The organism is Rheinheimera pleomorphica, assembly GCF_011634895.1.
Taxonomy (GTDB): Bacteria; Pseudomonadota; Gammaproteobacteria; order Enterobacterales; family Alteromonadaceae; genus Alishewanella; species Alishewanella pleomorphica.
This window is the reverse complement of record NZ_SIRR01000025.1, coordinates 56,345-171,687: the sequence shown is the minus strand read 5'-3', so window position 1 is coordinate 171,687 and position 115,343 is coordinate 56,345. Positions and strand designations below refer to the sequence as shown.

At 50.4% G+C, this 115,343-nt stretch carries 102 protein-coding genes and 1 riboswitch (1 of these 103 cut by a window edge); of the genes, 48 read left to right on the top strand and 54 right to left on the bottom strand.

Going from position 1 to position 115,343, the window contains the following annotated elements; all coding sequences use genetic code 11:
- Positions 1-71 precede the first annotated feature (71 nt).
- From EYB30_RS15775 to EYB30_RS15745, 7 genes are all read left to right on the top strand, one after another.
- Positions 72-5,906 carry an alpha-2-macroglobulin family protein gene (locus tag EYB30_RS15775; protein WP_166839954.1) on the top strand — a complete coding sequence of 1,945 codons (5,835 nt, stop codon included), beginning with the start codon at positions 72-74 and terminating at the stop codon, positions 5,904-5,906.
- Between the two features lie 17 nt (positions 5,907-5,923).
- A complete protein-coding gene (pbpC, locus tag EYB30_RS15770; RefSeq protein ID WP_241698060.1) occupies positions 5,924-8,269 on the top strand; it encodes a penicillin-binding protein 1C in 2,346 nt (781 codons plus the stop codon).
- A 76-nt stretch (positions 8,270-8,345) separates the two neighbouring features.
- Positions 8,346-9,491 (top strand): 23S rRNA (uracil(747)-C(5))-methyltransferase RlmC, encoded by a 1,146-nt coding sequence (rlmC, locus tag EYB30_RS15765; protein ID WP_166839949.1) that lies wholly within the window; start codon positions 8,346-8,348, stop codon positions 9,489-9,491.
- 74 nt (positions 9,492-9,565) lie between these two features.
- Positions 9,566-10,234 (top strand): translesion DNA synthesis-associated protein ImuA, encoded by a 669-nt coding sequence (imuA, locus tag EYB30_RS15760; RefSeq protein ID WP_166839946.1) that lies wholly within the window; start codon positions 9,566-9,568, stop codon positions 10,232-10,234.
- A gap of 1 nt (position 10,235) precedes the next feature.
- Entirely contained in the window at positions 10,236-11,633 is a 1,398-nt protein-coding gene (locus tag EYB30_RS15755) for a Y-family DNA polymerase (protein ID WP_166839942.1), read from the top strand.
- Positions 11,634-11,643: 10 nt separating this feature from the next.
- The gene (locus tag EYB30_RS15750; RefSeq protein ID WP_166839938.1) at positions 11,644-14,724 is read left to right on the top strand and encodes an error-prone DNA polymerase; all 3,081 of its coding nucleotides are present in this window, start codon (positions 11,644-11,646) and stop codon (positions 14,722-14,724) included.
- 17 nt (positions 14,725-14,741) lie between these two features.
- On the top strand, positions 14,742-15,287 hold the full coding sequence (locus EYB30_RS15745; RefSeq protein WP_166839936.1) for an isochorismatase family protein: 546 nt from the start codon (positions 14,742-14,744) through the stop codon (positions 15,285-15,287).
- Positions 15,288-15,323: 36 nt separating this feature from the next.
- On the opposite strand, the gene EYB30_RS15740 is transcribed toward EYB30_RS15745, so the two are convergent.
- The 10 genes from EYB30_RS15740 to EYB30_RS15695 all read right to left on the bottom strand — a co-directional run bounded on the left by EYB30_RS15740 (position 15,324) and on the right by EYB30_RS15695 (position 22,598).
- Positions 15,324-16,100, bottom strand: coding sequence for a S1/P1 nuclease (locus EYB30_RS15740; protein WP_166839934.1), 777 nt, complete (start codon positions 16,098-16,100; stop codon positions 15,324-15,326).
- Between the two features lie 3 nt (positions 16,101-16,103).
- Complete coding sequence (locus EYB30_RS15735) at positions 16,104-16,940, bottom strand: 23S rRNA (adenine(2030)-N(6))-methyltransferase RlmJ (RefSeq protein ID WP_166839932.1); 837 nt, start codon at positions 16,938-16,940, stop codon at positions 16,104-16,106.
- 69 nt (positions 16,941-17,009) lie between these two features.
- Positions 17,010-17,480 (bottom strand): hypothetical protein, encoded by a 471-nt coding sequence (locus EYB30_RS15730; protein ID WP_166839930.1) that lies wholly within the window; start codon positions 17,478-17,480, stop codon positions 17,010-17,012.
- Positions 17,480-17,977 (bottom strand): hypothetical protein, encoded by a 498-nt coding sequence (locus tag EYB30_RS15725; RefSeq protein WP_166839928.1) that lies wholly within the window; start codon positions 17,975-17,977, stop codon positions 17,480-17,482. The genes EYB30_RS15730 and EYB30_RS15725 overlap by 1 nt, the downstream gene beginning before the upstream one ends.
- Positions 17,978-17,989: 12 nt before the next feature.
- Positions 17,990-19,153, bottom strand: a complete 1,164-nt coding sequence (locus EYB30_RS15720) for a lipase family protein (RefSeq protein WP_166839927.1) — start codon at positions 19,151-19,153, stop codon at positions 17,990-17,992.
- 3 nt (positions 19,154-19,156) lie between these two features.
- Positions 19,157-19,765, bottom strand: coding sequence for a DUF6795 domain-containing protein (locus EYB30_RS15715; RefSeq protein WP_166839926.1), 609 nt, complete (start codon positions 19,763-19,765; stop codon positions 19,157-19,159).
- A gap of 230 nt (positions 19,766-19,995) precedes the next feature.
- A complete protein-coding gene (locus EYB30_RS15710) occupies positions 19,996-21,099 on the bottom strand; it encodes a tetratricopeptide repeat protein (protein ID WP_166839925.1) in 1,104 nt (367 codons plus the stop codon).
- Positions 21,096-21,773 carry a hypothetical protein gene (locus EYB30_RS15705; RefSeq protein ID WP_166839924.1) on the bottom strand — a complete coding sequence of 226 codons (678 nt, stop codon included), beginning with the start codon at positions 21,771-21,773 and terminating at the stop codon, positions 21,096-21,098. Before EYB30_RS15705 ends, EYB30_RS15710 begins: the two co-directional genes overlap by 4 nt.
- Positions 21,752-22,279, bottom strand: coding sequence for a hypothetical protein (locus EYB30_RS15700; RefSeq protein WP_166839923.1), 528 nt, complete (start codon positions 22,277-22,279; stop codon positions 21,752-21,754). The genes EYB30_RS15705 and EYB30_RS15700 overlap by 22 nt, the downstream gene beginning before the upstream one ends.
- Position 22,280: 1 nt before the next feature.
- Positions 22,281-22,598, bottom strand: a complete 318-nt coding sequence (locus EYB30_RS15695) for a peptidoglycan-binding domain-containing protein (RefSeq protein WP_166839922.1) — start codon at positions 22,596-22,598, stop codon at positions 22,281-22,283.
- A 223-nt stretch (positions 22,599-22,821) separates the two neighbouring features.
- Here EYB30_RS15695 and EYB30_RS15690 point away from each other — a divergent pair, with 223 nt between their 5' ends.
- The gene (locus EYB30_RS15690) at positions 22,822-23,694 is read left to right on the top strand and encodes a tRNA/rRNA methyltransferase (RefSeq protein ID WP_166839921.1); all 873 of its coding nucleotides are present in this window, start codon (positions 22,822-22,824) and stop codon (positions 23,692-23,694) included.
- 18 nt (positions 23,695-23,712) lie between these two features.
- Here the strand turns inward: EYB30_RS15690 and EYB30_RS15685 are convergent, their stop codons facing one another.
- The 3 genes from EYB30_RS15685 to EYB30_RS15675 are packed head-to-tail and all read right to left on the bottom strand — an operon-like array spanning position 23,713 to position 25,833.
- On the bottom strand, positions 23,713-24,426 hold the full coding sequence (locus tag EYB30_RS15685) for a LytR/AlgR family response regulator transcription factor (protein ID WP_166839920.1): 714 nt from the start codon (positions 24,424-24,426) through the stop codon (positions 23,713-23,715).
- On the bottom strand, positions 24,419-25,525 hold the full coding sequence (locus tag EYB30_RS15680) for a sensor histidine kinase (protein WP_166839919.1): 1,107 nt from the start codon (positions 25,523-25,525) through the stop codon (positions 24,419-24,421). Before EYB30_RS15680 ends, EYB30_RS15685 begins: the two co-directional genes overlap by 8 nt.
- Positions 25,526-25,584: 59 nt before the next feature.
- On the bottom strand, positions 25,585-25,833 hold the full coding sequence (locus EYB30_RS15675; RefSeq protein ID WP_166839918.1) for a superinfection immunity protein: 249 nt from the start codon (positions 25,831-25,833) through the stop codon (positions 25,585-25,587).
- 321 nt (positions 25,834-26,154) lie between these two features.
- Here EYB30_RS15675 and EYB30_RS15670 point away from each other — a divergent pair, with 321 nt between their 5' ends.
- From EYB30_RS15670 to EYB30_RS15660, 3 genes are all read left to right on the top strand, one after another.
- A complete protein-coding gene (locus tag EYB30_RS15670; RefSeq protein WP_008218338.1) occupies positions 26,155-26,760 on the top strand; it encodes a DUF2589 domain-containing protein in 606 nt (201 codons plus the stop codon).
- A 67-nt stretch (positions 26,761-26,827) separates the two neighbouring features.
- Entirely contained in the window at positions 26,828-27,532 is a 705-nt protein-coding gene (locus tag EYB30_RS15665; RefSeq protein ID WP_166839917.1) for a hypothetical protein, read from the top strand.
- Between the two features lie 5 nt (positions 27,533-27,537).
- Positions 27,538-28,092 carry a hypothetical protein gene (locus EYB30_RS15660; RefSeq protein WP_166839916.1) on the top strand — a complete coding sequence of 185 codons (555 nt, stop codon included), beginning with the start codon at positions 27,538-27,540 and terminating at the stop codon, positions 28,090-28,092.
- On the opposite strand, the gene EYB30_RS15655 is transcribed toward EYB30_RS15660, so the two are convergent.
- The 7 genes from EYB30_RS15655 to metK all read right to left on the bottom strand — a co-directional run bounded on the left by EYB30_RS15655 (position 28,070) and on the right by metK (position 34,045).
- Complete coding sequence (locus EYB30_RS15655) at positions 28,070-28,336, bottom strand: DUF1653 domain-containing protein (RefSeq protein WP_166839915.1); 267 nt, start codon at positions 28,334-28,336, stop codon at positions 28,070-28,072. The two genes, EYB30_RS15660 and EYB30_RS15655, sit on opposite strands and share 23 nt — an antisense overlap.
- Complete coding sequence (ruvX, locus tag EYB30_RS15650; RefSeq protein WP_174978758.1) at positions 28,320-28,736, bottom strand: Holliday junction resolvase RuvX; 417 nt, start codon at positions 28,734-28,736, stop codon at positions 28,320-28,322. Before ruvX ends, EYB30_RS15655 begins: the two co-directional genes overlap by 17 nt.
- Positions 28,736-29,293 (bottom strand): YqgE/AlgH family protein, encoded by a 558-nt coding sequence (locus EYB30_RS15645; protein WP_166839914.1) that lies wholly within the window; start codon positions 29,291-29,293, stop codon positions 28,736-28,738. Before EYB30_RS15645 ends, ruvX begins: the two co-directional genes overlap by 1 nt.
- A 24-nt stretch (positions 29,294-29,317) precedes the next feature.
- Positions 29,318-30,280: a glutathione synthase gene (gene gshB, locus EYB30_RS15640; protein ID WP_166839912.1), complete on the bottom strand. Its 963-nt coding sequence runs from the start codon at positions 30,278-30,280 to the stop codon at positions 29,318-29,320.
- A gap of 9 nt (positions 30,281-30,289) precedes the next feature.
- The gene (gene rsmE, locus EYB30_RS15635) at positions 30,290-31,018 is read right to left on the bottom strand and encodes a 16S rRNA (uracil(1498)-N(3))-methyltransferase (protein ID WP_166839910.1); all 729 of its coding nucleotides are present in this window, start codon (positions 31,016-31,018) and stop codon (positions 30,290-30,292) included.
- A gap of 106 nt (positions 31,019-31,124) precedes the next feature.
- A complete protein-coding gene (locus tag EYB30_RS15630) occupies positions 31,125-32,717 on the bottom strand; it encodes an AbgT family transporter (RefSeq protein ID WP_166839908.1) in 1,593 nt (530 codons plus the stop codon).
- Between the two features lie 179 nt (positions 32,718-32,896).
- Entirely contained in the window at positions 32,897-34,045 is a 1,149-nt protein-coding gene (metK, locus tag EYB30_RS15625; RefSeq protein ID WP_166839906.1) for a methionine adenosyltransferase, read from the bottom strand.
- 332 nt (positions 34,046-34,377) lie between these two features.
- On the opposite strand from metK, the gene tkt reads away from it, so the two are divergent.
- The 10 genes from tkt to EYB30_RS15575 all read left to right on the top strand — a co-directional run bounded on the left by tkt (position 34,378) and on the right by EYB30_RS15575 (position 44,971).
- Entirely contained in the window at positions 34,378-36,375 is a 1,998-nt protein-coding gene (gene tkt, locus EYB30_RS15620) for a transketolase (protein ID WP_166839904.1), read from the top strand.
- Between the two features lie 49 nt (positions 36,376-36,424).
- Positions 36,425-37,453, top strand: coding sequence for an erythrose-4-phosphate dehydrogenase (epd, locus tag EYB30_RS15615; RefSeq protein WP_166839902.1), 1,029 nt, complete (start codon positions 36,425-36,427; stop codon positions 37,451-37,453).
- A 1-nt stretch (position 37,454) separates the two neighbouring features.
- Entirely contained in the window at positions 37,455-38,633 is a 1,179-nt protein-coding gene (locus EYB30_RS15610) for a phosphoglycerate kinase (RefSeq protein WP_166839900.1), read from the top strand.
- A gap of 59 nt (positions 38,634-38,692) precedes the next feature.
- Positions 38,693-39,757 (top strand): class II fructose-bisphosphate aldolase, encoded by a 1,065-nt coding sequence (gene fba / locus EYB30_RS15605; RefSeq protein WP_166839898.1) that lies wholly within the window; start codon positions 38,693-38,695, stop codon positions 39,755-39,757.
- A 248-nt stretch (positions 39,758-40,005) separates the two neighbouring features.
- Complete coding sequence (locus EYB30_RS15600; RefSeq protein ID WP_166839896.1) at positions 40,006-40,776, top strand: DUF3450 domain-containing protein; 771 nt, start codon at positions 40,006-40,008, stop codon at positions 40,774-40,776.
- A gap of 12 nt (positions 40,777-40,788) precedes the next feature.
- Positions 40,789-42,150 carry a MotA/TolQ/ExbB proton channel family protein gene (locus tag EYB30_RS15595; protein WP_241698059.1) on the top strand — a complete coding sequence of 454 codons (1,362 nt, stop codon included), beginning with the start codon at positions 40,789-40,791 and terminating at the stop codon, positions 42,148-42,150.
- Positions 42,150-42,677, top strand: a complete 528-nt coding sequence (locus EYB30_RS15590) for a MotA/TolQ/ExbB proton channel family protein (protein WP_241698058.1) — start codon at positions 42,150-42,152, stop codon at positions 42,675-42,677. Before EYB30_RS15595 ends, EYB30_RS15590 begins: the two co-directional genes overlap by 1 nt.
- 11 nt (positions 42,678-42,688) lie before the next feature.
- The gene (locus EYB30_RS15585; protein ID WP_166839892.1) at positions 42,689-43,093 is read left to right on the top strand and encodes an ExbD/TolR family protein; all 405 of its coding nucleotides are present in this window, start codon (positions 42,689-42,691) and stop codon (positions 43,091-43,093) included.
- Positions 43,094-43,095: 2 nt separating this feature from the next.
- Positions 43,096-43,710 (top strand): energy transducer TonB, encoded by a 615-nt coding sequence (locus EYB30_RS15580; protein ID WP_166839890.1) that lies wholly within the window; start codon positions 43,096-43,098, stop codon positions 43,708-43,710.
- A 1-nt stretch (position 43,711) separates the two neighbouring features.
- The gene (locus EYB30_RS15575) at positions 43,712-44,971 is read left to right on the top strand and encodes a tetratricopeptide repeat protein (protein ID WP_166839888.1); all 1,260 of its coding nucleotides are present in this window, start codon (positions 43,712-43,714) and stop codon (positions 44,969-44,971) included.
- Positions 44,972-45,029: 58 nt separating this feature from the next.
- Here the strand turns inward: EYB30_RS15575 and prsR are convergent, their stop codons facing one another.
- From prsR to EYB30_RS15560, 3 genes are read right to left on the bottom strand one after another with little or no spacing between them, the layout of a single operon-like run.
- Positions 45,030-46,385, bottom strand: a complete 1,356-nt coding sequence (gene prsR / locus EYB30_RS15570; RefSeq protein ID WP_166839886.1) for a PEP-CTERM-box response regulator transcription factor — start codon at positions 46,383-46,385, stop codon at positions 45,030-45,032.
- Positions 46,386-46,419: 34 nt separating this feature from the next.
- Positions 46,420-48,444 carry an XrtA/PEP-CTERM system histidine kinase PrsK gene (gene prsK / locus EYB30_RS15565; RefSeq protein ID WP_166839884.1) on the bottom strand — a complete coding sequence of 675 codons (2,025 nt, stop codon included), beginning with the start codon at positions 48,442-48,444 and terminating at the stop codon, positions 46,420-46,422.
- A gap of 44 nt (positions 48,445-48,488) precedes the next feature.
- Positions 48,489-49,229, bottom strand: a complete 741-nt coding sequence (locus EYB30_RS15560) for a S1 family peptidase (protein ID WP_166839882.1) — start codon at positions 49,227-49,229, stop codon at positions 48,489-48,491.
- A 143-nt stretch (positions 49,230-49,372) separates the two neighbouring features.
- Here EYB30_RS15560 and EYB30_RS15555 point away from each other — a divergent pair, with 143 nt between their 5' ends.
- Entirely contained in the window at positions 49,373-50,215 is an 843-nt protein-coding gene (locus EYB30_RS15555; RefSeq protein WP_166839880.1) for a patatin-like phospholipase family protein, read from the top strand.
- A gap of 50 nt (positions 50,216-50,265) precedes the next feature.
- On the opposite strand, the gene EYB30_RS15550 is transcribed toward EYB30_RS15555, so the two are convergent.
- On the bottom strand, positions 50,266-51,309 hold the full coding sequence (locus EYB30_RS15550) for a Leu/Phe/Val dehydrogenase (RefSeq protein WP_166839879.1): 1,044 nt from the start codon (positions 51,307-51,309) through the stop codon (positions 50,266-50,268).
- 243 nt (positions 51,310-51,552) lie between these two features.
- Between EYB30_RS15550 and EYB30_RS15545 the strand changes: the two genes are divergently transcribed.
- Positions 51,553-51,999: a DUF4826 family protein gene (locus EYB30_RS15545; protein WP_166839877.1), complete on the top strand. Its 447-nt coding sequence runs from the start codon at positions 51,553-51,555 to the stop codon at positions 51,997-51,999.
- An 80-nt stretch (positions 52,000-52,079) separates the two neighbouring features.
- Here EYB30_RS15545 and EYB30_RS15540 read toward each other — a convergent pair whose 3' ends face one another.
- The 6 genes from EYB30_RS15540 to EYB30_RS15515 form a co-directional block, all read right to left on the bottom strand.
- Positions 52,080-53,234, bottom strand: coding sequence for a ribosomal protein uL16 3-hydroxylase (locus EYB30_RS15540; RefSeq protein WP_166839875.1), 1,155 nt, complete (start codon positions 53,232-53,234; stop codon positions 52,080-52,082).
- A gap of 51 nt (positions 53,235-53,285) precedes the next feature.
- Positions 53,286-54,656 carry an adenylosuccinate lyase gene (purB, locus tag EYB30_RS15535; RefSeq protein ID WP_166839873.1) on the bottom strand — a complete coding sequence of 457 codons (1,371 nt, stop codon included), beginning with the start codon at positions 54,654-54,656 and terminating at the stop codon, positions 53,286-53,288.
- 8 nt (positions 54,657-54,664) lie between these two features.
- Positions 54,665-55,303 (bottom strand): high frequency lysogenization protein HflD, encoded by a 639-nt coding sequence (gene hflD, locus EYB30_RS15530; protein WP_166839871.1) that lies wholly within the window; start codon positions 55,301-55,303, stop codon positions 54,665-54,667.
- A gap of 1 nt (position 55,304) precedes the next feature.
- Complete coding sequence (mnmA, locus tag EYB30_RS15525) at positions 55,305-56,417, bottom strand: tRNA 2-thiouridine(34) synthase MnmA (protein WP_166839869.1); 1,113 nt, start codon at positions 56,415-56,417, stop codon at positions 55,305-55,307.
- Positions 56,418-56,484: 67 nt separating this feature from the next.
- Positions 56,485-56,940, bottom strand: coding sequence for an NUDIX domain-containing protein (locus EYB30_RS15520; protein WP_166839867.1), 456 nt, complete (start codon positions 56,938-56,940; stop codon positions 56,485-56,487).
- Between the two features lie 41 nt (positions 56,941-56,981).
- The gene (locus EYB30_RS15515; protein WP_241698057.1) at positions 56,982-57,560 is read right to left on the bottom strand and encodes a pseudouridine synthase; all 579 of its coding nucleotides are present in this window, start codon (positions 57,558-57,560) and stop codon (positions 56,982-56,984) included.
- A gap of 307 nt (positions 57,561-57,867) precedes the next feature.
- Between EYB30_RS15515 and EYB30_RS15510 the strand changes: the two genes are divergently transcribed.
- The gene (locus EYB30_RS15510; RefSeq protein WP_166839863.1) at positions 57,868-60,096 is read left to right on the top strand and encodes an NADP-dependent isocitrate dehydrogenase; all 2,229 of its coding nucleotides are present in this window, start codon (positions 57,868-57,870) and stop codon (positions 60,094-60,096) included.
- A gap of 81 nt (positions 60,097-60,177) precedes the next feature.
- Here the strand turns inward: EYB30_RS15510 and cspD are convergent, their stop codons facing one another.
- Positions 60,178-60,396: a cold shock domain-containing protein CspD gene (cspD, locus tag EYB30_RS15505; protein ID WP_008218396.1), complete on the bottom strand. Its 219-nt coding sequence runs from the start codon at positions 60,394-60,396 to the stop codon at positions 60,178-60,180.
- A 191-nt stretch (positions 60,397-60,587) separates the two neighbouring features.
- On the opposite strand from cspD, the gene clpS reads away from it, so the two are divergent.
- The gene (gene clpS / locus EYB30_RS15500) at positions 60,588-60,908 is read left to right on the top strand and encodes an ATP-dependent Clp protease adapter ClpS (RefSeq protein WP_166839861.1); all 321 of its coding nucleotides are present in this window, start codon (positions 60,588-60,590) and stop codon (positions 60,906-60,908) included.
- Positions 60,909-60,962: 54 nt separating this feature from the next.
- A complete protein-coding gene (gene clpA / locus EYB30_RS15495) occupies positions 60,963-63,230 on the top strand; it encodes an ATP-dependent Clp protease ATP-binding subunit ClpA (protein WP_166839859.1) in 2,268 nt (755 codons plus the stop codon).
- A 73-nt stretch (positions 63,231-63,303) separates the two neighbouring features.
- Here the strand turns inward: clpA and infA are convergent, their stop codons facing one another.
- The 4 genes from infA to trxB all read right to left on the bottom strand — a co-directional run bounded on the left by infA (position 63,304) and on the right by trxB (position 65,998).
- Positions 63,304-63,522, bottom strand: coding sequence for a translation initiation factor IF-1 (gene infA, locus EYB30_RS15490; RefSeq protein WP_008610216.1), 219 nt, complete (start codon positions 63,520-63,522; stop codon positions 63,304-63,306).
- Between the two features lie 94 nt (positions 63,523-63,616).
- On the bottom strand, positions 63,617-64,318 hold the full coding sequence (locus EYB30_RS15485; protein ID WP_174978757.1) for an arginyltransferase: 702 nt from the start codon (positions 64,316-64,318) through the stop codon (positions 63,617-63,619).
- A complete protein-coding gene (gene aat, locus EYB30_RS15480; RefSeq protein WP_166839857.1) occupies positions 64,311-65,033 on the bottom strand; it encodes a leucyl/phenylalanyl-tRNA--protein transferase in 723 nt (240 codons plus the stop codon). The genes EYB30_RS15485 and aat overlap by 8 nt, the downstream gene beginning before the upstream one ends.
- 8 nt (positions 65,034-65,041) lie before the next feature.
- Complete coding sequence (gene trxB / locus EYB30_RS15475) at positions 65,042-65,998, bottom strand: thioredoxin-disulfide reductase (protein ID WP_166839855.1); 957 nt, start codon at positions 65,996-65,998, stop codon at positions 65,042-65,044.
- 428 nt (positions 65,999-66,426) lie between these two features.
- On the opposite strand from trxB, the gene EYB30_RS15470 reads away from it, so the two are divergent.
- Positions 66,427-68,013: a S8 family serine peptidase gene (locus tag EYB30_RS15470; RefSeq protein ID WP_166839853.1), complete on the top strand. Its 1,587-nt coding sequence runs from the start codon at positions 66,427-66,429 to the stop codon at positions 68,011-68,013.
- Positions 68,014-68,049: 36 nt separating this feature from the next.
- Here EYB30_RS15470 and trhA read toward each other — a convergent pair whose 3' ends face one another.
- Positions 68,050-68,691 (bottom strand): PAQR family membrane homeostasis protein TrhA, encoded by a 642-nt coding sequence (gene trhA, locus EYB30_RS15465; protein ID WP_166839851.1) that lies wholly within the window; start codon positions 68,689-68,691, stop codon positions 68,050-68,052.
- Between the two features lie 189 nt (positions 68,692-68,880).
- On the opposite strand from trhA, the gene EYB30_RS15460 reads away from it, so the two are divergent.
- Positions 68,881-70,062 carry a glycosyltransferase gene (locus EYB30_RS15460; RefSeq protein WP_166839849.1) on the top strand — a complete coding sequence of 394 codons (1,182 nt, stop codon included), beginning with the start codon at positions 68,881-68,883 and terminating at the stop codon, positions 70,060-70,062.
- An 8-nt stretch (positions 70,063-70,070) separates the two neighbouring features.
- Here the strand turns inward: EYB30_RS15460 and EYB30_RS15455 are convergent, their stop codons facing one another.
- A complete protein-coding gene (locus EYB30_RS15455; protein ID WP_166839847.1) occupies positions 70,071-70,409 on the bottom strand; it encodes a hypothetical protein in 339 nt (112 codons plus the stop codon).
- Between the two features lie 137 nt (positions 70,410-70,546).
- Between EYB30_RS15455 and EYB30_RS15450 the strand changes: the two genes are divergently transcribed.
- The gene (locus tag EYB30_RS15450; protein WP_166839844.1) at positions 70,547-71,305 is read left to right on the top strand and encodes a Nif3-like dinuclear metal center hexameric protein; all 759 of its coding nucleotides are present in this window, start codon (positions 70,547-70,549) and stop codon (positions 71,303-71,305) included.
- Complete coding sequence (locus tag EYB30_RS15445; protein WP_166839842.1) at positions 71,302-72,069, top strand: methyltransferase domain-containing protein; 768 nt, start codon at positions 71,302-71,304, stop codon at positions 72,067-72,069. Before EYB30_RS15450 ends, EYB30_RS15445 begins: the two co-directional genes overlap by 4 nt.
- Here EYB30_RS15445 and tamB read toward each other — a convergent pair.
- Together tamB and tamA are read right to left on the bottom strand one after the other, a co-directional pair.
- The gene (gene tamB, locus EYB30_RS15440; RefSeq protein WP_166839840.1) at positions 72,066-75,839 is read right to left on the bottom strand and encodes an autotransporter assembly complex protein TamB; all 3,774 of its coding nucleotides are present in this window, start codon (positions 75,837-75,839) and stop codon (positions 72,066-72,068) included. The two genes, EYB30_RS15445 and tamB, sit on opposite strands and share 4 nt — an antisense overlap.
- Positions 75,836-77,560, bottom strand: coding sequence for an autotransporter assembly complex protein TamA (gene tamA / locus EYB30_RS15435; RefSeq protein WP_166839838.1), 1,725 nt, complete (start codon positions 77,558-77,560; stop codon positions 75,836-75,838). Before tamA ends, tamB begins: the two co-directional genes overlap by 4 nt.
- Positions 77,561-77,768: 208 nt before the next feature.
- Here tamA and EYB30_RS15430 point away from each other — a divergent pair, with 208 nt between their 5' ends.
- Entirely contained in the window at positions 77,769-78,887 is a 1,119-nt protein-coding gene (locus EYB30_RS15430) for a beta-ketoacyl-ACP synthase III (protein ID WP_166839836.1), read from the top strand.
- A 46-nt stretch (positions 78,888-78,933) separates the two neighbouring features.
- Here the strand turns inward: EYB30_RS15430 and EYB30_RS15425 are convergent, their stop codons facing one another.
- The gene (locus EYB30_RS15425; protein WP_166839834.1) at positions 78,934-79,242 is read right to left on the bottom strand and encodes an isoamylase early set domain-containing protein; all 309 of its coding nucleotides are present in this window, start codon (positions 79,240-79,242) and stop codon (positions 78,934-78,936) included.
- 462 nt (positions 79,243-79,704) lie between these two features.
- On the opposite strand from EYB30_RS15425, the gene EYB30_RS15420 reads away from it, so the two are divergent.
- Complete coding sequence (locus EYB30_RS15420) at positions 79,705-80,925, top strand: efflux RND transporter periplasmic adaptor subunit (RefSeq protein WP_166839832.1); 1,221 nt, start codon at positions 79,705-79,707, stop codon at positions 80,923-80,925.
- A gap of 4 nt (positions 80,926-80,929) precedes the next feature.
- Positions 80,930-84,439, top strand: coding sequence for an efflux RND transporter permease subunit (locus EYB30_RS15415; RefSeq protein ID WP_166839830.1), 3,510 nt, complete (start codon positions 80,930-80,932; stop codon positions 84,437-84,439).
- Positions 84,440-84,498: 59 nt separating this feature from the next.
- On the opposite strand, the gene asnB is transcribed toward EYB30_RS15415, so the two are convergent.
- Positions 84,499-86,163 (bottom strand): asparagine synthase B, encoded by a 1,665-nt coding sequence (asnB, locus tag EYB30_RS15410; RefSeq protein ID WP_166839828.1) that lies wholly within the window; start codon positions 86,161-86,163, stop codon positions 84,499-84,501.
- Positions 86,164-86,342: 179 nt separating this feature from the next.
- Here asnB and EYB30_RS15405 point away from each other — a divergent pair, with 179 nt between their 5' ends.
- Positions 86,343-87,173: a DUF3025 domain-containing protein gene (locus EYB30_RS15405; protein WP_166839826.1), complete on the top strand. Its 831-nt coding sequence runs from the start codon at positions 86,343-86,345 to the stop codon at positions 87,171-87,173.
- Between the two features lie 36 nt (positions 87,174-87,209).
- On the opposite strand, the gene EYB30_RS15400 is transcribed toward EYB30_RS15405, so the two are convergent.
- Positions 87,210-87,638 (bottom strand): Lrp/AsnC family transcriptional regulator, encoded by a 429-nt coding sequence (locus EYB30_RS15400; protein WP_166839824.1) that lies wholly within the window; start codon positions 87,636-87,638, stop codon positions 87,210-87,212.
- Positions 87,639-87,801: 163 nt separating this feature from the next.
- Here EYB30_RS15400 and EYB30_RS15395 point away from each other — a divergent pair, with 163 nt between their 5' ends.
- The 5 genes from EYB30_RS15395 to EYB30_RS15375 all read left to right on the top strand — a co-directional run bounded on the left by EYB30_RS15395 (position 87,802) and on the right by EYB30_RS15375 (position 93,300).
- Positions 87,802-89,007: an aspartate aminotransferase family protein gene (locus tag EYB30_RS15395; RefSeq protein ID WP_166839823.1), complete on the top strand. Its 1,206-nt coding sequence runs from the start codon at positions 87,802-87,804 to the stop codon at positions 89,005-89,007.
- A 3-nt stretch (positions 89,008-89,010) separates the two neighbouring features.
- A complete protein-coding gene (gene astA / locus EYB30_RS15390) occupies positions 89,011-90,039 on the top strand; it encodes an arginine N-succinyltransferase (RefSeq protein ID WP_166839821.1) in 1,029 nt (342 codons plus the stop codon).
- Between the two features lie 42 nt (positions 90,040-90,081).
- On the top strand, positions 90,082-90,885 hold the full coding sequence (locus EYB30_RS15385; RefSeq protein ID WP_166839819.1) for a DUF1338 domain-containing protein: 804 nt from the start codon (positions 90,082-90,084) through the stop codon (positions 90,883-90,885).
- Between the two features lie 130 nt (positions 90,886-91,015).
- Positions 91,016-91,780 carry a substrate-binding periplasmic protein gene (locus EYB30_RS15380; RefSeq protein ID WP_166839817.1) on the top strand — a complete coding sequence of 255 codons (765 nt, stop codon included), beginning with the start codon at positions 91,016-91,018 and terminating at the stop codon, positions 91,778-91,780.
- An 80-nt stretch (positions 91,781-91,860) separates the two neighbouring features.
- Positions 91,861-93,300, top strand: coding sequence for an FG-GAP repeat domain-containing protein (locus EYB30_RS15375; protein WP_166839815.1), 1,440 nt, complete (start codon positions 91,861-91,863; stop codon positions 93,298-93,300).
- 575 nt (positions 93,301-93,875) lie between these two features.
- On the opposite strand, the gene EYB30_RS15370 is transcribed toward EYB30_RS15375, so the two are convergent.
- The gene (locus tag EYB30_RS15370; RefSeq protein WP_166839813.1) at positions 93,876-97,049 is read right to left on the bottom strand and encodes an amidohydrolase family protein; all 3,174 of its coding nucleotides are present in this window, start codon (positions 97,047-97,049) and stop codon (positions 93,876-93,878) included.
- Between the two features lie 141 nt (positions 97,050-97,190).
- Here EYB30_RS15370 and EYB30_RS15365 point away from each other — a divergent pair, with 141 nt between their 5' ends.
- From EYB30_RS15365 to EYB30_RS15355, 3 genes are all read left to right on the top strand, one after another.
- Complete coding sequence (locus tag EYB30_RS15365) at positions 97,191-97,442, top strand: DUF1289 domain-containing protein (protein WP_166839811.1); 252 nt, start codon at positions 97,191-97,193, stop codon at positions 97,440-97,442.
- Positions 97,443-97,445: 3 nt separating this feature from the next.
- Complete coding sequence (locus tag EYB30_RS15360; RefSeq protein WP_166839809.1) at positions 97,446-98,000, top strand: MgtC/SapB family protein; 555 nt, start codon at positions 97,446-97,448, stop codon at positions 97,998-98,000.
- A gap of 74 nt (positions 98,001-98,074) precedes the next feature.
- Positions 98,075-99,625, top strand: a complete 1,551-nt coding sequence (locus tag EYB30_RS15355; RefSeq protein WP_166839807.1) for a cation:proton antiporter family protein — start codon at positions 98,075-98,077, stop codon at positions 99,623-99,625.
- Between the two features lie 55 nt (positions 99,626-99,680).
- Here the strand turns inward: EYB30_RS15355 and EYB30_RS15350 are convergent, their stop codons facing one another.
- The 3 genes from EYB30_RS15350 to glpK form a co-directional block, all read right to left on the bottom strand.
- Positions 99,681-100,052, bottom strand: a complete 372-nt coding sequence (locus EYB30_RS15350) for a DUF3718 domain-containing protein (RefSeq protein WP_166839804.1) — start codon at positions 100,050-100,052, stop codon at positions 99,681-99,683.
- A 121-nt stretch (positions 100,053-100,173) separates the two neighbouring features.
- Positions 100,174-100,269: riboswitch (cyclic di-GMP riboswitch) on the bottom strand.
- A gap of 76 nt (positions 100,270-100,345) precedes the next feature.
- Positions 100,346-100,996 (bottom strand): pyroglutamyl-peptidase I family protein, encoded by a 651-nt coding sequence (locus tag EYB30_RS15345; RefSeq protein ID WP_166839801.1) that lies wholly within the window; start codon positions 100,994-100,996, stop codon positions 100,346-100,348.
- Between the two features lie 36 nt (positions 100,997-101,032).
- Positions 101,033-102,538 (bottom strand): glycerol kinase GlpK, encoded by a 1,506-nt coding sequence (glpK, locus tag EYB30_RS15340; protein WP_166839798.1) that lies wholly within the window; start codon positions 102,536-102,538, stop codon positions 101,033-101,035.
- A gap of 87 nt (positions 102,539-102,625) precedes the next feature.
- On the opposite strand from glpK, the gene EYB30_RS15335 reads away from it, so the two are divergent.
- Complete coding sequence (locus tag EYB30_RS15335) at positions 102,626-102,952, top strand: DUF1840 domain-containing protein (RefSeq protein WP_166839795.1); 327 nt, start codon at positions 102,626-102,628, stop codon at positions 102,950-102,952.
- On the opposite strand, the gene EYB30_RS15330 is transcribed toward EYB30_RS15335, so the two are convergent.
- The 7 genes from EYB30_RS15330 to EYB30_RS15300 are packed head-to-tail and all read right to left on the bottom strand — an operon-like array spanning position 102,953 to position 110,668.
- Positions 102,953-103,477, bottom strand: a complete 525-nt coding sequence (locus EYB30_RS15330; protein WP_166839792.1) for a tetratricopeptide repeat protein — start codon at positions 103,475-103,477, stop codon at positions 102,953-102,955.
- A gap of 10 nt (positions 103,478-103,487) precedes the next feature.
- The gene (locus EYB30_RS15325) at positions 103,488-104,825 is read right to left on the bottom strand and encodes a sensor histidine kinase (protein WP_166839789.1); all 1,338 of its coding nucleotides are present in this window, start codon (positions 104,823-104,825) and stop codon (positions 103,488-103,490) included.
- Entirely contained in the window at positions 104,806-106,128 is a 1,323-nt protein-coding gene (locus EYB30_RS15320; RefSeq protein WP_166839785.1) for a sigma-54-dependent transcriptional regulator, read from the bottom strand. Before EYB30_RS15320 ends, EYB30_RS15325 begins: the two co-directional genes overlap by 20 nt.
- 3 nt (positions 106,129-106,131) lie before the next feature.
- Complete coding sequence (locus tag EYB30_RS15315) at positions 106,132-107,325, bottom strand: FtsX-like permease family protein (protein ID WP_166839783.1); 1,194 nt, start codon at positions 107,323-107,325, stop codon at positions 106,132-106,134.
- A gap of 5 nt (positions 107,326-107,330) precedes the next feature.
- Positions 107,331-108,632, bottom strand: a complete 1,302-nt coding sequence (locus EYB30_RS15310) for an ABC transporter permease (RefSeq protein ID WP_166839780.1) — start codon at positions 108,630-108,632, stop codon at positions 107,331-107,333.
- 10 nt (positions 108,633-108,642) lie between these two features.
- Positions 108,643-109,341 carry an ABC transporter ATP-binding protein gene (locus EYB30_RS15305; RefSeq protein ID WP_166839777.1) on the bottom strand — a complete coding sequence of 233 codons (699 nt, stop codon included), beginning with the start codon at positions 109,339-109,341 and terminating at the stop codon, positions 108,643-108,645.
- 25 nt (positions 109,342-109,366) lie between these two features.
- Positions 109,367-110,668: an efflux RND transporter periplasmic adaptor subunit gene (locus EYB30_RS15300; RefSeq protein ID WP_241698056.1), complete on the bottom strand. Its 1,302-nt coding sequence runs from the start codon at positions 110,666-110,668 to the stop codon at positions 109,367-109,369.
- A 167-nt stretch (positions 110,669-110,835) separates the two neighbouring features.
- Here EYB30_RS15300 and EYB30_RS15295 point away from each other — a divergent pair, with 167 nt between their 5' ends.
- From EYB30_RS15295 to EYB30_RS15275, 5 genes are all read left to right on the top strand, one after another.
- Positions 110,836-111,783, top strand: a complete 948-nt coding sequence (locus tag EYB30_RS15295; RefSeq protein WP_241698055.1) for a DUF3667 domain-containing protein — start codon at positions 110,836-110,838, stop codon at positions 111,781-111,783.
- A gap of 99 nt (positions 111,784-111,882) precedes the next feature.
- Entirely contained in the window at positions 111,883-112,422 is a 540-nt protein-coding gene (locus EYB30_RS15290) for a hypothetical protein (RefSeq protein WP_166839772.1), read from the top strand.
- Positions 112,423-112,543: 121 nt separating this feature from the next.
- On the top strand, positions 112,544-112,942 hold the full coding sequence (locus EYB30_RS15285; protein WP_166839770.1) for a hypothetical protein: 399 nt from the start codon (positions 112,544-112,546) through the stop codon (positions 112,940-112,942).
- A gap of 24 nt (positions 112,943-112,966) precedes the next feature.
- Entirely contained in the window at positions 112,967-113,407 is a 441-nt protein-coding gene (locus EYB30_RS15280; RefSeq protein ID WP_166839768.1) for a hypothetical protein, read from the top strand.
- 1 nt (position 113,408) lies between these two features.
- On the top strand, positions 113,409-114,332 hold the full coding sequence (locus EYB30_RS15275; RefSeq protein WP_166839766.1) for a CBASS cGAMP-activated phospholipase: 924 nt from the start codon (positions 113,409-113,411) through the stop codon (positions 114,330-114,332).
- A gap of 95 nt (positions 114,333-114,427) precedes the next feature.
- On the opposite strand, the gene EYB30_RS15270 is transcribed toward EYB30_RS15275, so the two are convergent.
- On the bottom strand, positions 114,428-115,343 hold the 3' portion of the coding sequence (locus EYB30_RS15270) for an ArsA family ATPase (protein ID WP_166839765.1). The gene runs 89 nt beyond the window's last position; the window shows 916 of its 1,005 coding nt (coding positions 90-1,005); its start codon lies beyond the right edge, outside the window; its stop codon occupies positions 114,428-114,430.

Sequence of the window (115,343 nt, the reverse complement as noted above, 5' to 3'; positions counted from 1 at the left end):
GTGATTAATTTTCGCCGCTTATACTCGGCCAACACACCCGAACAACGCTACCCCAATAACAAGGATTGGTTATGCCTGCCTCTGCGTCATTTCTCAGTAAAATTTTCGGCTCGGTAAACTGGACCGCACCGCTGTGGTTACAGCGGCTGCAACACTATGCCAGGCAGCGTCCGGCCGGTTTTTGGGGCAGTATAGCGCTGCTGCTGTTGCTTAGCGGCGCGGCAGTGGCTGGCTATTATTACTATCAACAATTACCTAAGCCGCTGAAAGTAAAAGCCACAATACACAGTCCGGACGTCGGGCATTATCAGGATGATGTCGAGCAGCCCACGCCGCTGCGGCTGCAGTTTAGCTATGATATCAGCGACCAGGCCGGGCGCATTGCGCCGCTGCCGCAGCTTTCGGCAGCGCGGCTGGATTTAATCGGCGAGGTATTAAGTGAAGGTGTAAGTATCAGCCCCGCCATTGCCGGTAAATGGTTGTGGCAGGATGACAATACCCTGACGTTTACACCGGAGCAGGCCTGGCCTGCGGCAACAGCGTATCAGCTGACACTGGACAAACGCATTTTTGCCGCCGGTACCTTGCTGGCAAAACAACAATATCGTTTTGACACTGCGCCGCTAACGGCGGCCATTAACCGGCTGCGCTTTTATCAGCACCCCACTGAGCAAACTACGCGGCAAATAGTGGCTACGTTAAATTTCAGCCATCCGGTAGCTATCGACAGCCTGAAAAAGCAGCTGGCGATGACGATGCGGCCCGACGGCGGCGATGTGCGCAGCAAAGGTAATGCGCTGGAGTATACGCTAAGCACAGATAAAACCGGCCGTGAGGTGTATGTGCAGTCGGCAGCGCTTAGCTTGCCTGAGCGCGAGCAATATTTAACCTTGCTGCTAAAAGCCGGCGTACAGGCACAAACCGGTAATGGTAAAACCACACAAGACAGCTCACAGCAGCTGTTGGTGCCGGATAAAAGCAGCTTTTTAAAAGTAGAAGAGCTGCGCACTGATATTGTCCGCGGCGCTGGACAACAGCTTGACCAAGAGCCGGAGCAAATGCTGCTGCTGAGTTTTACCGATCGTATCGACCGTGCCGAGCTGAAAAATAAGCTGAAGCTGTATGTCTTACCCAAACACCCGCAGCGCAATTCGCACTATTGGGCGACCGGCGAGGTAAACAGCAGCGTATTGCAGCAAGCCAATTTACTCAGTTTTGAGCTGATGCCCACCGCAGAGCAGCATGACAGTGCCTTTAGCATTAAGCTGGATTTGCCGCCAGGGCAAAGCCTGTTTGTCAGTGTGCCCAAAGGGCTGCAGTCGGCCAGTGATTTTACTTTGGCTAATGAGTACCGTGCGGTGGTGCAGGCGCCGGAATACCCGGTAGAGGCGCGGATAGTCGGTGAAGGCGCCATGTTAACCCTAAGTGGCGAGCAAACCGTGCAGCTGCTTAGCCGCGGGGTAAAAGGGGTACGGGTAAAACTGCATAAATTGCTGCCACAGCAGCTAAACCACTTTATCAGCCAAACCGGCGGCGATATCAGCCAACCGTACTTTTTTAACTATAACTTTGATGAAAGCAATATCGGCAGCCGGCATGAAAAAACCTTTACCCTGGCCAACAGCCATGCCAAACAGGCCAATTACCTGGCACTGGAGCTGAAGCCCTACCTGGCTCAAGCCGGCATGGGGGTATTTTTTATTCAGCTATCCGAATTTGATCCCGCACGGCCAAAACGCGAAGGCCGCGAGCTGGATAAGCGTGTAATACTGGTAACCGATTTGGGCTTGCTGGTAAAACATAATGCCGACACCTCACAGCAGGTGTTTGTGATGTCGGTAGCCGATGGCAAACCGGTTGCCGGGGTAAAGGTAGAATTACTCGGTAAAAACGGCGTGGCGGTGCAAAGCGGCACTACCGATGCACAGGGCAGTGTTAAGCTGCCTAAAACCAATGGCCTGGTGCGTGAGCGCCAGCCGGTGGTGTATCTGGTTAGCCGCAGCCGTGACGGTGTGACAGACAGCAGCTTTATTCCGTACGACAGGTACAGCCGCCAGTTAGATTACTCCAAATTTAATACCAGTGGCCGTTATCAGGATGAGCAAAGCAGCAAGGCATTAAGTGCCTATATGTTCAGTGACCGCGGTATTTACCGCCCGGGCGAGCAGGTGCAACTGGCGGCTATTATCCGCCATAACGATTTATCGTTGGCAGAGCAAAAACTGCCGCTGAAAATTCAGGTGCAGGGGCCGCGCGGCAGTATCTTTTGGCAACAAAACTTCCGTTTAACCGGTCTGGGTATGCACAGTTTCAGCCTGGATACTCAAGCGCACAGCGATACCGGTAATTACCATGCCAATATCAGCCTGCTGGACAGCAAAGGCAATACCGCGCGGCATTTGGGCTCGGTCAGCTTTGCAGTGGAAGAATTTCAGCCCGACACATTAAAAATAACCAGCCGTTTTAACCAACAGGGCGCAGGCTGGTTATCGCCACAGGATTTAGTGGCGCAGGTACAATTGGATAACTTATTCGGTACCCCGGCACAGCAGCGCCGCGTAACCGCTAAATTTGAGCTTATCCCTGCGGCGTTCAGCTTTAACGAATATAAAGACTACCGCTTTATCGCACCAAAAGACGGCCAACTTAACCGTAGCAGCGTGCGGCAAAACCTGGATGAGCAACAAACCGATGCCGACGGTAAAGCCAACTTTAACCTGCCGTTGGCACAATACAGCGGCGGCACTTACCGCTTAGTACTGACCACCGAAGGCTTTGACGGCGGTGGTGGGAAAAGCGTGCAAAGTATGCACAGTGCGCTGTTATCACCGCTAAATGCATTGGTGGGGGTAAAAAGCGATGGTGAGCTGGGTTATCTGAAAAAACAACAAAGCCGCAGCCTGGAGTTTATTGCTGTTAACCGCAGCTTAGTGCAGATAGCGCTGGATGAGTTAACGCTGAAATTGGTAGAAAAGCGGCCGTTATCGAGCCTGGTAAAACAAAATGACGGCACTTATCAGTACCAGAGCATAGTGCAGGATATTGTGGTCAGTGAAGCGCCGTTCAGTATTGCCGCTGGCGGTACGGCGTATCAGGTACCAACCGCTGAAGCCGGTGATTTTGAGCTGCAACTGCTGCAGGGCGAACAACTGCTGGGCAGTGTGGCGTTTAGCGTAATAGGCGCCGGTAATATCAGCGCCATGCTGGAAAAAAATGCATCCCTTAGCGTGCGGTTGGATAAAGCCGATTATAAAGCCGGTGAGCGTATCGAGCTGAATATTACTGCACCTTATACCGGCAGTGGTTTAATCAGCATTGAAACCGACAAAGTGCATGCCTTCAGTTGGTTTACTGCCGACACCACCAGCAGTATTCAGCATATAGTGCTGCCGGACGGTATTGAGGGTAACGCCTATATTAATGTCAGTTTTGTCCGTGGCAGCGAGTCTGATGCGCTGTTTGTCAGCCCGCTAAGCTATGCGGTGGTGCCGTTTAATATTGACCGCAGCAAGCGTGAGCTGGCCATCAGTCTGGTGGCGCCGCAGGAAGTACGGCCGGGCAAAGCCTTTACCCTGGGGTATAAAACCGACCAGCCGGCCGATTTGTTGCTGTACGGGGTCGATGAGGGCATTTTACAGGTGGCCGGTTATCAGTTGCCGGACCCGTTATCGCACTACCTGCAAAAGCGCGCGCTGCAGGTGCGCAGCTTACAAATGCTGGATCTTATTCTGCCGGAATTCAGTGCACTTAAGCGCCAGTTAGCCGGGGTAGGCGGTGACAGCGAGCGCCGCGCCATGGCCGCGATGATGTTAGACAGTAATCTCAATCCTTTTGCCCGTCGCGCCGAACAGCCGGGGGTATTTTGGTTAGGCGTGGTAAAAGCCTCAAGTGAATTGGCGACGCAGCAGGTTACCGTGCCGGCCAGCTTTAGCGGCAATTTAAAACTGATGGCGGTTGCGGTAAGTGCAGAAGCCTTATCGGCGGTCAGCCGTGATTTACGCGTGCGCGGCCCCTTTGTGTTAACGCCGGATGTCCTTACCAGTGCGGCGCCCGGCGATGAGTTTGATATCAGTGTGTCGGTAGCCAATGGCGTAAAAGGCTCGGGTAAAGATGCTGCCGTGACGGTAACATTAACCTTGCCTGACAGCCTCAGCGCAACAGGTGCGACTGAGCAGCGGCTTAATATCAGCGAAAACAGCGAACAAAGTGCCCGCTTCCGGGTAAAAGCCGGCGATGTACCCGGCGAAGCCAGCCTGAGCTTCAGTGCCCGTTATCAGCAGGGCGACCTGGTGGAAGAAGCCAGCCGCAGTATCAGCCTGAGCATTCGTCCTGCCAGCCATTATCACACCAGCCTGCAGGCCGGTTACGCCGACAAGGGCCCGGTGACGCTTGATACCCGTTATCCGCTGTATACCGAATTTGCCCAGCAGCATGTTATTGCCTCGGCCAACCCGTTGCTGCTGGCAGAGAGCTTTACCGATTACCTGGCGCAATACCCGCACGGCTGTACCGAGCAGGTGGTGTCGCAGGTATTTCCCTGGATTGGTTTAGTGCAACAAAGTAGCTATCAGGCGCAGTGGCCGATGTTGAACGAGAAATTTGCCGTGTTAATCCAGAAGCTGGCAGAGCGCCAGCAAAGCGACGGTGGCTTTAGTTTTTGGCCGGGCGGTTACAGCAGTGCCGATTTCCCCAGTATTTATGTTATGCACTTCCTGTTGGCGGCACGCGAGCAGGGCCTGGCGGTGCCGGACTATATTTACAGCCAGGGGCTGGAATATCTGCGTAACGTAGCGCGGCAAAGTGGTGGTAATTTATACCAGGCGCGCTTGCGTGCTAATGCTATTTACCTGTTAACCCGCAGTGGTGAGGTAACGACCAACTATTTGGTTGAGTTACACGAGCGGCTGGAAAAACAACATAAACACGCCTGGCAGGGCGATATTGCCGCCATTTATATCGCCGCCAGTTATCAGTTGCTGCAAAAGCCGGAGCTGGCACGCGGGTTATTATCCGGTTATCGCCTGGGTAAAACCTCAGCGCTGCAAAGCGGCTACCTTGCGCGCATTGCCACGCCATTACCGCCTTTTGCTAACCCGGCGTTTCAGTCACAGCTGAGCCTGGATGCGCAATATGTGTATCTACTGTCCAGCCATTTTGCTGAGCAGGCCAAAGCGCTGAATGGTAAAGATATTCTTAACCTGTTACAGCCGGTGTTTAAAGGGCAGTACAACACTATTGCCTCGGCTTATACCGTACTGGCGCTGTCGGCCTATGGCCAACTGCAAACTGACGCTATCACCACGCCACCCGCGTTTTATCAGTTAGATGGCAAAGGTGCGCGTACGGCACTAACCCCGGCCGATAACGCCGGCGCTATACCACGCGCGGCTTTTAATACAGCGGCAGAGCAAATACTGATAGAGAGCCAACAGCAGCTGTTTTATGCGTTAAGCGAAGCCGGTTTTGCTAAAACGCCGCCGGCCAAAGCCACGGCACAGCAGTTGGAAGTGGTGCGCGATTACCTGGATGCCGAAGGCAAAGTGGTTACTGCGGCAAAACAGGGACAAGAGCTTACCGTGCGCCTGCGCCTGCGCAGTTTAACCGATAGCTGGCACAGCAATGTGGCGGTAGTGGATTTACTGCCGGCCGGTTTTGCGGTGGTGCGCAGCTCGGTGCCACGTCAAAGCGGGATTTGGCGTGCCGACTATGTCGATATCCGCGAAGACAGAGTGGTTTATTACGCCGGCTTCGGCCCGCAAATGACCGAGTTGCGTTATCAGGTAAAAGTGACCGCAGCCGGCGACTTTGTGTTGCCAACCGTATCGGCGCAGTCGATGTATGATTTGTCTGTATATGCTAATACGGCGGCGGGGCGCTTTGTTGTAACTGCCGCCGGCACGCATTAACACGGACGGTGCAGGCAGTGCGCATTAAAAAAGCCCTGTGCTGGCTGGTGTTGCCGCCGGGCATTATGTTACTGGCGGTGCTGCTTTTGCTGTGGCTGTCGGCAAAACCGCCGCTGTATGCGCACTATCAGCAAAGCAGTGCTTACTTTGCCGCAGACGGTAAGCTGTTAAGCCTGCGACTGGCACCAGATCAGCGCTACCGGCTGCGGGTGCCGCTGGCCGATATTGCTCCGGCACTGCAACAGGCCACGTTGTTATATGAAGATCGGCAGTTTTATCGCCATGTTGGCGTGGATATCAGCGCTGTTGGCCGCGCTTTCTGGCAAGGCGTAGTCAAAGGCGGCCGGCGCCAGGGCGCATCCACGTTAACTATGCAACTGGCACGGTTGCGTTTCGGGCTTAATACCGCCAGCGTTAGCGGTAAGTTACAGCAGCTAGCGTATGCGCTGTATCTGGAGCGGCATTTTAGTAAAGAACAGATCCTCGAAGCCTATTTTAACTATGCACCTTACGGCGGCAATATTGAAGGCGTCGCCGCCGCCAGCCTGATTTACTTTGGCAAAGAAGCGCAGCGCTTAACACTGGCCGAAGCCTTAGCACTGAGCGTTATTCCGCAAAACCCTAACCAACGCAGCCCGTTAAGCACGCAAGGCGCACAGCAACTGGAGCTGGCCCGCCAGCGTTTAACTGCGCTGTGGTTAGCAGAGTATTCACCGACAGCGCCGGGTTCTTCACAACCGGAGCTGGCACAGCGGTTAAGCTTGCCGCTGAACTATTATCAGCGCACCGATTTAGCCTACACGGCTCCGCATTTTATTAATCAGTTACAAGCACAGGGGCACAGTGGCGGCCGTTTTTACACCAGCCTGCAATACGGTTTGCAGCAGCAGATGCAACAAGGTGTGACAGCCTATTTGCGCCGTAATGCCGATAAAGGTTTCAGCAATGCCAGTGTATTGCTGTTAAAACGCAGCACTATGCAGGTGCAGGCCTGGATTGGTTCGGCCGATTTTTATAATGCCGCCATTGCCGGCCAGGTCGATGGTGTAACGGCACTGCGATCGCCGGGCTCAGCGCTAAAGCCGTTTGTTTATGCGCTTGCGCTGCAGCAAGGCCTTATTCATCCGCAAAGCCTGTTAACGGATTTGCCGCGGCGCTATGGCAGCTTTAACCCGGAAAATTTTGACCGCCAGTTTGCCGGGCCGATAAGTGCCACTGAAGCCTTGATTAACAGCCGCAATGTGCCGGCGGTACAACTGCAGGCCGGCTTAAACAAGCCGGATTTTTACCACTGGTTAAAGCAGGCGCAGGTGCCGCTGCCACAAAATGCCGAACATTACGGCCTGGCACTGGTGCTGGGCGGCATGGAAATCAGCATGCAGCAGCTGGTACAGTTATATGCGATGTTGGGCAACGGCGGTAACTGGCAGGCTTTGCAGTGGCAGGCTGAAACTGGCGCCACGCCTGCAACAAGGCAAACATTATTAACGCCGGAAGCGGCATTTTTAACATTGGATATGCTGCGCCAACATGCTAAACCACAGGCCGGTTTACTGGGCGAGCTAACCGACAGCGCGCCGGTGGCATGGAAAACCGGCACTTCTTATGCGTTTCGCGATGCCTGGTCTGTCGCACTTAGCGGCGACTATGTGCTGGCGGTATGGTTGGGTAATTTTGACGGCAGCAGCAACCCTAATCTGGTAGGGCTAACTGCAGCCGGGCCCTTGTTATTTGAGCTGTTAGCCCTGTTACCGCGTGATAAAGCCGCAGAGCAGCGTTTATTCAGCGCCGCTGATAAGCTGAACCTGAAGCAGGTGGCGCTGTGTAGCCGCAGTGGCGAATTACCGAATAAATACTGCCCGCAAACCCGGCCCGGTTGGTTTATTCCCGGCGTATCGCCGATTAGAGTGTCTGATGTGCATCGTGCGGTGCCGGTATATCGCGCCACCGGGCTACGCGCCTGTAGTCATCAGCCGCCGCAAACAGAGCTTAAGGTATTTGAGTTTTGGCCATCGGATATTGCCCGCGCTTATCAGCTGTCCGGTCTTGTATTAACGCCGCCGCCGCAATATCAGCATGCCTGCAGTGGCACGGTGTTGGCTGCACAACAAGCGCCGCAAATTCGCTCGCCACAGCACAACCTGACTTACCAGCTGGGCAAAAATGCTCAGCAACAAAAAATTGCCCTGCAAGCCAGCTTTGACGGCGCGGTAACCCGGGCACACTGGTTTATTGACAGTCGTTACCTCGGTGCGGTGGCGCCGGGTGAAACCTTATTCTGGCAGGGCGAAGCAGGGGAGTTTCAGCTAAGGGTGGTGGATGATTTTGGCGGTGTGGCGACTCAGCAGCTGCGGATAGAATAATTGAACAGTGCAGAGCCGCTTTGCCTGCGTTAAACTAGCGCCGATGTTAAGCTGATTCTCTATCTGGCGGGATCTTATGTACTGCGCCCACTTTGCCGCTAAACGCTGTCAGTCGTGTCACTGGCTGGATAAACCTTACGCTGAACAATTGGCACTAAAGCAGCAACAGTTGCTCGGCTTGTTAGCGCCTAAGCCTGAGGTTGAAGTTAACAATCCGCTGGCAAGTGCCGAGCAGGGTTTTCGCTATAAAGCCAAAATGGTGGCACTGGGCACGGTAGATAAGCCGTTGCTGGGCATCGTCAATGCCCAGGGGGATGCGGTAGATTTAGCCGACTGCCCGTTGTATCCAGCCGCTTTTGCGCCGGCTTTTGCGCTGTGTAAAGCCTTTATTCAGCGCGCTAAGCTAACACCATACGATATTGCCAGCCGGCGTGGCGAATTAAAATACCTGCTGCTAAGCCAAAGCTATCACAGCGGCCGTTTTATGCTGCGTTTGGTGCTGCGGTCGAAAAATTGTCTGGCGTCTATTACTAAGCATTTACCCTGGTTGTTACAGCAATGGCCAGAGCTGGAAGTGTGCTCGGTAAACCTGCAGCCATTACCTGCCGCCTTGCTGGAAGGCACAGAAGAAATTGTACTGACGCAGCAAAGCTTACTGGCTGAGCGGTTAAACCAGATCCCGCTGTATTTAACGCCACAAAGCTTTTTTCAGACGCAGCCGCTGATGGCGGCAAAATTGTACCAGACCGCTGCCGATTGGGCAGCCCAGCTGCAACAGCAACATGGCGACTTTAAGCAGATCTGGGATCTGTTTTGTGGTGTCGGCGGTTTTGGCCTGCATCTGGTTAATGCTTCACAGCAACTGATCGGTATTGAAATCGCCCCGGCGGCGATTGCCAGTGCCCGGCGCTCGGCTAACGATTTGGGGTTAAGCCAGGTGCAGTTTCAGGCGCTGGACTCGGCCACCTTTACGCAGGCATCAAACCAGGCACCGGATTTGCTGGTGGTGAACCCACCCCGGCGTGGCTTAACCAAAGCGCTGTGCCGGGATATTGCCCGGCTGGCACCGCAGTGGCTATTGTATTCCAGCTGTAATGCGCAAACTCTGGCGCAGGATTTATCCCAGCTGACAGATTATAACTTACTGAAAGTACAGTTATTCGATATGTTTGCTCATAGCAGCCATTATGAAGTGCTGACGCTGTTGCGGCGCAATACCTGACAGCAGAGTTGCATCCTGTCTGTTGCTGTATATACTGTATAAAATAACAGTATTAGTGGCAGAAAGGGGGCATTATGTCAGCGTTATTAGAGCAACTGGCACGGCGGCAACTGATATGGCAGGGCAATAACCAGCAGGCAGCTTATCAGGCGGTGTCGTCCGGTTTTGCTGAGCTGGATCAGAAATTGGCCGGTGGTTTTCCGGCAACCGGCCTGATTGATATTCAAACCGAATACGCCATTGGTGAACTACGGTTGTTGTTGCCGTATTTAGTGCAGCAGCAAAGCCAGGGCCGCTTATTGGTGCTGATCGCACCGCCGGCACAGCCTTGTGCCGATATGTTCAGTAGCGCTGGTATCAACCTGGCGCAGCTACTGATTATTAACCCGAAAAACAACAAAGAAGCGCTCTGGGCGACAGAGCAATGCTTGCAAAGTGGTTGCTGTGCTTCGGTATTGCTGTGGCAGCTAGCCATGACGCTGGCGCAGGCGCGGCGTTTGCAATTGGCGGCAGAGCAGGGCGCGGCCAGTTTGCTGCTGTTGCGCCGGCAGCAGGCCGGCCTGAGCCTGCCGGTGAATTTAAGCATGAAACTGCAGCCTCATCAGGAGGGGGTGCAGTTGAGTGTCACCAAGCGCAAAGGTGGCTGGGCAACGGCGCCCTTTGTGGTAAATATGCAAAGCCGCTGGCCGCAGTTATGCTTAAGTCATGTGATTTCAGCGCCAGACAGGCGCCGGGCCGGCTAGTATGGCCTTATATCTGTATTTACAGTTTCCGGCTTTATTGCCTGACAGCTTAAGTCGCCATGAAACCAGGCTGCCACTGGCTGTTGTAAACGAGCTGCATCGTATTGTGCAGCTTAATATCGCGGCAGAGCAAGCCGGGGTAGAGCTGAATATGGCATTGGGCAGTGCGGCAGCGCTGTGCCATAACCTGCAGCTGATACCCTATCAAGCAGAGCGACAGCAGGATATTTTGCACAGCCTGGCCCAGCAGTTGTATCAGGTAACGGCCGATATCGCACTGGACCCGCCGGATGGTCTGTATTTACGTCTGTGTAATATGCTTAGCCTGCATCAGGGGTTAAGTGGCTACTGGCAGGTGCTTAAGCAGCAGCTGGATGTGTTGCCGTATCGTTATTACTACGCCTGCGGCACGACTGCGCTGGCTGCACAGTGTCTGGCGCGGCAGCAATTAAACTTAGTAACGGCTGATCCGGCGGTGCTTAGCGGCGCCCTTAAACGCAGCCCCTTGCGTTTTACTGAGCTAAGTTGCGAGATTCAGCAACAATTACAGCGCCTGGGTATTACTCAGCTGGGGCAGTTGTTAGCCTTATCGCAGGCCGAATTGGCGCGGCGCTTTGATGCCAGCCTGCTCAGTTACCTTGGCCGGCTGCGTGGCGACTTTTATCATGCCTTGCAGTACATCCAAAGTGCGCCCGGTTTTAGCCGCTATGTTGAGTTGTTGTACGACATCAGCAATACCGCTGTGCTGGCAACACCGCTAAAACAACTGCTAGAGCAGCTGGAACACCAGTTACAGCAGATGAACGCGTTATGTTATCAATTGCAGCTGACATTATTCTTTCGTGGTAAGACGCCACAGCAGGGCGTCAGTGTCTGCTCGGCCCAGGGCGAGTATCGAGCGGCTAACTGGTTAACCTTATGTCAGTTGCAGTTACAACGTCTGCAGCTGGCGGAGCCGGTCGCCGGGCTGAAACTGGACGTTACCCGCTTTAGCCCACAGCAAGCGCAAACTGGCGGTTTGTTTCAGCCGGTGACAGCGGCGTTATCAGCTTTGCAATTGGTGTCGGTATTGCAAGCCCGTTTGGGTAAACAGGCTGTCAGTGGCCTGATGTTGCAAAATCAGCACTTGCCTGAACAGGCCAGTAGCCAGCCTTTACCTTTGTTACACGGCAGGCCCGGTATTAAAGCTTTAGCGCTACGGCCGGCGTTTTTGCTGCCGACAGCCCGGCCATTAACTGAAGCTGTGGAGATCAGCTGCGGCCCGGAGCGGCTTTGTCCCGACGGTTGGGCACTGCAGCAGCAGCGTGATTACTTTATTGGCCGTAACAGCAAAGGCCAGTGGTTATGGTTGTATCGCACGGTGCAGCAAGGCTGGTTTGTGCATGGCCTGTTCAGTTAAGGCTTAAGCGATGGCCTACGCGGAATTGTTTTCTCAGAGTTATTTTAGCTTTTTGCAGGGCGCATCCAGTCCGGAAGAGTTGATACAGCAAGCCGCCGAACTGGGTTATGATGCGCTGGCACTGACTGATGAATGTTCAGTGGCCGGCATAGTGCGGGCTTACCGGCAAATTAACGAACACCAGCTTAATATAAAGTTGATAGTGGGCAGCTATTTTCAGCTGGATAACTTGCAACTGGTGCTGCTGTGCCCGGATAAAGCCGCCTATGCCGAATTGTGCCGCATTATTACTAACGCCCGGCGCCGTAGCAGCAAAGGCCAGTATCAGCTTACCGAGTGGGACCTGATGTCTGTGAACCATTGTTTGTTGTTGTGGCTGCCCAGTGGCGATAGCGACAGCGATGCGCACTGGGCCAGCTGGCTGCAAAAATATCACAGCCGCCGCTTATGGCTGGCCATGCGCCGTGAGCTTAATCATAACGAGGCAGCCTTGCAGGCTTATTGTCTGCAGTTGGCGCAGCAATATCAGTTAACACCGGTAGCCTGTGGTGCTGTGCTGATGCATAGTCCGCAGCGGCTGGCGTTGCAGCATTGTGTCAGCGCCATTAAAGCGGGCGTGCCGATAGCACAAATGGGCCGGCAGCTGCTGAGCAATGCAGAACGAGCACTGAGGCCTTTGGCTAAACTGGCCAGACTGTTTCAACCCGCCTGGCTGGAGCAAAGTTGTAGCATTGCCAGGGGCTGCAGTTTTTCGCTGGATGAACTGAAATACCAGTATCCCAGCGAGCTGGTACCTGACGGCGAAACGGCGGCCAGCTATCTGGCCAGGTTGGTTGCTGAGGGCGCTAAACTGCGCTTTGCCACCGGTGTGCCCGCTAAAGTGCAGGCGCTGATTGATAAAGAAATGGCGTTGATTAGCGAGCTGAAGTACGAATATTTTTTTCTGACTATTTACGATCTGGTGCAGTTTGCCCAACGCCGCGGCATTTTGTATCAGGGCCGCGGATCGGCGGCCAATTCAGTGGTGTGTTATTGCCTGCAGATCACCGCTGTTGACCCGGAAAAAGTACAGCTGCTGTTTGAACGGTTTTTATCGCGTGAGCGCAAAGAGCCACCGGATATTGATGTCGATTTTGAACACGAGCGGCGCGAAGAAGTTATTCAGTATCTGTATCAAAAATACGGCCGGGAGCGCGCCGCACTGGCGGCGACAGTAATTAGCTATCGCTTTAAAAGCGCTTTTCGTGATGTGGGTAAAGCACTGGGCTTGCCGCTAAGCCAGCTGGATTTTATGTTAAAAAACATTCAGCGGCGTGACCCGGCGTTAAGCTGGCAGCAGCAGTTACAAGCGCTGGGGCTGGCCGCTGAAAGTAAGACGACGCAGCAGCTTATTAGCCTGGTTGAGCAGCTGCGCGGTTTTCCCCGGCATTTGTCGCAGCATGTCGGCGGCTTTGTCATCTCCAGCGGCCCTTTATATGAGCTGGTACCGGTAGAAAACGCTGCCATGGCCGACAGAACCGTGATCCAATGGGATAAGGATGATTTAGAAACCCTGGCGCTGCTAAAGGTGGATGTGCTGGCGCTGGGTATGTTGACGGCGATTCGCAAATGCTTTGCCTTGTTAAAACAACAACATCAACTTGAGCTGAGTATTGCCGGTATCTGTGCGCAGGGCGACGATGCTGCGGTATATCAGATGATACAAAAGGCCGATACCATAGGCGTATTTCAAATAGAGTCACGGGCACAAATGAGTATGCTGCCCAGGCTAAAGCCAAATAATTATTACGATTTGGTGGTGCAAATTGCCATAGTGCGGCCGGGGCCTATTCAGGGTGATATGGTACACCCTTATTTAAAACGGCGGGATGGTTTGGAAGCGGTAGCGTATCCGTCTGAAGCGGTAAAAGGCGTGCTGGGCCGCACCTTAGGGGTGCCTATATTTCAGGAGCAGGTGATAGCGCTGGCGATGGTGGCTGCCGGTTTTAGTGGTGGCGAGGCGGATCAGCTGCGCCGGGCCATGGCCAGCTGGAAGAAAACCGGTGAGTTATTGCAGTTTAAACACAAGCTGATTGATGGTATGCAAAGCCGCGGCTATGCGCAGGCGTTTGCCGAACGCATTTATCAGCAAATATGTGGCTTTGGCGAATACGGCTTTCCTGAGTCGCATTCGGCCAGTTTTGCCGTACTGGCGTATGTATCGGCTTATCTGAAGCATTATTATCCGGCCGCTTTTTGTACCGCGTTATTAAATAGCCAGCCAATGGGCTTTTATACACCATCGCAGTTGCTGCAGGATGCCAGGCGCCACGGGGTGACGGTATTACCGGTTTGTGTTAACCAGTCCGAATGGGATTACAGCCTGGCGCAGCAGGGCCAGGCGATACGGCTGGGTTTACGCCAGATAAAAGGTTTAAGCCGTGCCGGGGCTGAATTGTTGTTGCAACTGCGACCGGTGCAGGGCTATGCCGATATACAGCAGCTGAGGCAAAGTGGCCTTAACCATCGTGATTTACAGGCACTGGCCAGCGCCAATGCGCTTAGTGCTATCAGTGGCGATCGCTATAACAGCCGCTGGCAATTGCTGGACAGCCAGCATAGCCTGCCGCTGTTTGCTGCCGCGCCAGAATCGGAGGTGGCCGAAAAAGCCGCAGCATATTTAGCGGCACCGGATGAACTGGCGAATATCGTGGAGGATTATGCCGCCACCGGCCTTAGCCTGACGCAACATCCGCTGGCACTGCTGCGCCGGGCCAATAAGTTGCCACGCAGCGTGCCAGTGGCGGCTCTGGCGCAAGTACGGCATAGAAGCCCGGTGCGGGTGTCCGGCCTGGTGACACTGCGCCAGCGCCCCGGTACGGCTGCCGGCGTCACCTTTATGTCGTTGGAAGATGAAACCGGCACGGCTAATGTGGTGGTGTGGCTGGCCACGGCACAGGCACAGCAAAAACCGTTTTTAACCGCACAGATTTTACAGGTAGACGGTATTTTAGAGCGCGAAGGCGAGGTAAGCCATATTATCGCCGGTAAGCTGGTTGACTTATCGCCACTTTTGGCTGAACTTAGTTTGTCATCCCGCAATTTTCACTAACCGAAACAGGAGTCGCCATGCTACTACAGGCCGCACAGTCACAGGTGTTACTGATTGATATGCAGCAAAAGCTGGCACCGGCTATTTTTGACAGTAAAACGGTAGAGCAGGCCGCCGCCTGGGTGTTGCAGGTGGCATTACAGCTGGATGTGCCGGTGTGGGCGACAGAGCAGTATCCACAAGGCCTGGGGCCTACGCTGTCGGCATTGGCTGAACTGATACCGACTGGCGCTATGCTACAAAAAATGCATTTTAGTGCGTTAAAGGAGCCGCATATCGCCAGCCAGTTAGCCTGCGCAGAGCGCAAACAGCTGGTGGTTATTGGCACTGAGGCGCATGTTTGTGTACTGCAATCGGTACTGGATTTACTTAATCTGGGCTATCAGGTATTTGTGGTTGCTGAGGCCGTAGGCTCGCGTACTGAACAAAATAAGCAGCTGGCGCTCAGCCGGATGCAGCAGTGTGGTGCTTATATTATCAGCAAAGAAATGCTGGCCTTTGAATGGCTGGAGCGCTGCGGCACTGATAGCTTCCGTCAGATCAGCAAAGGCTGGATCCGTTAATGCGTTACAGCTGGATGTCTTCGAAAGCTTAGCTTGTCAGTTGGCAGTAAATAACTGATCCAGCAACATGGCTAAACGCACGGCAGCCTGTTGTATCCGTTGTTCCAGTACGGCCTGATGACGTTGTACATAGCTGTCGTCAATTAACATACCCGGCGTGTAGCCCTGATAGATCTGCAGAGTAAGGCGGGCAGACTCGTTCGCCCAGCTGAGCACATCGCCCCGGCGCCATTGCTGTTGCTGTGTCACGCTGATACGTTGTAGCAGCGCGTTGGCCTGCTGGCGGTCTGCTTCGTAACTGAGTTGTTTTAGCAGGGCAAAATCCCAGACGCCATGCAGGTTGTTTGGCAGGCCGAAAAAATACACCGCTGTGCGGTTGCCGCCTAAATCATCGGCAAAGCTGACATGCAACGGCTGATGTAAATCGCCGATAAAATGCACCAGAAATAACAGCGCCTGCCAGTCAGTCTTATTCTGGTTTAGCCGCTGCTGCATTTGTGCAATGCCGCTAAGTATGCAGCCGTGCGCCGGACAATCCGCCGCTGTTACCTGCTGTTTATCGCGCGGGAAATTTACATAATGCAGCGTGGATGCAAAGCTGAATTCAGCATCAGAGCGCACTTCATCAGCCCAGCTGCAGCTATGGTTAAAGTGTGGATAAGGCGTTTTTGCCACCAGTTTGTCCAGCTGACTGCGGCTTGTGTCGCTTATCAGCTGATAGGCCATAGTGCAAATAAGCTGATGGCCGCTTTGGCTAAATGCCTGCACCTTTGAACTGGCGATAAACAATATGACAAGCAGTAGCGCGCGCATAAGTTACTCTGGCACCAGCTGGTGCACCTGAAATTCCCCTGTTGCACTTAACAATGGGTTTAACTCCTCAAGGGCCTGCTGCATGTGTTTTGCCAGCGTATAAGGCGGATTAACCACCAGCATGCCGCTGCCGGTCATACCAAAACCGCTGCTGTCGGGCAGCGGGCAATATTCAATGCGCAGCATATCTTTAATGCCGGTAGCGACAATAGCGCTGACAAATGCCTCTACCGCTGCACGCTCGATAACCGGATACCAGATGGCATAGGTCGCCTGTGGAAAGCGCTGATAAGCGCTTTGTAAACCGGCAACCACATCCTGGTATTCGGTTTTCAGCTCGTAGGGTGGGTCTATCAGCACTAAGCCACGCTTATGCAGCGGCGGTAGCATGGCTTTAAAACCGGCCCAGGCATCCATGTTTTCAATGCGGCTATGACGGCGGCGGGCAAACTGGCTGGCCAGAATAGGGTAGTCTGTCGGGTGCAGCTCACTGGCCTGAATACTGTCAGTTGCGCGCAGCATCAGCGCGGCTATTTTCGGCGAGCCAGGGTAAAACGCCAGCTCGCCATCCGGGTTAAGCTGTTTAACCACGTCGATATAGTGCGCCAGTGCCGGGCTTATTGCCTGATACTGCCACAGTTTGCCAATACCGGTCTGATATTCGCTGGTTTTTTGCGCCTGCTCGCCCAGCAGGCTGTACAAACCGGCGCCGGCGTGGCTGTCGTGATAGCAAAAAGGTTTATCTTTTTGCAGCAGGTAATCCAGAATAGCCACCTGCACCAGATGCTTAATAACATCGGCATGATTGCCGGCATGAAAACTGTGACGGTAACTGAGCATAAACAAGGCCTGTAGCGGCAAATTTAAAGGCCGCCAGCATACTGCGCAGGCAGAAAAAAACAAGCTGTTTTACCTTATCAGCCACTTCAAATAGGTAACAAACACCATATAAAACGAAGCACCAAAGCCCAAATAATGTATTGTGTTGAACACGGCTTTAATCCGCATTGCGCTATGTTGTGGCGCAATAATCGTGCTGTAAAACACTAAATACAGCCCAAACAAATAAGGAAACCAATAAGCCAGCTGCGCAGGTTTGTAAAAATAAGCATCAAGATGCCAAGGCTTATTTAACAACCAGAATATCAGCCAATGTGCTGCGAGCCAGAAGGCATAGAGAAAGCCGGCCATAATCACCTGCGTAAGTATACCGGCAAAGGCCGATGCCAAAGGAGGCAGAGGCTCAGCGGCATTAGTCGACACTGTGTTGCTGCCTGTCTCTTTTTGCTGCTCTGATTTTAAATGTGCCAACATGATGAGTGCCAAAAAAGGGCTGAACGCATTAAGGACATACATCCACCAGCTAACGTTTAGCGCCATCAGATCACCCTCGCTAATAGCCACTGCACGTGATTTATTAACAACAATAGGATTGCTATCAGGATAAAGGGGGCAAAAATAAAACCGCCGACGTTGCTTTCCAGGCCATGGCGTGATGTTAACGCAGCTAACGTCAATGCCGTTACAATATAGGCGAATAGCCAGCTCCAGCCCGGTTGCACCAGCGTTATCTCCAGCGCTGTTAATGGCGCCGGGGCCAAAGGCTGCAATACCAGAATTTTAAAGCCGATAAACGTACTGCAGGCTATAGCGCAGAACATGGCATACAGTCTCAGGTTGATGCGTTGCGAATTTCCGCCTACATCGTGAAAAGCATTAAGTTTCAGATAGCGTAAGATGCTGTCTTCGGAAAAAGCCAGCATATACGCCAGCAGGATGATGGGGTTTAAAAAGGTATAAGGAATAATATTAAGCAGTGTCAGGGTGTCCATACCATATAGCCCTGGCTGGTACAGCATAATACTAACCAGCCTCATAAATGAATAACCTTAGCTTACCATTTCAATCGCTTTTCGGGCTACGTTGTACATGGCATTCAGCGTAATGTTAAATACCCATCGAATAAAGCGAGCGCTGAGTTCGGTAATCGTAGTCGTTACTTTACCTGCAAACACAAGCATATGGCCAAGTAAGCCCATTACCTGTGTTTCAAATTGCGGCGACATAAGCGCCACTTTTTCAATCGTGGCGGCAAGGTGATCATAAAATGTCATAATGCCACCAATGGTCATTTGCACCGAAACTGCAGCCAACATACCTGCATCTTTTAATAAGGTTATCAAGGCATGGCTTAACCGCTCCTGCCAGTGGGTACTAAAACTGCATTCAAAGCGACGTTCGTAAGCCAAACGCACTGCTTTAATGGTATCTCCCCGCCGTTGCAGATCTTCCCATTGGCCGCGAGACGTAGTTACATAGCCAGGGTTTTCCATCATTGAGTGCGAGGAGATATTAATACCAGTTGCTGCCGTTAACAGTACGCTACTGCCATTTAGCGGCGCGTGATAAAACGGCCACACCGGCACCATAGGTACTGGATCATCTCCATGCAGGCAGCGATATATTTTATCAATACTGCCGGATGATTTAAGCGCAAAATCGTTTAACCCTACTCGTGGTGCACCATAGGTATATAGCGCTACACGATTACCAAAACGCTGTTTAATCCAAATAGCTGCAAGGCTGGCTAATGCGCCACCTAAGCTGTGGCCTGCGCAATGTACTACGCCATTGCTGTTTGTATTCAGTAGCGGAGCCAACTGTTTTTCCAGCGCTGGCTGCATACTCCTAAACACTTTTTGAAACCCGGAATGCACCACACTGTTATTGTCGGCGGTAGCTAAACTGGCATTGGCGTTACTAAACCAGTCTCGGGCACTTGTAAATTTAGTTCCTCTAATCCCTAAAGCAACATCACCAGTGAACCGATCTTTGCCCTTTCCAACTACTGCAAAACCAGTGCTACGGTTAAAAATCGTCGATAGAACAGTACCAGACGTAGCATGTATAACACCGCCAGTTTGGCTGAAATCAAAAAAACGCGTTAACTGCTTAGCCGTGGGATTGAAATTTTGACCTGCTTTAACTTCTCTAACATCGTAAGGCGTTTGAGCTAACCAAACAGCCGTGGCTGGTGGGAGAGTTTTTTGCATATTCTAAATTCCTTCTTGTTTATCAATGATCCTGTCTAATTCCTGCATCTGGGCTTCAATTTCCTCATCCGAATAAAGTGCTGTATCGGCATGAGTAAACGTACATTTTGCGCTAAACCAAGGCGCTGCGCTGTCAGGGGCTTCTAGGTTTTTGAGACTAAAGTCTTTCGCTTCAGCTGTCAGTTCACACTGCATATCTGACATCAATAAATTCAATGCTTTGCCATCCAGTCGGTTACCCCAACGGATATCAAAAAAACGGTTTTTCTCACCCGTAGTTGGATGATCAGCGACTGATAAAAACAAGTAGATACTGTAATCAAATAATACGCGGCGCGTTCTTAGGGTTTTACGTGAAAAAGTAAAGCGGCCTTCATGATCGGTAACTGTGTTGTCGCTAAATTTGTCGTCTTCATAGTGAAGCTCGCGTACTACTTTCAAGCCTGTAACGGGGATACCATTTTCCGTAACAATCCCGTGTATTTCCGGTGACCACTGAATTTCCGTTCCTCTTAACCAACCAAACACACCAGCCTCCACATTTGTTGTTAACACAGAAAGTATTAGCCCCAAGCCAATGGCTTTATAGCAAATAGGTTGCCATCCAAGCATTACTACAACCCTGTAATTTTCTAATGGTGGACATTCTAGAGCTTTGCTTAATGATGTCAATTATGTTTTTAAAATGTAAAATATGCAGGTGTGTAGTGTTAGTGGTAATGCTGCAGTGGTACTGGTAGATGTTTGTCGTTTGTGTTGTCAATCGGTAGTACAGGCTTATGTTACAAGCAGAAAATTACAATTATTGTTGTCGCCTTACCGACGTTTTTATTGCCGCCGGGTTAACCGGCATCAGCACGACAGCTGATAAACTGCTCTACTTCTTCCAGCCATTTGTCATCAGCGTCAAATAGAAAGCGTTTTTCGCGCAGTACCTGTTTAACCTCTGGCAATGCTGTACCGGCAGCCAACATGGCTGCTAATTGATAACGTGCCGCGCCGGCATCATAGGGGGCTAAATCAGCGGCTGTTAGAATATCCGTTAAACCGTTGTGGCCGCGGCGAAATTGCACCATACCCCTAAGCAGATACGCATCAACCTGTAATGGTATTCGCGTGACAGGATTGGCCAAAACCCGGCTAAAACTACTGTGTGCTGCCTGCCAGTCACCGCGAAACAGCTGCAACAGGCCGCCGGTCATGTCGGCGAACTCTGAGCTTTGCCGTGATATTTTCGGCAGTGAGACATAGCCTTCCAAGCCCTGGCTACGCAGTTTGGTTGGTGCATTATTTAAATGACGGTTGAACTCGAGAAACTGCAAATCATCACCGGTGTAACCGATAATTTGTGTCGTGTTTAATGTAGCTGTGATAGGTAAGCCTTTTACTGCGCGGAATTTTTCAACCACATCATCGTCCAGCACTATACCGGCCATATGATAACGCCGCCGCGGCAGTGGTGTGTAGAGGTGTAGCTGTTGGCAGCGCAGGGGCCAAAGTTCGAGATGTTGTTTGCGGTAGTCACAAGGAAGACGACTATTGCTGCTGCAGCCCGGATAAGCGGCCTGATAACGCGGCAGCAGTACTTCAACTTCTACCACTACGTTGTTGCCAAAGCGTTGAGTGCTGCCCAGCACCACCATTTGCGCCAGTAGTTTTGCCTGCTGCGCGGTGCGGATAGCAACATCTTGTTGCGTCAGGTTCAGGCTGTCCGGGCTCCATTTAATTATGCCGCGGCCAAAATCCAGCTTGTTTGGATTGTCCGGCCAGGGCGCTTTACGGGTGGTCTGTGCCAGCTGCAACGACAGCACCGTACTGACATTACGCCCCAAAGTGGTATCGCCGCCAAAGGCCGGAAAAAATACCGTGATCTGATCAGGATTGTGCTGCGCCGATACCGGCAGCAGGCAGCAAAGCAGGCTGATAACTGTAAGCAGTGGCTTCATCTGTTGCACTCCGCTTTCAGCGCCAGAATGCTTTGCTCAATTTTTTGCTCCAGCTCGCTACCCAGCTGCGGTTGCTGCGTACTAATGGCTTTGGCGCGCTTTAAGGCTTCACTGAGCAGCGCAATAATAGCGGTAAATTTGCTGCACCCGACATCCGGCTGGTTAGCGATGGCATACAAAATGGCTACCGAGTGGCTATCGAAGGTGGTGTCAAAATAATTACCGGTTAGTGGCAGCTCGATGTCGATCATTTCCTGCACCACGGGGGGTTTTAGCTTACCCCAATACAAGGTAGTGTGGATGCTGGGTACATTAGCCTGCACATCGACAACACCGGTCAGCAACGCCAGGGCGCCGACGTCATGCCAGTAACGCTGGCGCAACTGCAAATTGCCAATCAGTTCCGACGGGCGGCGCAACTGATTATTGTCGCCGGTTACCGGCACAATTCTGATGGCTTTTAGTACCGGTAATGCCTCGCCCAGTGCCAGCTCATCAGACAAACGCGGCATTTTTTCTTCCAGCACGTAACGGAAATCTTCAAACAATGCCGCCCGCTGTTCTGTCGTGGTTAAACCATACTGAAACAGATGCAGATCCGCGCGCTGCTGTGCCGCGGCTGCAGCGGCAAACAGCAGCAGCAACAGATAAATTACACCGGCGGACAGGCGCATGTCAGCTCCTGAGAAGATGGTTTTTGTGTAAAAGACACGCTGTGTAAGCGGATTTTTATCCGGCAGTTTGCGCTCTGACGCAACGAAAACGGTACCAGGCCGCCGGGACTTATGGTGTCGATAGTGCTTAGTATGATGGCGCGGGTGTCACCGCCGCTAACCAGTTTATCGGCTACTTCAAGCCGGATTTGCAGTGGTTGGTAGCCACCGCTGCTGCTAAATTCTGCATGGGTTAGTATGGCGGCGCGGTTGCCCAAATTACTGGCAAACAGCTCTATTTGTTTGGCATCGCAGCGGGTTAGCGTAAATTGCAAATCTGATGCTTTAGGCTCTAACCTGTCGTAAACAAAGGTAAAGGCCAGCGTACAAATGGGCACCAACGCAATCAGGCCACTGAGTACATTGCCGGACAGCCAGCGATACAGCGGATGCTGATATTCGCCACAGGTGGTGCATTTTTTCGCTGCGACGGGCAGCGGATGTCCGCATACCCGGCAGCTTGTCATATCATTGCTCAAAGCCTAAGGCCTCAAGTAAGGCTGAGCTTATCTGGCCATCCACTGCCAGATTATTTTGCTGCTGATAGTCGCTTATCGCCTGTCGGGTGCGCGGGCCGATAATACCGTCTGCCTTACCGGCGTCAAAGCCAAGGCTGTTAAGCTTTTCCTGTACCGCGCGGATCAGGTTTTGTGGCCACTGGTTATTATCGGCGGGGCGGTGCTGCAATTCGCCTGCCGGCGCCAGATTGACAGCGGCAAACGCCAATATGACAGCAAAAAGGCCTTTTAGCCGCTTGCGTTTGGAGTGCGAATGAACAGTTGGCATAGTGCTTCCTCCACAAAGTTAAACAGATGTAGGAGCCTGGAGCATTAAATGGTGACATCGGTAAACTGCACACGCCATTGCCTGCTCAGTATAGTCAGCCTTAGCAAGAGTGCCACTGGCACAGCACCTGGCCGGAAAAAGCATAAGTAATGTTGCCGGCGAGCTGGTAAAATCAGCGCCAGTATTGATATTTCACCGCGTTGCGGTGTCAGCAGGATATGTTATGTCACACCACAACAGTAAAAGCGCTAAAGCGGCTAAGCCATTACACAAACCCTGGACCAAAGATGCCAAGGCGAAAAACGCCAGGTCGGCAGCTAAAGTGCAGGTTAAAGCCAGTAGCGTTAAGGCTCAGCGCGCGGTACAGGACGATGAAAGTAAAGTCTATGGTGAAAATGCCTGCCGGGTATTGTTTGCCCAGCGGCCCGAGGCGCTGATCAGGCTCTATGTGTCTGCGCAAATGGCCGCAAAATTTGCCGATGTCATGAAATACCTGGCGGCAGCAAAAAAAGCCTATCACATCGTTGATGATGCCGAGTTGGAAAAGGTCGCCGCCAGCCAGCATCACGGTGGTGTGGTGTTGCTGGTTAAACGAAAGCCTATACAAACATTAGCCCGGTATTTGCAGCAGGGCAGTCGTAAGCGGCAAGACTGTCTGTTGGCATTGGATGGCGTTGGCAACCCACACAATTTAGGTGCAATCACCCGCAGCTGTGCCCATTTTGGTGTTGGCGGCATTATTATGAAACAACCGGAATTGCTGCAATCAGGCGCCGCGCTGCGTACCGCTGAGGGCGGTGGTGAGTTTGTTGATGGCCTAAGCTGCGACAACCTGCCGCTGGCGTTAAAGCTATGCAAAGACGCCGGTTATACGCTGATTACTACCTCCAGCCATGGCGGCAGCTCGTTGTATCAAACCGAATTACCCGCCAAAGTGGTGATCGTATTTGGTGAAGAGATGTTTGGTGTGTCGCAAAATGTGGCAAAAAACGCCGATATTGCGCTGCAAATACCGGGCACCGGCAAAGTAGAATCACTCAACGTCAGCGTAGCCGCCAGCCTGATCTTAGGCGAATGGTACCGCCAGCAGTCTTAACAGTTAAAACGTTAACAGCTAAAACGCACTAAACTGCTGTTTTAGCTGTTGTGCCTGGCGGCGGCTTACATCTACCTGCTGGCCGTCTTGCAATACGGCAATTAAACCACCGTCGGCTATTGCCGGTTCAATATGGCTGATAGCGCTGATGCGAAGGATATCGGCGCGGCTGGCTTTGAAAAACAGTGCCGGGTCGAGCTTTTGTTCGATTTTGGCCAGCGAGCTGTGGATAAAGCTTTTACCGTAAGGTGTATACACGGCGGCATGGTTGCCGATGCTTTCAAAGCGGCTGATATCATCGAGGCGCACCACACGCTGGCTGTCACCGAATTTAAGTAAGATACCGTGTTGTGCTGCCAGATAATGCACAGTGGCGCTGTCGCTCGGCGGTCGCAATTTTTGCAGGGCTTTAGCCAGCCGTTCCGGTGCTATCGGTTTTAACAGATAATCCACTGCGTTTAGCTCAAAAGCATCTAAAGCAAAGCTGTTGAATGCCGTGCAGAAGATAAATTGCGTACCGGCAGGAATATGCTCTGCCAGTTGCAGCCCGGTTAGCCCCGGCATTTGGATATCAAGAAACACCAAATCAATGCTCGAGTTGACCAGGTGTTGCAGCGCTTCTTCGCCGCTTTGTGCCTCAGCGGCGATAAGGCATTGTGGATGTGCTTTTAACAGGCGTTTTAATTCGCTGCGGGCTAAACGCTCGTCATCTACCAGCAGACAGTTATACATGTTGAAACTCCAGCCGTACGCTAAATTGACTGCTGTTTTGTGCCAGTTTTAGCCTGGCATTATTACCGTACATCAATTGCAGCCGGCGGCGTAAATTTGCTAAACCGGTGGCAGTGCCGGCCTGGGCAGTATTGGCTTGAACGCTGTTGGTTACCGTTAACTGCCAACCATCATCCACCGTTGTAGCGCTGATGTGCAATTGCCCGGCAGCAACATTGGGGGCGATGCCATGCTTAATAGCGTTTTCAACCAGTGTCAGCAGGCTTAACGTGGGCAGCGGGTTTTGCCATACGTCATCAGCTATAGCACAACTAAATTGCAGCCGCTGCTCCAATCGCACCTGCTCAATGGCCAGATATTGCTCTGTTAACTGCCACTCTTGATGTACGGTGGATTCCGGCTGTAAATGAGCCTGCAGGTGAAACCGGAATAATTCTGATAACCGCGTTACGGTATCCGCCGCTTTATGCTGATCTTCAAAAATCAGCGCGCGGATACTGTTAAAGGCATTAAATAAAAAGTGCGGGCTAAGCTGATTAGTCAGCTGTTGCAACTGCGCTTGCTGCATTTGTTGTTGTAGTGCTTTACGTGCCTGGCGGCTTTGCCAGGCAATGTAACCGGCACCCCAAACCAGATACATCACACTAAAGGAGGTGATGAGTGCCACCAACATAAAGTTGGTGCTAAAGTTCATTTGTAACGGCGTATCGCTTTTGTCCGTTATTACGTTTACCTTGCTCATTTCGGTATCTTTCAGTACTTCAATGCTGGATAGATAATAGGAAATAATGGTTTGAGCTATTGCCGCTACCAGCAACAGTAAAACAAATACTGACCAGCGCTTTAGCGTGGTGATATTGTCGGCTTTCAGCACCGGGCGCAGCAACACATGGCTCAGCAACACAAAACAGGCGGCTTCAATGCTGTATTTTACTAAAAACAGCCAATATAAGCGCGGTTGATCCGGCGTGAGTAAGGGCAAGGTGTAGGCCATAAAATAGCCGACATAAATCAACATGGTGAACAGTTGCGCCCATAAATAGGCGCTGCTGCAACTGTCTGCTGCGATGTGCTGGCGAAACGTATTTAGTGTTGTCATAGCTGTTACCGTGATACCCGCGCAAACAAAAAAACTGATGAAACACAGTGTACTATCTATTAGCTTGTTTGTTCAGCCGGTTTCTTCTGTTTGCCGGTAAAGGCCCAAACAATCAGAGCCATCCAGGCTAGCAAGGAGAAGCCGGCCGGGATATTAGCAAGAAAGATTTTAACCAGATGCCGGCGGTTACAAAAGCTGGCAATAATGCTGGGCAGGAAATAAATCGCCAAAAAGGCCGGTATAAAGGCTACCCAGAGTAACGGGCTTATTTGGCTTAATTGGTGAAAAAACTCAGTTTGTTCAAACATGATGCTGTCCTGTTGTTAGAAGTGACCGTGACAATATAGGCTTAAGCTTTATATTGCTGTGGTTAAAAGTGAGCAACGGTCTGAAACGGTGATGGGCGGTTCAACACCTGCAGGTTTTGTCAGGTATTTATCAGCTAAAGGTCACGAAATTCCCTGTTTTGGTGCTGGTTATTCCGGCGCTGGCAGCTAGGCTTTATCTCACTGCCGGGCTGGTGCTGATGTACCGTCTGTAGTAGCTGTGGTGAACAGCCGGCGAAAATGAAGTCGGCGGCAACCGAAAAGCCTTAACAGAGTAGGTACAGCTAACAGGGAGTACTTGTCATGCCAAATCTGGTGCAGGAACTTAACAGTTTAGATTTTAGTGTCTATATCGGCGGCCCTATGCAGGCCGCTGTACAAGCTCAGCATGCCGCGTCAATGTCGCAGGTCAGCTTTATTCAGGCTGTGGGTTTTGAAGAAAACGGCGGCAATAAAACACTGCGCTACGTCGACTTTGAATTTAAAAAGTCGGTCCCTAACCCGCATTTTGGTAAGTCTGCCCAGCAGTTACAGGATGAAGGCTTACCCGCCAATGCGGGGGACAATCAGTTTGATCAGCAAGATGTGGCCATTAAGGTACCGTTTTTAACCATGCTAACCATACCGGCGCTGCGGATTGAAGAGCTGACAATCGATTTTCATGCCAAGCTTACGTCTACGGAAACGGCGAATGTGTCCAGTGAGTTCGCTGCCAGCGCCGAGCTTGGCATTAACTACAAAATTGTCAATTTTAAAGCATCGGCGTCGTATAAGCGCTCGTCTACCCGCGGTGTCAGCGTGGAAAAAACCTACAACCTGGGGGTTAAAGTGACGGCCTTAAATGATGAGATCCCGGCCGGGTTAGACCGCATTCTGACCATGCTCGAAGACAGTATTGTCAGTGCCTGAGTTACTTTGATGCAGGTAAGGCTGGCAGCGCAAGGCTGTCAGCCGGCTTTTTTACAGGGACATTAATATGCCGAATTTAAACGAATACTTAGGCAGTATTATCAGCAGCATTACCAATGCCAGAGTGATGGCCGACATTCAAACGGTAAAGGTGGCGGAAGAATATGCCAAACATGACCTACTTAAGCACTTTGCCGTACCGCATATGCGGGTGGGGGATGTTGAGCTGACGATACCGGTAGCGCTGGATGCGTTGACGGAAAAAACCGAAACCCAATACCAACCCATTGATAACACGAAATTTAACAGTCTGATGTATAAAGAGCTGACCAACAGTCTGGGGCGCACCAGCCTGCCGTCCAAAGCGTCTAAAGCCCTGCGTGCCGTGCTGGTAGAACAAACCCATAACCTGGAACAGGCACTGCGGATGCAGCAGGATATGGCGCCTGTGACAGAGTATAGCCAGCAAGCGGTAAGGCAGCTGGTGCAACTGGCCGATGAGTATCAGTTGGTCAGCCGGGAATCTCTGCCTAAGCTTAATATTGAACAGATAACATCGCGACTGGTGGCGGCTGCGACGCAGGAAATTAAAGTATTAAGCCAGCGCAACGTAATCGAAAATTTAAACGTGATAGCCGAGTCACATAAATTGCGGGAAGAAAAGCCGGAAAACATTATCTATATCAAACTGAAAATCTCAGAAGATGGCATGGAATGGCAGCAGATGGAAAACAGTGATGGCCAGATCAGCCGTCGGTTGTTGCCGGAATAAGCCTTATGCAAAAATCCATAGTGCATCTGGTGAATGAACTTAGCCGTCTGTTACTGGCATTTTCGCCATTGGTAAGCCAGTTTGAGCGTAAACAGCCACAGGCGTTGGCGTCGTTACAAAGCTGGTTGGCTGATGCTGAGCAATTGCTTAGCAGCTATGGCCTGGTGGCCAGTGCAGAGCTGGCCGGTCAGCGCAGCAAGCTAAGTGCGCCGGCGCTGAGCAACGAGCATCGCGGCCAGCTGCGAAAGCAACAGCTCAGAGTGGCGGTAGATATTTTGTATCCGCTGCAGCAATGTTTGCAGCAGGTTTTGTTACCCTATCAGCAGAAATTACAGCAAAGCACCGATTTGATACGGCATTTACTCAGCGTTATTCGCCAAAGCGGAGCTTTAAGTTACAACGCCGCGGCGGGTTTTGATGCCTTTGTGCAGCAGCTCTGGCAGTTAATTGGCCAGCATGAACAGTTAAAAGCCGGTGCTGTGCAGCTGCGTAGCCTGTTGTCGCAGCAGGATGTGATTTTACTACTGGCACAGGAAGTTAATCCGGCCGATTTTCCTTAACGGCAGCGGGTGGTTGTTCACTGATAAACTGAAAACGCGGTAGCAATTCGCCGGCGATTTCGACGTTTTCGCAAAACATCGCCGCCGGCCTGGCCCAAAGGCCAAAATCGCCGTACAGGGCGCGGTAAATGACCAGCCACTCTTCAGTTTCGCTGTGGCGGGCGCAGTCGATAACCTGATAATAGGCGCCTTTGTAATGCTGATAGTAGCCATTTGCTACCGGTGATTTAGTGTTGTTGTTCATACCAGCTCTGAAAAATAATTTTGGCCGACAAACTGTCTACTTTATCTTTTGTCAGCTTGCGGTAGCCGCCCTCAGCAAACAGCTGGCTGCGGGCTTCAGTGGTTGTCAGGCGTTCATCATGCAGCGCTACCGGCAGGCCAAAGCGGCCATGCAAGCGATTAGCAAATTTACGGGTGCGGGCGGTAAATGGCTGCTCGGTGCCATCCATATTCAATGGCAAGCCCACCAGTAACAGCTGCGGTTGCCAGTCTTTAATCAGCTTTTCTATCACAGCCCAGTCTGGTGTGCCATCCTGCGCTTTGATAGCACTGAGTAAAGAGGCGGTGCCGGTAAGCTCCTGACCTACCGCTACACCGATACTCTTGGTGCCATAATCGAAGGTTAAAATGGTGCGGCTCATCAGGCGTGTCCGGCCTCGTTGGTCAGTTGCCAGGGTTTAATGCCCATTTTGGCGGTGGCGCTTTGCCACTTTTCGGCATGGCTAAGATCAAAAATAATGCCGTTGTCGGCTGGGATCACCAGCCAGGAATTGTCGGCGATTTCCTGCTCCAACTGGCCGGCGGTCCAGCCGGCATAGCCGAGGGCTAAAATAAACTTTTCCGGTGCCCGCGCTGTGGTTAAGTCAAACAAGATATCTTTTGAGGTGGTCACCATCAGCTCGTCACTTAGCGTCATGCTGCTACCGTAACCGGCTTTGGCGGTATGCAGCACAAAACCTCTGTCATGTTGCACCGGGCCGCCGGCACACACATGCGCCTGCGCTGCCGGGCTGTCAGCATCATATTCAATTTGCAGTTGTTTAAGTAAATCGGCCACTTTAACGTCAAGCGGATGATTTATGACGATGCCCATAGCGCCTTCGTCGTTATGTTCACAAATATAGGTCACGCTGCGCTTGAAAAGCGGATCGTCCAGCGCTGGCATGGCAATTAAAAAATGATTCTGAAAATTCTGCATAGTGACCTCGTTACATCTTGGTTGTCACTGGCGAGCTGCCAGCAGCTGTTCAATCTCATCAAATAACATGGCGGTAATACTGATTGGAAACGCCGCTTCAATTTCGCGGATACAGGTTGGGCTGGTGACGTTTATTTCGGTCAGCTTATCACCAATCACATCCAGCCCAACAAAAATCAGCCCCTTGGCTTTTAACGTTGGGGCAACGGCGTTGGCAATAGCCCAATCGCTGTCTGACAATGGCCTGGCTTCACCACGGCCACCGGCAGCCAGATTACCGCGGGTTTCGCCACTGGCCGGAATACGTGCTAAGCAGTATGGCACAGGTTTACCGTTTACCACCAAAATGCGCTTATCGCCGTCGCTAATTTGTGGGATAAAACGCTGCGCCATCGCATAGCGGCTGCCATGTTGGGTGAGCGTTTCTATGATCACGCTGACATTGGCATCACCCGGCTGTAACCGGAAAATAGAAGCGCCGCCCATACCGTCCAGCGGTTTTAAAATCACGTCCTGTTCGGCCTGATAAAACGCTTTTAAGCGCCTGGCATCGCGGCTGACCAGGGTTTTGGGCGTAAATTGGCTAAACCAGCTGGTATACAGTTTTTCATTGGCATCACGCAGGCTTTGTGGCTTATTGACAATTAATGTGCCTTCATCTTCGGCGCGCTCTAACATATAAGTGGCGTAAACATACTCGGTATCAAAGGGCGGATCTTTGCGCATTAAGATCACATCCAGCTCGCTTAAGGCGATATCCTGACTGCTGCCAAACTGATACCAATTGGTCGGGTCTTCCTGCACCGTTAAGCGTTTGGTACTGGCCCGGGCGCGGCCTTCCAGCAAATAGAGATCGGCCATTTCCATATAATGAATTTCATAGCCACGCTGCTGTGCCTGCAGTAACATGGCAAAGCTGGAATCTTTTTTGATATTGATGGCCGAAATAGGGTCCATCACTATGCCAAGCTTAATCGGTTTTTGCATCGGTTATCCTCAGGCCAAGTCGCCAAATTGCAGTTGCAACGCACTGATCGCGGTAAGTGCTGCCGTTTCAGTGCGCAGTACGCGGGGCCCCAACTGTATGCCACTAAAGCCGGCAGCTGTGGTGCGCGCCATTTCCTGTTCACTAAAACCGCCTTCAGGGCCTATTACCAGCCGGATCTGAGTGCTCGGTTTTAACGTCTTAATGGTGTCTTTTGCCCACGGATGCAAGGTTAACTTTAATTCTTTTGTGTGTTGCGCCAGCCAGTTATCCAGCGAAATTGCCGGGTGCACTTTGGGCACTATACTGCGGCCGCTTTGCTCACAGGCGCTGATCGCGATTTTTTGCCACTGCTCGTTACGTTTTGCCAGGCGCTCGCCATCAAGCTTAACGCCGCAGCGCTCGGTAAACAGCGGGGTAATTTCGGTTACGCCCAGCTCTACCGCTTTTTGAATGGCAAAATCCATCCGATCGCCGCGGGAGATGCCTTGGCCCAGATGAATTTTTAGCGGTGACTCAACCGGGTTGTCCAGCTGTGCCGTGGCAATCACCAACACCCGCTTTTTATCGCTGCTGCTGATATGCGCGCTGTAGTTATAACCATCGCCATTAAACAGCTGCAATGCGCTGCCGACAGGCATACGCAATACCCGGCCAACATGGTTGGCGGCCTCATCATCCAGGGCAAATTCCTGGTTTAGCGCTATAGCGCCTGGGGAGTAAATTCGTGGAATACGCATAGAAACTTCTGCTGCTGATTTATGCCGTTATGTTAGCAGGCGCTGGCGCTTAGCAACAGAAAAAACCAACCCTGCCGAAGCAGGGTTGGTGTTATAACAGGTTGGCTTAAGGGGTTGCCGGGAAGGTGTAGCTAGAGCCTACGCCCAGCGGAATATCCAGCGCCCAGAAACCTAACAAGAAGGCTGTCCACAGCACCAGCAGGGTAATAGAGTAAGGTAGCATTAGCGCTATCAGGGTACCGATACCGGTTGATTTCACATACTTCTGGCAAAACACTACTATCAATGGGAAGTATGGCAGCAGTGGCGTAATAATGTTGGTGGATGAGTCGCCAACCCGGTAGGCGGCCTGGGTTAAATCGGGTGATACACCCAGTTGCATCAGCATTGGTACCATAATGGCACCAATTAATGCCCATTTTGCCGACGCTGAACCCACCAGCAGGTTTACAAAACCGGACAAAAACACGATGCCAATCAGCGTAAAGCCCATAGGAAAGGCCATTTCCTGCAGCCAGTTAGCGCCTTTAATGGCCAGCAGCGCGCCTAAGTTAGACTGGCCGAACGCATAAATAAACTGAGCACAGAAAAACGCCATTACAATGTAATAGCCCATGCCGCTCATGGCTTTACTCATGCCTTTGATGATATCGCGATGGTCTTTAGCGGTACCTGAAACATAGCCGTACACGACGCCAGGAATTAAGAAAAATACAAAAATAATACTGACAATAGACTGCATTAACGGCGCCGAGAATACCAGCAGGCTGCTTTGGCCTTCAGCCAGCACAGTGCCGGCAGGAGCGCGCCAGGCGGAACTTTCTGGCAGGGCGCTGACAATCAGCAAAACCACGCTTAGTAACATTGAGAAACTGGCCCAACGTAAACCTTTACGCTCGTTCGGCTTTAAGTCATCCATTTTCGGCATATCAGCCGGATCGCCATCGACCTGGGTCGCTTTTAAGCGCGGCTCGATAAACTTGTCTGTTAATATCCAGCCGACAATCACCACTAAAAACGTCGATGCAGTAGTAAAGTAATAGTTGTTCATTGGGCTAATCACCATTTCGGCAGCAGCCGGATCAGATGACAAGCGGGCCGAAACCTGGGTCAGACCGGATAATAGCGGGTCAAGACTGGATGGCAGTATAGTGGCAGAAAAACCACCCGATACACCGGCGAAGGCCGCTGCAATACCGGCCAGCGGATGCCGACCGGCAGCATAAAAAATAACGGCGCCAAGCGGAATAACTAACACATAACCGGCATCTACGGCCATATGGCTGGCAACACCTACTGCAATCAGTACCGGTGTTAACAGCATTTTTGGCGTTACCGATAACACTGAGCGTAAACCGGCATTAATAAAACCGGTATGTTCGGCCACACCTAAGCCGAGCATCGCCACCAGCACCACGCCCAGAGGGGCAAAAGTGACGAAGGTGTTGACCATTTTTGCCATAAAAGCAGTCATCGAATCGGCGGCCAGCAGGTTGTTTACCTGGATAGCGGCACCGGTGCGCGGGTCTACCTCGTTAAAGGTCACTCCGGCTAAAGCCCAGGATACCACCCAGACCACAACCATTAAGATGGCAAACAATACAGCCGGATCAGGTAATTTATTACCCACTACTTCGATGGCATTAAGCGCACGGTTAAGCCAGCTGCTTTTTCCAGCAGCGGCAGTTTGTTCAGACATGATTTTTCCTTTCTTATAGTTTTGTTTCACTCTGCAAGGTAACAGAGGACCCTGGATACAGCACAACGGCTTATAATACACAAAAAGCCGCGGATGATAAGGCTAAAGTATACTGGCACTTAAACGCCAGTTGTGAAAAAGGAGAGCGGGGCTCTCCTTTTCTATTATTGCCGTTGCAATTATTTAGCGTATTGGCGCAGAATATCTGCCTTGTCGGTTTGCTCCCACGGGAACTCTTCGCGGCCGAAGTGGCCGTAAGCCGCTGTTGGCTGATAGATAGCACGCTCAAGTTTTAACATTTCAATTAAGCCGTACGGGCGCAGGTCGAAATGTTCGCGAACCAGTTTGATCAGCTCATCTTCGCTCAGTTTGCTGGTACCGAAGGTTTCCAGGCTGATAGAGGTTGGCTCGGCCACGCCGATAGCGTAAGACACCTGAAGCTCGCAGCGGTCGGCCAGGCCGGCTGCCACGATGTTTTTCGCCACATAACGGGCGGCATAAGCGGCAGAGCGGTCCACTTTTGATGGATCTTTACCGGAAAAAGCGCCGCCACCGTGACGTGCCATACCACCGTAAGTATCTACAATGATTTTACGGCCGGTCAAACCACAGTCACCCATAGGGCCGCCGATCACAAAACGGCCGGTCGGATTAATAAAGAACTTGGTTTTGCTGGTTAACCATTCTGCTGGCAGTACCGGCTTAATAATGGTTTCCATTACCGCCTCACGTAAATCAGCTGTGCTGATGGTGTCGCAGTGCTGGGTAGACAGTACGACGGCATCGATGCCCACTGGCTTGCCGTCTTCGTAAATAAAGCTCAGCTGAGATTTGGCATCCGGGCGTAACCATGGCAGGGTGCCGTCTTTGCGCACCTGGGCCTGGCGTTGGACTAAACGGTGCGAGTAGGTGATAGGAGCAGGCATTAATACGTCGGTTTCGTTGCTGGCATAACCAAACATTAAGCCCTGATCGCCAGCGCCTTGCTCTTTCGGATCGGCACGGTCAACACCCTGATTAATATCGGGTGACTGCTTACCGATAGCATTTAATACGGCGCAAGAGTCGGCGTCGAAGCCCATGTCTGAGTGCGTATAGCCAATTTCACGCACGGTTTTACGGGTGATTTCTTCGATATCAACCCAGGCCGAGGTAGTAATTTCGCCACCTACCAATACCATGCCGGTTTTAACGAAGGTTTCGCAGGCTACGCGGGCTTTCGGATCTTGTTCAAGGATTGCATCCAGTACCGCATCTGAAATCTGATCGGCGATTTTATCCGGATGTCCTTCAGAAACCGATTCAGATGTAAAAATATGTTGGGCCATTGGTTGTATTCCACTAAATAAGGTTAATACCGTCAGTCTGCCGGGGCGTTGCAGCCAGCGAACTGGAAAAAATAGGCGCGTATTCTAGAGAAAGTGCTATGACTTTGCCAGAAAAATCTGCCGCCCAGACGTCTTTAATGCTATTTTAAGCTGCTATTTACGTTAGCACAGCATATTGGATCTGCCAGTGAGTGAATTTAGTGTCACAGCCGATTTAAATTTGCCATCCGGTGGGCGCTCTGGGAAAATAGCGCGCCATACCGCTTTAACAACATATCAGCTTTATAATAATAAGCTTCGCCAGGTGAAGCTGCGCAATGTCAGGAGTGAAGATGCCATCTCGTAAACAACTCGCCAATGCTATCCGAGCGTTAAGTATGGATGCGGTGCAAAAAGCCAAATCAGGACACCCGGGCGCCCCTATGGGCATGGCCGATATTGCCGAAGTGTTATGGCGCGATTTTTTAAACCATAACCCGCAAGACCCACAGTGGCCTAACCGCGACCGCTTTATTTTGTCTAACGGTCACGGCTCTATGTTGTTGTATTCTTTGCTGCATCTTAGCGGTTATGATTTAAGCATTGATGATTTAAAGCAGTTTCGTCAGCTACATTCTAAAACCCCGGGGCACCCCGAATATGGCTATGCGCCGGGTGTTGAAACCACCACAGGCCCGCTGGGGCAGGGCATTACCAATGCGGTGGGAATGGCGATAGCCGAAAAAGCGCTGGCGGCACAGTTTAACCAGCCGGGCTTTGACATTGTTGATCATCATACTTATGTGTTTTTAGGTGATGGCTGCCTGATGGAAGGCATTTCACACGAAGCCTGTTCGCTGGCTGGCACCCTGGGCCTGGGTAAGTTAATTGCGTTTTGGGATGATAATGGCATTTCGATTGATGGCCATGTCGAAGGCTGGTTTACCGATAACACCCCAGCCCGGTTTGAGGCCTATGGCTGGCATGTGATCAGCAATGTGGATGGCCACGACGCTGCCGCTGTTGCTGCGGCTATAGCCCAGGCGAAAGCAGAAACGACCAAGCCGACACTAATTTGTTGTCGTACTGTTATTGGTTACGGCGCGCCGAATAAAGGCGGCAGCCATGACTGTCACGGTGCGCCGCTGGGTGATGCCGAAATCGCCGCCGCACGTGAGTTTTTACAATGGCCGCATGCGCCTTTTGCTATTCCTGCTGATATTTATGCCGACTGGGATGCCAAAGCCAAAGGTGGTGCGCAGCAACAAAGCTGGCAGCAACTGTTTGCCCGTTATAGCGCCGCCTTTCCTGAATTGGCCGCCGAGTTTAGTCGACGCGTCTCTGGCCAGTTACCGGTTGACTGGGCGGCTCAGTCACAAGCTTACATTGAGCAACTGCAAGCCAACCCAGCTACGATCGCCACCCGTAAGGCATCACAGAACGCGCTGAATGCGTTTGGTCCGTTATTGCCTGAGTTTATGGGCGGCTCGGCCGATCTAGCCGGCTCTAACCTGACCATCTGGTCAGGCAGCAAACCTCTGACCGGTACTGATGCCAGCGGTAACTATATTTATTACGGTGTGCGCGAATTTGGTATGTCGGCCATTATGAATGGCATTGCCCTGCATGGCGGTTTTGTGCCCTACGGCGCCACGTTTTTAATGTTTATGGAATACGCCCGTAATGCGGTACGCATGGCGGCGCTGATGAAACAGCGGGTAATTTTTGTTTACACCCACGACTCAATCGGTCTGGGCGAAGATGGCCCAACCCACCAGCCGGTAGAACAACTGGCTGCGCTGCGTGCTACGCCAAACCTGATGAACTGGCGGCCTTGTGATCAGGTCGAGTCTGCCATCGCCTGGCAAGCGGCAATTGAGCGCACTGAGGGGCCAACCACGCTGATCTTCACCCGGCAAAATCTGCTGCAGCAAACGCGTAACGCCCAGCAACTGCAGGATGTAAAACGCGGTGGTTATATCTTAAGTGATTGCACGGGCACACCCGAGCTGATTTTTATTGCTACCGGTTCAGAAGTCGAGCTGGCGATGCAGGCAGCAAAAACGCTGACAACCGAAGGTAAAGCGGTGCGTGTGGTGTCGATGCCATCGACCGACGTGTTTGAACAGCAAGATGCTAGCTATCGCGAAACCGTGCTACCGTCAGCGGTAACCAAGCGGGTGGCGGTTGAGGCGGGCATAACGGACTGTTGGTATAAGTATGTTGGTTTAACCGGTAAAATCATTGGTATGACCAGCTTTGGTGAGTCGGCACCGGCCGAGCAACTGTTTGAACACTTTGGTATCACCAGCGAAAATGTGCTTAAAGCGGCGCGTGAGCTGTTAGGTTAACTTTTAACATAATGGGATCAGCACTGGTCCCATTTTTCTATGTGGTGCTATGGCAATCAGACTGGCAATTAACGGCTTTGGCCGTATTGGCCGCAACATTTTGCGTGCTATTTATGAAAAAGGCTTGCAGCATCAGCTGCAGGTGGTGGCAATTAATGAACTGGCAGACGCCAAAGGCGTAGCGCATCTGCTGAAGTATGATAGCTCCCATGGTCGCTTTGGCCACAGTGTCAGCTCTTATCAGGGCGGTATTAAAGTCGCTGATGATGAAATTGCGCTGTATTGTGAAGCGGATCCACTGGCATTACCCTGGCGCGAGCTGGATGTTGATGTGGTGCTGGAATGTACTGGTGTGTTTCACAGCCGGGAGCATGCGCAGTGGCATTTAACCGCCGGTGCGAAAAAAGTGCTGTTTTCTCATCCGGCCGATACAGATATCGATGCCACTATTATATATGGTATTAACCACGACAGCTTAACGGCTGCCATGACGGTAGTGTCGGCCGGTTCCTGTACGACAAACTGCATAGTGCCGGTGATTCAGGTACTGGATCAGCATTTTGGCGTAGAAAGCGGCACTATTACGACTATTCATGCCTCTATGCACGATCAACAGGTGATAGATGCCTATCATCCGGATCTGCGTCGCACCCGTGCTGCCAGCCAGTCGATCATTCCGGTTGATACCAAGCTGGCGCTGGGTATTGAGAGGATACTGCCGAAATTTGCCGGTCGCTTTGAAGCGATAGCGGTACGGGTGCCAACGTTAAATGTTACTGCGATGGATTTAAGCGTGACACTGCATCAGGATGTCAGTATCACTGCGGTTAATCAGGTGCTGCAGCAAGCCAGGTTTGGCGCTTTAGCCGGTATTCTGGATTACACCGAAGAACCATTAGTATCAGTCGATTTTAACCATGATGCCCATTCCTGCATTGTCGATGGCTCACAAACCCGGGTCAGTCATAAGCGTCTGGTAAAATGTCTGGTGTGGTGCGACAACGAATGGGGTTTCGCCAACCGTATGCTGGATACGGCAGCCGCGATGATGCAACCGAATTTACAACAAGGAGCTTGAAATGTCTGTTATTCGCATGAGCGATTTGGATCTTAACGGCAAACGCGTGCTGATCCGCGAAGATTTAAACGTGCCGGTAAAAAATGGCAAAGTTACCTCAGATGCCCGCTTAAAAGCGGCGATGCCAACCATTGAGCTGGCACTGAGCAAAGGCGCTAAGGTAATGGTGATGTCGCATCTGGGACGGCCGCAAGAGGGCGTTTATGATGCCGAGTCTTCGCTGCAACCGGTAGTCGACTATCTGGCGCAGGCATTAACCGCCCCGGTGCGGTTAGCCGCTGACTATCTGGACGGTATCGATGTCGCGGCCGGTGAAGTGGTGGTGTTTGAAAACGTGCGCTTTAACAAAGGCGAAGGCAAAAACGACGATGCGTTGGCACAAAAGCTGGCGGCGCTGTGTGATGTCTTTGTGATGGACGCCTTTGGTACCGCGCACCGGGCTCAGGCGTCAACTCATGGTGTGGCAAAGTTTGCCCCTGTCGCCTGCGCCGGGCCGCTATTAACAGCTGAGCTGGATGCGCTGGCCGCCGCGCTGAAGAATCCAAAACGGCCGTTGGTTGCCATTGTCGGAGGCTCTAAAGTGTCGACTAAACTGACGGTGCTGGAGTCACTGTCGGGCATTGTCGACCAATTAATCGTCGGCGGTGGTATTGCTAATACCTTTATTGCAGCCAATGGCCATAATGTGGGTAAGTCTTTGTGCGAAGCAGACCTTATTCCTGAAGCGCAGCGTTTGATGGCACAAGCCAAAGCGCGCGGTGGCAATATACCGGTGCCAACGGATGTGGTGGTAGGGCAGGCGTTTAGCGAAACCACGCTGGCAACGTTAAAGCCGGTTGCTGAGGTTGGCGATGGCGATATGATTTTCGATATTGGCCCGGATACAACAGCTGAATTAGTGAACATCCTGAAATCGGCCGGTACCATTGTCTGGAATGGCCCGGTGGGCGTGTTTGAGTTTGACCAGTTTGCTGCAGGCACTAAAGCGCTGGCACAAGCAATAGCCCAAAGTAGCGCGTTTTCTATAGCCGGTGGTGGCGACACCTTAGCCGCGATAGATAAGTACAATATTGCTGACAAAGTGTCTTATGTGTCTACCGGTGGTGGTGCCTTCTTAGAGTTTTTAGAGGGTAAAACTCTGCCAGCAGTAGCTATACTGGAACAACGCGCTAAAGCGTAAACAAAAATAATAAAAATGTCATATTACAACTGTACCCTAAAAGATTAAGAGAGGATTTCATGGCCCTTATTTCACTGCGTCAAATGCTGGATCATGCTGCCGAGTTTGGCTACGGCATACCGGCTTTTAACGTAAACAACCTTGAGCAAATGCGCGCTATTATGCTGGCGGCCGATAAAACCGACAGCCCGGTTATCGTGCAGGCCTCTGCCGGTGCGCGTAAATACGCCGGTGCGCCTTTTCTGCGCCATTTAATTCTGGCGGCAGTGGAAGAGTTTCCGCATATACCAGTGGTAATGCATCAGGATCACGGCACCTCTTTGGCTGTCTGTCAACGCTCTATTCAACTGGGTTTCTCGTCCGTCATGATGGATGGCTCTTTGGGTGAAGATGGCAAAACGCCGATGGATTACGCTTACAATGCGGATATAACGCGCAAAGTTGTAGAAATAGCGCATGCCTGTGGTGTGTCAGTAGAGGGCGAGTTAGGTTGTTTGGGCTCGTTGGAAACCGGTGCAGCCGGTGAAGAAGATGGCATAGGTGCAGATTGCATTTTAAGCCATGATCAAATGCTGACTGATCCGGAAGAAGCGGCACAATTTGTCCGTGAAACCCAGGTTGATGCGCTGGCTATTGCTTGTGGTACCTCGCACGGAGCCTATAAGTTTAGCCGGCCACCAACAGGTGATATTCTGGCAATAGACCGGATTAAAGCTATCCATGAACGCATCCCGGATACCCATCTGGTGATGCACGGTTCTTCTTCGGTACCACAGGATTGGTTGCAGGTGATCAATGAAAACGGCGGTCAGATCCCAGAAACCTATGGTGTGCCGGTTGAGCAAATTCAACAGGGCATTAAATATGGTGTACGTAAGGTCAATATAGATACCGACTTACGTTTGGCATCAACCGGGGCTATCCGGCGCTATCTGGCGCAACATCCGGCTGAGTTTGACCCACGCAAGTATCTGCAAGCGTCTGTCAATGCCATGATGGAAATCTGTATTGCCCGTTACGAGGCCTTTAACGCTGCCGGTCACGGCAGCAAAATCAAAGCCATATCACTGGATGATATGGTGGCGCTATACTCGGCGGGTAAATTAACGCCGAATATAAAATAAGCAAAAAAATTAATGAATTATAACAAATTAATTTTCATTTGTTTAATAGTGCATAAATTGGGTGCTAAACCACGGAAATAGCTGCATCTAAGCAGACCTCTGGACGCCTGCGTTATCTTGACAAGGGCGTTTTTACCTGTAATGATGCGGACGGTTTACCCTCTAACCGAGGGCCTTTTCTGTCGTTAAGAATGGCTAGGCCCTTACAACTTCAGGTTACGTTAATCAGCAATAATTGGTTGGGAACTATGTTTAACAATAAAATTCGCAAGAGTCTTGTTGCTACAGCTCTGGCCGGTACTTTCGCCTTCTCGGCGAGTGCCCTGGCAACAGATTTAAAAGCTTTGCATCAGGAAGGCAGTCAGATCCAACGCGCAGCAGTGCAGTCTCAGGAAAAAATCAACACTATTTATGAACAGTCACAAGAGCTGCTGGGCGAGTACCGCCAGGTAGTCGATCAGACTGAAAACCTGAAAGTTTATAATGACTTTTTAGCGACACTGGTTGCTGACCAACAGCGTCAGATTAACTCTATTCAGCGTCAGATTGATGGCCTGGAAAATACTAACAAAGGCACAGTGCCGTTAATGTTCCGCATGATTGATGCGCTGGAACAGTTTGTCCAGGCAGATATTCCGCTGCGTACTGAACGTCGTATGGATCGCGTTGAAAAACTCCGTGAAATCATGGCACGCTCAGACGTACAGCGCTCAGAGCAGTTCCGTCAAATCCTTGAAGCGTACAGCATTGAAATGGGCTATGGCTCTGAGCTGGCTGCGTTCCAGGGCACTTTAACCATTGCTGGCAATGAAATGACAGTAGACTACGTGCATTTAGGCCGTTTGGTACTAATGGCTCAGTCACTGGATGGCAGCGCGGGTTGGGTCTGGAATAAAACGACACAAAGCTGGGATGAATTACCAGATTCGTACATGAATTCAGTGACCAATTTTATCAAGATGGCGCGTCGTGAAGCCCAGCTTGAAATGGATCGTGTACCTTTATTCGCAGCGGAGTAAGAGCAAATGAGCATGAAATTGAAATCTTTCGTCGTAGCTGCGGCAGTAACACTTTCCGCATCTGTGACTTTTAGCACTGTGGCTGATACCGCTAAGCTGGATCAGTTACTTGAGCAAGTAAAAAAACAACGTGTTGTTGAAGGCCGGGTTAATCAGGAGCGTGAGCGTGCGTTTTTAGCCGATCGCGCTGATAAGCAAGCGTTACTGAATACCGCGAAAAAGCAATTTGCTGATGAAGAAGCCCGTGGTAAGCGCTTGCAAAAGCAATACGCTGATAACGACATTCTGATTGCGCAAAAGCAAACTGAACTGGAAAGTGCCCTGGGTACTATGGGTGAGGTGTTCGGTGTTATTCGTCAATCTGCCAACAAAGCTATCGGTGATATTTCAACATCACTGATCAGCGCGCAGTACCCGGATCGTGATGTGCCGCTGCGTACTATTGCAGAAGCCAAAGAGTTGCCAACTTTACAAGAGATGGAAGACTTATGGCTGGCAATGCTGACTGAAATGACTGAGTCAGGCAAAGTTGCACAGTTCGATGCAGAAGTGGTTAAGCTTGACGGCGGTACAGAAACGCGTCGTGTAACCCGTTTTGGTACTTTCCATATTACTGCTGAGCAGGAATACCTGTTACGTAACGATACCACTGACCAACTGCAGCCATTAGGCCGTGCGCCTCAAGCAAAAGTGCATGACTCTGTAGCAGACTACCATAATGCTTCTGCAGGTGAGCTGGTGGGTTTCTATGTTGACCCAACTAAAGGTAACTCATTGTTACGCTTAAACCAGCAGCGCAACACACTGATGGACTACTACCATCAGGGTAAGCAGGTAGGTTACCTGATCACTGTGTTATTGGTTATCGGTTTACTGATCTTCATCGAGCGTTTTGCTGTGCTTAGCGTTGTTGGTGCCAAGATCCGTGCTCAGCTGAAAGATTTAGGCAATCCGTCAAAAGACAACCCATTGGGTCGTATCCTGACGGTTTATCATCAGAATACCTCTGCTGACGTTGAAAACCTGGAACTGAAACTGGACGAAGCTATTCTGCGTGAAACGCCGAAGGTTGACCGTGGTATTGGTTTAATTAAACTGTTTGCTGCAGTAGCGCCACTGATGGGTCTGTTAGGTACCGTTATCGGTATGATCCAGACATTCCAGACCATTACTCTGTACGGTACTGGCGATCCGAAGCTGATGGCTGGCGATATCTCTCTGGCGTTGGTAACAACAGCCCTGGGTCTGATTGCTGCCTTACCATTGATTTTCTTACACAGCGTTGTGGCTTCTAAAGCGAAATCAATCCTGCACGTGTTAGATGAGCAAAGCGCTGGTATTGTTGCTGCTCATGCGGAGAAGGAGAAAGCCTAATGATGCTCCAGCTTATTGAGCTGTGGGAATCGGTACAGGATTTTATTCATACTGGTGGCAACGTATTATACGTTGTCGCCCTGGTGCTCCTCGTTATGTGGTTTATGATGTTGGAGCGCTACTGGTATGTTACCTGGGTTTTCCCAAAAGTTAAGCGGGACATTATTGCTCGCTGGGATGCCCGTGCGGATACCACATCATGGTATGCACATAAAATTCGCGATACCTGGATTTCCGAAGCGACGCTTCAATTGGATCAAGGCATGTTGCTGATTAAAACGCTCGTAGCTATGTCACCCTTAGTTGGGTTGCTGGGTACGGTTACCGGTATGATTGCAGTGTTCGATATTATGGCTGCAATGGGGACAGGTAATCCAAGAACGATGGCTGCTGGTATTTCGATGGCGACAATACCAACAATGGCGGGCATGGTTGCTGCATTATCAGGCGTATTTTTCAGTTCGCGGCTGGAAGTTAAAGTTAAACGGGAAAAAGCAGATCTCGTTGACAGCTTACCGCATCATTAAGAGAGATTTTTATGGCACGTAAACGTATTCGTGAAGACGATGAAGCCGCAATCGACATTACGCCGATGATGGATATCGTGTTCATTATGCTTATCTTTTTCATCGTAACGACGTCTTTCGTTAAGGAAGCGGGTATCGATGTAAATAAACCAGAAGCTGCTCAGGCCGTCAAAAAGCCAAGCGCGACTATCTTTATTGCTGTCCGTGCAAACGGCGAAATATGGATGGATAAGCGTACTGTTGATATTGAGCGGGTATCTGCCAATATTGAAAGACTAAGAGCTGAGTCACCAACCGACACTATTATTGTACAAGCGGATAAAGAAGCGAAGCACGGTATAGTGATGGAAGTCATGGATCAGATTAAAGCTGCTGATCCGGCATTGGTGATCAGTATCGCCGGGGAGACTAAGTAATTATGGCACGTTTCCTGACATCGTTAATAATCGGTGCTGTGGTAACGTTCGTGCTGTTTCTGATTATGGCCCTTCTGGTTAAAGGTTCCGGAGAGCGTTCGGTGGTAGATCAAGAGCGTATAGTAATTGAGCTAAACACTACGCCACCCGATTCAGATACACAGACACGTCGGCCACCACCGCCACCACCGCCACCGCCGGCTCAACCGCCTAAGGCACCACAGCCGGAGCCCGAAACTGCAAATGCTGCAGGGGCTATTGGCTTTAATATGCCAGGGCTTGAACTGGGAGCTGGTGCCGGCGGTTTAGGTGACCCATCCAGCATGATGCGGGATGGCGATGCGACACCGATAGTACGGATAGAACCGCGTTATCCTGTTCAGGCAGCCCGGGATGGTTTGCAAGGTTGGGTAAAACTGCGCTTTACCATTATGGAAGACGGCAGTGTTGACGAGGTTGAAGTGATAGAAGCTGAGCCGCGTCGCGTGTTTGACCGTGAGGCCATTCGTGCACTGCGCCGTTGGAAATACAGCCCGAAGGTTGTTGATGGCAAGCCGATGAGGCAGCCAGGCATGCAAGTTCAGCTGGACTTCTCTTTAGATATGGCAGGAGGTTGATATGAAAAAGTTTAAAAAACTTACCTCAGCATTGGTTGTAATGACAGCACTAGGGGTGTGTTCAGCACCCGTAGCGGCTGCTGTGCAACCTAACATGGCTAAAGTAGAAGAGCGTAAAGCACGCAAAACGCAGATAGTGGGTGAGCGTGTAGGTAAAACGCTGGTTAAAGCCTTTGACTTGTACAACGAAGAAAAGTTGGATGAAGCAATTGCTGTGTTACTGGATGTTAACTCAAGTAATGAGTTTGACACTGCAACCCTTAATCGCTTCTTAGGTAACCTTTACGCAACTAAAGATGAAAAGCAGGCAATTAAATATCTGACACTGGCAGTAAAACCAGATGTGCTGACATTTAATGACCAGGCAACATCGATGAAGCTGTTAGCGGATATGTTGTTACAGGATAAACAGTTCCAGAAAGCGATTAAAGCGTACGAAGACTGGATTATGTTCACTGGCGAGCAAAATTCAGATGCTTATTTACGTATTGCTAACGCGTACTACCTGATGAATCAACATGCTAAGGTATTGGCGCCGGCAGATGATGCAATTCGCTTTGCCCCTAAGCCGGTTGAAGGACCTTATCAGCTGAAAATGGCTGCTTTGTACGACTTAAAGCGTTACAAGGAGCTGGTAGCTGTTGTTGAGACTATGGTGCAGCTGTTTCCGGAGAATAAGCAGTTCTGGGTATATCTGGGTAACTTTTATACACTGACTGAAGAGTACGGCAAGGCGTTATCAACGCTGCAAATGGCCTACTCGCAAGGTTATCTGGAAAAAGACTCTGAAGTAAGGATGTTGGCGCAAATGTACGCTAACAATAATATTCCTTATAAAGCGGCTGTGACGATGGAAAAGTATATGAAGAGCGGTTTGGTAAAGAAAGACAAAACCAATCTGACCTTTATTGCATCTAATTACCAGTCTGCCCGCGAGTTTTCGCGTGCTGCTGAGTACTATGGTGAGCTTGCAAAGCTAACCAATGATGCCGATGCGTACCGTCGCCAGGGCTCTGCTTATTCAGCGGTCCAGAAATATAATGAAGCCATTGCGGCTTACGACAAAGCACTGTCGTTAAACGTGGATAAGCCATCCAGTATTTATATGAGCTTGGTAGATGCTTACTTCTATCAACGCAAATATAAAGAGGCTTACGCTGCTTTAATGAATGCGAAAAAAGATCCTGCTATGTCACGTCAGGTGCGTAGTTGGGAGTCGTATATCAAAGATAAAGCTAAGCAAAAAGGCATTAGCCTGTAAGAAAAAAACCCCACTTCGGTGGGGTTTTTTGTACGCGCTATATTATGAGCGTATTTATCTAGGTTTCTGTTTCGGTGTTGCGTAAGTCGTGCAAGCGATATTTATCAATCAAAGCATATAGCGTCGGTCGGGTTATGCCCAGAGCATCTGCGGTTTTCGATAAGTTACCATTGGCCAGTGTATAGGCATGTCGTATCGCCTGGGTTTCAGCGAGTTCCCGCACCTTACGTAAGGTATCCGTTTTCGCTTGTTGTGCAGATAAACCCAGATCTTCTGCAGTTATGTACTTGCTGTCAGCCAGGATCACCGCGGATTTTAGCTTGTTTTGCAATTCGCGGATATTGCCGGGCCAATTGTAATGCAGCATCGCCTGCATTGCTGATTCGGTAAAGCCCTGTACTTGTGTATTAAACTCCTGATTAAATCTGTGTAGCAAGGCTTTGGCTATAACAATAATATCGTGCCCACGTTGACGTAAAGGTGGGATCATTAGCGTTATTTCGCTGATACGATAATACAGATCTTCGCGAAAGCTTTGCTGTGCTACCATATCGGCCAGGTTGCGATGTGTGGCACAAATAACTCTGACATCAACTTCAATTTCCTGACGTCCGCCGACGCGCTCTATCACCCGCTCCTGCAAAAAACGTAACATTTTGGCTTGTAGACTCAGCGGCATATCGCCAATTTCATCAAGCAATAAGGTGCCGCCATTGGCACATTCTATTTTGCCCAGCGTGGTTTTATTCGCGCCGGTAAAGGCACCTTTTTCATAGCCAAATAACTCGCTTTCCAGCAGGTTCTCTGGTATCGATGCGCAATTGATAGCCACGAAAGGCTTTTTTATGCGGGGGCTTTGCTTGTGAATGGCGCGGGCAAATACTTCCTTACCGGTACCGCTTTCTCCCAGCAGCAAGGTGGTAATCTCAGTGGGGGCGATTTTTTCCACTGTGCGGCATGCTTTTAAAATGGCATCGCTATTGCCGATAATATCGTTGTTGCCAAGATTGGCTGTTTTTAAAGCCCGGTTTTCAGCTTCAAGCTCACTAATTTTGAACGCCCGGGCTAAGATGATATTCAGCACATCGGGGTTAACCGGCTTTTGATAGTAGTCATAGGCACCCAGTGCAATAGCTTTTAACGCGTGTTCGTTATCTGTGCTGCCGGTAATGACAATGACTTTGCAGTCTGGCTGGACAGCAAGGATGTCGTTTAGACAGGCTAGCCCCTCGCTGGCGTTAGCCGGGTCTGGCGGCAGCCCGAGATCCAATGTGACAACGTCAGGCTCGTAGCGACGCAACTGTGTTAACGCTGAGGCTCTGTCCTGCGCAAACACTAATTCATAGTCGCTCAGACTCCATTTCAGCTGTTTTTGAATGCCAATATCATCTTCTATGACTAATACAGTCTTCATTAAACAATCCCTGTTGTTACGGCAATAAACCGGCTTAGTGTAAAGGAAGCTGCAAGGTAAAGGTAGTTCCGATACCTTCCTGGCTGTTTACCAGTAGCTGGCCATTATGTTGTTGTGCAAAGTGTAGCGCATCATAGGCACCTACGCCCATACCTGAGTTGCCCTTTGTTGAATCAAAAGGTTTAAACAAACGTTGCCGGATAAATTGCTCTGACATGCCACAACCGGTATCACTAATACTCAGAGACATCTGCTGTTGCTCTAGTTTGAGCTGAAGTGTGATGCTGCCATCGTCTGGCGTAGCATGTTGTGCATTGTCTATCAAATGATATAACACGCTGGCGAAACGTTCTTTATTCAGCGATAGCTGAACGTCATCGCGACTAATCAGTTGCGGCAGTGGCCGTTTACCGGCGCAGCGCTGCGTAATCACCTGCTGTATCAGCTCGGTTACACTAAAGGTTGAAGCATCAGCAGCGCTGGTACGTTTGTTGGCAAGCTGGCTGAGCATATTAGCCAGACGTTGCTGCATAGCATTTAGGGTGTCAAAGGTATCTGCAATAAATTCAGGGTTGGTTTTATGCTTGATGCTGTTGGTCAGAATAAGATCGATTTGTGCCTTTACATTTTTAAGATCATGCACGACGAACGCTGACATGCGGCTAAAAGCGGCAAACTGCGCATTCTCACTTAACGCTTTGCTTGCTTGCATTAACAATAGATAGCTGGAAATTTGCTCTGTCACCAGCATCAGGTAATCACGTAGTTCCCAGTTAAGTTGCTGTTTATCCACTTCTGGCGCATTAATCAGGCATAAACCCCACAGTTGGCCATCCGAATGTATGGGTAACATAAGTTGAATATCTATAGCAGTAAGATCAGACTGAGCGCTGGCGAAACCATCTTTATGGTCTGATAAATCAACTAACCAATGTTGGCTGGCATAGCGACTGATATAGCGCTGGATCAGACATTCTTCATCGTCGGATAGTGGCTGGCGGTTTACACAGGCAAGTTGCTGCAGAATGCTATTATCGATGATACGCACCAGGCAGCCGCGGCTGTAACCAATGGCATTAAGGCATGCTTGCAAAATGGTGTCGTACTGCTCAGCGCTACTCAGATCAACCTGACGCAAGTGTTGGGTCAGCTCCAGCCATTTTTGCCGGTAATCAAATTTGTTGGCAAAAAAATGCTTTTCAATAAAAACACGAAAACGCCGGCGCACAGCGCCTGAAAACAGCATTAACGCCAGGGCGGCAAAACCCAGTGCCAGGAAGGTAGTTTGTACTAAGCTAGACCAGTTGCCACCGATATAACGAATATAGAAGCCTGCAATGCCAATCAGGCACAGGTACAGGCCAGACGCCAGCACCAATGAGCTTTGTAGCACGATATCACGGCTGACATAAACACTAATGCCCCAGGCTTGTATACGGCGTACAGCGACGATAATAAAAGGCACCATGGCGGCGTAGACAAAACCGCGCGCGGCCCAAAACTGGTTATCTGCCTGACCAAACAATGCTGATTCTGCTAGTAAAACAAAATCAAATAACAAAGCGATGCTGATACTGAACACCAGCGGTTTATATTGCCAACGGTTGTCTGCCGCTTTGCGGTATATTGCTTCAAGCAGAGCCAGTTGCAGCACGCATAGTACTAGGCTGCCGGTAAAAAGCAGATTAGCAGAAACCCATTGCTGCGCAGTGGCCGCATACCAGAGCAGCACAGCAGCGCTTAACAGCAGGACCTGTTTATTGCGGATAAACTGATTTATGCTTTGGGCTTTATCCCCCAATGCTGCAAGCAGAAACAACAGTAAGACAAGGTTGCGGCTAAGCTCTAATAGCACAGATAGCGGATTACTGTAGGGTTGTGCGCTGCTGTAGGCATAATATGCTGCCCACAGCACGCTAATAAGCGTCCAGCTTAGCAATAATAACCGGGACAAGCTTTTAGTACGGGTAACCAGCAGCAGTAACAAAAACAACAAATAACTCAGCGCCGCCAGGGCAAAGCCAATTTTGTCCAGTGCCAGTTCAGTCAATATTTGCATGATGTCAAATCCGTATTACGTACTACAGCTAACAACAACCGCATCTATTGCAGCAAAGGCAGCAGAAACCGGATCGGAATAGCATAAGTGATGGCACTGGGATCACTTAATACTGCCTCTCGTGTTGATTTTACGTACACTTTATTGATAACGCCAATAACCTCGCCGGAACTGGCATGGTACAGCGGGCTGCCGCTATTACCCGGGTAAGCCGTGGCATCCAGCTGATACACCATATAAGGCTGTTTCAAGCGTCGTAACGCCGCTGCCTGCAACTGGCCAGAATTATCTGCCGGAATAGCAATAGGCGTCACGGCAGAGATAATACCTCTGTGTGTTGCCGGATAAAGCCCCAGCACCGCAGTGATTGGAAAACCGGTAAAAGCAATTTCAGTGCCCTCAGGCTTAAGCGCAGCAGCTGAGAGCGTTAGCGCCGGTAAATTGGCATCTATGCTCAGCACTGCTAAATCGTACGTTGGGTCGTTACGATTGCTGACGATAGGATGAATTTGTACCTTATCTGCAGAGCCAGACAAAACAACATACTGCTCATTTCTGCTGCTATTTAAGGTTGGAGCGATAACATGGTAGTTGGTGACCACTTTTTTACCATCGCTGATGACAAAACCGGTACCAATAAGGCGTATCCTGGGGGCGCCCAACGGGCTGTGGATACCAATAGCAACTACCGAGGGTTTTACCCGGGCAATGGTATCCGGTAGTGCCGCCAGGGCAGGCGATAGCCAGAATAAACCCAGTATCAGGCACAGCAAAACGTTCAACATAAATCAGACAGTCCCTATCTAAGTTATTGTGTTATTGCATTATCTTAGCCCAGATTAACTGAAATAGCTGTAGCAATGTCTGGCATAAGATGCATTTTATCCCATACTAACAGAGATGAGTTAGGTTTAAGGATGACGCTTGCATGCAAACCCGAACGAATGCTGAAGTCGTGCCAATATTTTCTGGTGGTGGAACCCGTTTAAGCTGTTATATCGGTATATTGCAGGCACTGAAGGATATGGGATTTCACTTCCGTCATCTGGTTGGTGTCTCGGGTGGCAGTATTGTTGCCGCCCTGTATGCCAGCGGCTGGAGCTTGCAGGACATTAAAGCGCTGGCACTGCAGACCGATTTCAGGCAGTTCTGGAGCTTTTCTTTTACGTCGTTACTGCGCAGTGGCGGTTTGTGCAATGGCAATAAACTTGAGTTATGGCTGGATAAGCAGTTACAGGGCGCTACCTTTGCCAGCTTAGCGTATGACTTACATGTACTGGCCACCGATATCAATGGTGGCGGACCTGTGGTGTTTAACCGCCAATTGACGCCTGATTTAAAGGTCTCTAAAGCGGTGCGGTTTTCAATGTCGATCCCGCTGTTTTTTTCTTTTCAGGCCTTTGAAAACCACATTATGACCGATGGGGTTATTTTGTCTGAAGATGCCTTGCACCATGACTGGTCTGGCGCAGGGTTACCGCTGATTTGCTTTCGATTAAAAAGTGATGCTGAAGCCAAACCGCTGCGTCCGGGGCGTTATTTTCCATTGGTGTCGTACATTTTTATGCTGATCCGTACCTTTATGAGTGCCGTGTCACGCGAGTACGTTCATGCCGAACATTGGCACAATACCATAGTGGTAAATACCGGCGCGGTATCATCCGTTGATTTTGCTATGAGCATGGAACAAAAACAAATGTTGTATGATGCAGGCTATGATACGGCAACCAGTATCGTGCCTCTAAAACTAGCGGAGCTGTTTCGACAGTAAATAAAAAGCCACTGCACGCAGTGGCTTGAGGTTGATAGCCCGAGCTTGGATCAGACTTTGCCGCGGCGGATAATTTCCTGCGCCATTAAATCGGCTACCACGCTGGTCGGTTGTTGTTCAGCATCTGCACGCTGGAAGATATTCAACAGGGTGTCATAAATGGCCATCACTTTGGCGGTTGACTCTTGCTCAGAGTAGCCCTCAGGGCGCATTTCAAAGGCCACATTAATAATACCGCCGGCATTAATGACATAGTCCGGCGCGTATAAAATGCCGAGCTGGCGCAGCGCTTCGCCATGACGGGCTTCTTTTAACTGGTTATTGGCACAACCGGCCACGATACGGGCTTTTAATTGTGGCAGGGTATCGTCGTTGATAGTGGCTCCCAGGGCGCATGGGGCGTAAATATCAGCATCAACGGCGTATATTTGTTCCAAGTCTACGGCTACCGCCGCGAATTTTTCCACCGCACGCTGTACAGCATCCTGATTGATATCAGTCACGATTAACTTTGCGCCGTCTTTATGTAAATGTTCACACAGGTAAAAACCAACACTGCCCAGGCCTTGAATGGCGACCGTTTTGCCGGCTAGATCATCTGAACCAAACTGGTGTTTGGCCGCTGCTTTAATACCACGGTAGGTACCCAGGGCGGTAAAAGGTGCCGGATTACCGCTTTTACCTTCCAGGCCGGCGACATAAGGAGTTTCTTTGTTAACAATCATAATATCACCGGTGGTGATATTGACGTCTTCAGCACTGTAGTAGCTACCAGACAGCCGGTGGATCATGCGACCAAAGGCTCGAAACAGTGCTTCAGATTTGATGTTTTTGGCGTTGCCGATAATCACCGATTTACCGCCACCAAGAGGCAGGCCGGCCATCGCGTTTTTATAGGTCATGCCGCGGGATAAGCGCAGGACGTCATTCAGCGCGGCTTCGTCAGAGGCGTAATCCCATAAACGGCAGCCACCTACAGCAGGGCCCAGGGCAGTGCTGTGTACAGCAATAATAGCTTTTAAGCCGGTTTCGGCATCGCTGCAGAACACCACTTGTTCATGATTATCGAATTCAGAATGATTAAATACTGCCACGACTGATTTCTCCGTTTATTGGCCGGCACAGGTAGCTGTGACGCCGTGTTGTCTGGTTGTGCATTGCCCGCTTGGGCAGCTTTTTGCGCCGCGCAATGTAACATTTCACCCCGTATTACACCAGAACAGGATAAAAAAATACCCTGGTCTGTCCAGTGGATTGTCGACAATTTCACATCAGGCTTGATTGTGCTGTTCGAGTCCCCTAAAGTAGCGCAAACACTACAGCAGGATAGAGATAAAATGAGTGAGCAGTTAACTCAGGAGCAAGCACAACAGGCACAACAAATTGAACAGATCCGCTCTGAGTGGATCCGTGTACAGTTTCAAAAAGCGAATGAATACCTGGCCAGCAAGGGTATTTTACCAGAGAGTGTAGTCGTTGCAGACAGCCGGTACTTAACGCCGTTCTTCGCTATCTGGAAGTTGAATGCGAAAGATAAACAAACATATTGGGTAATTTGCGGTGATTTGCCAACAGACCATATGGCATTATCTGCTGCCAAAGATGCACGGGAAGCTGTGCGGGCGTTTTCGTTAAACTGGCAGCTAAAGGCACAGCAGATTATTGACTCCGGCATTAATGACAAAACCAAACAGGATTTTGCTGACTTACTGGTTAAGCGGGCGCATGGCTTGTACGAAATGTTTGAAAATGCTGCTTTGTGGCCGGACACTGGCGCAGCTTAATTGTATTTATTAGTTTACAAAATTAAAAAAACCGCAGTTACTGCGGTTTTTTTAATTTGCTGCCAAACAGCTGTCGGACCTTATTCGCTAAAGTACCAGTAGCCTTGATTAATTAGGTTGGTCAGTAGCATAGTACGCTGTGGTGACTGACAAAAGTGCCGGTTTTGTTCGCTAAGCAGCTCAGTGTAATCACATAACAGCCGGGCAGTGTGCAGCTCGTCTGCAGGTAGCGTGATTTGGTCGCCATTGATAAACAGCAATATATCGCTGTCTGCAGCTTGCTGATAATAACAACAGCGCAAACCGCCGGTTCGGCTTAATACTGAGCCTTCATCCAGATACTCTGCTATTTCATCGCTGCCATAGTGAGGTTCTGGCTCGTTGATATCCAGTTCATGCTTAGCGCGGGTAATTAAACTGCCAAACCAATGTGGCAGCATCGCTTGATCTGCCAGCAGTTGCTGTAATAACTGCTGCACCTTGGCCAAATCGTTTTCAGAGATAGCGCCTACCGACGACGCTATGCTGCGCCCGGCATCGCTGAATCGCTCGCCGTTGATATCATGGTCGATCAGGTGATCAACCAAACCTGTTAGCAAATCTTTTTGCGCCGGCGCGCGAAAACCAACAGAGTAGTTCAGGCTGTTCTCCAGGCTGATGCCCTCATGTGGGCAGCCCGGTGGAATATACAGAATGTCGCCCGGCTCGGTAATGACATCTATACAATCCTGAAACGGACTCACCTGCAACAACCGTGGGTGCGGGCATAGTTGCTGTAGGCTGCGATCTGGCATGCCCACGCGCCAGTGACGTTTACCTTCACCTTGAATAATAAATACATCGTATTGGTCTAAATGCGGGCCGACACCGCCACCGGGCGTGGAGAAGCTGACCATCAGATCGTCAATACGCCAGTTCGGAATAAAGCGAAACGGGTCCAGCAGTTTTGCTGCCTCTGGATGCCAGTGATCAACAGCTTGCACCAACAAGGTCCAGTTTTGCTCACCAAACACGGAGAAATCTTCAAACGGACCGGTCTGCATATCCCATTGCTTGTCGATACAACTGACAATACGTGATTCAATGTCATCTTCCAGCGCCAGACCAGCCAGTTCATCGGCGGTTAACGGATCGGTGAAGTGTTTAAAGCCGGCTTTAATTAGCAGTGGTTTTTTCTGCCAGTACTGTTGCAGAAAATCTGTGACGCTGAGCGAGCCTAAATTTAACTGATACATAAGCAATCCTGTGAAAAAAGGCGCTGTGAGCAGCGCCTTGTTATTGCTGGCTTAATTAAGTGAGCTGGTAATGTCTACTGCGGCACCTATGTAATTGGCTGGTGTCAGCTGTTTTAGTTGTGTTTTTACCTGTTCTGGCAGCTGCAATTTGTCAATAAACAGATGCAAGTCAGCCTGAGTTATCCGCTTACCTCGGGTTAATTCTTTCAGTTTTTCATAGGGTTGTTCAATGCCATATTTGCGCATAACCGTCTGTACCGGCTCAGCCAAAAGCTCCCAGTTTGCGTCCAGCTCGGCGCGCAGGTTTGCTTCATTGACTTCCAGTTTGCTGATGCCTTTTAACGTGGCCTGATAGGCAATCAGGGTATAGCCAAAGCCCATGCCCAAATTACGCAGCACGGTAGAATCGGTCAGGTCGCGCTGCCAGCGCGATACCGGCAGCTTAGCCGATAAATGGTTAAACAGGGCATTGGCAATACCCAGGTTGCCTTCGGAGTTTTCAAAATCAATCGGGTTAACTTTATGCGGCATGGTAGAAGAGCCAATTTCGCCCGCCACGGTGCGCTGCTTAAAGTGGCCCAGGGCGATATAACCCCAAACATCGCGGTCAAAATCGAGCAAAATGGTATTAAAACGGGCGACAGCGTCAAACAGCTCTGCAATGTAATCGTGCGGCTCTATCTGAGTGGTAAAGGCGTTCCAGCTCAGGCCCAGGCTGGTAACAAACTGCTCAGACAGCTGATGCCAGTTAACTTCGGGGTAAGCGGATAAATGCGCATTGTAATTACCGACAGCACCGTTTAGCTTGCCGAGGATCTCAACCTTGGCGATCTGGTCACGCTGGCGTTTCAAACGCATATAAACGTTCGCCATTTCTTTGCCCATAGTGGTCGGTGAGGCTGGCTGACCATGAGTACGGGCCATCATCGGCACGTTTTTATGTTCGTGGGCTAACTGTTTAATGGCGTCAAGCAGGGCGTCACATTGTGGCAACAGTACAGTGCTGCGGGCTTCGCTTAACATCAGGCCATGCGACAGGTTGTTAATGTCTTCGGAGGTACAGGCAAAATGAATAAACTCACTGATCGCCGCCAGCTCATTGTTGGCCGCGACTTTCTCTTTTAACAGGTACTCTACCGCTTTCACATCGTGGTTAGTGGTGCGCTCGATTTCTTTGACCCGCTCGGCATCTGCCAAACTGAAATTGTCGACAATGTCGTTTAGCAATTGGTTCGCACCAGCAGACAACGGCGGCACTTCGCTGATTTCCGTTGTTGCAGCCAACTGTTGAAGCCAACGCACTTCTACTGTTACCCGATACTTAATTAAGCCGAACTCACTGAAGTAGTTACGTAAATCGATTGTTTTGCTGCCATAGCGCCCGTCAACGGGAGAAATGGCGGTAAGGGCGTTCAGTTGCATACAGGCTCCTATAAGCTCGATGAAGGTAGCTGTGCAAGCATCTGTTTTGCTTGTGCCACCAGCTTGCGACGTTTAAAAATAAAATTAAGACGGCTACCACCGCTTTGGCGCCATAACACGGCCGCACGGATAGCTGCTAACAGTAGCGCGCGGACTTTGTGCTGCACCGCTGGCTGTTTCAATAACTCTGGCTGGCCGTAGATCTGGATACGACCACCTAAACTGCTGATGCAATCTGAATAAATATCAGCCAGATTTGCCAGCATATTGTCGTCAAGCACACTAAAATGCTGTAGCTGACGTTGCAGGTGCTGTAGCTTATCACCCAGCCGGTTGAGATTGGCCGGGGTTTTATTCAGCTTACGTTCCAGCGCCAATACTCCGACGATATAACGGGTCAGCTCAACATCTTTTTGTGGCTTGTCGCCAAGCTGGTCAATAATCAGCTGCATACCGTCACGCAGTTTAGCGGCATCGTTACCGTAAATTTGCAGCGGCTGCTCAGCATCGATAACCGCTACGCTGTTCAATATCAGCAGCAGCGCGTCTTTATCCAGTTCGCTGCTACGGGCTACCTGTTGCACCAGTTTTAGTGCCTGACATAAGCCAGCCAGGGCAATAATTTGGGTAGAAAGAGAATAATGCATATCAGTTTAGTGCCTGATCAATAATGCCACCGCCCAGACACACCTCGTCCAGATAAAATACTGCCGACTGGCCAGGGGTTACCGCTTTTTGTGGCGTGTCAAACAGCACGCTAACCGTGCCGTCGTTACGGGGGGTCAGGGTACAGGGTATGTCGGTTTGGCGATAGCGGGTTTTTACGCTACAACGCAGAGGTTGCTGCGGGCCGGTGCGGTCTGTCCAGTGTAGCTGGCTGGCGGTTAATCCCTGAGATAACAAGCTGGGATGATCGTGGCCCTGAGCAACAATCAGTTGGTTAGTTTCAACATTTTTACCTACTACATACCAGGGTTCGTCACTGCCTTCACGCAGGCCGCCAATACCTAAACCCTTGCGCTGTCCCAAGGTGTGGTACATTAGGCCTTCGTGCCGCCCGATAATGTCGCCGTCTACACTGATAATATCGCCAGGTTGTGCTGGCAAATATTGCTGCAGAAAATCTTTAAATTTACGCTCACCAATAAAGCAAATACCGGTACTGTCTTTTTTGTCGTGTGTGATCAGGCCTTGTTGCTCAGCAATGGCGCGTACCGCCGGTTTTTCCAGCTCGCCGACCGGAAACAGGGTTTGTGCAATGTGCGCTTCACCAATGGTGTACAGAAAATAGCTTTGGTCTTTATTGCTATCCAGCCCACGTAATAATTGCCAGTGGCCGTTATGTTGGCGGCGACGCACATAATGCCCGGTGGCGATGTAATCGGCCCCCAAGGCATCAGCGGCAAACTCTAAAAAGGCTTTAAACTTAATTTCTTTGTTGCACATAATGTCCGGGTTAGGGGTGCGGCCGGCTTTGTATTCGGCCAGAAAATACTCAAACACATTGTCCCAATACTCGGCAGCAAAATTCACTTTGTGCAGCACTATACCCAGTTTGTCGCATACGGCTTGCGCATCACGCATATCTTCAGCGGCGGCACAGTATTCGTCGTTGTCGTCTTCTTCCCAGTTTTTCATAAACAGGCCTTCAACCTGATAGCCCTGTTGCAGCAACAGGTAAGCGGACACGGAAGAATCTACGCCGCCGGACATACCGACGATGACTTTTTTACTGCTGTTAGCTGAGCGGGTATCTGGCATAGCACTGCACTTTTGAAGGCTTAAAAACAAGGCGCGGATTATACATGAAATTTATCAGCTGCGCATGTTATCGCGCTGGCTGAATAAGGTTTAGCGGCAGACGAACACCTTGCTGATATAACTGAATGGCATCACTGACCAAAGCACTGCGCAGTGGCAGCGCGCTGTGCTGCAGCTGGCTGGCACTGAGCCAGTGCAGTGCCAGTATGTCACTGTCCTGCGGTTGATGGTGTTCTGGCAGACTTGTGGGTTCAAACACAAAGTTGACCCTTACATAACGGTGACCATTGCTGGCTTTTAGCTGCGAGATCCCCAACCAGGCACTTGGCGTAAGTAACAATCCGGTTTCTTCGTATAATTCACGTTGCACGGCGCTAAGCAGATCTTCATTTTGCTCAACATGGCCGGCAGGTTGGTTTAATACACGCTGTTTGCTTAGTTTGTCGGTTTCTTCTACCAGCAAAAATTTTTGTTCAAACTGCACTATCGCTGCCACGGTAAGGTGTAACTGTGCTCTGCTCATGTTGTTTTGCTGCCTTTTATCAAAAGGGGAAACGCCACTGCCTAGGTCAGCGACAGTTGCTTATACTCGCCCGGGGCTAAATTATCCAATCGCCAGGGGCCAATTTGGACCCGTATCAATCGCAGGGTAGGGAAACCCACCGCAGCGGTCATCCTTCTTACCTGACGGTTACGGCCTTCAGTGATGGTCAGACTTATCCAGCAGGTGGGAATATTTAGACGTTGTCTTACCGGCGGCTGGCGCGGCCAGATATCCGGAGCGGGAATTCGCTGTGCGTTAGCGGGTGCTGTCAGACCATCATTTAGCGGTACACCATCACTCAGTTGCTGCAGCGCTGCATCACTGATATCGCCTTCCAACTGCACCCAGTAAGTTTTGGCCATTTTGTGCATGGGGTCGCTGATCCGGTGCTGGGTTTTGCCACAGTTAGTTAGTAGCAGTAAACCTTCACTGTCACGGTCAAGCCGGCCCGCGGCATAGACACCGGCTATTGGTATATAGTCAGCCAGGGTTGCGCGTCGGGGCGTACTGTTATCGGTAAATTGACATAACACATCAAAAGGTTTGTTAAACAATACCAGCTGGGGATTTGAGACTTTGGTCGCATTGTGTTTTTTCACATATGGATTATGGTGCAATTTCTGTTTGGTACGCTCGGGTTTCACTGTTGTTTTATCTCTGAAGTTCGTAGCATTTGTTCGTGTGACAGAGACTGTCAGCATTAGTTAACACCACCCTGTATCGGGTGTAAATTGCATGATAGCCATAGCATTAGCGGCAAAGACCGTTGCCTATTTTATTGAATGTCATGCTGCTATACTAGCGCCGCTTTGCAACAAGTGCGTTTAAAACATCAATATCGCCCGGATGAAGGTGCGAACTGGCCTTTAGTTGTCAGTCGTTCGCAAACACATTACAGGAACTAACATGTCAAAAGAAATTGCAAAAATTATCTACACTGAAACGGATGAAGCGCCAGCATTGGCAACCTATTCGTTGCTGCCGATAGTGCAGGCATTCTCTGCTGCGGCGGGTATTGCGGTAGAAACCCGTGATATTTCTCTTTCTGGCCGCATTATTGCCAACTTTCCAGATTTCCTGACGCCAGAGCAGCGTATTGCTGATGCCTTGACTGAACTGGGTGAACTGGCCAATCAGCCAGAAGCAAATATTATTAAACTGCCCAATATCAGTGCGTCTATTCCACAGCTAAAAGCGGCAATCAAAGAGCTGCAACAGCAAGGCTATGCGTTACCCGATTATCCGGCTGAGCCCAAAACGGAACAAGAACGCGATGTTAAAGCGCGCTATGACAAAATTAAAGGCAGTGCGGTAAACCCGGTATTGCGTGAAGGTAATTCTGACCGCCGTGCACCGGCTTCTGTTAAACAGTACGCGAAGAAAAACCCACATAGTATGGGCGCCTGGTCAGCAGAATCTAAATCCCATGTGGCGCATATGGGCCAGGGCGATTTTTATGGCAGTGAGCAATCAACCACTTTTGCCGATGCTGACGTGCTGAAAATTCAGTTAGTCGCCTCAGACGGCTCTGTCTCAGTGCTCAAAGATAACGTCGCGGTATTGGCCGGTGAAGTGGTTGACGCCGCCACAATGAGCAAAAAGGCGCTACGTGCCTTTTATCAGCAGGAAATCGCTGCAGCGAAGCAACAAGATGTGTTGTTATCATTACATTTAAAAGCCACCATGATGAAGGTGTCAGACCCCATTATGTTCGGTCATGCGGTGCTGGAGTTCTTTAAACCGGTGTTTGACAAACACGCAGCGCTGTTTGCTGAACTGGGTGTTGACGTTAATAACGGTGCCGGTGATATGTTCGCCAAAGTAGCAACCTTGCCGCAGCCACAGCAGGCCGCCGTGCTGGCGGATATTAACGCCTGCTATGCGTCACAACCGGCGCTGGCGATGGTAAATTCTGATAAAGGCATTACCAACCTGCACGTACCAAGCGATGTGATTATCGATGCTTCTATGCCGGCAATGATCCGCAGCTCAGGCCAGATGTGGGGCCCGGATGGTAAGCTTAAAGATACGAAAGCGATGATCCCGGACCGCTGCTATGCCGGTGTATACCAGGAAACCATCGAATTTTGTAAAAAGAATGGTGCCTTTGACCCACGCACTATGGGCTCGGTGCCCAATGTCGGCCTGATGGCACAAAAAGCGGAAGAATACGGCTCACACGATAAAACCTTTGAAATTGCGGCTGATGGTAAAGTACAGGTGCTAAACAGCAAAGGCGACGTTGTGTTTGAGCATGCGGTTGAGCAAGGCGATATCTGGCGCATGTGCCAGGTAAAAGATGCACCAATTCGCGACTGGGTAAAACTGGCAGTAAATCGTTCTCGTTTAAGTAATACCCCGGCGGTATTCTGGTTAGACAGTGCACGTGCCCATGATGCGCAGCTGATCACTAAAGTACAGGGCTACTTAAAAGAGCATGATACCAGTGGTCTGGATATTCAGATCTTATCACCGGTAGAAGCGACCCGTTTATCACTGCAGCGAATGAAGCAGGGGCTGGATACGATTTCGGTCACTGGTAACGTGCTGCGGGATTATTTAACCGATTTATTCCCTATTTTAGAGCTTGGCACCAGCGCTAAGATGCTCTCTGTAGTGCCGCTGATGAACGGCGGTGGTTTGTTTGAAACCGGCGCTGGCGGCTCAGCACCTAAGCACGTTGAGCAGTTTATCGAAGAAAATTACTTACGCTGGGATTCACTGGGTGAGTTTTTAGCCTTAGCCGCTTCTCTTGAGCATTTAAGCCAGGTGACGGGCAATGCAAAAGCGAAAGTACTGGCTGATGCGTTGGATGCCGCTACCGCTAAGTTCCTTGATAACGACAAGTCACCACGGCGTAAGCTGGGTGAGTTGGATAACCGCGGCAGCCATTTCTATCTGGCGCTGTACTGGGCCGAAGCATTAGCAGCACAAACAGCTGATAGTGAGTTACAAACGCGTTTTGCTAAACTCTCAGCGACCTTACAGCAGCAGGAAGCGGCGATAGTGGCAGAGCTAAACGGTGCTCAGGGTAAAGCCGTCGACATTGGTGGCTACTACCGGCCAAACCCAGAATTAGTGTCTAAGGCCATGCGGCCCAGCCAAACCTTTAATCAGGCGCTAGCTAACGCGTAATTCAGCGAAAAACCAATAAGCAAAAGCAGGCGAAACGCCTGCTTTTTTCTTTTCGTATTACGCTTTACGCTAAGCGAATATTTACTCTGTCAGATCACCGGGCACTTTAATATTCACAGCGTGTAAGCCCTTCGGGCCTTCAGACAGGTCAAACTCGACATCCTGTCCGGCCTTTAGCGTGCGGTAGCCATCCATGCTAATGGTTGAATAATGAGCAAAGATATCTTCATCACGGCCATCTTCACGAATAAATCCAAATCCTTTGGCATTATTGAACCATTTTACTTTACCGGTAGCCATACAACTTACTTCCTTCTCTAAGTTAGCTAAATTCTGTATTCTTAGTTTCAGTGGCGGGATTGTTAGTGATCCCAACAACTAATGTAGATAATTTGAGCATACAGTCAAGTTATTTGCAAAATTAAACTAAAATTTTACCAATAATTAACTCAAAGCTCCTTTGATGGAATACGCAGGCGTGGCTATAGTTTATGAGCGGCAATAAAGAAAGCAACGTACAACAGGGTGGTTTGGAAGAGTTGACACGGCAACGTGTTGCTCCGCCACCAATGTATAAAGTGGTACTGCACAACGACGATTACACCCCGATGGATTTCGTTATCGATGTGTTAAGCCGGTTTTTTAATATGCAGTATGAACAGGCGACAGAAGTAATGTTAAAAGTGCATTACGAAGGAAAAGGGGTTTGTGGTGTTTTTACCGCTGAAATAGCGGAAACCAAAGTGCAGCAGGTAACGCAGTATGCCAAAGAGCATCAGCACCCGCTGCTGTGTACCATGGAGCGCGCTTAAGGTAAGTCCTGGCATGATTCTGGTGTCGTTACTCAGGTGGATTAGGAGTGGTGTATGTTAAATAAAGATCTTGAGTTAACTCTGAATTTGGCTTTCAGGTTCGCGCGCGAGCGCCGTCACGAATATATGACGGTAGAGCATTTACTGCTGGCTTTGCTGGACAACCCGGCTGCCGGTGAAGCGCTGCGCTCTTGCGGCGCTAACATTGAGAAGCTGCGGCAGGAGCTGGCCAGTTTTATTGATTCTACAACCCCGGTACTGCCGGAAGGCGAGTTAGAGCGTGACACGCAGCCAACGCTCGGTTTTCAGCGTGTGCTGCAGCGTGCCGTGTTCCATGTACAATCATCCGGTAAGTCTGAAGTGACCGGTGCCAATGTGTTGGTGGCGATTTTCAGTGAACAGGAATCTCAAGCCGTTTATTTGCTGAAGAAAATCGATATTACCCGCTTAGACGTGGTGAATTTTATCTCACATGGCGTCACCAAAACCGAAAAACTTGAACAGCACGATGAGCATGTGCAGGAAGAAGGCACAGATGCTGTCAGCGATGACAGTAAGTATCTGGAAAACTTTACCGCGAATTTAAACTTGCAGGCAAAAAATGGCCAGATAGACCCGTTAATTGGCCGCGAGCATGAAGTAGAGCGTGCTATTCAGGTGCTTTGCCGGCGTAAAAAGAATAACCCGTTGTTGGTCGGTGAGGCCGGTGTTGGCAAAACGGCTATTGCTGAAGGCTTAGCCTACCGTATTGTGCACAATGAGGTGCCAGAGGTAATTGCCAATGCCACCATCTACTCGCTGGATATGGGCGCTTTACTGGCAGGAACTAAATACCGGGGTGACTTTGAAAAGCGGCTGAAGTCTTTACTAAAAGAATTGGAACGGGAAAAAGACGCCATCCTGTTTATCGATGAAATTCACACTGTCATTGGCGCCGGTGCCGCGTCAGGCGGCGTAATGGATGCCAGTAACCTGATTAAGCCGTTACTGTCCAGTGGCCGTTTGCGCTGTATGGGCTCGACCACCTATCAGGAATTTAAAAGTATTTTTGAAAAAGACACGGCGCTGGTACGACGTTTTCAAAAAATCGATGTGGCTGAACCCAGTGTGGAAGATACCACCCGTATTTTACTGGGCTTAAAAGAGCGTTACGAGCAGCACCATAATGTGCGTTACACACAAAAGGCAATCCGGGCGGCAGCGGAGTTGTCCGCTAAGTATATTAACGAGCGACATTTACCGGACAAAGCCATTGATGTGATAGATGAAGCCGGCGCAAGTCAGCGGTTATTGCCTTCTTCTAAACGGCGCAAAGTGATTAACGTGCCGGAGATTGAGCATGTTATTGCTAAAATGGCGCGCATTCCGGAAAAATCGGTATCAGCGTCGGATAAAGACGTGCTGGCCAATTTAGATCGCAACCTGAAACTGGTGGTGTTTGGTCAGGATGAGCCAATAGAAGTGCTGACGGCAGCTATCCGCCTGTCACGCTCTGGTCTGGGCAATGAAGAAAAACCGATAGGTAATTTCCTGTTCGCCGGCCCAACCGGTGTGGGCAAAACCGAAGTGACGAAACAACTGGCAAAAGCGTTGGGGGTAGAGCTGCTGCGTTTTGATATGTCAGAATATATGGAGCGCCATGCTATTAGCCGGTTAATCGGTGCACCGCCGGGTTATGTTGGCTTTGAACAAGGTGGCTTGTTAACAGATGCGGTATCGAAACATCCGTATTCGGTCGTGTTGCTGGATGAAATTGAAAAAGCACATAGCGATATTTACAACATTTTGCTGCAAGTGATGGACCACGGCACTTTGACCGATAATAACGGCCGCAAAATTGATTTTCGTAATGTGGTACTGGTGATGACCACTAATGCCGGGGTGCAGGAAACTATTCGTAAGTCGATCGGCTTTAAACAGCAGGATCACAGCCATGATGCGTTATCAGAAATTAACCGTACCTTTAGCCCGGAGTTTCGCAACCGGCTGGACGGTATTATCTGGTTTAAACATTTAGCGGCGGACATTATTCTGCAAATTGTCGATAAGTTTATTTGTGATCTGCAGGTGCAGCTGGACAAAAAACAGGTATCGATGGAGTTAACATCTGCTGCCAGGCAGTGGTTGGCTGACAAAGGCTATGACCATGCGATGGGCGCACGACCAATGGCCAGGGTAATTCAGGAACAACTGAAAAAACCACTGGCAAATGAGATTCTGTTTGGTCGCTTGTTACACGGTGGTGATGTCCGGATCGATTTGCAAAATGATCAACTGAGTTTTGCCTATCAAACAACCGAGGAAGCGGCCCTGACCGATTAACAGCTCCCAGAAAAAAACAGTAAACCCGGCTTAGGCCGGGTTTGTGTTATCTGGCATACTGCAAATAGCCGGCTTAACGCTGGCGGAACACGATACGGCCTTTAGTCAGGTCATAGGGTGTTAATTCTACGGTTACCTTATCGCCGGTTAAAATACGGATATAGTTTTTACGCATTTTACCTGAAATATGAGCGATAACGACATGGCCGTTTTCCAGTTCAACTTTGAACATGGTATTTGGCAGGGTATCCAAAATGGTACCTTGCATTTCAATTACGTCTTCCTTCGCCATTCAGCGCACTTGCCTCTTAAAATTGGGTGAACCATAAAAAAACTGCGCAGATTGTGCCGAAATCATCAGCATAAGTAAAGCGACATGCGCTTTTTTAGCCAAATGAGTGCCATTGTCCCTGAATAAATCGCTGTTGTGGCAAAAATGCGGCCTTATAGGCCATTTTCTGGCACTCATCAATTTGATAGCCCAGGTAAAGCCAGTCTTTTTGTTGCTGTGCTGCACATTGTATTAAGTACAACACGGCTAATATGCCGGGTGAAAACCGACTGACGGCCGGCTGATAAAAAGTATAGACGGCAGAAAATGCTAAGTCAGTTTCATCTACTATCGTTAACGCCACCAATTGGTCATTATAATATTGTTTTAATAGCCGCACCTTTAACCAGGAGCAGTTCAGCATGCTATTAAGTTGCTCAGGTGCCGGTGGATACATGCTGCCATCCTGGTGTTTATGGCCGATGTAAGCGGCAAACAGGGCGTAGTAGTCCTGGCTAAGCTTATCATCCAGTTGGTAACGCCAGGACACTCGCGCTGCTTTTTGCAGTAAACGGCGTTGGCTGCGGCTTGGTTTGAATTGTGTCGGTGTAATACGTACCGACTGACAAGCCTGGCAAGTGGGGCAATGTGGTGTATACACCTGCTCGCCGCTGCGGCGAAAGTTAAGCTGCAGCAGTTGTTGGTATAGCGCGGCGTCTAGCGGTTGCTCTGGCAGTAAAAATACCAGCTGTTCTTGTTGCTGGCTCAGGTAACTGCACGGCGCCGGCGCGCTCAGGCCAAAACGCAGCTCAGCCATTGTTATCATCCAGGCTAAAGTCTCTGGCAGCCCAGTGTGCTGTTGGCATAGGTTGTTGGCGTAACCTTGTTAATAGCTTGATGTAGTCAGGACGCGGCAACGGTTGCACGCCCAACTGCAGTAAAAACGGATTAGGCATTTGACAGTCTATCCAGCCAGCAGCCGCTTGCTTAAGATGACATTGCAGCGCCAGCAGTGCCAATTTGGCAGTATCGGGCATCAGGTTAAACATAGACTCGCCGCAAAACAGGCTGCCAATCTGTACACCGTATAAGCCGCCAACCAGGGTATCCTGTTGCCATACCTCTACGCTGTGGGCATGGCCCTGACGGTGAAGTTCAGTATATGCCTGCTGCATGGCCGGTAATATCCAGGTGCCAGGCTGTTTAGCCCGCGGTGCAGCACACTGCTTTATTACCCTGACAAAGGCCTTGTTGACGCTAAAATGCAGCTGATGACGACGGATTTGCTTTTTTAACGTGCGACTCAGGCTGAGTGTATCGGGCGGGAACACCGCCCGTACTGATGGGCTCCACCATAACAGTGGATCGCCTTCGCTAAACCAGGGAAAGATCCCTTGCTGGTAGGCACTTAACAAGCGCTGCACCGACAAATCCCCCCCCATGGCCAGTAAACCATCGGGGTCATCAAGCGCACGGGACAGCGGTGGAAAGCTGACATCGTGCGCGCTTAATTCCGGCAGGTATATGGCCACAACCGACGTTATTTGCTTAGCGCATCCAGGTAGCGTTCTGCATCCAGCGCCGCCATACAACCAGTACCCGCTGAGGTAATGGCCTGACGATAGATATGATCAGACACATCACCGGCAGCAAATACACCTGGCACGCTGGTTTGAGTGGCATTACCTTCAGAACCGCTTTGTACTTTCAGGTAGCCGCCATTCATGTCCAACTGACCGGCGAAAATATCGGTGTTGGGTTTATGGCCAATGGCAATAAATACGCCCTGCAATGCCAGTTCTTCGTCTGCTTCACCCTGAGTCGACTTTAACCTTATGCCGGTTACACCCATGTCATCGCCTAACACTTCATCCAACTGGCGGTGGGTGTGCAGTACAATGTTCCCGCTGGCCACTTTGGCCATTAAACGGTCGACCAGAATTTTTTCTGCTTTAAAACTGTCGCGGCGGTGCACCAAATGGACTTCTGCAGCGATATTTGACAAATACAGTGCTTCTTCGACAGCGGTATTACCGCCGCCAACTACAGCCACTTTCTGGTTACGGTAAAAGAAGCCATCACAGGTAGCGCAAGCTGACACGCCACGGCCACTGTAGGCTTGCTCAGAAGGCAGGCCAAGATACTTTGCCGAGGCTCCGGTACAAATGATCAGCGCATCGCAACTATATACCGCATTGTCGCCGGTTAACGTAAAGGGCCGCTGCTTAAGATCTACGGTGTGAATATGGTCAAACACGATTTCGGTATTAAAGGTTTCAGCGTGCTCGCGCATACGTTCCATCAACGCCGGACCGGTTAAACCGTGGGCATCACCTGGCCAGTTCTCTACTTCAGTGGTGGTGGTTAACTGGCCACCTTGCTGCATACCGGTGATTAAAACCGGGTTCAGGTTAGCGCGGGCGGCATACACCGCAGCAGTATAGCCAGCCGGGCCAGAACCTAAGATAAGCAGGCGGCTATGTTTGACGTCAGACATGTAATTCTCCGGGACAACTTAAGTAAAATCGGTAATGGAGGCGATTCTAAAAGAATGCAACCCCAAGCGAAAGTAGCGGCCGGCATTTAATCTGTTGTGCGCTGTAAAGCTTGGCGGATACACCCGTGTTTAACGTCAACTTAAGCCAGCCAGACTGGCGGCTGAGTGGTCTGAGGTTTTATGCAAACAGCATAGCCTTAGCGGTTTACACTCGTAATTGCCGATGTAATTTTATGTAAAGCAGTACCCAAAAAAACTGTTTTGTTTCTGTAAGTTATATAAATTATCTAATTTGGGGTTATCTCAGTAATTTGTAATGAATTTATAATCAATTTGTAATAGATGTCTGGGTTTAAGTTGGTTAATTATTGAGCGGCAGGATGCGTCTCGTACAACACGGACAATAAAAATTAACCAAGGGTACTAAGATGAAAAAGATCACCACTGTACTGGCTGCAGCGTCTGCCGGTTGTTTTGCGTTAAGCCTGACGTCTGTCGCTGTTGCCGAAGGCATGAAAAAACCAGAACCTAAATTAAGCCTGGCGGAGCTGGCAGACAATAAAGCTACACGATACATCGTAAAATTTAAAGAACCGGTCGCGACTATGGGCGCAGACGGCCGTAGTCAGCGCGCGCAGTTTTCTACTACAAGGGCTCAGCAAGTGCTACAAAAGGTAAATGTGAATGCTCTGTCACACTTACAATCCGTACATGCCAGTGTCGCAGAGCTGACGCCTAAACAGCGCAGAATGCTGCAAAGCGATCCGAATGTTGAATATATTGAAGAAGATCATAAACGCTATCTGATGGATGTGATCAGCCCGATGGCACAAACCACACCTTATGGCATTACCATGGTGCAGGCAAATCAGGTTAGTGACGCCAGCGCAGGTAATACCAAAGTGTGTGTCATTGATACTGGCTATGACTATGATCACGAAGATTTGCAAAGCTCAGGCGTTACTGGTTACTCGTTTTCAGGCCATGGCAACTGGTACGAAGATGGTAATGGCCACGGTACCCACGTCGCTGGTACTATGGTGGCGCTGAATAATAATACGGGTGTGGTCGGCACTATCGGCTCCGGTCAGGCAGGGGTACACATCGTCAAAATTTTTAATAACTCCGGTAACTGGACCTACGCGTCAGATTTGGTTCAGGGTATTCAATCTTGCCAAAACGCCGGGGCAAAAGTGGTGAATATGAGTTTGGGTGGCGGTTCATCTAACCAGACTGAAAACACCGCAATGAACAACTTTTATAATAATGGCATGCTGTTAGTCGCGGCAGCGGGCAATGGCGGTAATACCAGCTTTTCCTATCCAGCTTCTTACAACGCAGTAGTATCGGTTGCGGCCGTGAACTCCAGTGGTTCGCTGGCAAGCTTCTCACAACGTAACTCTCAGGTAGAAATTGCCGGCCCTGGCGTTAGCGTAAATTCAACCTGGAATAATGGCGGTTATAACAGCATCAGCGGTACATCCATGGCGTCCCCTCATGTTGCCGGTGTTGCCGCACTGGTGTGGAGTAACCATCCAGAATGTAGTGCTGCGCAAATCCGTAATGCACTTAATGCTACGGCCGAAGATCGCGGAGCGGCGGGGCGTGATACGTCGTATGGCTGGGGTATTGTAAAAGCCAAGGCTGCACATGATTATTTGACCAATAACGGTTGTGATGGCTCGGGTGACGGCGGTGATGGTGGCGATGGTGGTGACGGCGGCGGTGCCACTTTCCCTAACCTGTCTGCGTCAAGCGGTCAATGGTTAAGAGGCAGTTATCAGATCCCATCAGGTGTGTCCAGCGTCACCTTCCAGATCTCAGGTGGCAGCGGTGATGCTGACTTATATGTACGTTATGGTAGCCAGCCGACGACAACAGCCTATAACTGTCGGCCCTATTTAAACGGCAATAATGAAATCTGTACCTTTAACAATCCGCAAGCCGGTACCTGGCATGTTGGTATTCGTGCTTATACTGCCTTTAGTGGCGTAACCTTTAGCTATCAGTACTGATGGCAGCAAACAGGCCGGCGCTTCCGGCCTGTTTTTTTAGCCTTGTAGTGCATACAAATAAACAGCAAAAAAGTGTAGTACGCTGCCTGCCAACACAAATAAATGCCAGATCATATGGTGCAGATATAAGCTTTTCCAAGCGTAAAACAGAGTGCCGAAAGAATAGCTTAAGCCACCGGCGAGTAAAAGTAATAAGCCGCCGGTGGCAACATGATTTAGCATCGGTTCAATGGCAATAATGACCAGCCAGCCCATCCCCAGATATAAGCCCAGTGATAGCTTTTTATATTTAAGGCCGGTTGCTAACTCAATAATGACACCCGCCAGGGCGACTGCCCAAATAAGCGCGAACAGTGGCAAGCCCCAGTTGTCGCGTAAATTAAGCAGGGTAAAAGGAGTGTAGGTACCGGCGATCAGGATAAAAATCGCCGCGTGATCGAGCTGTCGTAGCCGTCGTTTTATGTCGGCTTGCGAAATGGCATGATACAAGGTTGAGCTGCTGTACAGTAACAGCAGGCTTAAACCATAAATAAGGCTACTGGCCAGATACCAGTTGTCGTTTAGCGGCAAGGTTATCGTTAGCATTAATATCAGGCCAATCAGGCTCAGCAGTGCGCCTGCGCCATGACTTAATGCATGCAGTGTTTCTTCGACTGCGGAATAGTGTGTGGTGGTCATGTAAACGTTCCGGCGGTTAGTTGGTGATATCTTAGCATGAGTCGCATGAGCACCAAGTTGTTGCGCAGAGCAAATTGTAGGTAAAATGCCGTTTTGCTTGTGGAGAGCTTGCTGTTGAACGCTGCCCCTTTGTTGATTGTCATTGGCTATGTCTGGCCTGAACCGAATTCATCTGCGGCAGGTTCCCGGATGCTGAGTTTGCTTAAACTGTATCTGGCGCAGGGCTGGCGGGTGATGTTTGCCAGCGCGGCAGAGCAGGGGCCGCACCGTTATCCGCTATCGGCGCTGGGCATCAGTGAACACAAGATCGCGCTTAATGACAGTAGTTTCGAATACTGGCTTGCTAGCGTTAACCCACAAGCGGTGATGTTTGATCGTTTTATGCTCGAAGAGCAGTTTGGCTGGCGGGTAGAGCAAGCGTGCCCACAGGCATTGCGTATTTTGGACATGGAAGACTGTCATGCGTTACGTGATGCCCGTCAGCGCTGTTTTAATGCCAAAGTGCCTGTTGATGCCCAGGCATTGAATTCTGAACTTGCGATGCGGGAAATCGCCGCGATTTATCGTTGCGATATCACGCTGGTCATTTCTGAGTTTGAAATGCAGCTGTTACAACAGCATTATCAGCTACCGGCATCGTTGCTATGTTACTGCCCGTTTTTACTGGACCAGCCGACGGCAGAAAGTGCGCTTAGCTATGCACAGCGGCAACATTTTATTGCTATCGGCAATTTTCGTCATGCGCCTAACTGGCAGGCAGTATTGTGGTTAAAACAGCAGATTTGGCCTTTAATCCGCTCACAGCTGCCGCAGGCGCAGCTGCATATTTATGGCGCTTATCCACCACCTAAAGCCACGGCCTTGCATAATGAGCGTGACGGGTTTTGCATAAAAGGCTGGGCAGAGGATGCGATAAAGGTACTGCAACAAGCACGGGTATGTCTTGCACCACTGGCCTATGGTGCCGGATTAAAAGGCAAGCTACTTGACGCTATGCGTTGCGGTACCCCTAATGTTACCACGCGTATCGGCGCCGAAGGCATGCAACTGGAGCACCAGGCTTGGGGTGGCGCTATTGCTGATACGGCAGAGGGCATCGCCGATGCAGCAGTGCAGTTGTATCAACAGCACGAGCTGTGGCAGCAGGCGCAGCAGCATGGGTACCAGTTAGTGCAGCAAAAATTTGCGTTGCAACAACACCAGGCGAGAATTTGGCAGCAATTAACCCAGACAGCAGCTGCGTTGGCGGAACACCGGCAACACAACTTTACCGGCCTGATGCTCAGGCATCATGCTTATCGTAGTACTAAATTTATGGGGCAGTGGATAGAGGCAAAAACGCGTCTGGCTGCATTAACACAGCCAGACTAACGCTATTCTCAACGGCAACCGCGCGGTTGACGCTGTTTGTTACCTAAACGTTCCGCCCACACTACCGCGGCAGACTGGCCATCGCCACTGTTTTTAGCTTTAGCAGTTTTGGCTTTTGCCGGTTTTGTCGCGGCGGGTTTGGCCGCTGCTTTTTTTGCTGCGGCAGGTTTAGCGTCTGCAGCGCCATAGCTGGCACCAAGCTCAGCGAGTTCGGCCAGACGAATATTTTTACCACCATCGACACTAAACCAGCCTGGTTTTTGCTCTAACTGCGGCGCTTTACCAAAAGCGGCTTGATAGGCTGCGGTAAACTCGGCAACAACCTGATCTTTATCCAATTTACTCATACGGATCCTTACCTGACATTATTTGTGCATTCAGCGCAATATTTATACTACATTTGACAGCACTAACACAAATATGCCGGATTTTTAGCGTGGTTACAGTACAATATGGTGATTAGCAACAACAGAAGCTGGTACCGATGATCCTAAGAGAGCAGTTAGTTCAATTTTTAAACCAGGAGCTGCAAAGCGACAAAATCCGTGATTATTGTCCTAATGGCTTGCAGGTAGAAGGCAAAGCGCAGATCACAAAACTGGTCACCGGGGTAACAGCCAGCCAGGCGCTGCTTGACGCTGCAGTTAAGGCCGGGGCTGATGCCATAGTGGTGCATCATGGTTACTTCTGGAAAGGCGAGGCTGCAGAGGTTACCGGCATGAAAAAACGGCGGCTGCAAACTCTGCTTAAACACGACTTGAATTTGCTGGCATACCATTTACCACTTGATGTACACCCGACGCTTGGCAATAACGCCCAGCTGGGTGCTTTACTGCGGGCAGAAAATATCAGTGCTGTTAGCCAGGTTGAACCTTTAGGTGTACTAATGCAGGGAGCGCTGGCGGAGCCGACACCGGTGCAACGGATTGCCAGCCGCCTGGAGCAAACGCTGGGCCGGCAAGTTTTGCTGCACCAGGCCGGTGATACCGCAGTGACTAAATTGGCCTGGTGTACCGGTGGCGGTCAGGGCTATATCGAGCAGGCAGCGGCGGCCGGGGCGCAATTGTTTATCAGCGGTGAGGTGTCTGAGCAGACCATTCATGTCTCGCGTGAGCTGGGCATACATTTTATTGCCGCCGGCCACCATGCAACTGAGCGGTATGGCATAAAAGCACTGGGTGAGTTTATCGCCCGGCAGCTGACGCTGGATGTCGAATTTATTGATATTGATAATCCGGCATGACAGCGAAAACGGATCGCAGTTTTGATGGCATTGCGGCAAAGTTTGCCCGTAATATTTACAGCAGCACTAAAGGCGAGCTGCGTCAGGCGGTGTTGCTACGTGATTTGCTGGAATTAACAGTGTTACAGCAACCGTGTCAGGTGCTGGATGTTGGTGCCGGGCAGGGGCAACTGGCACTGGCACTGGCTGAGCGCGGCCACAATGTACATCTGACGGATATCTCTGCTGAAATGCTGCAAATAGCACAGCAACAGGCGGCGCAGCGCGGCCTTAGCACCGTTAGCGTTGAACAAAACAGCCTGGCAGAGTTGGCAACGTCGCCGCAACGGCAATATCCGCTGGTGTTGTGCCATGCCATGCTGGAGTGGCTGGCGCAGCCTGAACTGGCACTGGCGCAATTAAAGCAGTTGGTGACACCTGGTGGCGTGTTATCCTTGATGTTTTACAATAAAGATGCCAAGCGCTTTGCCAATATGGTGTTTGGTAATTTTGACTATGTTGCGGCCGATTTACAGGTTAAAAAGAAGGTCAGTTTAAACCCACAGCATCCACTGCAACCGGCCGAGGTATTGCAATGGTGTCAGCAGACGGGCTTTACCTTGCTGGCTAAAACCGGCGTGCGGTGTTTTCATGACTACTTGCGTGATCGCAGCTTGCAGCAAAGCCACTTTGCTCAGTTGTTGGCACTGGAGCTACAATACAACCGCACGGAGCCTTACGCATCGTTGGGGCGTTACCAGCATTTACTGCTGCAAGCACCTTAATCAAACTCAAATTTATATAGCAGGTCAACCGCGTTATCCAGCCCGGATACCGCTTCCAGATACAAGCGGCGCATTAGCCGGTAGCGCAACGTAAACTCGCCCACGGCATTAAAAATGCCGTAGCCATATTTTAGCTGTAAATCGCGCGACAAATAGCCACTGACGGTTACCTGGGCGTTATCACCGGCACCGGCGGTATCCAGCGTTAAATCGCGTAAACCAAAGGCTTCACCAATTTCTCCAACCACCTTGCTGCTGGACGATAACGTCATGCCTATCAGGCTGGTGGTGACGGCATTGCCGGCATTACCTGAGCCACTGTCCAGATCGCGGCCCATCAGTAAATACGCCAGCGCACTGGCCTGGGCTTTCGCCGGCTCGGAAAATACCACTACGCTGGGCTCATCCGCCGGGCCACTAACCCTGATGCCGGCAATCACATCATCTTCCATATTATCGGGGTTACGAATGGCTTCAACATTCAGGTATGGCTGATCGGCCGGGCCGTTAAAATTCATTTTGCCTTTACGGATCAGTAAGTCCTGGCCGTAGGCGCGAAAGGTGCCATCGACCAGATTAACATCACCATTTACCTTCAGTGGCTGCTCAGCTTGCTGGCGTACCCGCAGGTTGCCACTAAGGCGGGTTTTCAGACCAAAAGCAGACAAGCGTACGCGGTTGCCTAGTATCACATTGATATCGCTTTGCAGTGCCAGGGTCTGCTTTTGTGCCGCTGGCAGCGGTTGTAGCTGGCCGTCTAGCAGCACAAGATCATCTGATAATTCAACAGCACTGTCTGGCAGACTGTCAATATTGATGTTGGCGGCGGGGACATGCACCGAGCCGGTAATACGGGTCTGCTGTGGATTGGCGGTTAACAGCAAATCGGGCGCTATGTCGAATCTGGCCTGCGGTATTTGCAGGCGCAGCGCATCACCTTTAATACTTAACTGTGCCTGCCAGTCGGTTAATTGCTGCCAATCCGCCTGGCCTGCCAGCCTGATATCGCCTTTGGGTGTGGTGATCAGTCCGGTGAGGCTGGCGGTCTGGCCGCTAAGGAGTAAGTCGATATCGGCGTTGTCGATATCGGCGTTGTCGATATCGGCCGGTGCCAGTTTGCCTTTCAGCCTGGTGCCTTGCAGTCGGGTTGAACCATGCAGCAAGGGGTGCTGTAAAGTACCGCTTAGACGCAAATCGCTGGTCAATATACCGCTAAGCTCGCTAAATTCACCCAGTAATGGCTGTAAAAAGTCGATAGCAAACTGTTGCAGTGATATCTCACCACTAATAGGTTTGTGTGCATGGTCTAGTCTGGCAATATCCATATTGACCGCCAGGGTCGCATCCGGTGCAAAATTGAACTGAACCACGTTGCTCAGCCGGTGATTCGCCAGCTCGCTTTGCAGGCTAAAGGATTGCCAGGGTAGCGTTAGCGTACTTTGCCGCTGTTGCGTTATCGCGCCGGCGCCACCGGTGATGCTCAAGCTTGCTGTTGCTGGGTGATCCTGTTGCCAGTTCAGTAGCAGTGCTGCATCTATAGCGCCACTGAGGTTGATGTTATCGGCCGGCAGCAACGGGGTTAAGCTGGCCAACGCCAGTTGCGTCAGCGTCAGGTCGATACTGACATGGCTGGCACTGACTGTCAGTGGTGCCTTGGCGCATAAAGCACTGGCCTGTTGTTGCCAGCAGTGTTGACCAATAGTCAGGCGCTGCTGGGCGAGCTGGTAGTTTAGGGATGCCGGTGCGCTCAGCTGCCACAGGCCCGGCAGGCTATTGATGCTGGCCTGGCTTATTGATGCCTGCCAACGGGTGTCGCTCAGGCTACCGTCTAACAGCATACTGGCCTGATGTCCATTAGCCTCGGCCTGCAGGCTAAATTGATGCTGTTGTTCACTGCCACTTAGCCGCGCGCTTAGTTGTGTTAGCTGTTGCTGCTGATAGCGGCCATCGCTGGCGGAAAGTTCAAGCGCACTGTGCCAGTGTTGCTGTGCATCGCGCTGTATTTCGCCATCAAGGCTAAGCTGCTGTAAATGCAGCCCGGCAAAATGCAGCGCTGTGCCCTGAATGTTGCCCTTAATGACGGGCTGTGAGGCCTTGCCGCTGATGTTGAACTGGCCGTTGAGTTGCCCTTCAGCCTGCGCTATCGATTGCGCTAAATCGGCTATTTCCAGTTGCAATGCCAGTTGCCAGTGTTGTTGTAAACTGCCGCTTAGTTGCAGGCGGTTTTCGGCGTGGCTTAACGTCAAGCCGCTGCTGCTAAACTGATAATCGCCTGTGCCGCTTGCATCCGCCAGCAGCAGGTCGCCGGTTAGTTGCAGGGCGTAGCGTCGAAGTTTGCCGTTGATGTCCAGTTGTTCTATCGCCGACTGCCATTGTCCGTTAGTCTTCAGCTGGCCGATGTGGCGGAAACTACCGCTGAGTTCGCCGGGGTAATCAGGCCAGAACAGTCCGGGCTGAATTGCAGCCAACTGAACCTGACCCTGCCAGCTCAGACCTTGTTGCCAGTCCAGCGTCACTGGGCTGTTAATCTGGCCGTTCAGGGTGTTCAGCTGCAGCGTGTCAAAGGTTACGCCGTTCAGACTGGCCTTACCACTGAAATTAATCGCTGCTTCGGGTGCATCAGATGACGTGATGTGCAGTTTACCGTCAACCTGAGTGTGTTGCAGGTTACCGTATAATGTCAGTTCACTGTCGGTCAGATGAAAGGCAGCGTGCCCGGCGTCAGTCGCTGCAGGCCAGCGCAACTGGTTGCTGTTGAACCGGAGCTGGTGCGGCAGTAATGGATCTAATAAGTCAGCGCTGAGTTGCAGTTCAGCGGCAATAACGCCGTTGGCAGTAGCGTCGATACGCAGGGCTGCAAACGAACCTTCGGCATGCAGTTGCAGGCGCTGTCCGGCCAGCTGCCCCTGGCTTAATTGCAGCCGGGCCTGCGCTGTTAAAGGATAGTGCCCGTTGGTGCTGATTTGGGCGCTGCTGTGCAAGCTGCCAAGTTTATGTGTCAGCTCAAGCTGGCTAAGGTTAATATCTGCACCTTGCCATTGCAGGCTTAACAGTAGTTGCGACAGTTGATAGTGATTATCTTGCTGGCGCATTGTGAAGTCTTCCAACATAAACTGTTGAATAGACAAGCTTAATGGCAGGCTAAAATCGTTAAGTTGCGGTGCGTTATAACGCCAGGGGGCCGGCTCACTGTCGGCGGGTACGGCCAGTGTCAGGTTGACATGTCGCCATACAGCTTGGCTTAATTGTATTTTGTTACCCCAGGCTTCAATGCGGGTGCTAAAGTGTCGCCAGCTTAGCTGCTGGCCTGCGCTGGTCAGCGCTGCATTATCCAGCGTCAGCCGGCGGACATTAACCGGCATAGGTAACCATAGTGTTGGCATGGCTGTCGTTTCGGGCGCCGGACTTTGCGTGGTGCTGTTAAGCACCAGATCCAAACCTTGTAAGTGCAGATTGTCAACACAGAGCGCCAGCCTTAGCAGACATCGGTTATCAATAGCCAAACTTAGCTGCTCAACAACAGCGCTGCTGCCTTCTTGTTGCCAGCGCAGATGATGCAAGGTATTGCCGCCCAGCAGAGTGCCACTGCTGCTTTGAATAGTTAAACCAGGAACAAAGTGCTCGCCCAGCCATAATGTAAGTTTGAGGCCCGGTGGGGTATACAGCAGTGCCGCCAGCATCACGCTTAGTAACAGCGCCGGTATCAGTAATGTCCAGTTCAGCCACCTCAGGCTATGTTTTGCCAGGCGTTTACTGCGTTGCCAGTTCATAGTTCAGGCCCCAGCGAAAAATGAAGTTGAAAGCCGCTACCCGGTCTGTCCAGGCCAAAAGCAAAATCAAGCCGGATGGGGCCCACCGGCGAGGCCCAGCGCACGCCCAGACCGGCACCTTGCACCCAATCTGGTGTATCATCCCAGGCGCTGCCGTAGTCAGTAAAAGCCGCCAGCCACCAGTTGCCGCTTAGGCGGTATTGATATTCAACTGAGCCTGTCAGCATATAACGGCCACCGGTCAGCTCGCCTTCGGCATTTTGTGGTGACACAGTCTCATAGCCATAGCCACGGATACTGTTGTCGCCGCCAGCAAAAAAGCGCAGCGAAGGCGGTAACTTACGTAAGGTCTCCATTAAAATGGCACCGCCATCGAGCCGGGTGACAAAGCGATGGTTATCACCGGCGCTACCAATCCAGCCGGCGCGGCCACGCAGGCGGATAAAGCTGGCATCTGAGCCCCAAGCCTCGTCCGACACTTCCACGCGCAGTGCCAGCCGGTTTGCCGAGTAAGGCATCGCACCGCCTGCTTGCACCGTACGGTTATAACTGATACCGGGCATAATCAGGCTGATATTATCGCGCTGATCTGCCTGTACAAAGTCTTCATACAACCAGCGCAACGACGCCGTGCGATACCACTCATTATTCAGCAACCAGTAACGCTCTAACACCAGGTTAGACTCACGGCTGGCGGTGTCCTCACTGTCGCGATTACGAAAGCCCAGTTGAACCTGATAGTAATCGGTTGATGCGCTTTGCAGCGGCAGCTTATAGGCTGCTTCGACGCTTTGTTCTATGTCAGAGATGGCCAGATCACTGCGCAGGCTATGGCCAGCTTTATTCAGCCAGGGTTTTTGCCAATTCAGTTTCAGACGGGCTTTAACATCGGTAGAGTAGCCAATACCGGTTTCAATAATATTGCGCCGCTCTGGTTGCAGTGAAACATTAATTGGCAAGTGATGTTGTTGTATATTGTCGGTATCACCTTCAACCAGAATAGACGAAAACCAGCCGGTTGTTGCCAGCGTCTGGTTTAGTTCGCCCAGCTTGCTGGCTAAATAGTCGTCGCCGCCGCTAAAGGGGAGTAGGGCATGTAATCGGCGTTGTTCAATCTGGCTATCGCTAAAGCTGACGGCGCCGAATTTGTAGCGGGTACCGCTATCAAAATGTAAATGGATAAAAGCCTGATTCAGCTCGGCAGCAACTTCCAACCGGGTTTGGCTAAAGCGGGCATCAAAATAGCCTTTGCGCAGTGCCAGATTGCGCAGTGCACTTTTAAAGCCATCATACTGCCCGTGGTGCAGTACTGCGTTCTCTTTCGGGGCTTGCTGGGCTATCAACTTTAAAAAGTCGGCATCTGAGCGGGCATCGCCGAGCAATTGTATATCGCTGGTTTTAATACGTACCGGCTCGCCGGCATTAACATGCAGAGTAATATTCAGCTTGTCGCCGGGCTGGGTAGTAAAGCGGATTTCGCTATGATAATAGCCCAGGGCCTGCAGCGCTTTTTGCGCTTCCTGTGCCAGCTCAGTCTGCAACCTGATCCCCGCAGTGGCATCGTCTTCAGTAAAGCGTTGCAGATAAATGGCGACGTTACGCGCCAGAGCGCCGTCAATACCTTCTATTTGCAGTTTGACTTGCGACTGTGCGCCAGCATAACAGCTAAGTAGTAACATGGTTAGCAGTGTAACCTGGCTGAGTAACCCGGATGTTGGCATCAGTGATGTTGTGTCCAAAAGCGAATGAAGAAAACAGCAGCTAAGCCGTATTATGGCCCAGACGCAGGGACACTGTACACCGCTTAGCATAAATCGGTGCTGAATAATCTTGCGGTGACAGCAGTGTTTTATCTCTGAGGACAAGATCAGTTATACTGACGGCACTTTTAAGGCGGTAGCAAAACCGCCACCGGACAAGGCTATTAAAATGAAAGATGTTGTTATCAGTGGCTCGGGCCTGTTTACACCAGAGCAAATTATTACCAATGAAGAGCTAGTGGCCAGTTACAACCAGTATGTCGACCAGTTTAATACGGAACATGCCGCCGCAATTGGCCGGGGCGAGTTGGCTGCACTTGAGCATTCCAGCTGTGAGTTTATTGAAAAAGCCTCAGGCATTAAAGCCCGGCATGTGTTGTACAAAGAGGGCATTTTAGACCCTGCCATTATGCGGCCGGTGTTTACCCGCCGTACTGAAGAGCAATTGCCCGAGATGGTGGAAATGGCGTTGTCGGCGGCCCGTGAGGCCATGCTGCAAGCGAATAAAACCGCGGCAGATATTGATTTAATTATTTGTGCAGCATCGAATATGCAGAGGCCTTATCCGGCCTTAGCTATCGAATTACAACAGCAACTCGGCGCGGCTGGCTATGCTTTTGATATGAATGTTGCCTGCTCTTCTGCGACCTTTGCTATTAGCAATGCGGTTAACGCCATTCGTGGCGGCACAGCGAAGGTCGTGCTGGTGGTCAACCCGGAATTTGCCTCACCGCAGGTTAATTATCGCAGCCGCGACAGCCATTTTATTTTTGGTGATGTTTGTACCGCGACGATTATTGAAGCCAGTGACAGCTGCACCAGCAGCAATGCCTGGCAAATTAAAGGCATGCGCCTGAAAACCGAGTTTTCTAATAATATCCGCTGTGACGTCGGTTACACCGAACATTGTTTACCCGCAGACCCATTGGTACCCTTCTTCAAACAACAAGGGCGCAAAGTATTTAAAGAGCTATTGCCAATAGTGGCCGATGTTATTCTGGCCGAGATGGCCGCACAGCAGGTAACACCAGAGCAACTGAAGCGTTTGTGGTTACATCAGGCCAATATCAATATGAATATCTTTGCGGCGAAGAAAATACTTGGCCGTGATCCGCTACCTGAAGAAGCGCCTCTGGTACTGGATACCTATGCCAATACGGCATCAGCAGGCTCAATTATTGCGTTTCATAAATATAAACAGGGGCTGCAGGCTGGTGATCATGCTATTTTATGCTCCTTTGGTGCCGGCTATTCTGTGGGATGCTTAGTGCTACAAAAGCATGGATAGCCCTTAGCGGATAAACAAAGGGCAGCGCATGCTGCCCTTTGTATTTTTACAGGCGCACCACTGAGTTATGATCATATGACACTGGTGATGGCTGATAACTGTCAGCCGCTTCGTCATTAAGCCAGGTGCCGCCGTTTACCAGATAACGGAACTGGTATTCCTTGTTTTTTTCCAGATTTAACGTGATGGTAAAATCGCCGCTTTTGCTTTTTTTCATTGGTAACGCCGTTGGGTCCCAATCATTAAATTCACCCAGCAATGCCGCTTGTTCCATTTGCGCCAGGCGGGCGGCGGGCAGGGTAAAGGTAACTTTGCACAGCGGTTTTGTCTTCAAATACTGTTTATTAATACTCATAGTGTTTCCCTCAATACAATGATTAAACCTAAGTTCGTCTTACGCGCTTGTCTGCTCAGCTTGCGGTAGTTTTATGATGTAATGATGAACAACCCGCTTAATAAATTACCTTAAAAAAATTACTGCTGCGGTGCAAATAACCATTTCTCAGGTTGATATAACAAAAAAATCAACTCATGGTTTGATACGGCGTTACAGTCAGTTGTAACAAGATATTACATTGTTTGCTGCTAAGCGGCAGTCAACTTAGCGCAGTGTTAAGTATTAGGTTGTACTAAAGTATGGCGCGAGCCGGTAAATACGCAGGGTTAGCCTGTGACCAGATAGTAGCTGACGTTGTATACGACATTGAAGTTGTACCAGACTTTAGCTACACAGATACAAAGCGTAACATTCATCAGGTTACTTTCGTTTCATGGCGCTTTAGTATAACGCCAGTAAAACAGCATTGTGGAAATCAACATGGCAGCAAAAATTATAAAAATTCTGGTTCCGGTCGGTGTCGTCGTGGTCGCGGTGGTGCTAGCCGGTGGTCTAATGAGCATGCGTAAACCACCAGAGAAAAAAGATGAACAACGCCCCGCGGTTCTTATTACGGCTGAGCCGGTGCAGACTCAGGACTTAATTTACCGTATTCAGTCGCAAGGCACGGTTAAGCCTAAACTGGAGACCAATTTAAGTTCAGAGGTGAATGGCCGCATCGTAGAAGTTGCTGCAAATTTTGTTGAAGGCGGTTTTTTTAATGCCGGTGACTTATTGATCCGTGTCGAGCCAGCCGATTATCAAACCAATGTTAAGGCTGCTGAGGCCAGCCTGGCCAATGCACAAGCGGCACTGGAAGAAGAAAAAGCCCGCGGCCGGGTGGCCGAAGAAGAATGGCGTTCTTTTACCGACGGCAAAGCCCCTGAGTTAGGGTTACGCCGGCCACAGTTGGCAGGGGCACTGGCGAATGTGCGCTCAGCAGAGGCAGAACTGGAGCGTGCCAAGCGTGATTTAGCCCGCACCGAAATTCGTGCGCCTTTTGCCGGTCTGGTAAAAAGCCGCAATGTCAATTTAGGCCAGTTTATCAGCCGTGGCGCCAGCGTTGGCATGATTTACGGCACCGATATCGCCGAAGTTCGTTTGCCCATTACCGATAATGATGCCGCTTTTGTACAATTGCCGGACTTTGGCTCGGATCAGATTAAACCTGAAGTGATCTTAACGGCGGTCGTCGGTGGTGACATTAAACAATGGCCGGCAAAGCTGGTACGTACCGAAGGCGTGCTGGATGAGCGTAGCCGGGTTATTTATGCGGTAGCCCAGGTGAAGGACCCTTATCAGCGTAACAACAATGCAGCGACGCCTCTGCGGTTTGGCCGCTTTGTGCAGGCTGAAATTCTTGGCGATGCCACTACAGATGTGGTGGTTGTGCCGCGGCATCTGTTGTTGGCGCAGCAACAAGTGCTGGTGGTCGATAAAGATAATCAGCTGCAGTTTCGTCCGGTAACGCTGGAGCGTGCTGATGATCGCTTCGCTTATGTCCGCAGTGGTTTTATCGACGGAGATCGCCTGGCGACATCCGCCATTGCCAACCCGCTGGCGGGCACAGTAGTGCGTATTGCCAGCGAGCAGGAAGCCGAGCAAGTAGCAGAACAGCCATCTGGTGCAGCACCAGTGCTTGCTTCTCAGGTAAAGGAGTAAGCTTATGGATACCAACAAGGGCTTAATCGCCTGGTTTGCCCGTAACAGTGTGGCTGCCAACTTATTGATGGCCATTATTCTGGTAGCCGGTGTTTTTTCGCTGTTTACCATTAAAAAACAAATATTTCCGGAAATTGTACTGGAGCAGGTCAATATCCGGGTGCCGTACTTAGGTGCTGCACCGCAGGAAGTAGAAAGCGGTGTAATTGAAAAGATTGAAGAGAGTTTGCGTGGCGTTAATGGTATTAAGCGCATCCGCTCGACGGCGGTAGAAGGGTTGGCAACGGTACGTGCCGAGATTGCCAATAACTATGATGTGCAGGAGGTGATGGATGAAATTAAAACGCAGGTGTCGGCCATTTCATCCCTGCCGGAGCAAACCGAAAAGCCGGTAGTCTACCGGGTACGGTTTCAAAGCAACGTGATGTGGTTATCGCTGTATGGCGATGCCAGTGAGCATACATTAAAAGAGCTGTCTAAAGATGTACGTGATGAGCTGAAAAAGCTGCCAGGCATCAGTAAAGTTGATGTGGTGGGTGCGCGTGATTATGAAATCGCTATTGAATTATCTGAGCTGAAGCTTAAAGAATATGGCCTGACGTTCGAGCAGGTGGTTAACGCCATTCGCGGCAGCTCGGTAGATTTGCCCGGCGGCTCAATAAAATCAGACAGCGGCAATATTCTGCTGCGTACTAAGGGCCAGGCCTACTACGCGCAGGACTTTGAAGACATTGTGCTGTTAACCTTTGACGATGGCACCCGGCTGGCGCTGAAAGACATTGCAACGATAAATGATGGCTTTATTGAACGCGAAGATTTATCAACTTTTGACGGCAAGAACTCGGTGTCTATCCGGGTGGATGCGGTGGGCGATGACAACACGCTGAAAATTGCTGAGCAGGTAAAGGCTTATGTTGAACGCAAGCAAAAAGACCTGCCATCATCAGTGTCTATTTCATACTGGGGCGATGCCAGCTACTACCTGCAGGGCCGGCTGGACTTAATGAGCAACAACCTGCTGATGGGCGCTTTCTTGGTACTGTTGGCATTGACCTTGTTTTTAGAATTCCGCATCGCGTTTTGGGTGATGGTCGGCATACCGGTGTGTTTCCTTGGCGCTATGGCGATGTTGCCGCTGCCACTGTTTAATGTATCCATCAATATGATCAGCCTGTTTGGCTTTATTCTGGTGCTGGGGATAGTGGTGGATGACGCCATTATAATCGGCGAGAGTGCCTACAGCGAAATTGAAAAACGCGGTAAATCAGCGGAAGCCGTTATTGCCGGCGCCAAAAAAGTTGCAATGCCAGCTACCTTTGGTGTGTTGACGACGATTGCCGCCTTTGTGCCTATGTTAATGGTCGGCGGCGCTCAGGCGCCTATCTGGGGCTCTATTGCCTGGGTGGTGGTGCTGTGCCTGATTTTCTCATTGGTAGAGTCGAAAATGATCCTGCCGGCGCACATTGTCAATATGGACACCAAGCCGTGGGATCCAAACCGCAAGGGACTATTTTACAGTGCCGGCCGTGGTTGCAGTAATGGCTTAAAAGCGGTCAGAGTGGCCGTGGCCAATGCTATGCAGCGTTTTGTTACCAAGCGCTATCAACCCTTTGTTGAACGCTGTATTGAGTATCGCTATACCACTATGGCGGTGTTTTTTGCCATGTTAATTCTGATGTTTGGTGTGCTGGGAGGCGGTTTGGTGCGTTGGGTGTTTTTCCCGAATATTCCCAGCGACTTTATTAACGCCAACCTTAGCATGCAGGAAGGCGCCTCTAACCAGGCCACGGTAAATGCACTGCGCGAGGCTGAGCAGGCATTGATGCGCGCTAATGCCAAACTGAACGCCGAATTTGATGAAGATATCGTCAAACACCGCTTAATGTTTTTGCAAAGCGATACAGCCGGTCAGTTAGTGGTTGAGCTGGAAAAAAGCGAAGGCCGTGAAATTGATGGCTTTGAAATTGCAAATCGCTGGCGCGAGGAAATGCCGGAAATTCCAGGCTTAAAAGCCTTTAAAATTAACGCCTCGACCGGTGGTGGTGGCGGTGCCGACATTGCATTGCAGCTGCGCGGCACCAATCTGGATAACCTGAAACTGGCGACCGAAGAGCTGAAAACCCGGTTGGCAGAATATGCCGGTATTTATGATATTGAGGATAATCTGCTCGGTGGCAATGACGAGATAGTGTTGCAGTTAACGCCAGAGGCACATCTGCTTGGCTTAACACTGGCCGACGTGGCACGCCAGGTGCGTTATGGCTTCTACGGTGCCGAGGCGCAGCGGGTACAACGTGACGGTGAAGAAGTGAAAGTGATGGTGCGTTACCCGCGTAATGAGCGCAGCTCCATTGGTAGTCTGGAGAATATGCGTATCCGCACGGCTGATGGTGGCGAGATCCCCTTTGCCCAGGTTGCCAGCTATACCTTACAGCCCAGCTTTAGTGCGATTAACCGGGTTAATGGCGAACGCGCGGTAACCATTACCGCTTCTGCGGATAAAGCGACGGTTGAACCGGGTAAAGTGGTTGGCGATATGCGCAAAACGGTGATCCCGGAGATAACCGCCAAATACGATGGTGTGACCGGTGAGCTGGACGGTGCCAGTCAGGATGAGCTGGATGCACAGGTCGATTTGATGAAAGCCGGCGTTTTTGCGCTGTTTTGTATCTACGCCCTGATGGCGATACCGCTGAAATCCTACAGTCAGCCGTTAATCATAATGAGCGTGATCCCCTTTGGTCTGGTGGGTGCGGTAATAGGCCATATGGTACTGGGTTTGAGTATGAGCATTATGTCGATATTCGGCTTAGTGGCACTGGCCGGTGTGGTGGTGAATGACTCGCTGGTAATGGTTGACTTTGTCAACCGGGCACGACAGGAGGGCTTGTCTGTACGACAGGCCGTATCGCAAGCCGGTGCACAGCGTTTCAGAGCAATTTTACTGACTTCACTGACCACCTTTGTTGGTTTAGCGCCGATAGTGCTGGAGCGCAGTTTGCAAGCGAAGATCGTAGTACCGATGGCGGTGTCACTGGCGTTTGGTATTTTGTTTGCCACTATTATCACTCTGATATTAATACCGGCGCTGTATGTGATACTCGAGGATGTTAAAGATAAGTTTCCTAAAGCTATACGTTATTATTTAGGTACTTTTACCAAGGCTTATCAGTTCAAAGGTCGAGCATTAAGGCGTGAGTATTGGTCATTTTGGGTAATCCACTTGTTTTTTGCTTCACTGATTATCGGTATCGTTGATGCAGTTTTCTTTATTGTCTTAGGTGATCTCTATCCCAAGCAAATTTTAAGTATTGCTTATGGTTTATTTAGCCTTCTACCTATGGTTTCATTAACTGTCAGGCGGTTACACGATATTGGTTACAGTGGGCATTTAGCCTGGATATTGTTAGTTCCTGTAGTCAATTTACTATTTATAATCATTATCGGCTGTATTGAAACTAAGGCCGCTGGCGATAAGTATGGCGAGAACCCTAAGTTTCTTACTTACGCTTGATAGCTAGAAGTTTGAATGTAAAAAGCCACTCAACTGAGTGGCTTTTTTTCTAAAAACGGTTAATAACCTTGGGTATGTACATCGCGTACAGCACGGCCTGATGGGTCGGTCATTTGGGCCATCTTTTCATCCCAGGCCAAGGCCTCAGGTGTTGAGCAGGCGACAGACTTACCACCCGGTACACAGGCAATAGCACCAGCGTGCGGGAAATGCTCTTCAAAGATCACCCGATAGTAATAGGCTTCTTTGCTATCTGGCGTATTCACCGGAAAGCGGAAACTGGCAGTGGCCATTTGCTGATCGGTCACTTCTTTTTCAGCATGGGCTTTTAAGCTGTCAATCCAGCTATAGCCAACACCGTCTGAGAACTGCTCTTTCTGGCGCCATAAAATTTCATCCGGCAACACGCCGTCAAAGGCTTCACGCAAAATATGTTTTTCCATTTTGCCGCCACCGCACATTTTAGCCTGCGGGTTTAAGCGCATCGCCACATCCATAAAGTTCTTATCTAAAAAAGGTACCCTGGCTTCAATACCCCAGGCCGACATCGCTTTATTAGCGCGGTTGCAGTCAAACATATGTAAGCGCGCCAGTTTACGTAAGGTTTCTTCATGAAACTCTTTAGCGTTAGGCGCTTTATGGAAATACAGATAGCCGCCAAACAGCTCGTCTGAGCCTTCGCCGGATAACACCATCTTAATGCCCATGGCTTTAATTTTGCGCGCCATCAGATACATGGGGGTAGAGGCGCGAATGGTGGTAACGTCGTAGGTTTCCAGGAAGTAAATTACATCGCGCAGCGAATCTAAACCTTCCTGCACGGTAAAATGCACAGTGTGGTGCACTGTACCTATGGCATCGGCTACTTTTTGCGCGGCAATCAGATCCGGCGAGCCGGCCAGGCCGACAGCAAAAGAATGCAGCCGCGGCCACCAGGCTTCGCTTTGGTCATCATCTTCAACCCGGCGTTTGGCAAATTGCTGGGCGATAGCCGAAATTAACGACGAGTCCAATCCACCGGACAACAGCACGCCATAAGGCACGTCTGACATCAGATGGCTTTTTACACTGTGCTCCAGTGCGGCTTTAAGCTCAGGTAAGCTGGCCGGGTTGTCTTGTACCGCCTGATAGCGTTGCCAGTCGCGTTGATAGTATTGGCGCAGTTCACCCACTTTGCTGTCAAAGTAGTGTCCTGGTGGAAATTCCTTTATTTGCTTACACACCGGTACCAGCGCTTTTAGCTCTGAGGCGACAAACAACTGGCCGTGTTCATCGTAACCGTAATACAACGGGATAATGCCGATATGATCGCGTGCTATCAGATAGCGGTTTTGCTCGGCGTCATACAAAATAAATGCAAACATGCCCTGTAGCATGTCAATAAAAGCTGCGCCATGCTCCAGGTATAGTGGCAATATTACTTCACAGTCTGAGCGGGTTTTGAATGGGTAGGGGCTACCGAGGCCCTTTTCGAGCTGCTTATGATTGTAGATCTCGCCATTCACTGCCAGAATGTGATTTCGATTATCATTGATCAGAGGTTGGGCACCATTTTCAGTATCTACAATCGCCAGGCGCTCGTGCACTAAAATGGCATTGTCGTTATTCCACACGCCAGACCAGTCTGGCCCGCGATGACGTAATAACTTGGATAACTGTAGCGCCTGCTGGCGCATGGCTTTAACATCAGTTTTGATGTCAAGCACCCCGAATATCGAACACATGATAACCTCTATTAATTAATTTGATAAAACGTAGTTGAACCACATTGTTTGGCAGTATGTACGTCTAAACGCACCCCTTGAATGTGCCATGCCATGGTAAAATTGCAAGTGCTTTTTCACGCTTTTGCCAAGTAATTCCAGTTGAGGACTTTCAGCTGCAGCAACAGAACAGACGACTTATGCAAAAAACTGACGTAAAAACCCGCTTTACGCCTCCAAAAGATTGGAGCACTCACTTATTACGTAGTAACCCAATATTTGCTGATTTATGCCATCATTTTAGTTTTGACCGGCTAGCGCAATGGCCAGACGTAGCCTGGCTTAATCGCATTGCAGCACAAATAACAGTCAGTTTTGTTGACAACGACGCGCTCAGTGCAGATGGCCGTTATTATGAAGAGTATATTTATGCAACCGCTCAGGTGCCGACCCGTAAAGACAACTGGCACGACTTTTTTGGTGCTTTAATTTGGTGTTTGTTTCCGAAGACTAAAGCGCTGTTAAACAAACTGCATATCGCAGAGATCAAGACCCATGGTTCTAAGCAGCGCAGTAAGCTGCGTAATAAACTCACTTTGCTAGATGAGTGCGGTGTGGTGTTATGCCTTGAGCCAGGCGCTGTCGAACATGCGCAGTTGCTGCGCCAACATCAGTGGCAACACAGTTTTGTCACGCAGCGCCCTGACTGGTGGCAGTATATCAGGCCGGTCATTTTTGGCCATGCCATCTATGAAATGGCAACGGCACCTTTTATCGGGTTAACGGCCAAGGCGGTATTTGTTGAAGTACCAAACGGTTTTAGCCAGTGGCCTGTCAGCGAGGTTTATCGCTATCTGGACAGCCTGCTGCTAGCACAAATTAACGGCGGCATACTGTTAGACCAAACGCAGTTAACGCCATTGCCGGTGCTGGGGGTGCCGGGTTGGTATCAGGCGAATAACGACAACGGTTTTTATCACAATACCGACTATTTCCGGCCTAAACCGCTGCCACGCAAAATATCAGGCTAAAAATGCGGGCAGGGTCAGAGCCCTCTGCTCCCATTTTCAGCGCTTAAACTTGGTTTCCAGGATGACTGACGAGTTGGTGCGCTCTACACCGTCTAAATTGCCAATATCGTCCAGAATATGGCTAAGCTGCTCGGTGCTTTGTGCCTGCACGATGGCGATAAGGTCGTACTCGCCGCTAATAGCATATAGTGCCGACACCTGCGGAATTTGCTTTAATTCAACGTTGGTTTTGGCGGTTAACTTTTGCCGCACCTTAATGCTGACATGGGCCGATACCAGGGACGCCAGATAATCTTCACCGTAATCTACCGAGTAACCTTTTATCACGCCGCTTTGTTCTAAACGGGCGATGCGGGTTTGTACCGTAGAGCGCGATAAATCCAGCATCCGGGCTAAATCAGAAATACTGGCCCGGGCATTGTGCTTGAGTACCGCTAACAGCTTTTCATCTTCCCTGCTTATCATTTTGCTAACTCCATTCGTTAAATTGCAATTTTGATTGGTAAAATTGCTGATAATGATACTGCAATATGACATGGCTGACCAATATAATAGGGGCACATTTTAAAGCGCCGCCAAGTATTATTCGAACCAAGGCTGGCTAAACTTACGCAACAGTGAGGTTTTTATGCAGGTAACAAGACGTTTATTCGATGAGGTGATGGTACCTAACTATGCACCGTCAAAAATTATCCCGGTAAAGGGTGAAGGCTCACGGGTGTGGGATCAGGACGGTCGAGAGTTTATCGACTTTGCCGGCGGTATTGCCGTTAACTGCTTAGGCCATTGCCATCCTGCGCTGGTGACGGCATTAAAAGAACAGGCCGACAAGCTGTGGCACTTATCGAACGTGATGACTAACGAGCCCGCGCTGCTGTTGGCTAAAGCCCTGGTTGATGCGACCTTTGCCGAAAAAGTCTATTTTGCCAACTCAGGCGCTGAAGCCAACGAAGCTGCGCTGAAGCTGGCCCGTCGTGTTGCCAAAGACAAATACGGCGAGCATAAAAACCAGATCATTGCTTTTAAACAAGGCTTTCATGGCCGTACTTTCTTTACCGTGACAGTAGGCGGACAGCCAGCCTATTCAGATGGCTTTGGCCCTAAGCCCGAGGCAATCGTGCATGGTGAGTTTAATAACCTCGATAGCGTAAAAGCGCTGATCAACGACAACACCTGCGCTGTGATGGTAGAGCCGGTGCAGGGCGAGGGCGGTGTTATGCCGGCCACGGCGGAGTTTATCAAAGGCGTACGCGAGCTGTGTGATGCACACAATGCGCTACTGATTTTTGATGAAGTACAAACCGGCGTTGGTCGTACCGGCGAGCTGTATGCCTATATGGGCTATGGCGTAACACCGGATATTTTAGCCACAGCCAAAGCGCTGGGCGGCGGCTTCCCGATTGGCGCTATGTTAACCACGACTGAGATTGCCAAGCATTTGGTGGTAGGCACTCATGGTTCGACCTATGGCGGCAACCCGCTGGCCTGTGCGGTGGCGTTAGCAGCACTTAACACGGTAAATACGCCAGCTGTTTTAGCGGGTGTTAAGGCAAAAGCGCAGCTGTTTAAAGACGGCCTGAACAAGATTAACGAGAAATACCATGTATTTAGCGAAGTGCGTGGCCAGGGTTTATTAATTGGCGCCCAGTTAAACAGCGATTACGCCGGCAAGGCGCGTGACGTTATGCTGGCAGCAGCAGATAAGGGCTTAATGGCATTAGTGGCTGGCACCAGTGTCGTGCGTTTTACACCTTCGCTGGTGATCCCGGATGCGGATATCATTGAAGGCTTAGCCCGCTTTGAGCAGGCCGTTGCGCAAGTGGTTAAGGGCTAAATTATGTTAGTGATCCGGCCGATAACGGCAGCGGATTTTGCTGCACTTAAGCAAATTGCCATTGAATCCGGCGCGGGTTTTACCTCGCTGCCGGTTAACGATGCGCGTTTGCAGCAAAAAATTGCCCATGCTGAGCACAGCTTTGCTGCCGAGGTAGATGGCCCGGGCGATCAGGGCTATTTATTTGTGCTGGAAGATACGCAAACGGGTGAAATCGTTGGCACCACCGGCATTGAAGCTGCAGTGGGGTTAAGTACGCCGCTGTATCATTTTCAGCAAAATACCGTCATTCACCACAGCGCTGAGCTTAATGTCTTTAACCAGCTAAAAACGTTGACGCTGTGTAATGACTACACCGGCGCCTCAGAGATTTGTACGCTGTTTTTACGCGAAAGCTACCGGCGTAATCATGCCGGCCGGTTTTTATCCAAGGTGCGGTTTTTGTTTATGGCCGAATACCCTGAGCGTTTTAGCGACCGGGTCATCGCTGAAATGCGCGGCGCGGCGGACAGCGACGGCCAGCCACCGTTTTGGCACTGGCTGCAAAAGCTGTTTTTAACCATCGATTTTCCCACTGCCGATCATTTAATTGGGGTGGGTAAAAAAGCCTTTATTGCCGAGCTGATGCCGCGCCATCCTATTTACGTAGGCTTATTGCCCGAGTGTGCGCAGCAGGTGATTGGCCAGGTGCATCAAAACACCAAGCCAGCGCTTAACATGCTGGAGAACGAAGGCTTCGCCCATCGCGGTTACATCGACTTATTTGATGCCGGCCCAACGGTTGAGGCGCGTTTAAGTCAGATTAAATCCGTGGCGGCCAGCAAAAAAGTACCGGTTAAAATCACTGAGGTGCAAGGCGAGCAAACCCTGGCTGTGGCTAACACGCAGCTGCAGGGCTTTCGTGCCAGCTTTAGTAAAAACGCAAAGTTTGATGCAGATCAGCAGCAACTGCTGCTAAGTAGTGAGTTTGCCGCTACACTGCGCCTGCGCGATGGCGACCTGGCAAGATTTATCGTATTGGACAAGGCCTGAGGGCCAAACAAGTAATAACGTGTAATGTAAAGGCGGATAAAAATGCATACTGATGTAAAAGTGTTGTTTGCCAATTTGTGGCAAGACTATGTAGCCGTAACTCCTTCTGCCAAAAAAGTACACCAGTTACTTGGCAGTTCGCAGCAGGACGACGTGATTAACGATCATATCGCGTTGCGTACTTTTAATCTGGAAAAAGTTGGGCTGGAAAAACTGGCCGCGCACTTTAAAGCATTGGGCTATGAAGAGTGTGGTGAGTACCATTTTGAAGCGAAAAAGCTTTACGCCAAGCACTATGAGCACCCGGATCGCAGCCTGCCAAAGGTGTTTATCTCTGAGCTGCTGTTGGATAAATGCTCCGCTTACCTGCGTGATACCATCACCGCCCTGGTTGAGCAAATTCCGGCCGAGGCGGTAACTGCTGATAACTTCCTGTACAGCGGTACGCACTGGCAGGTAAGCCAGGCGACCTATGAAAAGCTGCTGGCAGAGAGCGAATACGCCGCCTGGGTCGCGGCCTGGGGCTATCGCGCGAATCACTTTACGGTAAGCGTGAACGAGTTACACAGCTTTGATACCTTGCAGCAGGTCAACAGCGCGCTAAAAGACGCCGGCTTCCTGCTGAATACCTCAGGTGGCGAGATTAAAGGCACGCCAGAGGTGTATTTAGAGCAGTCATCAACCCTGGCCGACTTACACCCGGTGCAGTTTAGCGATACGGTAGCGACTATCCCCAGCTGCTTCTACGAGTTTGCCCGCCGTTATCCGCTGGCTAACGGCTTGCTGTACACCGGTTTTGTTGCGGCATCGGCTGATAAAATCTTTGAAAGCACTAACGCCCGTTAAGCCGTTAGTCTAAGCCATTTTAGTATCAGGCCAGCATTTCGCTGGCCTTTTTTATGGCGGCAAATACGGCCTTGCTGGCGGGCACTGGCAGGGCTATAGTGAGGTTAATTGTTAACAAGAGCATTGACTAATGCGGTTAACTGAAACTGCCATCTTGCTACTTATATTGCTGTTTGCAATGCCCGCTGCGGCGCAGCAAAGCGCTTGTCAGCTGAGTGTGCGCGTAGAGTCTGAACAGCAAAGCACCGCTGCCGGTTCCCACAATGCTACTGCGACATCACGGCAATCTTATGCATTACTGGAGGCTTTATTGGCGAAGGCCGGTTGTCAGCTGAAAAGACTGTCACTGCCGGCAGGGCGGGCGGTGAAAATGCTCGAAGATGGCTCAGTCAGTATTATGGTCGGTATGTCCGAAACGCCAGAACGTGCGCAGTTTAGTTATTTTATCGGACCTCACCATATCGAGCGCATGGTCGTGGTTGGTCGGCAAGAACTGCAGCATAGTGTCAACGATGTATTCCAGTTGTTAAGCCGGCCTGGCTTAATCTCGGTAACTGAAGGCGCTTACTATGGTCCACAGTGGCAGCAGCTGCTACAGCAAGATCCGTCGTTAAACCTTCGTTTGTTTTATGCCTCTGGCAACCAGCAAAAACTTGCTATGCTGGCCTCCGACAGAGTAGTGGCGACTTTAGAAGACGAAGCCATTATCGATGAGTTGTTGCTGCATCCTGATTTGGCGCAACGTTATGTAAAGCTGTTTGTGGTGCATGAAAACCCGGTGTACTTTGCCGTTAGCCGTAACGCAGTCAGTAATGAGCTGTATCAGGAATTAGCGGTGCACTGGCAGCAAATGCGACAGAGCGGAGAAGTGGAGCAGATACGGCAAGGTTTTTAGCCAGGCAACTATCGCACTGAACCAAAAGCGTTTATTGTGCGTTAACCCTGTTTAACTATTTTGCATAGGTTAATCCATCAGTGAAAATTATCGTCTGTTGTTTGCTGTTGCTGCTTAGTTCTGCCAGCCTAGCTGCGATTGAGGTGAATAAAATCAGTTTGCCTCATCCACCAAACGGTAGTCTGGTGCATTTATCAGACAATAAACAACTTGCAGTATCCGGTTTTAGTCAGTTTGCCCGCTGGCTCAGCTTGGTGGATTTAACCGATTATACTAGCCGCATGCTGCCGATCCCGGACGATGCACAGTACTTTAACCAGGCAAAGCTGGCCGGTAAAACAGGGCAGACCCTGGTATTTTTAGGGTTAGGTGGTGTCAGCGTATTAAGCGCTGATGGCAGCTATGCGCAGCGTATTATCTCAAGTGAGTCTATCTACCGGGTGCTGGATAAAAACCGCCTGCGTGAAGCTGATTTTGTTGTCGATTTAGGTTCAGGGTTAAGTGACTTTTTGCTGCCCGATTTTCAGCACAGTCATTTATTCCGCCAGCGCCCCGATGGTGGCTTTGTGCATTATGCACTGCAACTACCTGCCCAGGTACGTAGCTGGCGTAGCAGCCCGGATTACACACCAAGACGGCATTTTATTGCAGATGTTAATGCCGATAAGCGGCCTGATCTACTGTTTGTCGCAGACGGTAAGTTTCAGCTGTTTATTCAGCAAGCTGATGGCAGCTTTAACCCTGAGCCTGTCGTTGCAAACTGGCCGGTAGGCTTGTCGACTGAGCAGGAAGCCGATCAGCGCAATGATGCCGGGCGCAGCTATAACGGCCAGAACATTGATACGCTGCGTGATGTTAGCGATATTGACGGCGATGGCATCGTCGATTTAGTGATTAACCGCGAGCAGCTGGCCGATGCGCTGGAGCGCAATAACAGCTTTCGTATTCATTTTGGTCGCATAAGCGAACAGGGGCTGAGCTTTAATCCTGAGCCGGATACTTTTATTACCACCGATACCTCACCGATAGATGTGGTGATAGAGGATTTTAATGCCGATGGTCGCAAGGATTTTTATATTCCCAGCACCCATTTTGGTGTCGGTACTATAATTCGGGTGTTGCTGCGTGGCAGCGCGAACTTAGATATCGATTTTTACTTACTCAATGCGCAGCGACAGTATCCGCAAAAAGCCGATTTTCGCCAACAAGCGACCATCGACGTCAGCATAGGCAACTTGCGCTACGATATGCCGCTGTTTGCACTGGCCGATACACAAGGCAGTGGGCATAAATCGCTGTTCGTGGGAGAAGGCACAGAGCAGCTCAAGGTGTATCAGCATGAAACTAAGCGCCTGTTTAGCCGCCGCGCAGAACGCTTTAAACTAACGTTGCCGCGCGATGCCAGCCGGGTGCAGGTGATGGATGTAAACGCTGATGGTAAAGATGACTTGGTATTGCCGTTTGACAGCCAGGAGGCCGAGCAACAGCGCAATCAACTGCACTTGCTGATCATGCCTTAAGGCTTATGCGGGTGCAGCAATCGCTGCTCAAATTGCTCCAGCTGGCTTAAATCGAAACCGGTCAGCTTCTCGATCGGTAAGGATAGTAATTCAGCTCGCCAGCCGACGAGCCTCAATACCAAAGTAGCACACCAGTGGCTTTATTAGCTGCTGGAAACTTTGCGGCAGGTACGAACTTTTCTGTTGGAGCCTGTTACGTTCTCCGTGTGACAGACCAGGCGCTCTGCTGTGTCTTCTTTGTCGGTAGCTTTAGCGTCTGCATCTTTAGCCGCAGCCTGAGGTGCAACTTCATTGTCAGTTTGGGTGTTGGCCGTTGAAGTCGGCGCTGTTGCGGTTGTTGAAGTGTCATTTACAGCACAACCGGCCAACAGTGAAAAAATGAATAAAATACTTAGGTAACGCAATGTAAACTCCTGTTTCTTTTTTGGTAAAAAAAGGAGGTTAATGCAGTGTGCGGATTATTTCAATAGATTAATTTTATTTGTATTGGTTTTGCTAATTATTTGAGTCTGCAGGATACAGGCTTGAATCTAAAAAAGGGGCCAGAGAACGCTGACCCCCTTTGGGGTTGCAATTTACCGCGGTTCAAACTCAAACGGTGCACGCTTTCGCTCGCGCAGGCCGATCTCGTTTAAGCTGTTGGCATCATATAGTCTGCCATTAACCATAGTATGGGTTACGCGGTCGCTTTGGCGGATGTCCTCAAGCGGATTACCATCAATAACGATGAGATCAGCAAGTTTACCCACCTGCAGAGACCCTAGTTGATGGTCCATACCAAAGGTTTTTGCCGGGTTAATGGTGGCGGTTTTAAGTGCCTCCAGTGGGCTCATACCGCCTTGGGCGAACATCCAGATCTCCCAGTGTGCGCCTAGACCTTCACGTTGGCCGTGGGCGCCAATATTGGCGACAACACCAACATCACTGAGTTCTTTCGCGGTTTTTACTACATTAAAGTGGTTGTAGTGATGCTCTGGTGCCGTAGGGCGGCGCATACTGCGCGGTGCCAGTTCATCCATTGGTACATAAGTACGCAGTTTCGGGTGTTTCCATACTTCGGTTTTGTCATACCAGTAATTCTCACCCCAGATACCGCCATAAGCCACATTTAGCGTGGGCGTGTAGGCGGTGGTGCTGGCCTGCCAAAGCTGTTTCACATCGTCATACACTTTTGCCGCCGGCAGGGCATGCTCAATGGTGGTGTGACCATCAACAATCATACTCAGGTTATGTTGCATTAATGAGCCGCCTTCGGGCACTACCATCAAATTCAGCTCACGCGCCGCTTGTATTACCTGTTGGCGCTGATTGCGCCTTGGCTGGTTATAACTTTTCACACTAAAAGCACCGGCTTTTTGTAAGCGTTCTAAGTGGAATTTCGCATCATCAAGACTATCGATATGCGAGGTATAACCTGCGCCTTCAGCACCGTATAAAATGGTGCCGGTAGAGAAAATGCGCGGCCCGGCAATGCGGCCGGCCTTTTGCATTTCACTGGCAGCAAAGACTTCGCGGGTATCATTGGACGGGTCATGAATAGCGGTAACGCCAAAGGCCAGCGAGGCATAGTTTTGCCAGTTTTGTTGCGGTATTATCTGGTTACTGCCCTGGCTACCATGTGCATGGGCATCAAACAAGCCCGGCATAATGGTTTTACCGGCAATATCGAACACTCTGGCTTTGGCCGGTACGGCCACTTCACCACGTTTACCCACGGCGATAATTTTTTGGTTTTCAACCAGCACCACGCCATCCTGAATCACTTCATCGCCGTTCATGGTAATCACCTGGCCGCCGACAAAGGCTACTGTGCCACGCGGGCTGTCGACCGGCGCAGTAAAGCCAAGATCTATGCCGTTTTTGGCGGCAAAGTCGGTTTTATCGCTAAACTCAAACAGACCTTCAATGCTGGCATGGTACAACTCGGGGCCTAAGCTCCAATACAGATGACGGCTGTTGCCGGCCCAGCTGATGTATTCACCGGCGCGCACCGACAACTGTTTTACCGGAAACTGTTTATCACTGCCGCTGATATCAATAGCGCTGCCGCGCTCGGTAAAGGGCGTGACAAACACTTTAAAGCGATCGGCAAAGGCCAGATATTTACCATCTGGCGACAGTTTAAACTCGGTGCCAAATTTAGCGGTGTACAGTGTTTGTTGGGTATGTTTGGTTAAATTGATACGGATCAGGCTGGGCGCTTTGGCATAATCCATCGCATAGACGTTATCATTGTCAGCACCAAACATAGGTAAACGGCCATTGCGGCTGATAAGCTCAGGCGTACCACCTTTGCTGCTGATTTTATACAGGCCGGTGTGTAACGACCACTGCCGGGGTAACAGGCTGCCGGCGCCTGTTTTACGGTACACCACCGTTTTGCCATCCGGGCTGAACACCGGCTCAACGTATTTGCCCGGTTCGCTGGTCAGTTTCGTAATACGGCCGTTACGTAAATTCAGAATATTTACCGCGCCCTGGCTATTATCGTTCCAGCTGACGTACACCAGCTGTTTACCATCGCGGGAAAACTGTGGGTAATATTCAAAGTCGGTGCTTTGTTTGGTTAAGCGCCGTGGTTTGGGGTTGTTAACATCAGTGATATACAAATGCCCCAGGGCGCTGAATACCGCTTGCTTGCCATCGGGCGATACCTGCACAAAGCGCAGCATTTTAGTATTAAACTGCTCTTTGTCGATGTCTTGTTTTACTCGCACAGCCGTTTGAATTTGTTTAGTGGTATCGACGCTAAACGGTACTGTTGCCACTTTTTTGTCCGCGACGCTGAGCTGCTTAATTTCGCCACCGGCCCAAAATAGCAGACTTTTGTTATCCGGTGTCCAGGCCAATGTCGGGTAAACGCCATGAATAGCCCAGGTTTCCTGCATGTCACGGTCTAAGCCATCGTACAGCTTAATATGCTCGCCGCTTTGTAGGTCATATAAAAACAGCGTGCTTTGAAAATCTACCCGGCGGATATAGGCCAGGTACTTACCATCGGGTGACGGTGTCGGGCGGATAGCACCACCGGCACCGTCGAGCACCACCTCCCATTTACCGGTTTCACGCTCAAAGCGTTTTATTTTATAAATACCGCTTTCTGAATCTTTGCTGTAATGAAAAGTTTTACCCGGGGTATCATCCTGCGAAAAATAGATATATTTGCCATCGGGTGAAAACGCCGGCTCGCCCAAATCTTTTTGATCGTTTGGCCGTTCAGTTAGCATAATGCCGCTACCGCCAGTTTTATGGTACTGCCAAATCTCACCGGCACCTAACGAGCGGCTGGCGGTGAAGTGCTTGCGGGCGACAATAAATTCACCATCCGGGCTCCAGGCCGGGCTGTTTAGCAGGCGAAAAGTCTCTTTGGTTACCGCACGCTGCTCGCTGCCATCGGCATTCATCAGCCAGATATTATCGCCACCGCCTTCATCGCTGGTATAAGCAATATATTTACCATCCGGGCTAAAGGTAGGCTGCATTTGCCAGCCAATATCAGGCGTTAAGCGTTTGGCTGCGCCGCCTGACACCGGCATAGTGTAAATATCACCAAGTAAATCAAAGGCCAGGGTTTTACCGTCCGGGCTTATTGCCACATTCATCCAACTGCCCTGGTTTACCTTAATATTGACGTCGTTAAACTGGCCTTGTGGGGCATTAACATCCCAGGCCGGGGCTTTGTCGGTTTCGGCCTGCAGGAAAAAGCTGCTGAGCATCAGGGCCAGCATACTGGGTTTAAAAGCGTTCATTATCGGTTCCTTGGACGTAAGGGGGTTATTATTATCAGAATACTGTTTGCCAGAGTGACATAAACTGGCATCAGAGTTAAGTTTTTCGCTATTATCTTGCGTTAGAACTCAGGCAAAAGCCGATAAAATCAGGAGAAAGTGGTGGTTGAATCGCCTTGTGTGGCCTGTTGCCGGTTAAATACTGATAAAGTCTGTGTTGGCTGTTATCGGCATATTACAGAAATAGTCGACTGGAACCGGCGTACAGACGATGAAAATGCAGCTATATTACAACACGTTGCGACACGAAAACGTCAGGCACAGTTAGAGAACCTAGCAGAGCAAGATACCAGCCCGATAACGCAGGCTGAATGGCAGGCGGCAAAACAACAACTGCGCACCGCTAAAGGATAAATTATGCCCGATTGGCAACTCGTGTTTAATATCAGCCCCTTTGCATGGACAGAGCTGGGCACGGCGTTATTGTGTGGCTTTATTATTGGTCTGGAGCGGCAATTACGCGGCAAACCGGCTGGTATTCGTACCTCAATTTTAATCGTGATGGGCACCTATGTGTTTATTGCGGCGTCGATGTCAGTTAACAGCGAGATGACGGATCCCTCTCGTATTATTGGTCAGGTGATCACCGGCGTGGGCTTTTTAGGTGCTGGTGTTATGTTAGCACGCGATGGCATGGTATTGGGCGTGACGTCCGCTGCGACCATCTGGGTGTTGGCGGCCATTGGCGTTTGTATTGGCATAGGCCAGGATCTGGTGGCCATTAAACTGTCAGTATTAGTGGTGGCAGTGCTGGTGGGTATAGACATACTGGAGAACTCATCCTCTGCGATGCGCCGCGGGGTGCACCGCACCTACAATGAATGGCTGCATCGTGCTAACGGTAATTTATTTGGCCGGCGAAAAGATGACAAGGAACAAACAATGAAACAGGATATAGATGATCCACATTAAAAGCGTTGATTGAGATAGCCAATATACTGACAACTCAAACTTTTACATCTAACACTAAAAACTGGAATTAACGGATGCTGGAAGCAGTTTGGATAGGTTTTGCTTTTTCTTTAGGTTTAGTGGTGCGCGCTATTGGTTTGCCGCCGCTGGTAGGCTACTTGCTGGCTGGTTTTGTTATTTCGGCAACGGCGGCTGATTTAGATTTACCCGCTGAAGGGCCTTCTATTATTCATCACGTTGCCCATTTAGGCGTGTTATTGCTGCTGTTTACCGTTGGTTTAAAGCTGAATGTACGCAGCCTGGGCAAGCCGGAAGTGCTGGGTGGCAGCACCTTACATTTTGCGTTGTCGATTATTCTTACCCTACCTGCGGTGCTATTTATTTTTGATGTTAGCTGGTATCAGGCGTTAATGCTGGCAGTGGCGTTAGCGTTCTCCAGTACAGTACTGGCCGCTAAGGTGCTAGAAGGCAAACGGGAGATCCGGGCGTTTCATGGCCGGGTGGCGATAGGTATTCTGATCGTACAGGACTTACTGGCACTGCTGGTGATGAGCCTGGCTAATGGCACTACACCATCGCCCTGGGCGCTGGCGGTGTTTGCTTTGCCACTGCTGCGGCCCTTGCTATACAAATTACTTGATGCCAGCGGGCATGAAGATTTATTAATTCTGTTTGGCTTATTACTGGCACTGGTTATTGGCGGCAAAGGCTTTGAAATGGTGGGCTTAAGCTCTGAACTTGGCGCTTTGGTATTTGGTGCTATTCTGGCTAAACATCCCAGAGCAGGCGAGTTGTCTAAATCACTTTGGAGCATTAAAGAGTTTTTCTTAGTAGGTTTCTTTTTACAAATTGGTATCGATGGTTTACCGGATGCCAATGCGTGGTTATTTGCCGGTGTAATGTCGCTATTACTGCCACTTAAAGCGATACTGTTTTTCCTACTGCTAATTATGTTTAAACTGCGCGCCCGCAGTGCCTTTTTAGCCAGCATTAGCTTAACCAATTACAGTGAGTTTGGCCTGATTGTCGCCAGTGTAGTATTACCAGAATGGCTGATCCCGTTGGCACTAACGGTGGCGCTATCCTTTGTCATTTCAGCGCCATTAAACCGGATGGCGCATCCGCTGTACGATAAGTTATGTAATCGCTTATTGAAATTTGAGCGCAATATTCATCATCCGGATGAGCAGCCGGTATCCTTAGGTGATGCCGATGTATTGATCATGGGCATGGGACGCACTGGTACCGCTGCATACAATTATCTGACCAGCAGCCGTAACATTATTGCCATGGACTCAGATCCGGCTAAAGTGGCTGAACATCAGAAAAAGGGCATCAATATCTTTTACGCCGATGCTGAAGATCAGGTGTTCTGGCAAGGGCTGAATTTTGGCCAGGTGGAAGCGGTTATTCTGAGTATGAATGACGTTGAAGCCAAAATGATTGCAGCAAAAAAATTACGTGATGCCGGTTTCAGTGGTTTTATCGTATCGCACAGCATGCATGATGATGAGGCCCGCGATATTATCGCTGCGGGTGCTGATCAGACATACTTAACGATGTCAGAAGCCGGTGTTGGTATTGCCGAGCACGTAAAGCAGCATTGTTTTACATTAAAAGCCTGAGCCACAAAGTAAAAAAGGCGCCACTGCGGCGCCTTTTCTATCGGTAATTCTGTGCTTAGCTGGCGCTACGCTCTTTGATCGCGTTGATAATTGGTGATGAACCAAAGCCATTGCTGGTTGCCCACTCAATATCGCCTGACGCCGCTACCTGGCTACCTGGTAACTGGCTGATAATAAAACCGGCAGTGTCTGCTGCGTTGTGTTTAATCGCGTGACGAACCAGTGGTAAACCGTCACACACGATACCCTCATATACGTTACGCAGACGTAAGCGGTTGTCAGACAGCGTTTTACGCAGGTTGTTTTTGCTGTCAGCAGCAACATAAGAGCAGATAGACTGAGCTAATTGGTCGTTTGCAGCAGCAGGAGCGCTGATAAATGAAGTGGCGGCGATAACGGTAGCTAAAGTGATTAATTTTGCTTTCATATTCGAGCTCCAAAATGTGAGTTAATTTGCAATCATTTATGCAACTTAGGTTGCAGAACACGAAAGGACATAAGGCATGTCGTTTAACTCTGACAGAGCAGAAGTAAACATCGCACTTAGCGACGGCAGCCCAGCTATCGTAGAGGCCAGTTTCCTGACAACCTTAGACCTGAAGCTTTGCGTGTTCATCCTTTCGGATGACTTGCCTTTCGAGCGGGCGCATTCTAATCGCCGCTTAAATTTTATGCAAGCTTAATTTTCGCTGAATAGAAAATGTTTTTTAATTTAGCCGCTTAGCCAAAAGCACTGGCCGGTCGTAACATGCTGTCGCTGTGTGCCAGACAGGCTTGTAGCGTCAGTTTGACTGCTTGCAGCATCTGCTCGCTGCTGATGCTGGCAATACCAGGCAGGCTGCAAGCTTGTTCTGGTAGCAAAGGCAGTTGTAATAAACCGCCTTGCAAGCTGGTATTCTGATGTTTGATATAGTGCATCAGGCCGTAAAAAGCATGATTGGCAACAAAGGTGCCAGCGTGATATGACAGTTGAGCCGGGATAGTGGCATGGTGCAGCTGGCTTACAATAGCATTCAGTGGCAGGTTGCTAAAGTAAGCCGCGGGACCATGCTGTGCGGTAAGGCTGTCGCAGGGCTGTTGACCGTCGTTGTCGCTGAGGCTGGCATGATTAATATTCAGTGCGACTTTTTCTACACTAATCTGCACCTGCGCTGGGTTTTGGGCCAGTATCAGCAGATGGCTGGGTTTGTGCACATTTATCAGTTGTTCCAACACCACCAGGCTGTGTTTAAACACGCAGGGCAAACGTTGTACCAGTAGTTGTGTATCGGGCGCCAGCATCCATTGTTCACGTTGCTGCAAGTAGTTAAACACGATGTTATCTGCACCGCGCGGTGCCGGGTCCAGCACTGCAATCAGTATATGACGCATTTGCCACTGCTCCATCAGTTGTACTTTGTTAACATACTACAGGCTTGCTGGTATTGCCAGATCCAGCGCAATCAATGCGGTTGTTACCCTTTGCCAGCGTTGATACAACACTCTTGCTGTCTCAGGTGTCAAGGCCGGTGCGACAGTGATGTCGCTGCGCCAAAGTTCAGTGATGTCAGTAAGCTGTTGATACCAGCCCAATTGCAGTGCAGCTAAAAAAGCCACGCCAAAGGCCGTAGCGTCAGAGGTGCCACAGCGTGCAATCGGTGTTTGGCTTATATCGGCCAGCGCTTGTAGAAACCAATGGTTGGCCGTCATGCCGCCATCTACCCGCAGGCAGGCGACCGGGATACCATCCTGGCGCATAACGTTTAGCAAATCACAACTTTGGTAGGCGACACTGCAAAGGGCAGCTGTTGCCAGTTGTGCCGGGCCGGTATCGCGTGTCAGACCAAATAAGGCCGCTTTTACTTCGGGTTGCCAGTGCGGCGTACCCAGACCGGTAAACGCCGGGATCAGCAGCTCTGCCTGCTGGTAATGGCTTTGCCGGGCCAGTGCCTCAGTGTCGCTGGCATGTTTAATGATACCCAGCTTATCGCGTAGCCACTGCACAGTGGCACCGGCCATAAAAATACTGCCCTCCAGCGCATAAGTCGTCTGGCCGTTCAGCCGCCAGGCCACGGTGCTAAGCAGCTTATGTTGGCTGTTAAGTGCGGTAGCGCCGGTATTTACCACGGCGAAACAGCCGGTGCCATAGGTACTTTTGCTCATGCCCTCTGCCGTACAGGCCTGCCCAAGCAGCGCCGCCTGCTGATCGCCCAGCATAGCCAGCACTGGTATGGCTGCACCGAGGAGATCCGGCGTCGCCGTGGCAAAGTGCGCAGCGTTATCCATTACCTTAGGCAATATCGCTGCGGGGATATTAAACAACTGCAGTAGTTCGGTATCCCAGCTTTGCTGCTGAATATTAAATAACAGGGTGCGGCTGGCGTTGCTGGCATCCGTTGCATGCACCGCACCGCCGCTTAAGCGCCACAGCAAGTAGCACTCTACAGTGCCAAAACATAATTCGCCGCGTTCTGCCTGTTGGCGCGCACCGCTGATATTATCCAGCAGCCACTGTAGCTTGGTTGCCGAAAAATACGGATCGGCCAGCAAACCCGTTTTTTGCTGCAACATCGGTTCAACGCCGGCATCTTTTAGTTGCTGGCATTGTGCAGCCGTGCGCCTGTCCTGCCAAACGATGGCCGGATGCAGGGCTTTGCCGCTGCTTTTATGCCACAGCAGCGTGGTTTCACGCTGATTGCTGATGCCGATAGCCGCAATGTCGGTGGCCGCCAGACCGGCTTGCTGCAATGCGTGGCGCATACACTGCAGTACGCTGTGCCAGATGTGCTCGGGGTTTTGCTCAACCCAGCCTGCTTTGGGGTAGTGTAAACTGATTTCCTGCTGCGCCTGGGCAATAATGCTCAGCTGACGGTTATAAATAATGGCACGGCTGGAGGTGGTACCCTGGTCGATAGCAAGCAGATATTTTGACATGGGTTAAGCTTTTCACGTTATGCTTAAGTTATTGTTCAGACTAGCAGTAAACATGGCGCCTGCCTACTGCCGAACCGGAGGCCGCGAATGATAGTGACATTTAAAAGCAAAGCCAGTGGCGATTTAATTTACTTTAAAGACGCTGCGCTTAGCTTACTTAAGTTGATGGGACGTGACGATAAAGTGCCCTCGGCGCTGTATGCCGAAGATGTTGGCGTGGCGCTCGCGCAACTGCAGCAAGGTTTGGCTGCTATTGCTGACACTGAACGTGCTAAAGCAGAGCAAGCAGAAGCAGACATAACTGACAACAAGCAGGGCGACAAAGTGCCTGTTAGTTTAAATGTGCGAGCGGTGCCGCTGATTGAAATGCTGCAAAAGGCACAGCGAAAACACTGTGCGGTAATGTGGGAATGACTATCCGCGGGGTGAGCGCTTGTCTACAGGTAGCAGCAAAGGGCTAAGCTCGTTGCTGGTGCTGAGTTGGTGGTATAAAAGTTGATGATAATTTCCCAGCCGGTCGGCTTCAACCAGCTGCAGGTGCTTTACGGCCTGGGCGTATTGTCCGGCCTGCCAGCTGATTTGTGCCAGCCGCAACTGATATATAGCGTAGGTATTGTCGTCTTCACCAGCGCTAAAGTAATTCAGTGACTGCAAGTAGTTATTATAGGCTTGGGTATATTGGCCCCTGAGTTGCTGGGTTCGGGCCAGGTTGCCATAGCTGACAATCAGCTTACCTTTGTGACCAATGCTTAAGGCCGCTTCCAGCGCTTTGGCGCGTAGTGTTTCTGCCGAGGCCAAATCGTCCCATTGATGTTTTATCAATGCCTGATTCGAGTAAAGCTCATACCAGAACAACGGATCACGGTTTTTGCTGTATTGCTGCTCTGCCAGCGCCAGCAGTTTAAAAGCCTGATTGCCCGTTGCTAATGCAAGGCACAAGTCTTGATGTCTAGGACGATGTTAAGCTCTGGCTTTGGTGTTTTGGCAGCCGCAACTGAACTTGCAACCCGGCACCTTGATTATGCACCGAGATGCTGCCGCCATGCGCTTCCATAATATCGCGGCACAGGCTTAAACCAATACCGGATCCGCCCTGTTTACTGGTATAAAACGGCACCAGAGCATGCTTAAGCTGCTCGTCGGTCATGCCGCCACCGTTATCACGCAGGTAAATAGTCAACTGCTGCGCTGTTTCAACAAAACTAAGGCAAATATTTTCAGGGGTTGCACCGGACTCATGGGCATTTTTAATCAGGTTCAGCAGCGCCTGCTGCAGCTGCTGGGTATCGGCCTGCCACGGCAATTTAGGTAGGTCGCCTGCCAGCTCAAAGTCGTATAAATCCTGCAGCTGATTAATCAGCCTTGGCCAGTTCACCTGCGCCATATTGGGGCTGGGCAGTTTGGCAAACTGAATATAGGCTTGCACAAACTGGTTTAACGCTGCACTGCGCCCACTGATAGTGGCAAAAATGGCGGCAAGCTCGTCCTGTTGTAGCTGGCTGGCACGCTGCTCACCGCTAAAGGCCAGCGATGATAAAGGCGCCAGGGTGTTATTCAGCTCATGACCAATCACCCGTAGCAGCTTTTTCCAGGCGCTGAGCTCTTCTCGCTGTATTTCCCGCGTCATTGGTTTTAGCAACACCAACTGATGCTGCTGCTGATTAAGCTGAAACCGGCTCAGTGATAAATGCCAGATACTGTTATCAGGCAAATGCAACAGCCCTTGTTGCTGGCTGCTTATCGCCTGGGCTAATTGCGGTTGTGTATTTAACACTGCGTTTAGCTTGGCACCGTCAAAAGCTTTACCATGGCTTAGCAGCTGCCGCGCTGCCGGGTTACTCATCAGGATGGTGTTATTGGCGTCGGTTAGCAGCATAGCGCTGGGGCTGCTTTGCAGTACGGTATCGAGCAGTAACTCACGCTGGTACAAAGAGGCGCGCTCGCTACGCAATTGCGCCGACATCAGGTTTAAACTGCCGGCTAACGCACTAAGCTCGCGCACCATCAGCTGATTGGCACTGGTATTAAAGCTGCCGTCCTGCAGATTTTGCGCATGCAGGTTAAGCGCATTGATTTCACGTTGCAGTGGTGCCAGCGCCAGCCGTTGTAACACTGCCAGTAACACGCCTGCAGCGATTATCGCTGTGCTGACTAGCCAGCCTGGTTGCCATAGTGTGGTTTGTAGTGCCAATAAGACCAGCGTAATAGCGCCAGATAGCAGATCCAACCGCTGCTGGCTGCTCAGGCGACGCTTGGATAACGGCAGGTTAAGGCGTGGCAATGCCATAGTACTCCATGCGCCGGTACAGTGCCTGGCGGCTGATGCCAAGCTGTTTTGCTGCCCGTGATACTACGCCACCGGCCTGCAGCAATGCCTGCTCCAGCGCCGCGCGGTCAATATCATCCAGCGCTCTTTTGCTGCCGCTGCTCTGTGGCAAGCCTAAGTCGCTGCTTTGGATCTCGCTGTGCGGGCTAAGCAGCAACGCACGCTGACAGACATTTTGCAGCTCGCGCACATTGCCCGGCCAGCTATACGCCTGAAGCTGCTGCCCGGCGTCACTGCTCAGCGTCTTTTTACCGGCTAAAAACAGCCGTGCCAGTGGCAGAATATCATCGGGCCGCTGGGCTAAAGCCGGCAGCGCCAGTTGCACTACATTAATGCGGTAGTATAAATCCTGGCGGAATTCGCCCCGGTTGATTGCCGCTGTTAAATCGGTATTGGTGGCGCTGATCAGCCGCACATCGACCTTACGGGTGACACTGGAGCCTAAGCGCTCAAACTCACCGGTTTGCAGTACCCGTAGCAGTTTCGCCTGGCCGGCCAGTGGCAGGTTGCCAATTTCATCTAAAAACAGGCTGCCACCGTCGGCGGCTTCAAAGCGGCCAATCCGGGTTTTGCCGGCGCCACTGTAAGCACCGGCTTCGGCACCAAACAGCTCGGCTTCCATTAAATCACCTGGCAGCGCGCCCATATTCACTTTGATAAAGGGCTTATCGCGGCGGGGTGAGTTAGCGTGCAGCACATTGGCAATGCCTTCTTTGCCGGCCCCGTTGGGGCCGGTGATCAGCACCGCGGCAGAGGATGGTGCCAGTTGCAGCGCCATCTGCAATAACTGCTGCATCTGGCTGCTGGCAAACACCAGGCCGCATAAATCTTTACCGGCAAAGGCGGCCTGACGCGCCTGTTCAAACTTCTGTTGTTGTACCGACAGTTGTTTCAACTGCAGTGCATTGGCAACCGTTAACAGCAGACGCTGGTCATCCCAGGGTTTGGCGATATAGTCGGTAGCACCGGCTTTGACCAGCTCAACCACCATTTCCAGTTGGGTCCAGGCGGTCATCAACACGATAGGGATATCAGGATATTGCTTTCGTAGCTGATAAAACAGGGTTTTACCCTGTTCGCCCTGCATCTGACCGGCGCTAAAGTTCATATCCTGCAGAATAAGGTCGATGGAGTTAACCGCTAACAGCTGCCAGGCCTGCTCAGGTGAGCGGGCGCAAAGTACCTGATAACCCTGCAGCGCAAACAGCGTTTGCAGAGCCTGACAGATTGGCTGATTGTCATCAATAACCAATAATTTCAGCATAGTTTATAAGGCTTTAGTGGCAGTGGCCGGTGACACCCGGGTAGCAATGGCCGCAGGATACCATGTTGCTACGGTGACACAAAGTAGTAACACCGCTATGGTAATTAGCGGTAAGTAGCCACTAAGTGCCGGTATGGAAATCACCTGCGCCAGCGCCTGGTTTAGCAGCAGTGCCAGCATAACACCAAGCAGGGCACCGACAGCGGTGCAAAGCCAGTTTTCACTTAGCAGTTCGATAAAAATAGTGTTTTTGCTGGCACCTAACGCCCGTTTAATGCCAATTTCCTGCTGGCGCTTTAATGCATGAAAATAGGTACTGCTGTAACTGGACACCATAGTGACCAGCAACATTAAGGCGCTTAAGATGGCCAGTAACATCGCCAGACCATATTCGTTGCGGTACAGGCGCTGATGCTGCTCGGCAAGGCTGCGGATATGAAATATTTCGATATTAGGCTCAACGGCACGTAACGTCTGATCAAGCCGCTGTCTGACGACATCTGCACGACCGGGTGTTGTGCGTAGTAAGATGCTGTAGCCCCAGTCTACGCCAAAGGGGGGGGCAACCTGAATGCTGTTAAACATCACATTAGTGCCGCTGCGCTGGCCGTAAAAGTCAGAGATAACTGCTGCCAAACGGCCGCGGTTAAGCTGTTGGCCAATAGCCGGTTTGTCCGCAAATAACTGCCTGGCCAGGCTTTGTGTTATCACCACATCCGGCGGTACCGGGTTATCCAGTGAAACCGACTGCTGCGGCAGTTCGCCTTGCAGTAACTTGCTGTCCAGCACGCGGAAAAAGTCTTTTGAGACAAAGTACATGGGTACCGATGGCTGATTGCTGCGGCCTTCTTCACCATCCAGATAGACATTGCCGTTGTTACCGCCCTGCAGGATTGCCGACTGGTTAGAATAAGCCGCGGCAACTACGTCAGGTAAGGCGCTAACAGCGGCCAGTTGCCGGTTGAGTAATTCCTCCAGTGCCGGATATACCCGTAACGAGGCCGTAGTGGGTTTAAGTTGCACCAGCACGATATTGTCCAGATCTAGTCCGGTAGGCTGGTTCAGCTGCTGATGAGTTTGTTGTGCCAGTAATATACTGTTTAACAGCAGCGCCAGTGTCATGGCCAACTGCAATAATAGCAGGGCGGTGACCACCTTACGGTTGAGTAAACCTTTTATCAGTAAATAGAAAGACATGAGGGTTATTCCTTAAGCTGCTGATTTAACGTGCCAAAAGAGGCGCGAAGCGACGGATATAAGGTGACCAGATAGCTGCAGACAACGGCGATGGCAAGCAGACCCAGTAGCAAGGGCAGATCCCAGTCTGAAAACAAACGGTTGGCAGGTAACAGCTGGTTCATCAGCTTGATACCGGCATAACCGGTAAGCAGGGCGCCGGCAATGGTAAAGCCGGCCATCAGCAATACATCGGCCAGCATCTGCAGTTGTAACTGGCTGCGGCTGGCACCCAGCGCGCGGCGCAGGCTAAATTCATACTGGTTACTTAAATAGCGGTTTAACGATAAGTGGCTGGCATTAAACAGGCACACCAGCAAAAACAACAGCGTAACTAAAGCAAAAGCCTTAATGTCGCTACTGTCGCCACCAAAGTAGCTGACAATGTCCTGCATCGCGACCAGTTGGTTATTCGGCTCTGACGGGTGGCGGCCGGCCGCTTTTTCATCCATCACCAGATTGTGCATAAACTGACGGTAAGCCTGCTGTTGTGCCGGCGTATCCAGCTGTACCCAGTATTGCAGCTGATGCAAGGCTCCGGTGCGGCCCTGGGTGCTTAACTGGCGATAGTCGGTATCATCAAAGGTGGATGACTGGCTGTTTGACAAATAATTCATGTCATAGCCGGTTTCCAGCGGCAGGTAGATATCGTCAGCATCAGTTAAATGATTGCGGTTATTGGCGTCATACAACCGGGGTAGCATTTGCCAGCTATCCAGTACCGCGCTGACAGTAACATTGCGGTCATCCAGCAGCAGAGTCTCACCAACCACGTCCGTGCGGCCAAACAGTTTTTCCGCACTGGCCCGGGTTAAAATCACTTCGTGGCGGGCACTGTTGTCCGGCCAGATACTGCCATGCAGTAGTGGCACCTCAAACATTGTGAAAAAATCGCGCTGCGTTATGCGGATGCTGACCGGCAATGGCGGTTGGCCGGCGTTGACACGCAGGTAACCGTCGGCACTGTACATGGCGGCGGCCTGACTGGGGATATCCGACTGGCTGAGCTTTTGCACATTACTGTAACTTAATACCCGCGGCGTGCGGCAATCTGTGGTGCACTGATAAGGCACCAGATTTATCATCGGAAAAAACAACTTGTCGCTTTTATCTGGCAAAGGGTCGCTGTTTAACTGATAGTAAAAAGTGGCATTGGCAAAAAATACCCCCAGGCCCACGCTTAAAATAAAAATAGTCAGCGCATAGGGCAGCGGCGCACGCTTAATGCCTTTGAGGCTGACTTTCAAATAATAAATAAACTGTTCCATTTGCGTTCCCTTATGCGCTATGCGCTGCCAGCGGCTCATACAAGGTGCTGTCGTGCAGCTGGCCGTCGATGATCTGAATATGCCTGCCGGCGCGGCGTGCCTGATCCGGGTCATGCGTCACCATTAAAATGGTGCAGCCTTGCTGGTTTATTTTTTCCAGCAGCTCCATCACCTGGCGCGCCATTAACGAGTCCAGGTTACCGGTGGGTTCATCAGCCAGTAGAATACGCGGCTGGCCGGCAATGGCACGGGCAATGGCGACACGCTGCTGCTGGCCGCCGGACAGCTGCCCGGGCAGGTAGTCGCGCCGCGCATGCAGGCCAACCAGCTCTAATGCCTGCTCAATTCGCTGTTTACGCGCGCTGGCGTTAAAGCCGCGGTAGCGCAGGGGCAGTTCGATATTGTCATAGATGCTAAAGTCTTTAATCAGGTTAAAGCTTTGAAAAATAAACCCAATTTTTTCATTACGCAGCTTAGAAAGCGCGGCATCACTCAAACCGGTTACCGACTGGCCATCCAGCTGATAGTCGCCGCTGTCAAAGCTTTCCAGGGTGCCGAGAATATTCAGCAGCGTAGACTTACCCGAGCCGGATGGGCCGGTCAGGGCAGCAAATTCGCCTTCATTCACTTGCAGGTTAACCTCGCGCAGGGCATGGGTTTCAATCAGTTCGGTACGGAAAATCTTGCTTAAATTGCTTAACCTAATCATTGTGTCGTCCTTTTTTTGCTAACCGTTAGTTCAGGTTTACCCTGTCCAGATCTTTAAACTCACTTAAGCTGGAAATAACCCATTGTTCGCCTTCAGTGGCACCGCTTAAAATCTCTACCCACTGCACCGACAAGGCGCCCAGTTCGATATTTTTGCGCAGTGCCTGATTATCCAGCACCTGATAGGCCTGGCGGCCACCGCCGGAGCTGACAAAGTCGCCGCGGGCAATTTTCAGTACATTGTGTTTGTGTTCCAGAATAACCCTGGCCGTTAAACGCTGACTTTGGCGCAGGGCAGTGCTGTCGGCTTCGTTAAAGCGTACTCTGGCGCTCACCTGATTGTTGCGCACCTCAGCCGCTATGGTGCTGATGCTGCCGCTTAGCTGCTGATTACCTAATGTCACTTCAACCTGCTGGCCGGGCGCTAAGTCGCGGGCGTAGCTTTCCGGTACGGCCAGCTCGGCCTCGTACTGGCTTAAATCGATTACCGTCAGCAGCGGCTGGCCGGGCAGTACATGGCTTTGCTGCTCGGTGAGCCAGTTACCCAGCTGGCCGGTCACCGGTGCGGTGATACGCAGTGCCGCTACTTTACGCTGCAGCTCGTCTACTACCAGCTGCTGACGGTGAATATCCTGCTCGCGCGAGCGCTGCTCAAATGCCAGTTTGTCCTTGGCCAGTGCCACTTTGCGTTTGGCGTGGTCAAACTCCAGTTCGGCTTTGGTCAGGTTGTCTTTGGCAATATCAAAGTCGAGTTTGCGGATAACGCCCATTTCAATCGACTGGCTGGCACGCTGCAGCTCGCGCCGCGCGGCCAGTAAGTTTACCTGAGCATTATTCATCACCTGCTCGATATCCAGCTGCTGCTCACGGGCCGCCAGCACCGAGCGTTCAGCCTCGCTTTGCATACCGGCCAGCACCGCCTGTTGTTGCTGTAAATCGTTTTGTAAGCTGGGGCTGGTAATAGTGGCCAGCAAATCGCCCAGTGTTACCGCTTCACCCGGTTGTTTAAATAACTGCACCTGGCCGGTTTCCTGACTGTACAGCGTAGGGGCGTTGGCGGCGACAATACGGCCTTGTACGGCGATATCGCGCACTAAATCGCCGCGCTGTACCACGGCAAACTGCAGCTGATTGCGTGGCAGCACCAGGCTGGCGCTTTCACCTACTGAATGGAAAAACGCCAAAGCTAAGGCGATAACCGCGCTGGCAATGGCCGCAGCCGGCAAAAAACGCCGAGCTGTGCTTTGGCGCGGCCGCTGCATTATGTTGTCTTGCTGTTCAGTGCCCTGGATCATCATATGTCCTTCATTGTGACTTATACCGTACATCTGCAGCTTTAATGCCAGATTTTAACCATTTGATTTAACTGAAAAATGTGGGTTGCTGGCTATGATTTTGGTTGTCCGCGGACACTTTGGGTGTCCGGCAACAGGCCGCGGACAACTATTGCCAAAACAAATGCTTAACGTAGAATCAGCACAGGAATACTAAAAGCGTGAGCAACAAAATGGATGCATCGGCTGATCAGTGTGATAACTGCTTTACCAGCTTACAGGGCGACTTTTGTCATCAGTGTGGCCAGGAAAAGAAAAGCTATATTCGTAACGTCAGTGGCGTGGTGACCGAGTTTTTTGGTGAGTTTAGTAACTGGGACACCCGGGTTTGGCGCACCTTAGTACCATTATGGTTTCGCCCCGGCTATTTAAGCCGTCGTTACGTTGATGGCCATCGCGTACCTTACGTACCGCCACTGCGGCTGTATTTATTTACCTCGATTATCACGTTTTTGATCTTTGCTAAATTAGTACCTGAGCCAACAATGAATGGCGCCACAGCAGGGGGCGCCGCGGCACAGCCGGTACAAAACGCCGGGCAGGGGCAGAATGTCTTGTCGCAGGTGATAGATGAAATTAACCACGATTTGCAGCTAAAACAGCAGAGTACGCCGGTAAACAGCAAAGCCGATTTTTTGTCTGACGAAGCACAGCAAGCCTTTGAGGCCAAGGTGGAGGCCATTGTTGCCAACCCTAAGTTGGCGATTAATAAGTTCTTCAGTCTGGCACCGCAGATGATGCTGCTGCTATTACCGCTGTTTGCGCTGATCCTAAAGCTGATGTATCTGCGTTCCAACCGCTACTACATGGAGCATTTAATTGTCGCGCTGCACAGCCACAGTTTTATTCTGCAGTTTTCTGTGCTTTATCTCGCGTTACAAACGTTGAGCCAGCATATCAGCTGGCCCTGGCTGATCACCCCGCTGCAATGGCTGGCAACAGCGGTGCTGTACTGGATCCCGTTGTACTTATTACTGTGCCAGAAGTTTTACTACCGGCAAAGCTGGGGTAAAACGTTACTGAAATTCTGGCTTACCAGCTCGATATACAATGTGTTGTTTGTCGCAGCCGTTTTGGGGTTGATTGTTTTAAGTATTTTATGGTCTTAAGTGTGTAGCGCAAAAAGATAAAGCTTAAAATCTGCGCTGCAGCGGACAGCGACCTGCTATCTTTAATGCCAATATCAACAAGTAACAGGCAGCAGGCAAATGACGCAATTACTGGATGTGGTTATCGGCAGTTTTCTCGGTAGCAGTGTGGTAACGGCATTATTAGGCGTGCTGTTTTTGCGCCGTAATAAAACCATTGAAACGCAGATAGAAGCCCAGTTTAACCAGGGGCTGAAAGTGTTGGAATCCACCCGAAGCTGGAAAGAGCAAGCGCTGGCCGAGCTGTTTGGCCCGCTACAAATGCAGCTAGAGCGCACCAAGCGCGCGTTTGAGCGCTGGGATAATAAAAACCTGCACCTGGAAGCCGAGGTGATTCAAAAAGGCAATATCGCGATCCGCGATTTGTTGCTGGCCAAAGGCCATTTAATCCCGGCACAGCTAATGGCGCATGCCATCGCACTGATAGAACATTACGATGCCTGGATAGAAGCCTATAACCGCATTCGAAACGACAGCACGCTAAATGCACGAACCGATTTCGTATTCGTCGGCCCGGCAGGCTACCCATTCCCGGCTAAAGCAGAGCAAGCGTTTAAAGACCAGTTTAAAGCGTTACAGCATGAACTGTATGGGGTGTGAAAATCACACAATAAGTGTGGACCAGAACTGAACCGAATTAGCGGCGATCCACAACATTTGCGTACTGTACAGTTGTGATTTAAACTGTACAGTACTGATATTAACCAAATAGGTCTATCACATGAGTACGTTAAAAAGCAGGGGCGGAAGCACTAGACTTTTTGTATCTGGCATACAAAGAGATGCTATATCAGAGATAATTACTCAACATATTGACTCCGAAGTAAATTTTAATAATGTTCGGGCTACGCTGCCAAAGATGCTTTCTGGCAGCAATGCAGTGGTTAGAGTAAACAACCGTGTTTCGGGTGATTTTATTGCATGCTCAGTAGAAGGGCTCACCTCGCTCATTCAAGATGCATTAGATCGACAGCAAACTGCGCCTTCTTTTTTCGACGGTATAGAATCTTTTGAAACAAAAGAGAAGATTGGCATGGCTGCGCTACACGATCTTCCTCCAAGATCGCCTGAGTACAGCAAAGAAGATGCGGACACCTTGAAGGGTCTATTAGAACGCTAATTTACATCCATAAAGGGAATTTAGATGTCTAATCTATTTATCATTGATGGTGTAGGCTTAGCTGGCCTTGCCATCATCTATCATAACCAAGATACCTCGCACCCACTGTATGAATTATTCAGTCCTACTGGCTCAGTCAATAAAAAGTATTTAACGAGCGAAGCGTCTATTATGGCCGCATTTAGTATGGTAGCTGATTTGAACAAACCTGACTTGATGGTTGCTTTAAAGCGAGTCGTTAAGTATTTCTTCGACATGACAGTGCCGTATTTTGATATTTTTTACAAAGACCATGTTAAGTTTTTTCAAGATTATGGCACCTTTGTGCAGGCTGTTGGTTCGCAGTACGCGCCACACATATTGGATTCTGCATATTTGGCGGCAGATCTGTATCCGGGTGCAATTATTGTAGGCCGGGAAACTCCCTTCTATAAACACCACAAGATAACTGTTGAGGCGGTCTAACATGCTGAATATGCTCTGCTTAACAGGGGGCGGTTATCGAGGGCTTTACACCGCCGCAGTGATCCGAAGTCTGGAAAAAGAATTTGACACCGAAATCAAAAAGCAGTGTGACTGCATTGCAGGCACAAGCATTGGCGGCATCATTGCCATAGGACTTGCATTAGGTAAATCCAGTGATGATATCATTACAGCCTTCCAAACCTATAAAGCCGACATCTTTAAGTCTAAAGGCTGGTATCACAACTATCTTTATTCCAGCCGTTACACTAATGATGGTCTCAAAAAAGCCATTAACGCTATTTTTGGCGATTTTGCTCAAAAGACAATGCAAGATTTAAAGGCACGCTCAGGCATCGATTTACTAATCACAACGGTAGAATTGAATACAGGCAAGACACTACTTATTAATACCATTGACGATGACTATAAGTCTTGGACGTTAGAACAAGTCGCTTTAGCCACATCAGCAGCACCCACCTTTTTTCCAGCGTTTACGCGAAGCAAAATACGCTATATCGACGGTGGCGTAATCTGTAACATGCCGGATATTGTGGCTGCACAAACTTACAGCAGAATGCGAGCTGTCTCGCTCGATGAAATCAATATCTTATCTATTGGCACATGTTATCTGTCAGAAAAGCACTGTACCGCGAAAAAAATTGCTGATAATGCTGGTGGTATAAGGTGGGCGCGTAACCTAGAGTACTTTATCAACATTCAGGCACCGCTTGTACGCCAACAATGCGAAGCCTTGTTTATGAAACACCGATATGCCCGATTAGATTTTCAATTGGACGCAGAAATTAAGCTGGACGACATAAGTGGCAGCACTGAAAGAAAACTACTCGACGCTGCAAAACTAACAACCAGCCAAACAAACATTCTACAAAATGATGCACTACTCCAGTTCATGACAATAAGATAATGCGTGGCTTGAATATCCAATATGTCCGCTCCTTGCCTATAGCGGACTAACCCAGCCTAACTATTTGATATCCGCTTCACGCCCTGAGCCGCTGGCTATAAACCGGCTTGCTCAAGTAGCGTTGCCATATGCTGCAGTGCGCCAAGCCCCTGAATATCGGTGGCTTGCAGCGGCACTTTATAGCGTGGCAGTTTGGCAAAATCCTGCCCTATCTGGGCTAAATGCACTTTTTCCTGCGCGCGCCTTGCCGCGAGAAAATCACCATCGGCACTGTCGGGTAAAATGCGGTTTACCACTAAGCCAGCCAGTGGCAGTTTTTCCTGTTGCAGGCTTTGTACTGCACGGCCGGTTTCCAGTATTGGTAGTTTTTCTGGCGTTAACACAAACAGCAGGGCAGTGCGGCTGGCATCAGTTAATACTTCACGGGTGCGCTGCAATAAGCGCTGGCGTGCCAGCAAAGTATCGGTAATAGCTTTATTGCGGGCGTCCATACCGGCGGTGGCGTGCTGGTTTGGGTCGTCAAGCGGGCTGTCGATATCGCGCCCGGCTTTGGGGGTTAAGTGGCCTAATACATCGCCGAGCTTTTCCGAGCGCTTATTGGCATTGAGCAGGCCCTGAGTCCAGGCGGCCATCGCTTCTGGCAGGCTTAGCAGGCGCAGGGTGTGGCCGGTAGGGGCAGTGTCAAAAATTACCAGGTCGTAATCGTTAAGGCCTATCTCAATGACATTGGCGATGCGCTCGAGCATCGCCGCTTCCTGGGCGCCGGGTGACTGACGGGTTAGGCGCATTTGCCGCTCTATTTCGCCAAACATTTCCGGCCGGGTAAAGCGTTTTAACTGGGCTGTGACTTTAGCCAGGTGCTGCTCTACCTCGCGGTCGGGGTCTAGCTCCAAGCCGTCTAAATTTGGCGCTAAGCGGGTAATGTTGTCGCCAATGTCGCGGTCGAAGGCATCGGCCAGGCTGTGCGCCGGATCGGTAGAGACCAACAGCACTTTTTTGCCGCGCGTTGAT

What these genes read in the sequence shown, in the direction of transcription:
- EYB30_RS15660 (WP_166839916.1), top strand. Translation starts at nt 27,538, where the DNA reads ATGCAAAAATCCATAGTGCATCTGGTGAATGAACTTAGCCGTCTGTTA.
- EYB30_RS15645 (WP_166839914.1), bottom strand. Translation starts at nt 29,293, where the DNA reads ATGCAGAATTTTCAGAATCATTTTTTAATTGCCATGCCAGCGCTGGAC.
- EYB30_RS15415 (WP_166839830.1), top strand. Translation starts at nt 80,930, where the DNA reads ATGGATACCAACAAGGGCTTAATCGCCTGGTTTGCCCGTAACAGTGTG.
- clpS (WP_166839861.1), top strand. Translation starts at nt 60,588, where the DNA reads ATGAGCGGCAATAAAGAAAGCAACGTACAACAGGGTGGTTTGGAAGAG.
- EYB30_RS15755 (WP_166839942.1), top strand. Translation starts at nt 10,236, where the DNA reads ATGGCCTTATATCTGTATTTACAGTTTCCGGCTTTATTGCCTGACAGC.
- EYB30_RS15705 (WP_166839924.1), bottom strand. Translation starts at nt 21,773, where the DNA reads ATGCGCCTGTCCGCCGGTGTAATTTATCTGTTGCTGCTGCTGTTTGCC.
- EYB30_RS15610 (WP_166839900.1), top strand. Translation starts at nt 37,455, where the DNA reads ATGTCTGTTATTCGCATGAGCGATTTGGATCTTAACGGCAAACGCGTG.
- tamB (WP_166839840.1), bottom strand. Translation starts at nt 75,839, where the DNA reads ATGAACTGGCAACGCAGTAAACGCCTGGCAAAACATAGCCTGAGGTGG.
- EYB30_RS15315 (WP_166839783.1), bottom strand. Translation starts at nt 107,325, where the DNA reads ATGTCTTTCTATTTACTGATAAAAGGTTTACTCAACCGTAAGGTGGTC.
- epd (WP_166839902.1), top strand. Translation starts at nt 36,425, where the DNA reads ATGGCAATCAGACTGGCAATTAACGGCTTTGGCCGTATTGGCCGCAAC.
- EYB30_RS15345 (WP_166839801.1), bottom strand. Translation starts at nt 100,996, where the DNA reads ATGCGTCATATACTGATTGCAGTGCTGGACCCGGCACCGCGCGGTGCA.
- rsmE (WP_166839910.1), bottom strand. Translation starts at nt 31,018, where the DNA reads ATGCGTATTCCACGAATTTACTCCCCAGGCGCTATAGCGCTAAACCAG.
- EYB30_RS15310 (WP_166839780.1), bottom strand. Translation starts at nt 108,632, where the DNA reads ATGGAACAGTTTATTTATTATTTGAAAGTCAGCCTCAAAGGCATTAAG.
- EYB30_RS15595 (WP_241698059.1), top strand. Translation starts at nt 40,789, where the DNA reads ATGAAATTGAAATCTTTCGTCGTAGCTGCGGCAGTAACACTTTCCGCA.
- EYB30_RS15470 (WP_166839853.1), top strand. Translation starts at nt 66,427, where the DNA reads ATGAAAAAGATCACCACTGTACTGGCTGCAGCGTCTGCCGGTTGTTTT.
- EYB30_RS15710 (WP_166839925.1), bottom strand. Translation starts at nt 21,099, where the DNA reads ATGAAGCCACTGCTTACAGTTATCAGCCTGCTTTGCTGCCTGCTGCCG.
- EYB30_RS15395 (WP_166839823.1), top strand. Translation starts at nt 87,802, where the DNA reads ATGCAGGTAACAAGACGTTTATTCGATGAGGTGATGGTACCTAACTAT.
- purB (WP_166839873.1), bottom strand. Translation starts at nt 54,656, where the DNA reads ATGCAACTGAACGCCCTTACCGCCATTTCTCCCGTTGACGGGCGCTAT.
- EYB30_RS15560 (WP_166839882.1), bottom strand. Translation starts at nt 49,229, where the DNA reads ATGTTGAACGTTTTGCTGTGCCTGATACTGGGTTTATTCTGGCTATCG.
- metK (WP_166839906.1), bottom strand. Translation starts at nt 34,045, where the DNA reads ATGGCCCAACATATTTTTACATCTGAATCGGTTTCTGAAGGACATCCG.
- infA (WP_008610216.1), bottom strand. Translation starts at nt 63,522, where the DNA reads ATGGCGAAGGAAGACGTAATTGAAATGCAAGGTACCATTTTGGATACC.
- fba (WP_166839898.1), top strand. Translation starts at nt 38,693, where the DNA reads ATGGCCCTTATTTCACTGCGTCAAATGCTGGATCATGCTGCCGAGTTT.
- EYB30_RS15740 (WP_166839934.1), bottom strand. Translation starts at nt 16,100, where the DNA reads ATGCGCGCGCTACTGCTTGTCATATTGTTTATCGCCAGTTCAAAGGTG.
- EYB30_RS15745 (WP_166839936.1), top strand. Translation starts at nt 14,742, where the DNA reads ATGCTACTACAGGCCGCACAGTCACAGGTGTTACTGATTGATATGCAG.
- hflD (WP_166839871.1), bottom strand. Translation starts at nt 55,303, where the DNA reads ATGCATTATTCTCTTTCTACCCAAATTATTGCCCTGGCTGGCTTATGT.
- gshB (WP_166839912.1), bottom strand. Translation starts at nt 30,280, where the DNA reads ATGCAAAAACCGATTAAGCTTGGCATAGTGATGGACCCTATTTCGGCC.
- EYB30_RS15750 (WP_166839938.1), top strand. Translation starts at nt 11,644, where the DNA reads ATGGCCTACGCGGAATTGTTTTCTCAGAGTTATTTTAGCTTTTTGCAG.
- mnmA (WP_166839869.1), bottom strand. Translation starts at nt 56,417, where the DNA reads ATGCCAGATACCCGCTCAGCTAACAGCAGTAAAAAAGTCATCGTCGGT.
- EYB30_RS15695 (WP_166839922.1), bottom strand. Translation starts at nt 22,598, where the DNA reads ATGCCAACTGTTCATTCGCACTCCAAACGCAAGCGGCTAAAAGGCCTT.
- EYB30_RS15425 (WP_166839834.1), bottom strand. Translation starts at nt 79,242, where the DNA reads ATGAGTATTAATAAACAGTATTTGAAGACAAAACCGCTGTGCAAAGTT.
- glpK (WP_166839798.1), bottom strand. Translation starts at nt 102,538, where the DNA reads ATGTCAAAATATCTGCTTGCTATCGACCAGGGTACCACCTCCAGCCGT.
- EYB30_RS15545 (WP_166839877.1), top strand. Translation starts at nt 51,553, where the DNA reads ATGAGTGAGCAGTTAACTCAGGAGCAAGCACAACAGGCACAACAAATT.
- EYB30_RS15580 (WP_166839890.1), top strand. Translation starts at nt 43,096, where the DNA reads ATGGCACGTTTCCTGACATCGTTAATAATCGGTGCTGTGGTAACGTTC.
- EYB30_RS15685 (WP_166839920.1), bottom strand. Translation starts at nt 24,426, where the DNA reads ATGTATAACTGTCTGCTGGTAGATGACGAGCGTTTAGCCCGCAGCGAA.
- EYB30_RS15715 (WP_166839926.1), bottom strand. Translation starts at nt 19,765, where the DNA reads ATGCTTGGATGGCAACCTATTTGCTATAAAGCCATTGGCTTGGGGCTA.
- EYB30_RS15485 (WP_174978757.1), bottom strand. Translation starts at nt 64,318, where the DNA reads ATGGCTGAGCTGCGTTTTGGCCTGAGCGCGCCGGCGCCGTGCAGTTAC.
- EYB30_RS15680 (WP_166839919.1), bottom strand. Translation starts at nt 25,525, where the DNA reads ATGACAACACTAAATACGTTTCGCCAGCACATCGCAGCAGACAGTTGC.
- EYB30_RS15455 (WP_166839847.1), bottom strand. Translation starts at nt 70,409, where the DNA reads ATGAGTAAATTGGATAAAGATCAGGTTGTTGCCGAGTTTACCGCAGCC.
- EYB30_RS15380 (WP_166839817.1), top strand. Translation starts at nt 91,016, where the DNA reads ATGCGGTTAACTGAAACTGCCATCTTGCTACTTATATTGCTGTTTGCA.
- EYB30_RS15460 (WP_166839849.1), top strand. Translation starts at nt 68,881, where the DNA reads ATGCTGAGTTTGCTTAAACTGTATCTGGCGCAGGGCTGGCGGGTGATG.
- EYB30_RS15370 (WP_166839813.1), bottom strand. Translation starts at nt 97,049, where the DNA reads ATGAACGCTTTTAAACCCAGTATGCTGGCCCTGATGCTCAGCAGCTTT.
- EYB30_RS15285 (WP_166839770.1), top strand. Translation starts at nt 112,544, where the DNA reads ATGAGTACGTTAAAAAGCAGGGGCGGAAGCACTAGACTTTTTGTATCT.
- EYB30_RS15275 (WP_166839766.1), top strand. Translation starts at nt 113,409, where the DNA reads ATGCTGAATATGCTCTGCTTAACAGGGGGCGGTTATCGAGGGCTTTAC.
- EYB30_RS15725 (WP_166839928.1), bottom strand. Translation starts at nt 17,977, where the DNA reads ATGAGGCTGGTTAGTATTATGCTGTACCAGCCAGGGCTATATGGTATG.
- EYB30_RS15355 (WP_166839807.1), top strand. Translation starts at nt 98,075, where the DNA reads ATGCTGGAAGCAGTTTGGATAGGTTTTGCTTTTTCTTTAGGTTTAGTG.
- EYB30_RS15520 (WP_166839867.1), bottom strand. Translation starts at nt 56,940, where the DNA reads ATGAGCAGAGCACAGTTACACCTTACCGTGGCAGCGATAGTGCAGTTT.
- EYB30_RS15360 (WP_166839809.1), top strand. Translation starts at nt 97,446, where the DNA reads ATGCCCGATTGGCAACTCGTGTTTAATATCAGCCCCTTTGCATGGACA.
- prsK (WP_166839884.1), bottom strand. Translation starts at nt 48,444, where the DNA reads ATGCAAATATTGACTGAACTGGCACTGGACAAAATTGGCTTTGCCCTG.
- EYB30_RS15385 (WP_166839819.1), top strand. Translation starts at nt 90,082, where the DNA reads ATGCATACTGATGTAAAAGTGTTGTTTGCCAATTTGTGGCAAGACTAT.
- cspD (WP_008218396.1), bottom strand. Translation starts at nt 60,396, where the DNA reads ATGGCTACCGGTAAAGTAAAATGGTTCAATAATGCCAAAGGATTTGGA.
- EYB30_RS15405 (WP_166839826.1), top strand. Translation starts at nt 86,343, where the DNA reads ATGCAAAAAACTGACGTAAAAACCCGCTTTACGCCTCCAAAAGATTGG.
- asnB (WP_166839828.1), bottom strand. Translation starts at nt 86,163, where the DNA reads ATGTGTTCGATATTCGGGGTGCTTGACATCAAAACTGATGTTAAAGCC.
- EYB30_RS15335 (WP_166839795.1), top strand. Translation starts at nt 102,626, where the DNA reads ATGATAGTGACATTTAAAAGCAAAGCCAGTGGCGATTTAATTTACTTT.
- EYB30_RS15280 (WP_166839768.1), top strand. Translation starts at nt 112,967, where the DNA reads ATGTCTAATCTATTTATCATTGATGGTGTAGGCTTAGCTGGCCTTGCC.
- imuA (WP_166839946.1), top strand. Translation starts at nt 9,566, where the DNA reads ATGTCAGCGTTATTAGAGCAACTGGCACGGCGGCAACTGATATGGCAG.
- EYB30_RS15720 (WP_166839927.1), bottom strand. Translation starts at nt 19,153, where the DNA reads ATGCAAAAAACTCTCCCACCAGCCACGGCTGTTTGGTTAGCTCAAACG.
- astA (WP_166839821.1), top strand. Translation starts at nt 89,011, where the DNA reads ATGTTAGTGATCCGGCCGATAACGGCAGCGGATTTTGCTGCACTTAAG.
- tkt (WP_166839904.1), top strand. Translation starts at nt 34,378, where the DNA reads ATGCCATCTCGTAAACAACTCGCCAATGCTATCCGAGCGTTAAGTATG.
- EYB30_RS15690 (WP_166839921.1), top strand. Translation starts at nt 22,822, where the DNA reads ATGTCACACCACAACAGTAAAAGCGCTAAAGCGGCTAAGCCATTACAC.
- EYB30_RS15320 (WP_166839785.1), bottom strand. Translation starts at nt 106,128, where the DNA reads ATGCTGAAATTATTGGTTATTGATGACAATCAGCCAATCTGTCAGGCT.
- EYB30_RS15290 (WP_166839772.1), top strand. Translation starts at nt 111,883, where the DNA reads ATGACGCAATTACTGGATGTGGTTATCGGCAGTTTTCTCGGTAGCAGT.
- trhA (WP_166839851.1), bottom strand. Translation starts at nt 68,691, where the DNA reads ATGACCACCACACACTATTCCGCAGTCGAAGAAACACTGCATGCATTA.
- EYB30_RS15730 (WP_166839930.1), bottom strand. Translation starts at nt 17,480, where the DNA reads ATGGCGCTAAACGTTAGCTGGTGGATGTATGTCCTTAATGCGTTCAGC.
- EYB30_RS15585 (WP_166839892.1), top strand. Translation starts at nt 42,689, where the DNA reads ATGGCACGTAAACGTATTCGTGAAGACGATGAAGCCGCAATCGACATT.
- EYB30_RS15325 (WP_166839789.1), bottom strand. Translation starts at nt 104,825, where the DNA reads ATGGCATTGCCACGCCTTAACCTGCCGTTATCCAAGCGTCGCCTGAGC.
- EYB30_RS15540 (WP_166839875.1), bottom strand. Translation starts at nt 53,234, where the DNA reads ATGTATCAGTTAAATTTAGGCTCGCTCAGCGTCACAGATTTTCTGCAA.
- clpA (WP_166839859.1), top strand. Translation starts at nt 60,963, where the DNA reads ATGTTAAATAAAGATCTTGAGTTAACTCTGAATTTGGCTTTCAGGTTC.
- EYB30_RS15575 (WP_166839888.1), top strand. Translation starts at nt 43,712, where the DNA reads ATGAAAAAGTTTAAAAAACTTACCTCAGCATTGGTTGTAATGACAGCA.
- EYB30_RS15555 (WP_166839880.1), top strand. Translation starts at nt 49,373, where the DNA reads ATGCAAACCCGAACGAATGCTGAAGTCGTGCCAATATTTTCTGGTGGT.
- EYB30_RS15665 (WP_166839917.1), top strand. Translation starts at nt 26,828, where the DNA reads ATGCCGAATTTAAACGAATACTTAGGCAGTATTATCAGCAGCATTACC.
- EYB30_RS15700 (WP_166839923.1), bottom strand. Translation starts at nt 22,279, where the DNA reads ATGACAAGCTGCCGGGTATGCGGACATCCGCTGCCCGTCGCAGCGAAA.
- EYB30_RS15420 (WP_166839832.1), top strand. Translation starts at nt 79,705, where the DNA reads ATGGCAGCAAAAATTATAAAAATTCTGGTTCCGGTCGGTGTCGTCGTG.
- EYB30_RS15775 (WP_166839954.1), top strand. Translation starts at nt 72, where the DNA reads ATGCCTGCCTCTGCGTCATTTCTCAGTAAAATTTTCGGCTCGGTAAAC.
- EYB30_RS15305 (WP_166839777.1), bottom strand. Translation starts at nt 109,341, where the DNA reads ATGATTAGGTTAAGCAATTTAAGCAAGATTTTCCGTACCGAACTGATT.
- rlmC (WP_166839949.1), top strand. Translation starts at nt 8,346, where the DNA reads ATGTACTGCGCCCACTTTGCCGCTAAACGCTGTCAGTCGTGTCACTGG.
- EYB30_RS15630 (WP_166839908.1), bottom strand. Translation starts at nt 32,717, where the DNA reads ATGTCTGAACAAACTGCCGCTGCTGGAAAAAGCAGCTGGCTTAACCGT.
- EYB30_RS15600 (WP_166839896.1), top strand. Translation starts at nt 40,006, where the DNA reads ATGTTTAACAATAAAATTCGCAAGAGTCTTGTTGCTACAGCTCTGGCC.
- EYB30_RS15400 (WP_166839824.1), bottom strand. Translation starts at nt 87,638, where the DNA reads ATGATAAGCAGGGAAGATGAAAAGCTGTTAGCGGTACTCAAGCACAAT.
- EYB30_RS15655 (WP_166839915.1), bottom strand. Translation starts at nt 28,336, where the DNA reads ATGAACAACAACACTAAATCACCGGTAGCAAATGGCTACTATCAGCAT.
- EYB30_RS15590 (WP_241698058.1), top strand. Translation starts at nt 42,150, where the DNA reads ATGATGCTCCAGCTTATTGAGCTGTGGGAATCGGTACAGGATTTTATT.
- EYB30_RS15735 (WP_166839932.1), bottom strand. Translation starts at nt 16,940, where the DNA reads ATGCTCAGTTACCGTCACAGTTTTCATGCCGGCAATCATGCCGATGTT.
- EYB30_RS15510 (WP_166839863.1), top strand. Translation starts at nt 57,868, where the DNA reads ATGTCAAAAGAAATTGCAAAAATTATCTACACTGAAACGGATGAAGCG.
- EYB30_RS15670 (WP_008218338.1), top strand. Translation starts at nt 26,155, where the DNA reads ATGCCAAATCTGGTGCAGGAACTTAACAGTTTAGATTTTAGTGTCTAT.
- EYB30_RS15300 (WP_241698056.1), bottom strand. Translation starts at nt 110,668, where the DNA reads ATGTACGGTATAAGTCACAATGAAGGACATATGATGATCCAGGGCACT.
- EYB30_RS15675 (WP_166839918.1), bottom strand. Translation starts at nt 25,833, where the DNA reads ATGTTTGAACAAACTGAGTTTTTTCACCAATTAAGCCAAATAAGCCCG.
- tamA (WP_166839838.1), bottom strand. Translation starts at nt 77,560, where the DNA reads ATGCCAACATCCGGGTTACTCAGCCAGGTTACACTGCTAACCATGTTA.
- trxB (WP_166839855.1), bottom strand. Translation starts at nt 65,998, where the DNA reads ATGTCTGACGTCAAACATAGCCGCCTGCTTATCTTAGGTTCTGGCCCG.
- EYB30_RS15445 (WP_166839842.1), top strand. Translation starts at nt 71,302, where the DNA reads ATGACAGCGAAAACGGATCGCAGTTTTGATGGCATTGCGGCAAAGTTT.
- EYB30_RS15350 (WP_166839804.1), bottom strand. Translation starts at nt 100,052, where the DNA reads ATGAAAGCAAAATTAATCACTTTAGCTACCGTTATCGCCGCCACTTCA.
- EYB30_RS15430 (WP_166839836.1), top strand. Translation starts at nt 77,769, where the DNA reads ATGAAAGATGTTGTTATCAGTGGCTCGGGCCTGTTTACACCAGAGCAA.
- ruvX (WP_174978758.1), bottom strand. Translation starts at nt 28,736, where the DNA reads ATGAGCCGCACCATTTTAACCTTCGATTATGGCACCAAGAGTATCGGT.
- EYB30_RS15450 (WP_166839844.1), top strand. Translation starts at nt 70,547, where the DNA reads ATGATCCTAAGAGAGCAGTTAGTTCAATTTTTAAACCAGGAGCTGCAA.
- prsR (WP_166839886.1), bottom strand. Translation starts at nt 46,385, where the DNA reads ATGAAGACTGTATTAGTCATAGAAGATGATATTGGCATTCAAAAACAG.